The organism is Cutibacterium avidum 44067, from assembly GCF_000367205.1.
GTDB classification, from domain to species: Bacteria; Actinomycetota; Actinomycetes; order Propionibacteriales; family Propionibacteriaceae; genus Cutibacterium; species Cutibacterium avidum.
Window position 1 is genome coordinate 2301426 of record NC_021064.1, and the last position, 115343, is coordinate 2416768.

General features: G+C 62.3%; 85 protein-coding genes and 8 pseudogenes (2 of these 93 cut by a window edge). 48 read left to right on the plus strand and 45 right to left on the minus strand.

From position 1 onward, the window contains the following. From gyrA to dnaA, 8 genes are all read right to left on the minus strand, one after another. Positions 1-1450, minus strand: partial view of a DNA gyrase subunit A gene (gene gyrA / locus PALO_RS10520; RefSeq protein ID WP_015583540.1) — the 5' portion only. Its footprint begins 1226 nt before the window's first position; 1450 of the gene's 2676 nt are visible here — the first part of the coding sequence; the start codon lies at positions 1448-1450; its stop codon lies off the left edge, out of view. 50 nt (positions 1451-1500) lie between these two features. Beyond that, positions 1501-3558, minus strand: coding sequence for a DNA topoisomerase (ATP-hydrolyzing) subunit B (gene gyrB, locus PALO_RS10525; RefSeq protein ID WP_174266661.1), 2058 nt, complete (start codon positions 3556-3558; stop codon positions 1501-1503). A 268-nt stretch (positions 3559-3826) separates the two neighbouring features. Beyond that, positions 3827-5020 carry a mannose-6-phosphate isomerase, class I gene (gene manA, locus PALO_RS10530; RefSeq protein ID WP_015583541.1) on the minus strand — a complete coding sequence of 398 codons (1194 nt, stop codon included), beginning with the start codon at positions 5018-5020 and terminating at the stop codon, positions 3827-3829. A 104-nt stretch (positions 5021-5124) separates the two neighbouring features. After that, the gene (locus tag PALO_RS10535) at positions 5125-5730 is read right to left on the minus strand and encodes a DciA family protein (RefSeq protein WP_015583542.1); all 606 of its coding nucleotides are present in this window, start codon (positions 5728-5730) and stop codon (positions 5125-5127) included. After that, entirely contained in the window at positions 5723-6907 is a 1185-nt protein-coding gene (gene recF / locus PALO_RS10540; protein ID WP_015583543.1) for a DNA replication/repair protein RecF, read from the minus strand. The genes PALO_RS10535 and recF overlap by 8 nt, the downstream gene beginning before the upstream one ends. Before the next feature lie 58 nt (positions 6908-6965). Continuing rightward, complete coding sequence (locus PALO_RS10545) at positions 6966-7619, minus strand: DUF6226 family protein (RefSeq protein WP_015583544.1); 654 nt, start codon at positions 7617-7619, stop codon at positions 6966-6968. Positions 7620-7761: 142 nt separating this feature from the next. Further along, positions 7762-8922 (minus strand): DNA polymerase III subunit beta, encoded by a 1161-nt coding sequence (dnaN, locus tag PALO_RS10550; protein WP_015583545.1) that lies wholly within the window; start codon positions 8920-8922, stop codon positions 7762-7764. 565 nt (positions 8923-9487) lie between these two features. Further along, the gene (gene dnaA, locus PALO_RS10555) at positions 9488-10996 is read right to left on the minus strand and encodes a chromosomal replication initiator protein DnaA (RefSeq protein ID WP_004810063.1); all 1509 of its coding nucleotides are present in this window, start codon (positions 10994-10996) and stop codon (positions 9488-9490) included. A 364-nt stretch (positions 10997-11360) separates the two neighbouring features. Here dnaA and rpmH point away from each other — a divergent pair, with 364 nt between their 5' ends. The 10 genes from rpmH (at position 11361) to PALO_RS10610 (ending at position 22669) form a co-directional block, all read left to right on the plus strand. Further along, a complete protein-coding gene (gene rpmH / locus PALO_RS10560) occupies positions 11361-11495 on the plus strand; it encodes a 50S ribosomal protein L34 (protein WP_004810058.1) in 135 nt (44 codons plus the stop codon). A gap of 6 nt (positions 11496-11501) precedes the next feature. Then, positions 11502-11948, plus strand: a complete 447-nt coding sequence (gene rnpA / locus PALO_RS10565) for a ribonuclease P protein component (RefSeq protein WP_015583546.1) — start codon at positions 11502-11504, stop codon at positions 11946-11948. Continuing rightward, on the plus strand, positions 11945-12418 hold the full coding sequence (yidD, locus tag PALO_RS12155) for a membrane protein insertion efficiency factor YidD (RefSeq protein WP_015583547.1): 474 nt from the start codon (positions 11945-11947) through the stop codon (positions 12416-12418). Before rnpA ends, yidD begins: the two co-directional genes overlap by 4 nt. Continuing rightward, positions 12418-13497 carry a membrane protein insertase YidC gene (yidC, locus tag PALO_RS10580; RefSeq protein WP_015583548.1) on the plus strand — a complete coding sequence of 360 codons (1080 nt, stop codon included), beginning with the start codon at positions 12418-12420 and terminating at the stop codon, positions 13495-13497. Before yidD ends, yidC begins: the two co-directional genes overlap by 1 nt. Before the next feature lie 76 nt (positions 13498-13573). Next, the gene (locus PALO_RS10585; RefSeq protein WP_015583549.1) at positions 13574-14188 is read left to right on the plus strand and encodes a Jag family protein; all 615 of its coding nucleotides are present in this window, start codon (positions 13574-13576) and stop codon (positions 14186-14188) included. Between the two features lie 196 nt (positions 14189-14384). Further along, complete coding sequence (locus tag PALO_RS10590) at positions 14385-15512, plus strand: lipid II:glycine glycyltransferase FemX (protein ID WP_308982374.1); 1128 nt, start codon at positions 14385-14387, stop codon at positions 15510-15512. Between the two features lies 1 nt (position 15513). Further along, positions 15514-16542, plus strand: coding sequence for an alanine racemase (locus tag PALO_RS10595; RefSeq protein ID WP_015583551.1), 1029 nt, complete (start codon positions 15514-15516; stop codon positions 16540-16542). A 1814-nt stretch (positions 16543-18356) separates the two neighbouring features. Beyond that, positions 18357-18995 carry a 16S rRNA (guanine(527)-N(7))-methyltransferase RsmG gene (gene rsmG / locus PALO_RS10600; RefSeq protein WP_036909899.1) on the plus strand — a complete coding sequence of 213 codons (639 nt, stop codon included), beginning with the start codon at positions 18357-18359 and terminating at the stop codon, positions 18993-18995. A gap of 1761 nt (positions 18996-20756) precedes the next feature. After that, positions 20757-21749: a ParA family protein gene (locus PALO_RS10605; RefSeq protein WP_004810039.1), complete on the plus strand. Its 993-nt coding sequence runs from the start codon at positions 20757-20759 to the stop codon at positions 21747-21749. Next, on the plus strand, positions 21746-22669 hold the full coding sequence (locus PALO_RS10610; RefSeq protein WP_015583554.1) for a ParB/RepB/Spo0J family partition protein: 924 nt from the start codon (positions 21746-21748) through the stop codon (positions 22667-22669). The genes PALO_RS10605 and PALO_RS10610 overlap by 4 nt, the downstream gene beginning before the upstream one ends. Positions 22670-22896: 227 nt before the next feature. Here the strand turns inward: PALO_RS10610 and PALO_RS10615 are convergent, their stop codons facing one another. The 4 genes from PALO_RS10615 to PALO_RS10630 all read right to left on the minus strand — a co-directional run bounded on the left by PALO_RS10615 (position 22897) and on the right by PALO_RS10630 (position 26714). Further along, complete coding sequence (locus tag PALO_RS10615; RefSeq protein WP_286328705.1) at positions 22897-23448, minus strand: DUF3817 domain-containing protein; 552 nt, start codon at positions 23446-23448, stop codon at positions 22897-22899. Positions 23449-23470: 22 nt separating this feature from the next. Further along, a complete protein-coding gene (locus PALO_RS10620) occupies positions 23471-24187 on the minus strand; it encodes an SURF1 family protein (protein ID WP_004810033.1) in 717 nt (238 codons plus the stop codon). Further along, complete coding sequence (locus tag PALO_RS10625) at positions 24180-25127, minus strand: D-alanine--D-alanine ligase family protein (protein ID WP_051048763.1); 948 nt, start codon at positions 25125-25127, stop codon at positions 24180-24182. The genes PALO_RS10620 and PALO_RS10625 overlap by 8 nt, the downstream gene beginning before the upstream one ends. Positions 25128-25373: 246 nt before the next feature. Then, on the minus strand, positions 25374-26714 hold the full coding sequence (locus PALO_RS10630; RefSeq protein ID WP_023033248.1) for an aminotransferase-like domain-containing protein: 1341 nt from the start codon (positions 26712-26714) through the stop codon (positions 25374-25376). Positions 26715-26910: 196 nt separating this feature from the next. On the opposite strand from PALO_RS10630, the gene PALO_RS10635 reads away from it, so the two are divergent. Beyond that, positions 26911-27594 carry a hypothetical protein gene (locus PALO_RS10635; RefSeq protein ID WP_023033247.1) on the plus strand — a complete coding sequence of 228 codons (684 nt, stop codon included), beginning with the start codon at positions 26911-26913 and terminating at the stop codon, positions 27592-27594. Here PALO_RS10635 and PALO_RS10640 read toward each other — a convergent pair. From PALO_RS10640 to PALO_RS10655, 4 genes and pseudogenes are all read right to left on the minus strand, one after another. Beyond that, on the minus strand, positions 27543-28244 hold the full coding sequence (locus tag PALO_RS10640) for a (2Fe-2S)-binding protein (RefSeq protein ID WP_015583557.1): 702 nt from the start codon (positions 28242-28244) through the stop codon (positions 27543-27545). The two genes, PALO_RS10635 and PALO_RS10640, sit on opposite strands and share 52 nt — an antisense overlap. 393 nt (positions 28245-28637) lie before the next feature. Next, the gene (locus tag PALO_RS10645; RefSeq protein ID WP_015583558.1) at positions 28638-32018 is read right to left on the minus strand and encodes a PPi-type phosphoenolpyruvate carboxykinase family protein; all 3381 of its coding nucleotides are present in this window, start codon (positions 32016-32018) and stop codon (positions 28638-28640) included. 284 nt (positions 32019-32302) lie between these two features. Beyond that, a pseudogene (locus PALO_RS12950) lies at positions 32303-33527 on the minus strand (glycoside hydrolase family 2 TIM barrel-domain containing protein); the annotation flags it as partial. Between the two features lie 77 nt (positions 33528-33604). Then, positions 33605-35027 (minus strand): annotated as a pseudogene (locus tag PALO_RS10655) (MFS transporter). 176 nt (positions 35028-35203) lie between these two features. Here PALO_RS10655 and PALO_RS10660 point away from each other — a divergent pair. The 16 genes and pseudogenes from PALO_RS10660 to PALO_RS10735 all read left to right on the plus strand — a co-directional run bounded on the left by PALO_RS10660 (position 35204) and on the right by PALO_RS10735 (position 55181). Then, positions 35204-36208: a LacI family DNA-binding transcriptional regulator gene (locus PALO_RS10660; protein ID WP_023033241.1), complete on the plus strand. Its 1005-nt coding sequence runs from the start codon at positions 35204-35206 to the stop codon at positions 36206-36208. A 63-nt stretch (positions 36209-36271) separates the two neighbouring features. After that, complete coding sequence (gene uxaC / locus PALO_RS10665) at positions 36272-37684, plus strand: glucuronate isomerase (protein ID WP_021108122.1); 1413 nt, start codon at positions 36272-36274, stop codon at positions 37682-37684. Positions 37685-37699: 15 nt separating this feature from the next. Continuing rightward, positions 37700-39293: pseudogene (locus tag PALO_RS10670) on the plus strand (mannitol dehydrogenase family protein). Between the two features lie 2 nt (positions 39294-39295). After that, positions 39296-40361 (plus strand): annotated as a pseudogene (locus PALO_RS10675) (mannonate dehydratase). A 708-nt stretch (positions 40362-41069) separates the two neighbouring features. After that, positions 41070-41885 carry a DeoR/GlpR family DNA-binding transcription regulator gene (locus PALO_RS10680; RefSeq protein WP_004810014.1) on the plus strand — a complete coding sequence of 272 codons (816 nt, stop codon included), beginning with the start codon at positions 41070-41072 and terminating at the stop codon, positions 41883-41885. A gap of 335 nt (positions 41886-42220) precedes the next feature. Further along, complete coding sequence (locus PALO_RS10685) at positions 42221-42712, plus strand: RpiB/LacA/LacB family sugar-phosphate isomerase (RefSeq protein ID WP_015583561.1); 492 nt, start codon at positions 42221-42223, stop codon at positions 42710-42712. A gap of 173 nt (positions 42713-42885) precedes the next feature. Further along, positions 42886-43965: a DUF7973 family transport facilitator gene (locus PALO_RS10690; protein ID WP_015583562.1), complete on the plus strand. Its 1080-nt coding sequence runs from the start codon at positions 42886-42888 to the stop codon at positions 43963-43965. A gap of 23 nt (positions 43966-43988) precedes the next feature. Then, entirely contained in the window at positions 43989-44843 is an 855-nt protein-coding gene (locus PALO_RS10695; protein ID WP_015583563.1) for an HAD-IIA family hydrolase, read from the plus strand. A gap of 64 nt (positions 44844-44907) precedes the next feature. After that, complete coding sequence (locus tag PALO_RS10700; RefSeq protein WP_015583564.1) at positions 44908-46470, plus strand: FGGY-family carbohydrate kinase; 1563 nt, start codon at positions 44908-44910, stop codon at positions 46468-46470. 26 nt (positions 46471-46496) lie between these two features. Beyond that, positions 46497-47861 carry a sn-glycerol-1-phosphate dehydrogenase gene (locus PALO_RS10705; RefSeq protein ID WP_004810004.1) on the plus strand — a complete coding sequence of 455 codons (1365 nt, stop codon included), beginning with the start codon at positions 46497-46499 and terminating at the stop codon, positions 47859-47861. A 94-nt stretch (positions 47862-47955) separates the two neighbouring features. Further along, positions 47956-49638, plus strand: a complete 1683-nt coding sequence (locus tag PALO_RS10710) for a ribulokinase (protein ID WP_015583565.1) — start codon at positions 47956-47958, stop codon at positions 49636-49638. Positions 49639-49805: 167 nt separating this feature from the next. Beyond that, positions 49806-51863, plus strand: coding sequence for a transketolase (tkt, locus tag PALO_RS10715; RefSeq protein WP_015583566.1), 2058 nt, complete (start codon positions 49806-49808; stop codon positions 51861-51863). A 19-nt stretch (positions 51864-51882) separates the two neighbouring features. Then, positions 51883-52854, plus strand: coding sequence for a sugar-binding transcriptional regulator (locus tag PALO_RS10720; RefSeq protein ID WP_023033235.1), 972 nt, complete (start codon positions 51883-51885; stop codon positions 52852-52854). A 147-nt stretch (positions 52855-53001) separates the two neighbouring features. Then, on the plus strand, positions 53002-54060 hold the full coding sequence (locus tag PALO_RS10725) for an NAD(P)H-dependent glycerol-3-phosphate dehydrogenase (RefSeq protein ID WP_015583568.1): 1059 nt from the start codon (positions 53002-53004) through the stop codon (positions 54058-54060). A gap of 347 nt (positions 54061-54407) precedes the next feature. Then, positions 54408-54734 (plus strand): thioredoxin, encoded by a 327-nt coding sequence (gene trxA / locus PALO_RS10730; RefSeq protein WP_004809990.1) that lies wholly within the window; start codon positions 54408-54410, stop codon positions 54732-54734. A 9-nt stretch (positions 54735-54743) separates the two neighbouring features. Beyond that, a complete protein-coding gene (locus tag PALO_RS10735) occupies positions 54744-55181 on the plus strand; it encodes an OsmC family protein (protein ID WP_004809989.1) in 438 nt (145 codons plus the stop codon). Positions 55182-55270: 89 nt separating this feature from the next. Here the strand turns inward: PALO_RS10735 and PALO_RS10740 are convergent, their stop codons facing one another. Both PALO_RS10740 and PALO_RS10745 read right to left on the minus strand, forming a co-directional pair. Continuing rightward, positions 55271-56203 carry an alpha/beta hydrolase gene (locus PALO_RS10740; protein ID WP_023033234.1) on the minus strand — a complete coding sequence of 311 codons (933 nt, stop codon included), beginning with the start codon at positions 56201-56203 and terminating at the stop codon, positions 55271-55273. A gap of 1 nt (position 56204) precedes the next feature. Beyond that, complete coding sequence (locus tag PALO_RS10745; RefSeq protein WP_036902134.1) at positions 56205-57377, minus strand: MFS transporter; 1173 nt, start codon at positions 57375-57377, stop codon at positions 56205-56207. Between the two features lie 451 nt (positions 57378-57828). On the opposite strand from PALO_RS10745, the gene PALO_RS10750 reads away from it, so the two are divergent. Further along, positions 57829-58704 (plus strand): pseudouridine synthase, encoded by an 876-nt coding sequence (locus PALO_RS10750; RefSeq protein ID WP_023032129.1) that lies wholly within the window; start codon positions 57829-57831, stop codon positions 58702-58704. A 164-nt stretch (positions 58705-58868) separates the two neighbouring features. Here PALO_RS10750 and trxB read toward each other — a convergent pair whose 3' ends face one another. Both trxB and PALO_RS10760 read right to left on the minus strand, forming a co-directional pair. Beyond that, positions 58869-59921 (minus strand): thioredoxin-disulfide reductase, encoded by a 1053-nt coding sequence (gene trxB, locus PALO_RS10755; protein ID WP_015583570.1) that lies wholly within the window; start codon positions 59919-59921, stop codon positions 58869-58871. A gap of 77 nt (positions 59922-59998) precedes the next feature. Further along, positions 59999-61024, minus strand: coding sequence for a LacI family DNA-binding transcriptional regulator (locus PALO_RS10760; protein WP_036902133.1), 1026 nt, complete (start codon positions 61022-61024; stop codon positions 59999-60001). Between the two features lie 160 nt (positions 61025-61184). On the opposite strand from PALO_RS10760, the gene PALO_RS10765 reads away from it, so the two are divergent. Continuing rightward, a complete protein-coding gene (locus PALO_RS10765) occupies positions 61185-62525 on the plus strand; it encodes an alpha-N-arabinofuranosidase (protein ID WP_015583572.1) in 1341 nt (446 codons plus the stop codon). Here PALO_RS10765 and PALO_RS10770 read toward each other — a convergent pair. Next, positions 62501-63657: pseudogene (locus PALO_RS10770) on the minus strand (IS3 family transposase). The gene PALO_RS10765 and the pseudogene PALO_RS10770 sit on opposite strands and share 25 nt — an antisense overlap. Before the next feature lie 71 nt (positions 63658-63728). Between PALO_RS10770 and PALO_RS10780 the strand changes: the two are divergent. Both PALO_RS10780 and PALO_RS10785 read left to right on the plus strand, forming a co-directional pair. Then, entirely contained in the window at positions 63729-64094 is a 366-nt protein-coding gene (locus PALO_RS10780) for a hypothetical protein (protein WP_015583573.1), read from the plus strand. A 207-nt stretch (positions 64095-64301) separates the two neighbouring features. After that, positions 64302-65708, plus strand: a complete 1407-nt coding sequence (locus tag PALO_RS10785) for a S1C family serine protease (protein WP_015583574.1) — start codon at positions 64302-64304, stop codon at positions 65706-65708. Between the two features lie 78 nt (positions 65709-65786). Here the strand turns inward: PALO_RS10785 and PALO_RS10790 are convergent, their stop codons facing one another. After that, positions 65787-66734, minus strand: a complete 948-nt coding sequence (locus PALO_RS10790) for a sugar-binding transcriptional regulator (protein ID WP_021108110.1) — start codon at positions 66732-66734, stop codon at positions 65787-65789. Between the two features lie 186 nt (positions 66735-66920). On the opposite strand from PALO_RS10790, the gene PALO_RS10795 reads away from it, so the two are divergent. Further along, a complete protein-coding gene (locus PALO_RS10795; protein ID WP_015583576.1) occupies positions 66921-67673 on the plus strand; it encodes an MIP/aquaporin family protein in 753 nt (250 codons plus the stop codon). 87 nt (positions 67674-67760) lie between these two features. Beyond that, positions 67761-69284 carry a glycerol kinase GlpK gene (glpK, locus tag PALO_RS10800; RefSeq protein WP_004809962.1) on the plus strand — a complete coding sequence of 508 codons (1524 nt, stop codon included), beginning with the start codon at positions 67761-67763 and terminating at the stop codon, positions 69282-69284. A 429-nt stretch (positions 69285-69713) separates the two neighbouring features. Here glpK and PALO_RS10805 read toward each other — a convergent pair whose 3' ends face one another. Together PALO_RS10805 and PALO_RS10810 are read right to left on the minus strand one after the other, a co-directional pair. Further along, positions 69714-71522, minus strand: a complete 1809-nt coding sequence (locus PALO_RS10805; RefSeq protein ID WP_187290323.1) for a protein kinase family protein — start codon at positions 71520-71522, stop codon at positions 69714-69716. 67 nt (positions 71523-71589) lie between these two features. Next, on the minus strand, positions 71590-73521 hold the full coding sequence (locus tag PALO_RS10810; protein ID WP_187290355.1) for a DUF6049 family protein: 1932 nt from the start codon (positions 73519-73521) through the stop codon (positions 71590-71592). Between PALO_RS10810 and PALO_RS12540 the strand changes: the two genes are divergently transcribed. Next, the gene (locus PALO_RS12540; protein WP_187290356.1) at positions 73520-73762 is read left to right on the plus strand and encodes a DNA-binding protein; all 243 of its coding nucleotides are present in this window, start codon (positions 73520-73522) and stop codon (positions 73760-73762) included. The two genes, PALO_RS10810 and PALO_RS12540, sit on opposite strands and share 2 nt — an antisense overlap. 19 nt (positions 73763-73781) lie before the next feature. On the opposite strand, the gene PALO_RS10815 is transcribed toward PALO_RS12540, so the two are convergent. Next, positions 73782-75281 (minus strand): CCA tRNA nucleotidyltransferase, encoded by a 1500-nt coding sequence (locus PALO_RS10815; protein ID WP_023033231.1) that lies wholly within the window; start codon positions 75279-75281, stop codon positions 73782-73784. 120 nt (positions 75282-75401) lie between these two features. Further along, positions 75402-75656, minus strand: a complete 255-nt coding sequence (locus PALO_RS10820) for a hypothetical protein (RefSeq protein ID WP_036910088.1) — start codon at positions 75654-75656, stop codon at positions 75402-75404. A gap of 66 nt (positions 75657-75722) precedes the next feature. Here PALO_RS10820 and PALO_RS10825 point away from each other — a divergent pair, with 66 nt between their 5' ends. Next, positions 75723-76916 carry a glycerate kinase gene (locus tag PALO_RS10825; protein ID WP_021108107.1) on the plus strand — a complete coding sequence of 398 codons (1194 nt, stop codon included), beginning with the start codon at positions 75723-75725 and terminating at the stop codon, positions 76914-76916. A gap of 739 nt (positions 76917-77655) precedes the next feature. On the opposite strand, the gene PALO_RS10835 is transcribed toward PALO_RS10825, so the two are convergent. Beyond that, entirely contained in the window at positions 77656-78513 is an 858-nt protein-coding gene (locus PALO_RS10835) for a mechanosensitive ion channel family protein (RefSeq protein WP_015583582.1), read from the minus strand. Positions 78514-78638: 125 nt separating this feature from the next. Between PALO_RS10835 and PALO_RS10840 the strand changes: the two genes are divergently transcribed. Then, positions 78639-79331, plus strand: a complete 693-nt coding sequence (locus PALO_RS10840) for a suppressor of fused domain protein (protein ID WP_002526085.1) — start codon at positions 78639-78641, stop codon at positions 79329-79331. A gap of 4 nt (positions 79332-79335) precedes the next feature. Here PALO_RS10840 and PALO_RS10845 read toward each other — a convergent pair whose 3' ends face one another. Next, a complete protein-coding gene (locus PALO_RS10845; RefSeq protein WP_187290357.1) occupies positions 79336-80316 on the minus strand; it encodes a LacI family DNA-binding transcriptional regulator in 981 nt (326 codons plus the stop codon). A 253-nt stretch (positions 80317-80569) separates the two neighbouring features. Here PALO_RS10845 and PALO_RS10850 point away from each other — a divergent pair, with 253 nt between their 5' ends. The 3 genes from PALO_RS10850 (at position 80570) to PALO_RS10860 (ending at position 83945) form a co-directional block, all read left to right on the plus strand. Continuing rightward, positions 80570-81886, plus strand: coding sequence for an ABC transporter substrate-binding protein (locus PALO_RS10850; protein ID WP_187290358.1), 1317 nt, complete (start codon positions 80570-80572; stop codon positions 81884-81886). A gap of 252 nt (positions 81887-82138) precedes the next feature. Continuing rightward, a complete protein-coding gene (locus PALO_RS10855; RefSeq protein WP_174266656.1) occupies positions 82139-83032 on the plus strand; it encodes a carbohydrate ABC transporter permease in 894 nt (297 codons plus the stop codon). Position 83033: 1 nt separating this feature from the next. Next, positions 83034-83945: a carbohydrate ABC transporter permease gene (locus PALO_RS10860; protein ID WP_004809933.1), complete on the plus strand. Its 912-nt coding sequence runs from the start codon at positions 83034-83036 to the stop codon at positions 83943-83945. A 206-nt stretch (positions 83946-84151) separates the two neighbouring features. Here PALO_RS10860 and fumC read toward each other — a convergent pair whose 3' ends face one another. Next, positions 84152-85558: a class II fumarate hydratase gene (fumC, locus tag PALO_RS10865; RefSeq protein WP_004809931.1), complete on the minus strand. Its 1407-nt coding sequence runs from the start codon at positions 85556-85558 to the stop codon at positions 84152-84154. A gap of 350 nt (positions 85559-85908) precedes the next feature. On the opposite strand from fumC, the gene PALO_RS10870 reads away from it, so the two are divergent. Beyond that, the gene (locus tag PALO_RS10870; protein ID WP_004809929.1) at positions 85909-86790 is read left to right on the plus strand and encodes an endonuclease domain-containing protein; all 882 of its coding nucleotides are present in this window, start codon (positions 85909-85911) and stop codon (positions 86788-86790) included. 171 nt (positions 86791-86961) lie between these two features. On the opposite strand, the gene PALO_RS10875 is transcribed toward PALO_RS10870, so the two are convergent. Next, on the minus strand, positions 86962-87831 hold the full coding sequence (locus PALO_RS10875; RefSeq protein WP_023032117.1) for a hypothetical protein: 870 nt from the start codon (positions 87829-87831) through the stop codon (positions 86962-86964). 124 nt (positions 87832-87955) lie between these two features. Between PALO_RS10875 and PALO_RS10880 the strand changes: the two genes are divergently transcribed. The 3 genes from PALO_RS10880 to PALO_RS10890 all read left to right on the plus strand — a co-directional run bounded on the left by PALO_RS10880 (position 87956) and on the right by PALO_RS10890 (position 91517). Then, positions 87956-88792, plus strand: coding sequence for a nucleotidyltransferase family protein (locus tag PALO_RS10880; protein ID WP_015583587.1), 837 nt, complete (start codon positions 87956-87958; stop codon positions 88790-88792). Beyond that, the gene (locus tag PALO_RS10885) at positions 88789-89979 is read left to right on the plus strand and encodes a galactokinase family protein (RefSeq protein ID WP_004809921.1); all 1191 of its coding nucleotides are present in this window, start codon (positions 88789-88791) and stop codon (positions 89977-89979) included. Before PALO_RS10880 ends, PALO_RS10885 begins: the two co-directional genes overlap by 4 nt. A 113-nt stretch (positions 89980-90092) precedes the next feature. Then, complete coding sequence (locus PALO_RS10890) at positions 90093-91517, plus strand: phosphoglucomutase/phosphomannomutase family protein (protein WP_004809919.1); 1425 nt, start codon at positions 90093-90095, stop codon at positions 91515-91517. A 224-nt stretch (positions 91518-91741) separates the two neighbouring features. Here PALO_RS10890 and alr read toward each other — a convergent pair whose 3' ends face one another. From alr to PALO_RS10925, 7 genes and pseudogenes are all read right to left on the minus strand, one after another. Then, positions 91742-92869, minus strand: a complete 1128-nt coding sequence (gene alr / locus PALO_RS10895; RefSeq protein ID WP_015583588.1) for an alanine racemase — start codon at positions 92867-92869, stop codon at positions 91742-91744. Positions 92870-93129: 260 nt separating this feature from the next. Beyond that, entirely contained in the window at positions 93130-94614 is a 1485-nt protein-coding gene (locus PALO_RS10900; RefSeq protein WP_036909904.1) for an amino acid permease, read from the minus strand. Between the two features lie 361 nt (positions 94615-94975). After that, positions 94976-95812 (minus strand): annotated as a pseudogene (locus PALO_RS10905) (amino acid permease); the annotation flags it as partial. Then, a complete protein-coding gene (gene oraS / locus PALO_RS10910) occupies positions 95758-96234 on the minus strand; it encodes a D-ornithine 4,5-aminomutase subunit OraS (protein WP_231097113.1) in 477 nt (158 codons plus the stop codon). The gene oraS and the pseudogene PALO_RS10905, both read right to left, overlap by 55 nt. After that, a complete protein-coding gene (ortB, locus tag PALO_RS10915) occupies positions 96231-97646 on the minus strand; it encodes a 2-amino-4-oxopentanoate thiolase subunit OrtB (RefSeq protein ID WP_015583592.1) in 1416 nt (471 codons plus the stop codon). Before ortB ends, oraS begins: the two co-directional genes overlap by 4 nt. Beyond that, positions 97643-97989: pseudogene (ortA, locus tag PALO_RS10920) on the minus strand (2-amino-4-oxopentanoate thiolase subunit OrtA). Before ortA ends, ortB begins: the two are co-directional and overlap by 4 nt. A gap of 11 nt (positions 97990-98000) precedes the next feature. Then, positions 98001-98928 (minus strand): annotated as a pseudogene (locus tag PALO_RS10925) (Gfo/Idh/MocA family oxidoreductase). A 211-nt stretch (positions 98929-99139) separates the two neighbouring features. Between PALO_RS10925 and PALO_RS10930 the strand changes: the two are divergent. Next, positions 99140-100150 carry an Lrp/AsnC family transcriptional regulator gene (locus tag PALO_RS10930; RefSeq protein WP_015583594.1) on the plus strand — a complete coding sequence of 337 codons (1011 nt, stop codon included), beginning with the start codon at positions 99140-99142 and terminating at the stop codon, positions 100148-100150. 173 nt (positions 100151-100323) lie between these two features. Continuing rightward, a complete protein-coding gene (ald, locus tag PALO_RS10935; RefSeq protein ID WP_015583595.1) occupies positions 100324-101436 on the plus strand; it encodes an alanine dehydrogenase in 1113 nt (370 codons plus the stop codon). 66 nt (positions 101437-101502) lie between these two features. Here ald and PALO_RS10940 read toward each other — a convergent pair whose 3' ends face one another. The 4 genes from PALO_RS10940 to PALO_RS10955 all read right to left on the minus strand — a co-directional run bounded on the left by PALO_RS10940 (position 101503) and on the right by PALO_RS10955 (position 107315). Continuing rightward, positions 101503-102528: an adenosine deaminase gene (locus PALO_RS10940; protein WP_041710161.1), complete on the minus strand. Its 1026-nt coding sequence runs from the start codon at positions 102526-102528 to the stop codon at positions 101503-101505. A gap of 287 nt (positions 102529-102815) precedes the next feature. Continuing rightward, positions 102816-104102 carry a citrate synthase gene (locus PALO_RS10945; protein ID WP_015583597.1) on the minus strand — a complete coding sequence of 429 codons (1287 nt, stop codon included), beginning with the start codon at positions 104100-104102 and terminating at the stop codon, positions 102816-102818. 304 nt (positions 104103-104406) lie between these two features. Then, entirely contained in the window at positions 104407-105876 is a 1470-nt protein-coding gene (locus tag PALO_RS10950) for a septal ring lytic transglycosylase RlpA family protein (RefSeq protein WP_015583598.1), read from the minus strand. A gap of 269 nt (positions 105877-106145) precedes the next feature. Further along, positions 106146-107315 (minus strand): L,D-transpeptidase, encoded by a 1170-nt coding sequence (locus tag PALO_RS10955; protein WP_015583599.1) that lies wholly within the window; start codon positions 107313-107315, stop codon positions 106146-106148. A 292-nt stretch (positions 107316-107607) separates the two neighbouring features. Here PALO_RS10955 and PALO_RS13060 point away from each other — a divergent pair, with 292 nt between their 5' ends. The 3 genes from PALO_RS13060 (at position 107608) to PALO_RS10965 (ending at position 109470) form a co-directional block, all read left to right on the plus strand. Further along, positions 107608-107733 (plus strand): hypothetical protein, encoded by a 126-nt coding sequence (locus tag PALO_RS13060; RefSeq protein WP_004809892.1) that lies wholly within the window; start codon positions 107608-107610, stop codon positions 107731-107733. A gap of 149 nt (positions 107734-107882) precedes the next feature. Next, positions 107883-108617 carry a hypothetical protein gene (locus PALO_RS12180; protein WP_015583600.1) on the plus strand — a complete coding sequence of 245 codons (735 nt, stop codon included), beginning with the start codon at positions 107883-107885 and terminating at the stop codon, positions 108615-108617. A 136-nt stretch (positions 108618-108753) separates the two neighbouring features. Beyond that, positions 108754-109470 (plus strand): hypothetical protein, encoded by a 717-nt coding sequence (locus PALO_RS10965; protein WP_015583601.1) that lies wholly within the window; start codon positions 108754-108756, stop codon positions 109468-109470. Between the two features lie 31 nt (positions 109471-109501). Here PALO_RS10965 and PALO_RS12630 read toward each other — a convergent pair whose 3' ends face one another. From PALO_RS12630 to PALO_RS10985, 4 genes are all read right to left on the minus strand, one after another. Continuing rightward, positions 109502-110101 (minus strand): SOS response-associated peptidase, encoded by a 600-nt coding sequence (locus PALO_RS12630; RefSeq protein WP_238137869.1) that lies wholly within the window; start codon positions 110099-110101, stop codon positions 109502-109504. 160 nt (positions 110102-110261) lie between these two features. Next, positions 110262-112508, minus strand: a complete 2247-nt coding sequence (locus PALO_RS10975; protein ID WP_187290359.1) for a 6-phosphofructokinase — start codon at positions 112506-112508, stop codon at positions 110262-110264. 177 nt (positions 112509-112685) lie between these two features. Continuing rightward, positions 112686-114755 carry an NAD(+) synthase gene (locus PALO_RS10980; protein ID WP_015583604.1) on the minus strand — a complete coding sequence of 690 codons (2070 nt, stop codon included), beginning with the start codon at positions 114753-114755 and terminating at the stop codon, positions 112686-112688. A 39-nt stretch (positions 114756-114794) separates the two neighbouring features. Then, positions 114795-115343, minus strand: partial view of a carbohydrate kinase family protein gene (locus PALO_RS10985; protein ID WP_015583605.1) — the 3' portion only. 357 nt of this gene lie beyond the right edge of the window; the window shows 549 of its 906 coding nt (coding positions 358-906); the start codon falls outside the window, past its right edge — the gene reads right to left on this strand; it ends in the stop codon at positions 114795-114797.

Here is a 115343-nt window from a genome sequence, read left to right on the forward strand (position 1 = left end):
CCTCGCTGGCCAGGATGGCCTTGTAACCGGCGATGAGACGCTCGAGTTCCTCGAGACGGTCGATGATCTTCTGACGCTCCAAGGCGGCCAGACGACGCAGCTGCATGTCGAGGATGGCGCGAGCCTGGATCTCGTCGATGTCGAGCAGCTCCTGCAGGCCGGTGCTGGCGGCCTCGGTGTTCGGGGAGCGACGGATGAGGGCGATGACCTCGTCGAGCATGTCGAGGGCCTTGACGAGGGCCCGCTGGATGTGGGCGTCCTTCTCGGCCTGGGCCAGACGGTACTCGGTACGCCTGCGGATGACCTCCATCTGATGGTCGATCCAGTAACTGATGAACTGGTCCAGACGCAGGGTGCGCGGCACGTTGTCCACCAGGGCCAGCATGTTGCAGCCGAAGGTGTCCTGCAGAGCGGTGTGCTTGTACAGGTTGTTCATGACGACGCGCGGCTGGGCATCCCTCTTGAGGACGATGACCAGACGCTGACCGGTACGGGCCGAGGAGTCGTCACGAATGTCGGCGATGCCGTTGATACGACCGGAGTTCACCAGGTCGGCAATCTTGGTTGCGAGGTTGTCGGGGTTACACATGTAGGGCAACTCGGTGACGACCAGGCTCTGGCGTCCCTTCTTGTCCTCCTCCATGTCGATGACGGCACGCATCGTCACCGAGCCACGGCCGGTCCGGTAGGCGTCCTCGATTCCCTGACGGCCCACGATGAGCGCGCCACCAGGGAAGTCAGGACCCTTGATCCGCTCCATGCACGCCTCGAGCAGCTCCTCCTGGGAGGCCTCGGGGTGGGTCAGGGACCACTGCACGGCCTCGTTGATCTCACACAGGTTGTGGGTCGGGATGTTGGTTGCCATACCGACCGCGATGCCCGAGGACCCGTTGACGAGCAGGTTGGGGAACCGGGCGGGCAGGACGACCGGCTCGGTCTCCTTGTTGTCGTAATTCGGCTGGAAGTCGACGGTGTCCTGGTCGATGTCGCGGACCATCTCCATGGCCAGCGGAGCCATCTTGCACTCGGTGTATCGCATGGCGGCCGCGCCGTCATTGCCCTGGGAACCGAAGTTGCCCTGGCCCTGGACCAGCTTGTGGCGCATGGCCCACGGCTGGGCCAGACGCACCAAGGTGTCATAGATGGCCGAGTCGCCGTGCGGATGATACTTGCCCATGACGTCGCCGACGACACGGGAACACTTGTTCCAGCCGCGGTCGGGACGGTAGCCGCCGTCATACATCGCGTAGATGACGCGACGGTGCACCGGCTTGAGGCCATCGCGCACGTCGGGCAGTGCTCGCCCGACGATGACGCTCATCGCGTAGTCGAGGTAGGCATTCTGGATCTCGTCGCGAATCTCTACCGGCTGGATCCCGACGTGGCGGCCGGTCACCAGTCCTTGACGGTCGGCCTGGTTCTGCTCGTCGGGCTTCTCATCGTCAGCCATGGAGTGTCCTTTGAATGATCAGTGGATGAGGGGAGGGTTCGAGGGGGTGCTCAGATGTCGAGGAAGCGGACGTCCTTGGCATTGCGCTGGATGAAGGACCGGCGCTGCTCGACGTCCTCACCCATGAGGATGGAGAACATCTGGTCGGCCAGGGCGGCGTCCTCGAGGGTCACCTGGAGCAGCAAACGCTTGTCGGGGTCCATGGTGGTGTCCCACAGGTCCTCGGCATCCATCTCGCCCAGACCCTTGTAGCGCTGGATCGGGTTGACCTGAGGCAGCTTCTTGCCATGGGCCAGACCGTCCTGACGCAGCAGGTCACGCTCCTCGTCAGAGTAGGCCAACTCGTGAGGAGAGTTCGTCCACCGTAGCCGGAACAGCGGCGGCTGGGCCAGGTAGACGTGACCGGCGTCGATGACTGGGCGCATGAACCGGAACAGCAGGGTCAGCAGCAGGGTGCGGATGTGCGCGCCGTCGACGTCAGCGTCAGCCATGAGGATGATCTTGTGGTAGCGCAACTTGTCCAGATCGAAGTCCTCGTGGACGCCGGTTCCCAGCGCGTTGATGATCGACTCGATGGTCTCCGAGCTCAGCGCGCGGTCGAGACGGGCCTTCTCGACGTTGAGGATCTTGCCTCGCATCGGCAGGATCGCCTGGATCCGCGGGTCGCGACCCTGGGAGGCCGAGCCACCGGCGGAGTCACCCTCCACGATGAAGATCTCGCACTCCTCCGGGTTGGTCGAGGAGCAGTCCTTGAGCTTGCCCGGCAGGGAGGTCGAGCCCAGCAGACCCTTGCGGTTACGGGCCAGGTCGCGGGCCTTGCGAGCTGCGACACGCGCCTGGGCGGCCGCCTGGGACTTGCGGACGATGTTCTTGCCCTCGTTGGGGTTCTCCTCGAACCAGTCGGAGAGCTTCTCGTTGAGAGCCTTCTGGACGAAGGACTTGGCCTCGGCGTTACCGAGCTTGGTCTTCGTCTGGCCCTCGAACTGCGGTTCGGTGAGCTTGATGGAGACGACGGCGGTCAGTCCCTCGCGGATGTCGTCACCGGAGACGCGGTCCTCACGCTTCTTGATGAGTCCCCAGGTCTCGCCCCACCGGTTGACGGTGTTGGTGAGAGCGGCACGGAAGCCCTCCTCGTGGGCGCCACCCTCGATGGTGTTGATGGCGTTGGCGAAGGTGTGGACGCTAGTGGTGTACGAGGTGTTCCACTGCATTGCGATCTCCAGACCCATGCCCTCCTCAGGACGATGGGACTCCAGGGAGATGATGGTGGGATTGATGACGTCGCGGGTGCCCGTGAGGAAGCGGACGTAGTCCTTGAGGCCCTCGTTGTAGAGGAAGTCCTCGTGGATGGGATTGCCGTCCTCGTCGACATGACCTTCACGGCGGTCAGTCAGCATGATCCGCAGTCCCTTGTTGAGGAAGGCCATCTCGCGGAAGCGGTTCGACAGGGTCTCGTATTCGAAGACGATGGAGTCGAAGATCTCGTCGGAGGGCTGGAAGCGCACCGTGGTGCCCTCGTGCTCGTCAGGGCCAAGGGCCTCGAGCTGCTCCAACGGGCCGTCCGGCTCGCCCAGGCTGAAGGACTGACGCCAGTGGTAGCCGTCACGCCGCACCTCGACGACGAAATGGGAGGCCAAGGCGTTGACGACCGAGGAACCGACGCCGTGCAGACCGCCGGAGACCTTGTAGCCCCCGTTGCCGAACTTGCCGCCGGCGTGCAGCTTGGTCAGCACCAGGGTGACGGTAGGGATGTGCTCGACGGGGTGCTCCTTGACCGGGATACCACGTCCGTTGTCGGTGACCTGGCACCAGTTGTCGTCGAGCAGCTCGACCTGAATGGTGTCGCAGTAACCGGCCATTGCCTCGTCGACCGAGTTGTCGACGATCTCGTAGACGCAGTGGTGCAGACCGCGCTCACCGGTGGAACCGATGTACATACCGGGACGCTTCCGGACGGCTTCCAGACCTTCCAGGACAGTGATCTGACCGGCGTCATAGGATCCATCGACGGTCGTCGGGGAAAGATCCGAGTCAAGGACGTCAGGATGATCGGTGGCGTCGATGAGAAGGTCCTCGGGGGTGTCCCCGTCGGTCACGGACTCGGGCATCTCGGGCTGGCTCACGGGCAATGCGCTCCTGTGTCTCTGCAGAGGTCACGGTGACCTCCGGGGTTGGCGTCACCGTCGGATGTCATGCGCCGACGGAGAGCCCAACGCCCCGATGTTACCGCAATCCTGAGCGGTACCGGACACCGGAACCCGCGAGACGGACGTTGAGAGGGTCTGTGAGCGATTCGACCCCCATCCCCGACCACGGGGTCCGGGATGGGGGTCACGGCGTCTGCAGCGGTACGCCGCCTCTCACACCTCTATCAGCTCAGGAGTGGTCAGCGTCAACCCCGGCGCCTGCCAGGAATCCACGCCCCTGGCCAGTCACCGTCACCTCCTCGCCTGCCGGCAGCCATGCCGACTGACCACGATTCAGTTCACAGTCCTCATCGTCGCAGTGAGCAACCAGCTGCCCCTCCGTGACGAGGAGAATCCGGCCCAGGTCGGTAGCCGGAAGTAAGAGGGTGTCGTCGTGTCCCTGCAGGGCCCACAACCGGAATTCCGGGAACTCGGTGCGGTAGAGACCCACTCCTGGGGACACCTGAACCGCGTACTCACCGACGCACGGCTCGGGAGTCATGATGGCATGGTCGAGCAGGGCATCGACGTCGACGTACTTGCTCGTCAGGCCACCACGCAGGACGTTGTCGGAGTTGGCCATGATCTCAACACCGGTGCCACCGAGGTAGGCGTGCATGGTGCCGGCTCCCAGGTGAATCTGCTGACCAGGTGCCAGTCGCACCCGGTTCATGAGCAGGGCGACGAGGATGGACGTGTCACCGGGATGGTCCTCGGACAGCTCGACGGCGGTGCGCGCCAAGCCCCGAACAGCCTCGTCAGTGCCCTCCTCAAGATACGTGCGGGAAGCTGCCACGACTCCTTCCACGACGGTCACGACCTTCTCGTCACCCGAGAGCACCGTCGCGACGACCTTGGCCAGTCCGTCGTCCTGGCCCAGCGGCGCGAGCACCTCATCCAGTCCGTCGAGCTTCCCCAGTCCCGACAGCAGAACCAGGGAGGAGGACGGGTCACGGAAACCACACAGAGCGTCGAAATCCGTGAGAGCGACGATCATCTCGGGCTTCGGCCAGTCGTCACGGAAGATGCGATTGGGATCACCCGGGCCCACTCCCGCCTCGTTCTCAGCGGCGAATCCCCTCTCGGCCTGCCCACGCGACGGATGGGCCTGGATACTCAGGGCATGGGAGGCCGACAGGATCTTGAGCAGGAAGGGCAAGCGATCACCAAAGGCGTCGCGGCTGGCCCGCCCGAGTTCCTCGGGGTGGTCAGCCAGCCACTGATCCAAGGTGACGCCGTCGGCCAGAACTGACGGAGCCTTGGGGTGAGCCCCCAGCCAGTACTCAGCCCACGGCTGTCCATTCGGCTGCTCGCCGAGAATCTCGGGGATTGCCTGATCCGATCCCCAGTCGTAGTGCTGAACCTCACCGACCAAACGCTGCATCTGACCTCCTCATGGTCGAGTACAACGTTACGGGTATCACCCTATGTGAGCCATATTCTCGCGGGTTCTTCGCTCAATGCCGACGCCCTCAAAGGTCAATGATCTCAGCCATAGGTGTCGCGCGGCCCACGACCCGGCACGGACCTGGAACCGTGTTTCCAACTGGGAGCAGTGGGGCCCTCGATGATGACCCTGGTGACGGTCCCCTCACCCAGCCGACGATTGAGTTCGGCAACCAGCTGTGGCGCGATGGTGCGCAAGGAGGTCGCCCACACCGTCGCCTCGGTACGGACGGTCAGGACCGTGCCCTGATACTTGACCGGACGGGAGTGCTCAGCATTGGTCGGACCGACGAGTTCTGGCCAGCGTGAGAGGACCAGGTGCAGGTTGACCTGACGTCCCCATCCCTTGGACTTCACAAGGTTGGTGAAGGCATCCCCCAGGGCCATCGGGTCGCGGGCATCCTTTCCCGGGCCAGACCATGTCGGGGTACTGGGAGGACGACGACGTCTCCTCACCATGGAACGTCGAGGTGGTGGCAACAACACCTCACCGTCGTCGTCACGACGCGGGGTTCCCGCCGGTTCACCACGGGAAGCCCGAGCAATGGCCAGGGCGACGTCGACCCCTTCGTCGTCATGGTCGGCTGCCAGGCGACGGTCCTCGTCGGAAGGGACGACCGGGTCGCGCGGATCAACTCCGTCAGTCATCGTCACTCCCCTCATGGGGCAGCACCTGGCCGCCACCGACGTCGAACCTCTCCCCGCGCAGGATCTCGGGAACGTCCGAGGCTACTGCGGCCGTCACCAGGACCTGATCAGCCTCGATGACAGAGGACGCCAGCCGTCCACGTCGAGTGGCGTCAAGTTCGGCGAAGACGTCGTCGAGGACGAGAACAGGCTCGATGCCGTCGTCCCGCAGCAACTGGAAGGACCCCAGCCGCAAGGCCAGCGCCAATGACCACGATTCACCATGGGAGGCATACCCCTTGGCCGGCATTTCTCCGATGTGCAGGACGATGTCGTCGCGTTGTGGACCGACGAGGGTGACGCCACGGATGAGCTCGTCGGCTCGCCGTTTCGCCAGGGCGTCGAGGAATCGGTTCGCCAGCTCCTTGCGGTCGATGGGCTCGGGGATCTGGCCCTCCTGGGGAGGTGACCACAGTCCGTCGAGGTCGATGGTCGACTTGTACGAGGCGGTCACCAGGTCATTGACCGGGGCGATCTCACGGTAGGCGGCCGAGGTCAGTGGCATGACGGCCGACAAGGTGTCAAGCCGAGCTGACAGGAGCTCGGCACCGATGGTGGCCAACTCGTCGTCCCAGATCTCCATGGTCGCGCCGATCTCGGCTCCCGCCGACGGTCCCCTTCCAGCCAGGGACTTGAGCAGGGCATTGCGCTGTTTGAGGACGCGCTCGTAGTCTGACTTCACCCCGGCCATCCGCGGCCATCGTGTCATCACCAGCCCGTCGAGGAAGGTGCGACGATCTGACGGATCACCACGGACGATGACAAGGTCATTGGGCGAGAACACCACGGTTCGCAACACCCCGAGGATCTCGCGAGGTCGGGTCAGTGGAGCGCGATTGATCCGTGCCCGATTGGCACGCCGCGGATTGATCTCGACCTCGAGGAGCAGACTGCGGGAATCCTCGGCCCCGGCACGGACTCGGCCGCGCACCACGGCCTGATGAGCTCCCAGCCTCACCAGCGGGGTGTCATTGTTGACGCGGTGTGACGACAGGGTGGACAGGTATTCCACGGCCTCGACGAGATTGGTCTTTCCCTGACCGTTGAAGCCGATGAAGGTCGTCACCCCCGCTGTCATGGGGACGTCGGCGCGGACGTAGGAGCGGAAATCGACCAGTTCGAGACGCTCGACGAACATCCGGACCTCCCTCCGACCGCTGTCAGGCCGTCCGAGTCAGGTTACCGGAGCGAGTTGTTCACAGCCATGGCCTGCCGTGCAGGACGACGCAGCCCTCGGGGAGGAGTGGATCATCACCGCTGCGAATGGCATCGACGACGGCTTCCGGTTCAGACAACGGCGCAGGACCGTCTCCTCCCCACTCCAACGCACAGCGTCGGCTGGTGGCCACCAGCCGGAAGGCCGATCGATCCGCGTCCGAGGGGGCGACGATGGAGACGAGACTGCCGTCGACGAGGGCCGTCATGTCGTCGTCGAGAACGGCCAACAGGTCTTGCGACCCGGAGTCACAGGCATCACAGGCACAGTCGGGGACGATGTCGAAGGGGTCGGCGTCGGAGGTGACGGACAGCCCGACGAAGGGAACCTGGTCGAAGGTAACGACGGAGACATGCAGCGGCAGGGTGTTTCCGTGCGGGCTCGACCAACGCTGCTGCAACTGGTCCTCCCCCTTGGCCATGGTGTCGACGTCGACGTCGCACAGAGTGGAAAGGGCCTGCTGCCAGGCTTGCAGACGCAGCACGAGAGCTCGATACCGCTGTGGATCGGTAACCCTGCTGTACTCCTCCTCGGCCGCTATCTGGTTGTCAGCGTGGGGATCGGGCCATGAAGGCGCATTGAGGGCATCGAAGACGCGGTCGACCTCGGTCCGGACGTCAGCGATGGTTGTCATGCCAACAGTGTGGCAATCCCACTGACTGGACGATCCAGCACCCCATGCCCCTGGTCCACAAGTCAGAGTGCTATGGAACCTTCACGAGTCGGCCTTGTCGGATCATGCCCGTCGACAAGGCCCATTAGTGTCGTGGGATCGGTCAGGAGGGAAGCCTCATGAGCATGATGACGTGGCGGTAATCCGTCTCCGGCTTGCCGTCGAGATCATTGAGTCCGGTCACCAGGCAGGGCTTGCCGGGAGCGGTGAAGGAGAAGTGGACGTAAGGGGTGTCCAAGGCACCGAGGGCGTCGGACAGGTAGTGCGGGTTGAATCCAGCTGCCGTGATGGTGGGTTCTCCGTCAACATGGTTGGTGACGATGGCCTCGATGGCCTCGGAGGCCTGGGCCTGGTCACCGGTGGCGGCCGACAGGGCGACCGAATCGTCATTAATGACCATGCGTAGCGGGGTGTTGCGCTCGGCCACCAGGGAGACACGACGCACCGAGTTGATGAGCTCGTCGGTACGAGCGCGCACCGATCGGGTGGCCTTGATGTCCATGAGGTGACGAACCTTGGGGAATTCGCCACTCAGCAGACGGGTGGTCATCCGACGCACACCGTTGGCACCATCACCCTCGAAACCAACCAGACCCTCGCCGCTCTCGCCCGAGGAGAGGTTCACGGTGACGTGCTCACCGGAGGTCATGGAGCGGGCGGTCTCGTTCATGACCTTGGCCGGCACCAGGGCGGTGGCCTCGGCGTCGGTGGCGGCCGGGTTCCAGGTGATCTCCTTGAGGGCCATGCGGTAACGGTCGGTGGCCAGCAGGGAGAGGACCTCGCCGTTGATCTCGACGCGCACGCCGGTGAAGACCGGCAACAACTCGTCGCGTCCAGCGGCCACGACGACCTGGGCGACAGCCCGGGAGAAGACATCGGCCTCAACGGTTCCGGTGGCAGCCGGCATCTGCGGCAGATCGGGGTACTCGTCGACCGGCAGGGCCTGCAGGGTGAAGCGGGCAGATCCACAGACCAGATCCATCTTGGCGGGATCCGTGGTGATCTGGACCGGCTTGTTGGGCAAGCTGCGCGCAATGTCGGCCAGCAGCTTGCCGGAAACCAGGGATTCGCCGGGCTCGTCAACCTGGGCGGGAAGGGTGATCTGGGCGCTGGTCTCGTTGTCGGAGGCAGACATCACGACGGAGTCACCCTCGGCGCGTACGAACAGTCCAGCCAGGATCGGCACTGTCGGCCGGTTCGGCAGGCTGCGGGCAGCCCAGGCGACAGCTTCGGCCATGACATCGCGTTCCAGACGGATTTTCACTGCGTCCCCTTGACTTGGCGTCTTGCACCCCATGGTGCTTGCAGGTCGATCATATCCATGCCACAGGACGAATCGCACCCACGTGACGCCAACGTTGAGGGTGTGGTCGGCGATGTCGGGGAAAATTCCGTCAGTAGATCTCGTCGGGTGAGCAACGGCGAAGGAGGCCTTGTCCCCAAATCCACACCCACAGATTTTTAAGAGATGGAGATGTATGTCCTTTCTTCATCGTCATAACCGCTGTGGATCTTGTGGATAATCCCTGAAACCCGTTGTCACAGAGTTTTTGGTGATGTGGATGACGACGTGGACCGGATGTGTGTGCCGAAGGGGTTCCTGTGGACGGCCGACGTTGTCCCATGGTTGTCCCCCGACTATCCACTGGTTTTCCACACCCGAGTGTGGGGATGGGGACGAACGCGTCCGTGCGCGGGTCAAGACGGTGCCTGGGGGGTGGGAATGGGTCCTGCGCTCATGGTTTCAGGCCGGGAGCGGGCAGACAGCAGCATGACCGGAGGGACGGCCGATGGCGGTCCTGGAGGCGCCCAGAATTGTGGAGAGCCGCTCAGTACTGCTTGATGCGGTTGGTGATCTCGGAAACCTGGTTGAAGATCTGACGCTGCTCCCCCATGAGAGCGCGGATCTTGCGGTCGGCGTGCATCACCGTGGTGTGGTCCTTGCCACCGAACTCAGCACCGATCTTGGGCAGCGAGAGATCAGTGAGTTCACGACACAGATACATGGCGATCTGGCGAGCAGTGACGAGAGTCTGGGCGCGCGAGGTGCCCAGCAGGTCGTCAGTGGAAATGTCGAAGTAGCTGGCCGTCTCGGCGATGATTCGCTCGGGAGTCACCGGGGTCTCTCGTCCCTCCGGAATGAGGTCCTTGAGGACGACCTCGGCCAGGGAGGTGTCCACCGGTTGTTGGTTGAGGCTGGCGAAGGCCGTCACCCGGATGAGGGCGCCTTCGAGCTCACGGATGTTGGTCTGGATGCGGCTGGCGATGAACTCCAGCACATCCGGCTCGACCTCGATCTTCTCGGCCGCAACCTTGCGTCGCAGGATGGCGATTCGGGTCTCCAGATCCGGAGGCTGAATGTCGGTCAACAGACCCCACTCGAATCGGCTGCGCAGGCGGGGCTCGAGGGCCTCCAACAGTTTCGGCGGCCGATCGGAGGTCATGACGATCTGCTTCTGGGCGTTGTGGAGCGTGTTGAAGGTGTGGAAGAACTCCTCCTGGGTCTGGATCTTCGACTCCAGGAACTGGATGTCATCGACCAGCAGGACGTCGACGTCGCGGTAGGAGCGACGGAATTCCCTGGTGCGGTTGGTTCCGATGGCGTTGATGAAGTCGTTGGTGAGTTCCTCGGTGGAGACGTACTTCACCTTGACGTTGTCGTAGTACGACATCACGTAGCGACCGATGGCGTGCAGCAGGTGGGTCTTGCCCAGTCCGGAGCCGCCATAGACGAGCAGCGGGTTGTACGACTTGCCGGGAGCCTCGGCGACGGCGACGGCAGCCGCGTGGGCGAATCGGTTGGAAGCGCCGATGACGAAGGAGTCGAAGGTGTACTTGGGATTGAGCCGGGTGCTCTCGTCATCATCGACACTGGGGACTGGCTGGGTGGAGGGTTCAGTCGCTCCGACGGTGACCTTGGGAACGAATTGGGCCGGTGGGACGGGAGCCTCTTCCTCCTCGTCGTCATGTTCGGGGGCACCGAGGGCCAACTCCAGATCGGGGTCGATGGTGATGGCGAGATGGATGCCCTTGTGGAACTGGTCGGAGAGGAGTTCCTCGAGCTCATGTCGCATCTTGGACTCGACGCGTTCACGGGCGAACTCGTTGGGGACGGCGATCATGACGGTCGAGCCGTGCATCGTCACCGGTGTGGTGTTGGACAACCACGCCCGGTTGGGTTTGGAGACCTTCTTGAGGATTTCGTCCCAGGCCGCGTTGAGTGCTTCGGTGGGATCACTGTCAACCGGCTGCGAACTCATCGGTGGGGGCAGCACGGCGTCCGGATGGATCGGCGCGGGACGGGGGTGGTCGGCGTCGCCGAACGGGGTGTCGGACATTCCACCACCTGTTCCCTAGAAGTCGTCGAGAGTTGTCCACACAGTTTTCCACAACCCGTGTGTCAAGGCACCGGAGGGGCACCGCACTGTCGAACGCTAGTGAGTCACGGGTCCATCCGCAACCGGTTTGAGTGGCTTGTCAAGCGGGTCAGAGGACTACATGACTGTGGTTTCATGGGTGTTGTTCGATGACTACTCGTTGCGAGGTTGTCAGTTTGCCGATGACGGGGTCGACAACGTACAGTTATCCGGTCGCTGTCTTCAGCGTCCACTTCCCCTGCGCCCATCCGGGCGCCCCGGACACATGGGACCGGCTCGTGTCGATCCCCCGGGTGATCCCCGAGACACAAGGGAGAACATCCCCGTGAAGCGCACTTTCCAGCCCAGCAATCGTCGTCGTGCCCGCAACCACGGTTTCCGTTCCCGCATGAGCACCCGTGCCGGCCGCGGCATCCTCGCTGCTCGTCGTCGCAAGGGTCGCGCCAAGCTGTCGGCCTGAGTCCCCATGCTGCCCGCCCGGTCGCGGATGCACCGTCCCGGTGACTTCCGCGCCGCGGTCCGCGGGGGCGTCAGATCAGGCCGTCCTACTCTCGTCGTCCACGCTGGACGATGTGCACAGGTTCGGCCCGATCCGACCGACATCACCGAGTTGTCCACAGCCGCTGTGGACAACTGTGGTACCGGTGGGCCATCAGCGTCCGACGGACCGATCACTTCCCGATCCGAGCTCGCGCCCCGGGTCGGTTTTGTCGTCTCCAAGGCCGTGGGTAATGCCGTCACCCGCAATCGTGTGAAGCGGCGCTTGCGGCACCTGTGTCGCCCCCTCGTCGACGAACTCGAGGACGGCACCGTCGTCGTCGTGCGGGCTCTGCCGGCTGCCGCAACCGAACCGGGTCGAGTCGCGAAGGATCTCGACGGCGCATGGCACCAGGCACTGCGGAAACTTCGATGATGGCTGCAGCGGTACCGGCACGGCGACCGGATCACAGCAGTGGCGTGTGGGGCACGCTGCGGCGGTTTCGTCCCCTCACGTGGCTGGCCATTGGCTTCGTCAAGGGCTGGCGTGCCTTCATCTCGCCGTTTTACGGAGACGTCTGCAAGTACGAGCCGAGCTGTTCCGCCTACGGTCTGCGAGCCCTGAAGGTGCACGGAGTGTTCCGGGCGACGCCGATGATCATCTGGCGGATCCTACGATGCAATCCATGGTCCAACGGCGGGTACGACCCAGTGCCGCGCACCCCCGAGGCAAGACAATGGCGTGAACTCCACCCCGAGCTCGCGCGCTCCACAAAGAAACCGACCGATGACCTGACGGGTGATGACCCGAGGGATCGCGGATCGGTCCCACGAACCATCCCCGGACACACCGATCCGGGGAGTACCCACATGGGTACCCCTTCCCACACCCGAGGTGAGAACTGATGCTCAACCCGCTGGTCATACTCGGCCTGGGCGGCGCCCTCCATGCGATGGGTCACGCCATCATGGTGCCGCTGTACTGGGCGGTGTCCGGCCTGCTCGTCCTCTTCCACTACCTGTGGTCGCCGCTGTTCGGTCGCGACTCTGGCGTGTCGTGGACGTTGGCCATCGTCTGTCTGACGATCTTCATCCGCCTGCTGTTGGTGCCGCTGTTCGTCAAGCAGATCAACTCTGCGCGATCGATGCAGCTCATCCAGCCGAAGATGAAGGCCATTCAGGAGAAGTACGGCGACGACCGGGAACGTGCCGGCCAGGAGATGATGAACCTCTACCGCGAGGAAGGGGTCAACCCGGCGGCGTCCTGTCTCCCTGTGTTGCTGCAGATGCCGATCTTCCTGGCTCTGTTCCGCGTGCTCGACGGTGCCTCCCGCGGTATTGCCCGCGGTCACTTCTTCACCGAGAATCCGGGGCTCATGGAATCCCTGCAGCACGCCAAGTTCTTCGGCGCTGAGCTGGCCGGTCGCTTCCTGCCGATGAACGACGGCTTCGGCGGCACCCAGGTCGTCGCCCTGGTTCTCATCATCATCATGGTGGCGACGCTGTTCTACACCCAGCTTCAGCTGATGCGGAAGAACATGCCGCCGGAGTCCCTGACCGGCCCGATGGCACAGCAGCAGAAGATGATGATTTACCTCTTCCCGCTGATGTACCTGTTCTCCGGTGTGAGCTTCCCGATCGGCGTCATGCTCTACTGGTGCACCTCGAACCTGTGGACTCTCGGTCAGCAGGAGATCCTCATTCGTAACAACCCGACGCCGAACACCCCGGCCTACATCGACTGGCGTGAGCGCATGATCGCCAAGGGCAAGGATCCCGACGAGATCGAGCGTGCCCGTCGTGAGAAGCGTCGCCGCAAGGTCGTCGCCCCCACTCCGGTGGCAACTGCTGAGGATGGCGAGAAGCCGATGGTTGCCCGTCAGGGTGTCACCCGTCAGACGGTACGCAAGGACGCCAGTGGTGGTCGTCAGGTCGTCCGTCGCCAGCAGCCTGCCAAGCAGACGCGAGCCCAACGCAAGAAGTGAGGCCGGGCCCCGGACCCGTCATGAACCATTCCACTGACCAGTATGACTGGTTGATTTTGAGAGGTAACGAACAACGATGAGCGAGAGCAGCGAGCGCATCGAGGAGCTCGACGTCGATCAGGTTGAGAACCGCGGCGATATCGATGTCGAGGAGATTGAGGACGACGACGTCGACCTCGAGTCAGGGGATGACGTCGAGGACGAGGACGATGAGGAGAGTGACAACAAGGAGCCTGGTGACCCTCTGGATGAGGAGGGTGACATCGCCGCTGACTACCTCGAGGAGCTGCTCGACATCGCCGACCTGGATGGTGACATCGACACCTATGTGGAGAGCGGGCGGGCCCACGTCTCCATCGTCACGGATTCCCAGACCCTCGTCGGCAAGGACGGCAAGGTCCTGGAGGCCCTGCAGGAGCTGTCCCGCCTGGCCGTCATGACCGAGGTCGGGCATCGCTCCCGCCTCATGCTCGACATCGCCGGGTACCGGGAGTCGCGTCGCAAGGAGCTGGTGGTCCTGGCAACTGAGGCGATTCAGTCGGTCAAGGAGACCGGTGAGCCGGCTCACCTGGCTCCCATGAACCCCTTCGAGCGCAAGATCGTGCATGACGCGGTTGCGGCCGCGGGACTCGTCAGCGAGTCCGAGGGTGTCGAGCCCAAGCGTCACGTGGTCATCACGCAGGAGCAGTGACGCATACGCAGTGAGTCATGGACGTGGAGCCCGGTGGGTGTGATACTCGCCGGGCTCTTCTTTGTAGCGGGCCCGTCTTGACCACGGGGGTCCGTCCTCGCTGACGCGAAAGCGGTGCCGGAGTTGGGTCGATCAAGCCGGCAGACACGGCTGGCGCCTTTGATGAGGGGATTATTTCGACGTTATAGTCGGATGTGTGACGATTTCCGTTCGCCCTATTTCCGTCCCTACGATGCTCGAGTTTATTGCGGCCCGAGGGTCAGCTTCTTTTTTGCAGACCCCGGCTTGGGCGCGGGTGAAGTCGGAGTGGCGAGGTGAACGGATCGGGTTCTACGACGGTGACGAGCTCACCGGTGTCGGATTGATCCTCTACCGCAAGCTCCCCAAGCTGCCTCGTTACCTGGCCTATCTGCCGGAAGGACCGGTCCTCGACTGGTCCCGCGACGACATCGCCGGGCACTTTGACGCCCTGGTTGCCCACGTCAAGAAACGCCAGGCCTTCGCCGTGCGTATCGGGCCGGCCGTCGTGCACCGTATCTGGGGTACCAAGACGATCAAGGACGCCATCGCCGACGACAACGTCACCTCACTGACTGAGGTGGAGCCGGACGTCACCACCCCCGAGGGCGAGCGCGTCTTGTCGGTCCTCAAGCAGGGCGGATGGGTGACTGACCAGAGTGGTGACGGATTCGCCGCCGGACAGCCGCAGTTCAACTTCCAGCTTCCGTTGCGCCACGAGGATGGCACCCAGAAGACTGAGGACGAACTCCTCAAGGGCATGAACCAGCTGTGGCGTCGCAATATCAAGAAGGCCAACAAGCTTGGCGTCGAGGTCAAGCTCGGAACCCGTGAAGACTTGCCGCGATTCCACAAGGTCTACTTGGAGACCGCCGAGCGTGATGGGTTCACGGGACGTCCGCTGGAGTACTTCGAGCACATGTGGGACGTCCTGAATGCTGAGGAGGACGGCCGGATGAAGGTCTTCCTCGCTGAGCACGAAGGCGATCTCGTCGCCTCGACGACCTTCGTCACCGTCGGTGAGCACGCCTGGTACTCCTATGGCGCGTCGACCACGGCCAAGCGTGAAGTGCGTGGATCCAATGCCATTCAGTGGGCCATGATTCGCACCGCCAATGAAGCGGGATGCGCTGTGTACGACATGCGTGGCATCGTCGCCGGTGTTGGTGCTGATGATCCGGAGATCGGACTTATCCAGTTCAAGGTGGGCAGCGGTGGCCAGGCGGTGGCCTTCCCCGGCGAGTGGGACAAGCCGATCAACCCCATCCTTTACAAGGCTTTCGACCTCTACATGAAGAGACGCTGACATGCTCAAACTCACTGTTGATGCGGAACGCTGGCACAGCCACGTGGCGGCATTCGTTGATTCCTGCCCGGGAATCGTGCCTGTGACCAAGGGAAATGGGTACGGATTCGGACACGCATTGACGGTGCAGGAGTCGCAGCGCCTCGGTGTCGACGTCATTGCTGTCGGTGTGGCACAAGAGGTGGCGTCGGTTCGTGAACATGGTTGGGACAAGGACGTCGTCGTCCTCAACCCGTGGCGACCCGGCGACGAGGTGGCCACTCAGCTGTTGAGTGATCCGAAGGTCATCACGACGATCTCGCGGGTTGAAGACGTCGCTGCTGTGCGTGAGCTTGCCCCGGACGCGCCGATCCTCGTCGAGGTGGAGACTTCCATGCACCGCCACGGCGTGCGCGCAGACGAGGTCGCGGCCCTGGACCTTGACGGGTTGAACGTGCGTGGATGGACGATTCACCTTCCGTCAGGCGCGACTCTGGATGAGGGGCGCGAGATGGCCCGGATCGTCAAGCGTCATCCGTTGGCCTCACGCGGTATCTGGTTCTCTCATCTCAGCCTTGACGACTACAAGACGCTGTCGAAGGAACTCGACGTCCCGGTGCGGATGCGTGTCGGGACCCGGCTGTGGCTGGGTGACGCGGACGCCTTCCGGGTGACGGGAACGGTTCTGGACGTCCACTGGCTGCCCAAGGGAACGCCGGTGGGTTATCACCGAATCAAGACCCGTGCTGACGGCTACATCGTCGTGGTATCGGGAGGAACGGCCCATGGCGTTGCCTTGTCCGCACCGATCTCCGCCGGGTCCTTGCGGCAATGGCTCATCCCGGGGGCCGAGGCGCTGCAGCAGATGACGGGACGGGTGACGAGTCCCTTCACCGTCGCGGGACGACGAGCGGTCTTCGCAGAGCCTCCTCACATGCATTCCTCGCTTGTTTTTGTTGGGGGCCCCGGAGAACCTGCCCAGGTAGGTGACGAGGTGTCGGTGAACGTCCGGATGACGACGGCGACCTTCGACGAGATCCGCGTGAAGTGACGTTCGGGGCCATGTGGCCCTGGTCAGCGCCATGTGGCCTTGGTGAGCGCTGGCGCCTGTCGCCTGTGTGGCACCGCCGGGGTGTTAACGCCCGGTGTGTTGGGGTGACGAGCCGTGTGGCACCGCCGTCGGTTGAGTGCTCTGTATGCGCTGTGATGCCGAGCTGTGTGTCAGGTGCGCTGGGCAGCCGCATGGTGACGTGGTGAGGCCGTATGTTTTGTCGCGCTTGCGTGGATTTTTGAGGCGTGACGGTGCTGTGAGATGCATAGGTCTTTGACACGCATGTGGTGCCCGTCCTGGAAGCGTTTCGCCGTGCTTCTGTGACGGCGCGTCTTGCGACGGGGCCACTACCCTGCTGTCGCAGGTGAGTTTGATGAGCTGTGCGTTCGTTGGTGGTGACGAGGCGAGGTCTTGGTTGCCGTTTCGTCGTTGACGCGTTGAGGCATTTGTGTGAGGGGCTGGCGTTTGGTCGACGTGGTGGGTGGTCGCTGCGTGACGGAGACGACAAACGCTATAGGTATTAAGGCATATATCGACAAAAAGATAAATAGGCCCGGGGTGTGTTTCACGTGGAACAGATGACTCCATGGATGGGGGTGTTTCGGGCGGGCGCGATCGGTTGCTGGGATCCGTTTAGGTGCCTGGAGCTTGGGCGTTGCGGCGCGGCGCTTCGGGGACATGCTGAGTGTCCTCAAAAGGACCCATGTGAGCGAGCGACCCCGGCGTCGATGCGGACAAAACAAGATATACGAGCTCGATCCGGTCGATCCTAAGCCTGGCCGCCGTGGGCTGGTGAGCTCGACCGATACGTCAAGGAGTGGGCATCGTGTGAGCAGGCAAATCGATCAGTCACTGGAAATGGCAGCTGGGATTGTCGTTGCGTAGAGGTCGGCGGACCGAGACGAGGGTGGAAGAGATTGTGTGGGATCCGTGCAGCTCATCCACAATCAGAGAATAAGCTGAGTCTAGATGACTCAATGATGTCGTCACCTAAACCTCGTTCTGGACGGCAGCGCCGGAAGTACGCGAGATCGAGAGGTGAACTATATCGCTGGTTTCCACCCTGCACAAGTTGTTGAATACCGGCGGTATCTCTTTCTTTGGGGTGGGGAGGGTTGACGAGAGAACAAAAACGACGGCTTGAGCCTTATGGGCTCCGCATGCTGTGTGACTCACCGAGCGCGCTCACGTCCGGCGAATTAGTGGCTACGCGCCAGGGTTGTGAGGCGACGGATTGAGCACGGTCATCGGAGTCGCCGGGTAATGGCAGCCGTGGGAGGATCTCAGCTCTCCCCCGCCGCGGTCGGTGGGGTTGACGCTTGATCCGCAGAAGCATGTGCCCCCGGAGGATGCCAACTCGCCCCCCTGCGGGTCGGCTCCCCATTGTGGTGTGGTGACGGCATACAGAGTGGCGAAGAAGAGTTACGACGGATCGACGGCTGTACTGCGGAGGTCTCGTGAAATCCATTTCGGGGTATTTGTCATCATGGTGTGGCGTGCCTGTCAGTGCTGTGATCATGGACGTGGCCAGGCCCGATGGCGGTTGACGGCGGTCACTGGTCGACCGGATCGAGGGGGCAAGCGGGGGCTTTTCAGCTGCAGCACGTCGGGAGGTGAACAAGGTCGAGGTGAAGCGATCAAGGATCGTCGCACACGTCCGGGACGATTGAGACAGGGGGTGAAGCAGTCAGCATGCCCCCACCTAAGCTCGGCATGAGTCGACAGGTCGCGACGGCGCGGGAATTGGTGATTCAGGCACCCAAGAGATGGTGGATGGGAGAGCCAGCCGGATTACCGAACGTTGACATGGCAGGATGTCTGACATGACCCAGGTGACTGACGACGCGATAGCCGAGCGACTGTACGGCGGCAGCTATAAGACGATTAAACGCTATGTCGATATATTGGCTAGTCGCGGGGTCGAGTGGGGACTGATTGGTCCTCGCGAGGTCGACAGATTGTGGGAGCGTCACATCCTCAACAGTGCGGCCCTGGAAAGCCTGATTCCCCAAGGATCGCGCGTCGCTGACGTTGGTAGTGGTGCAGGTTTGCCTGGAATCCCGCTCTCGATTTTGCGGCCGGACCTCGAGATCACACTGATCGAGCCGATGTTGAGACGCTCCAACTTCTTGACCGAGGCTGTCGATGAGTTAGACCTAGCAGGCCGCGTGTCGATTGTGCGCGATCGCGCCGAAGACGCCGGAATCTCCGCTGACGTTGTCGTGTCCCGAGCAGTTGCGAAGCTGGGCACGCTTGTTGGATGGACGGCCGGGCTGTTCGGGCAAAATGGGTGTCTCCTCGCCCTGAAGGGGCAGTCAGCCGAAGAGGAGGTCGTGAAAGCGAAGAAGGAGCTTTCTAAGCGTCATCTTTCTGCCGAAGTACTCCTCGTTCGTGCTGACCCATCGTCGGAGGTCACGCGCGCAGTGCGCGTCTGCCGATCTGAGAATGCATGAGGTGCCGTCCGGCCCACCACCGAGACCCTGGATCAGGTCGCTGAGGGGACACCCAGTCGCGACTGACTCGTAGAAGTCACAATTCAGAGGCGGTCGAATGTATCCGCGGCCGCTGTTCCTGGTGGTTTGGCGGCCACCGGCCGATGTGGTGATCATGGGCGGGTATTGCGAGTGTGCTTCTTGTGACGGCTCGAAAGGCGTAGAACTGGCTGCCATCTTCGTATGGAGCGATGGTTTGCCTAGGAGGACGAGGCCGTAACGGGACCTAAGTGCACGGGTCTGCTCTCCTACGGAAAACGATGCCGGAACGACGTAAGAGAGCACGACGAACTCGGCGATGAGAGGTGCTTTGGAGTCGTCCCTGACGGTGACGATGAAGTGCGCCGCCGTGCTCGACGTCACAAGTGGCTGGAAGTTCCGCCTCACGTCGATCGGGCACGGGGGGGGGAGGTGTTTCACGTGAAACATCGGTCTCGGTGTGGATCCTTGGTCCGACCAGGGGGACTCCATCAGTCTGGGTATCGAAGATTTAGACCGGGCGGCTGCGATGGCAGAACAGGGCAGTACCGCTGACTCCATCGGAAGCGTTCATCGGCGCATCTGGTACTGGCCTGAAGACGGCGTCGGTGCCGCTCCGAAGGGAAAACCAGTCGCATCAGAAGGGCGCCTGCACCCTTCCGACCTTTCCGCTGGTCGCATTTCACATTAGCCGCGCTCCACATCTGCGCCGCGCTTCACATCGGCACTGGTTCCGCGGCGTCTGGACTACGTGGGGTCCGCTTCCCGGTGGGTGTGTCTTGCCCTAGCCTCGTTTCATGCCAGGGCTGCCTTCCGCTGATCGGGTTGCGCACTGGCACGTCTCGCGTTTGGGTCCGTTTCACGCTGGCTACGCTTCACGCCGGGGTGGGCTACGCAAGCGCCGCGTCCCCGCTGGCCGCGCTTAACCCCGGCTCCGCTTCCCCGTTGAGTCCCCATTGAGTCTGTGTGGCCCTGGTCCGGTTCGGCACCGCGTCATCTCCCGCCACCTTTCGTGTCCCGGCTTTCACCTCCGGTCTGATTCCGGCCAGACGCGACTTCCGGCCGGACGCGAATTCCTGCCTAGTGTGGGCTTTCGCCGGACGTGTGTCCGCTGGGCTGAGGTCGGAGAAAGGTGCCCATGTCGATCACAGAATGCGATCCCAGCGATTGATCCGGCAGTCGGGTACGCACGCGTCGCGGGCTGTCAAGGCCTAGGTGATGTCCGACTGAACATGGCTATTTGGCACGGCCATGACCACCTCGGATCTATCTGATCATGGTTCGTCGTCATCAAACTGTGGGCTCTCGGGATCCCACATGGTGTTCCTCGGAGGCTATTGAACCCGCACCTAGGGGCTGGCTGTGCGCACAAGTAACAGATACGTGGGGACGCGTGCTTTGATGAGAGCTTCTACGTGAACTGCACCATGATCAGATGGGTAGCCAGGTTCGGCGATCCTTCATGTCGGTGGGCCGTCCTACCAGACAAAAGCTAGCCCGAGACGAGCGCGGATCATGAGGCTATACGGCACGGGGTCCGCGCTCGTGGGTGCCAAAGGCTGAGTTCCTCGTTGTGCTCTCTGTTATCCACCACATGGAGTTGGTTATCCACAGGCGTGCACGTCCCGTCTCCGTAGTTATCCACAGGAAGGAAAATGTCTCTGGATCTGGGAGGCGTGCCCGGTAGAGTGACCAACCGACGGTGTTTCACGTGAAACATCATTCCCGCTCGCAAGTGAAAGGATGCGTATGACCGACGAGGTCCCTATCTATGACGGAGCACCTAAGCGGGCGGCCTTTGATGGTCCCGAGGTGCCTGACGCAGCGGATCCAGCCGCCGACCGCGTTGATGACGCTACGGCCTCTGCCATGCCATTGACTCTCCCCCGTCCCGCTAAACCCACCACGATCGTTGTCGCCAACCAAAAGGGCGGGGTGGGGAAGACTACGACAGCAATCAACTTTGCGGTGGCATTGGCTATGAGCGGGCTCAAGGTGCTTCTCATCGACACCGACCCCCAGGGCAACGCCTCGACGGCCCTTGGGATCGATCACGAGGCAGGGACGCCCGGCACCTACGAAGTCCTCATTGACGAGGAGGATATCGCACTCGTCGCCAAGGAGAGCCCGGAGGCGCCCGGTCTCGAAGTTGTACCGGCGACGATTGATCTGTCCGGAGCAGAACTACAACTAGTTGATGTCAAGGGGCGAGAGCGTCGTCTACGGAAGGCCCTTCGCAAATATCTCAAGACCCACGCCGTTGACTACGTCATTCTCGATTGCCCCCCGTCTCTGGGCCTCTTGACCCTCAATGCACTTGTCGCGGCGGATGAAGTCTTGCTGCCGATCCAATGTGAGTATTACGCCCTGGAGGGCGTGACGCAGCTCATGCGCACCATTGACGCTGTGCGACACGCAATGAACAAGGATTTGAGCCTTGCCTCGATCCTCATGACGATGTTTGACGGCAGGACCAGGTTGTCCACGCAGGTGGATGAGGAGGTTCGCACTCACTTTGCACGGGAAACTATGACGACACGGATCCCAAGGTCCGTTCGTGTGTCCGAAGCACCGAGTTACAGCCGTAGCGTCTTGACGTACGATCCGAAGTCAGCCGGTGCTGTGGCATATCGTGAGGCGGCTGCAGAGTTCGCCAAGCGGCATGCTCCGGCCCCGAACGCGGCTGCCTCCGGAAGAGAAACGCCAGTTGATACCTCCGAGAGCAAGGAGTCATGACGATGGCAGCAAAGCACAGTGGGTTGGGACGCGGATTTGGGGAGTTCTTCCAGAGGACCGATCTCGACGAGGCGGATGACGAGATCCTGGAGGAGGATTCTGCTGGCTCCCTCTCGGACGATGAGGTTGAAGGGTCACGGTTCGCGCTCATCGGTGTCGACAAGGTGCGACCCAATAGCCATCAGCCACGACAGATCTTTGATGACGATGAGCTGACCGAGCTGTCTGACTCCATCAAAGCTGTTGGGGTCCTGCAGCCTGTGGTCGTCACCCCCGTGGACGACGGATATGAGCTCGTCATGGGCGAGCGACGGTGGCGTGCGACCCGGAAAGCTGGGCTGACGACGATTCCCGCCATCGTACGTACCACGGCCAGCGAGGACATGCTGCGAGATGCTCTCCTTGAGAACCTCCACCGCGTCCAGCTCAATCCGCTGGAGGAAGCCGCTGCATACGAGCAGATGCTCAATGACTTCGGCTGCACTCAGGACGAATTGTCGGAGCGGGTTCAGCGGTCTCGATCGCAGATCGCGAATACGATCCGCCTGATGAAGCTGAGTGCTGGTGTTCAGAAGCGACTGCTCGAGGGTGACATTACCGCTGGACACGCTCGTCCTCTTCTCTCGCTCGAAGATGCTGACCTCCAGGGCAACATTGCCGATCGCATCGTGGATGAAGGTCTCTCGGTGCGTGCAACGGAGGAACTCGTCCGGCAGACGCTCGACGACACGACCGAGGTCAAGCCGCATCAGCGCAAGAAGCCTCGACGGGATGCCGAAGCGGCGAAGTGGGGGGATGAGTTGTCCCAGCGGTTCCGTACCGCGGTGAAGGTGAAGCGTCGTAACGGTCGAGGGACGATCACCCTGGAGTTCAGTGACAATGAGGAGTTAGAGCGACTTATCGACATATTGTCAAAGTGATAAGTGATGAAAGAATGCCCCTGGTTGACGCTGTAGCGCCAGCCAGGGGCATTGCCATAGGTCAGCAGCCATCGTGCGACCGACTCTCGCACAGTGGGCGGGACGGCATTCCGTATTAAAGACGTCCGCAGGGACGAGGTCGACGAGAAGTCCGTGGTCTGACGCAAACGGGGAACCAAGTCTGCCGTCGGAGTCGGGCTCACGCGGTCTCGTCCTGAGTTACGGGCTCATTCGGCGGGCGGTTGGTGGCCAGCCCAATAGGCGTTCGCGGAGTCAATACGGCGCTCGACGTCCTTGCGCGCAAAGTATTCGGCAACAAAGGACAGGAACGGCACGGTTCCTGCCAAGGCAATGATCAGCAGCCTCGTGAGCGGCCATCCTGCCTTGCGGCCCAACACGTACGCGGTGATGAGGAGGACGGGATAGAGCCACCCGTGAGAGATGCCGACGACGTTGACCATGGTCGGCTTCCCGGCGGCGTACTTCAGTGGCATTGCTACACACACCAGGACGACCAAGAGGGTGCCCACGACGTACGCCATGACTCGATAGGCAATCAAGGCCTTGCGTACCCCAGGAATCTCGTCGGGTTCAATCCACGGCTCCTGTTCGGCCTCAGCCGCATCCACAGGCGAACTTGGGTTCGACCCATGGTGATGGGCACTGGTATGCGCTCCATCTCCCGCTGTTGGCTCGCTTGCCGAGGGGGCAGCGTAGAACTCATCGCTGGTCACGTCGTCGGTATGTTGCACGTGAAACAGAGTACTGACGCCGGCCAACCGCCGCCGGACCTGATGAGGATCAGTCCTTATGTTTCCCCGCGGCTCTGGCAAAAGCGATGGACATGGCGATGGTGAAGATAGCGAACACCCACCACTGAAGGGCATAGCCGCGATTACGTTCACCGCCGTCTCCCTTGGGAAGGACCGGTTCAGCAGGGGCCAAACCTTGGGCACGTGCACCGTCCTCGTCAAGGGTCAGTGTCGCCGGCACCAACGGCTGCGGCCATGTTTGGGTCAACACCTCAAGACGCAGCGAGGGCAGCACAGCTGCTGGCATCTGGGGGTTGCGGTGCTCATCGTCGGATTCTGAGGCCGCCAGGACACCCGTCAGCGTCACGGTGCCCTTGGGGGCCGGGGGAGTGTTTTGGCCCTCGGAGACCATTCCCCGGACGACAGCGATCGTCTCGCCCGACCTGAGACGTACTCCTTGGACGGCCCTGACTGGCCATGACGTCCCCACCATTGTGGCGGTTGAAGGTTCGAAGGTGCCGGTAATCCTCACCCGGCGCCCGTACTGGGCCATGACGTCAGCTCGCTTGGGAGTTTTGTCCCACGTGATGACAGGCTGATCTATACGGGCTTGGGTGGAATTGTTCTGCTGGGATTCGAAGACATTCATCTGCCACAGGCCGAGGATGACCATCACCCCGGCCAGCACTGTGCCGATCAGCATGATCAGCGCCTGCTTGACGCGAACGGCAGAGCTGGTTCCTGACGTCTTGTCGCCCTCAGTCATGGTTACGGGCGACGTCAGCGACAAGGTGCGAGCACACCTGGCCGAGATCCAGGCCAGCGGCTTCCATCGCGACGGGCACGAGGGACGTGGCCGTCATGCCGGGAGCAGCACCAGCCTCCAAGAACACCGGACGTCCAGACCCGTCGACGATGGCGTCCACACGGGAGATGCCAGAGAAATCCAACTCCCGCTGGACGATCTGGGCCATCTGAGTTGCGGCTTCGGCAGTCTCATCACTGATGTCGGCCGGAGCCGTCAAACGGGTCTCGCCCCCGGTGTACATCGCCGAGTAGTCATAAACCCCACCGACGGGGCGGATCTCAACGGCAGGGAGCACTCGCGTTCCCTCAGAGCTTGTGATCATGCCAATCGCAAGTTCGGTTCCGGTGACGAACTCCTCGACGACCGCCATGTCGTCATAGGCGTAGGCATTGGCAATGGCCTGGGGGAGGTCAGCGGCGTCTTCGACCTTCATCACCCCCAAGCTCGAGCCGCCGCGAGCTGGCTTCACAATGACTGGAAGTCCGAACCGTTCCGTGATGGACCGGATCACGGTTTGAGCTCCGAGTTCTCGGAAGACGTCGTGGGGGAGAGCCGCCTGCTGAGGGATGGCGACACCCGCGGCAGCGACGGTTCGTGACGCAATGGACTTGTCGAAGGAAATGCGGCAGGTCGCCGGCCCCGATCCAACATAGGGGATGTCCATGAGCTGGAGGACTTCAAGAAGAGCCCCGTTTTCTCCTAGACCACCATGCAGCATGGGGAAGACGACGGCTCCGTCGTTGGCGCGCAGGGTCTCGATGAGGGAGGAGTCAATATCGGCCTCCACGACCTCATGTCCGACTCGTCGCAACGCCTGGGCAACGGTGCGACCCGACTTCAAAGAGATGTCGCGCTGATGGCTGAGCCCGCCGGCGAGGACGACGACTGGTTGCAACATGGCCCCATTCAACCAGCGTCGCGACAGTGACGGGGACACCGACTCTCCCAAGACAGCCAGACAGGACCCACAGGCTCGATCAGAAGCAGCCATCTCTCATCGATTCACAGATAAATCGACAAATCGCCGAATTCATACTCAGCGACCAGTTGAATCCCGCAGTCTCACGAATCACGCCCGGCCATCCCGACATGGTGCCGGGCTCGCGTCGCAGGGTCCTCGCAGACCGCGTCGCCGCCGAGGAATTCAGGCGAGATCCGGTCCAGGCCCCAGGTCGCGAACATGGCGTCGCCCGTCGCCCAGCTGGAAGGTCTCTGCGATGTCGAGTTCGTCGCGCATCACTCCGGCCAGCCTCTCGACGCCGACCTTGATCCGCTCAGGCGTCGGATAACAGAACGACAGCCGAATATTGCGCTGTCCTCGTCCGTCACTGTAGAAGGCTGTTCCAGGGGTGTAAGCAACGAGCTTGGTGACCGCCCGAGGAAGCATGGCGGCCGAATCGACCGCTCCCGGCATCGTCAACCAGACGAAGAATCCGCCGGACGGACGGGTCCACGTCGTCCCCTCGGGCATGTGTTCGGCCAACGAGGCCAGCATGGTGTCGCGACGAACGCGGTACATGTCGATGAAGCTGCGGACCTGCCCGCGCCAGTCCCAATGAGTCAGGTAACTGGAGATGGCGAACTGGGAGAAGACCGGCGGGCACAAGGTCGCGGATTCCTGCGCGAGGACCAACTTGCTGCGGACGAAGGACGGGGCGAGCATCCAGCCGACGCGGAATCCCGGCGCGAAAGTCTTGGAAAACGAGCCCAGATATATGACGTTCTCGGGATCCATCGACTTCAAGGTCGGCAAGGGATCCCCGTCGAGATTGAGCAGACCGTACGGGTTGTCCTCGACAACGAGCAGGTCGAGCTCATCCGCCACGGCCAGGATCTCGCGTCGCCTTTGGGTCGACTGGGAGATTCCCGACGGGTTCGAGTGGTTGGGAATGGTGTAGAGGAACTTGACCGACTTGCCGTCGCGACGCGCAGCCGTCACCTTCTCGCGCAGCGACTCCGGCACCAAGCCCTCGTCGTCCATGTCGACGTGGATGACCTCAGCTTGGTACGAGGTGAAGGTGTTGAGAGCCCCGACGTAGGACGGTGACTCCGCCATGATGACGTCGCCTGGGTTGCAGAAGATTCGGGTGACGAGGTCGAGCCCCTGCTGGGAGCCGCAGGTGACCGTGACATTGTCGGGGTCGGCGATGAGACCCTCGGCGGCCATGACCTCGCAGATGTGCTCACGGATCTCCGGCTCGCCCTGGCCGGATCCGTACTGCATGACGACGGCGCCGCGGGTGTCGATGAGTTCCTTCAACGACTCGCCGACGACGTCGAGGGGAAGGTCGGCAATGTTCGGCATGCCACCGGCCAGCGAGACGACCTCGGGACGGTTCGCCACCGAGAAGAGGGCTCGAACCGGGGATGTCTTCAGGCCAAGGGTCCGGACGGAGTAACGATCATGGAACTTGTCGAAGGTGGTGTCGACGCGACGGTTCGTGGTGGCCTCAGCGGCCTTCGGAGCAGCGGCGTCGATGCGCACGTCATCGGTCGAAGGGACAGGCTGCCTGGTGCTGTGGTCTGTGCTGCTCACCCTCCCACTGTGCCCCACCTATGCGTCGGAAACCTAGAATGACACTCATACGAGTGTGGTCTATTTCACGCACAGACCTCGCAGGAAGCCCTGTCAGTAGTGTTCATCGCTGCGGGCCGCACTCGGGCACATCTGAGGAGGCATCATGCGAGTCAGGCACCTGACAACTCTGACGAGGAAAGATGCCGCACCCCTTGGCGTTTCCGGAAAACTCCGATCCTGGGGAATCGACGCCGGTTCACCGCTCCCGGAATGGGCCGACGCTGCATGCCAGGCTTGGGGGTTCTTCGGGGTCGCAAGTCGTCATGGTGACGAGTTCGACGGGATCATCCTGGTTGCGCCCGAGTCCTGCCTTCCTGACGAGCACCCGATGTCGAAAATTCCCCGCACACCCGGGGGCGCAGTCCTGGTGGGCTTCCTGCCCCATCGAAGCGACGTTTCTTGGGGGCGAGTGCGCACTTCGTTCTTGGCTGCACGCCTACACAGTTCGGTTCCGGTGATTGAGGCCGGCGGCGTCGTCGGACCATGCGTTGATCGACGGCTTGCGCCGGTGACCTGGTTGGAGTCGTGGGGATTCCAGGAGGTCGATTCCATGTGCGCGGGTCCCGTGCGACGGATGAGGCTGGATCTTCGCAGATCGATCAAGAGCGACGAGAGCTGGGTGGAACGCTGGTTCGGGTGGTTGCGGGGCGACGGCCTCGCCCCGGCCGACGTTGGACGGTTGCGATGGCCGACGGGCTCAGCGCGCCATGATTACGAATCGACGGCGAGCGCCACTCAGACCAGGACGCAGTCCCCGCAGCAGGCGATCCGCGAACCGCTCACCTGATAGTAGAGACAACAGCTGCGTCGATGGAACCCTGGACCGGCGGTGATCCCAGGGCGAGGGTCAACCATGATCAACATCTCGGTTGCAGCGTCGATGGCGGCCTGGCGTAGATCGGGACGGCAGCGGGAAATCATGATGACCGAGGTGCTCACGGCGGAGGCCACGTTGTCGAGAGCGACGATTTTGCTCAGCCCGGCGGCGATGAAGGCATCGGTGATTCTCTCCACGGCCGAGTCGGTGATTTTCGCTGGTCCAGGTTTCCAGGCCACTGACACTGGAACGGGTGCCTGAAGCACGTCCCGGAACCAGAGATCCTCCAGGCGAGGAAAATCGACATCGTGGCCCAGGGTCCGCGCCGCGACCACAGGTACGACGAGCCTGGCGACAATTCCCAACTGGGTGGCGGACACGGCGACGCGACGGGCAACCGTACCTGGGGCAGCCGCGACATCGTGGCCGTGACCGGCCTTTCCCTCGTGGCGTTGGGCCAAAAGGGCCTCGTGGGTGTGGTTGATGCGACGATCCATGGCCTCTGGAGTCATCAAGTGGGTAGCGGGGAGCCAGGAATTAGCGGGAGTCTCGTTGGGCTGATGGTTTTCGACACTGACCCACTCGTCGAAACCCGCCGCCGTCAGATCGATGAAGTCCACGCCCCCATCGTGCTTCGTAACAGTAGCCAGAGGGGCTGGTTTGGGGTTTTGGGCAGCGGCGCGTCAAGACAGGGCTGGTCCCGAGACATGGCCGGTTCTTGGCGGCAGGCGGGCTCGTTGTGACTTCCTCGAGCCAGGGTTCCGTCAGTCGTGTGCACGTCTCAGGTGCGAAAAACCCCGCCTCGCACCTGGTTGAAGCATTTGGGTGCTCCGACCCTTCGCGAGGCGGGAGTTTTTGTCACAGGGTAGGGGAGCAGCCAACTGGCGTCAGTGACGCAGACCCAGCGAGGAGGCTTCCGCCGACAACCACGGGGGCAAAACAGAGACGTCGCTGCACAAAACCCGCTGCAGGAAAAGATCGGCCCCGGGTGACATCACCCGGGGCCTTCAATCTCAGCGGAAGTTGACCTGTCGGCCGAGGGTTCCCACCAGCTGCTGGCGGTACTCCTCGGTCACGGCCCGATCATGGAACCGGCGGACGTGATCCAGGCGAGCCTGGACGTCAATCTCCTCGCAGGCGGCTGCGTTGCGCGGGTCAGCCATGAACTCCTCGAGTTGCGCAATACCCATCTCGGAGCGTCGCGCATCCTCGGCCTGCTTGGCGTCGAGGCGTTCGGCGTACCAGTCGGAGGCCAGCACGGACTCGCGAGTGAACATCTCACGCAGCTCAGGATCGTCAAGGGTCCAACCCTCTTCGCAGGTGCCGGTCGCCATGATCTCGAGCAGGGCCCGAATCGGCGGCACGGCAAGCGAGATCGTCCCATCAGCGAAGTAAGCCTTCGCCACCCGGGCGTGAGTCATCGAGATCGTCCGCACCGAATCGGCGAAGATCTCGGCGTCCTGTAGCTCCGGACGCAGCATCTCCGGGGTGAAGACCGTGTCGGGATGCAGGAAGATTCGGCCGAAGTAGGCGCGCATGAACTTCTCGGTCATGCGGTAGCCCAGACGGGACGCGAGGATGAGCTCGCCGTCCTTCTCGAAGTCCTCCATCTTTTCCAGGTATCCGCCCTCGATGAGGGTCTTGGCATCCCTCTCCTCCGGCGACATCCGGCAGAAGATCTCCGGTACGAGCAGGGAGATGTCGTGGGCCACCTCGACGTTGGGTCCGATGAACCCAGCCGAGGACAGCCAACCGTCGTAACCGGACAGCACGAAGGACAGGAAGGAGGAGTTGAGGTCGAAGACTGCCGGGAGGGCGTTGAACGGGGCTTTCGTCAGTGCACCCTCCGAACCGGCGCCCGTCGTCGAGGGGCTCTTGCCGGTCATGGAAGAGATGAACTCCATGAACAACTCCGGCAGCTCCATGTAGTGCAGCGGGTTGTAGGCGCACAGGGCAGGGATCTTGTCCTCGGGCGGGTTGTTGCGCCGACCGGCAGCGACGACGTCGACCGGGAGAGGCAGCGGTTCGTTGACCCGCCGGCCGTGGTACAGGTGGCTGGCCAGGTTCGCGATCGCCGTTTCGCGCGGCTTCGCGATGTCGGGGCGAACCTGCAGGTAGCGCGGGTTACGCGAGCGCACCCCGTCAATGAGACGCGGATCGGCACTGGAGGCAACGTACTTCGGTTCCTCGGAAGGATCGGAGTCGGCGAAATTCGACAGGGCCTCGCGCATCGGCTTGGTGAACTTCGAGAAGGCCACCACGTCGTCTCGCATTGCTCTGACGTCATCGCGGGTCAGAGGCTGATAGTTCGAGATGAAGAGGTCGCGCTCGCTCATGTCGCGCTCGGTCTGGGTGTCATAGCCACGGTGAATGGCGTCGTCAGGACGCTGGAAGAGGAGCGCCTCGCAGTTGGCGACGACCTTGCGCGACAGGCCCTCCGGCCCGGTGACCATTCCAGGTGAGGTGATGACGGAGGCCGTCATGTCGTCCTCGGTCTGGACCTTGACGGCTGGCGCGTAGTCGTGGCGCAGGGTGAACAGACGCCACGAGCCATCGGGCTGGAAACCGACGCGAGCCATGCTCACCAGGATCTTCTGACCGTCGAGGCGCACCATGTTGCCGTGGCGGCCGTTCGTCGGCGCAACCGTGAAGTGGGAGCGCCAGTCGTCACCCCATTCGGGCTTGTAATAGCGCTTGATGGTGAAGATGAGTTCCTTGCGGAACGACGGGATGGAGTTGATCCAGTCGTTGTACCAGTCGGTGAAATCTGACGACGGGGTGAGCAGCTTGATGACCGACCCGACGGAACGCTCCGCCGACAGGATCGGACGGTGGTCCTTTCCGTTGAGCTCGGGGTCAGCGAATCGGGACGAGAAATCCCGGTGCAGGATGTCCTCGACGGCGTCCATGTCGGCCTCGAAGTCCGGGGCGTAGGCGTTGCCCTGCAGGAAGGTGTCCGAGATTGCCTTGGAGATCTCCGACTTGCCGCCGCCGGACACTGTGCAGCACTTGTGCAAGGTCGTCGATTCGCCGTACGTACCCTCGAGGTACCACTGGTTGTCGGCCTCGTTGTGGATCATCTTCATGCGGTAGCCGTCGGGCGAGACGTACTCGGTGTCGGCGCGCATCGGGATCGACTGTGCGCCGTCGTCCCAGGTGACGGTGCCGTCGCGCAGGCTGAACTTGGTTCCGCCGGGTACCAGCAGGACGTTGTCGATGCCGAGGACCTTCGCGTGACCCTTGTCGAGCATCTCGAAATCGTCCGGGTCTTCGGCAACGACGTCGGCAACCGTCCGCTCGCAGGTCGGGGTGGCGTACTCCTGGCCCTGGTTGTGGGAACGGTAGGCGCGGGCACCACCGGAGTGCTCCTCCTCGGCCAGTCCGAAGAGGTTCGCGGAGTAGGAGATCTGGGTCTTGACCTCCTTCTTGCAGTAGCCGAAGTAGTTGTCGGCGACGATGGTGAGGATGACCCCGGAATCGTCACGGGCGCACAGCTTGAACGGCTTGCCCTCGTTGTAGAGCTCCGACTCGTCGGACCAGCACATGCCGTCGCGACGCTGGCGGTCGGTGGCCTGGTCGATGTGAGGCAGACCGAGGTCGACCTTGCGGACGAGATTGAGGTGCGGGGCCAGGATGACGCAGCCGCTGTGGCCGGTCCATCCCGAGGGCTCCAGAGCGGAGTCGTTGGCGGGCAGCAGCGGGTCCCCGGCATTGCCGAAAATACCTTCGACGAAGTCGAGGTTGGAGACCAGACCGCCGGGAGCGAAGAAGCGGACCTCCATGCGACGCTCGGAGACGAAGCCCGGGATCCACGGCACCACGAGGGGACGCAGCAGCAGGGACACCCAGGTGTGGGCCTGACGCTCAACCGGCTGGGTGGACGTGTAAGGAAGCAGGGTGTGCTCCGGCGGGGCCTGGAAGGCGAGGTCGAGGAGACGGGCGAAGACGTCGATCGGGACGGCCTTCTTGTCGTCGGGGATAGCCAGACCGCCCTCCGCGACATGGAAGACGCCGGCGGTGGTGCGACGATCGTTGCGCGGGTTGTGGAGCACGCCGTTGGCGACCCGGTAACTCGCGACCAGGTCGGAGGTGAACTCGTCACCGTCGACGGGGAGGGAAAAGGCTCGGGCCAGGCCGGGCTCATCGAGAGTCAGGGTGGTTTCGGGCAGGTGGGGATGGACGGGGGAGTCCTCGCCGAGGTAACGGTCGATGAATGCTTGGATGCGTCGGTCAGCCGGGCAGAGGAGCTCAGGGATCTCCCGTCTGAGTTCCCGTTGACGAGCAAGTACCGGGGCGACGACGTCGATGTCGGAGGCGCGCGCGGCTGTCGGCAGTGGCAGGCCGTTGAGCGCCAATCTGAGGTTCACGGAGTCGGTGTGAGCTTGGGTGGCCATGAATCCATTGTCCCCTGAAATTGTGAAGTTTCCATGAGCGTGGTCAGACGGGCATCCAAGAGGGGTGGAGTTGGGCGTCAGGGCACTCGGCCTGCGTAGGTGTGGATGGTTCTCGACGTTCGGTGGGTCGAGACGTGGGCTCCCTCCACGTCAGTTGCACTTGTGTGGGTGTGGGCGAGATGCTGCCGAAGGCCCACGCAGCGTGGTCCTTGCACCGCAACTTGTCGTCAGGGAGTCCACCATGCGCGTTTAATTCTAGTCCCTCGCCATGGGGAGGCCGCCGATCATTGCTCCGTACCGCGCCATCTCCTGCGAAGGTGGAAGGCGGCCATCTTGGGCTGGCGATCCCGGGTGAAGATGCCCTTCCGGTTGCCACCGACGCGCATGGTGCCGCTGGTGGTCGCGAAGTCCGCGAAGTTCCAGATCTGCTCGCCGATAACGGCGTCGAAGGAGTCGAAGACCCGCTCGTTCATCTCGAGGACCTCGACCTGGTACTCCTCGCTCCACGGTTGGGCGGGGGCCTGTTAACCGACTTCAGCTTAGTATTCTCAGCCGCCCCTCGCTCCACGGTTGGGCGGGGGCCTGGTGCAGGCCAGGTATGGTGTCGGCGCCGTACTCGGTGATGATGATTGGCTTGTTCTCGCTGGCCCAGCCTTCCAGCTCCTCGCGCCAGTGACGCTCGGCCGTGGCGAGGTCACCGGTGTCGACATACCAGCCGTAGTAACGGTTGAGGAGAAGGACGTCGGAGTACTGCGAAACCCGGCACGCCCCGTACGGGGCGAGCATGACGTTGACAAAGCTCACCGGGCGGGTGAGGTCAGCGTCACGGGCGACGTCGAAGAGGGGGCGGAAGTAGTTTTCTGCCGCCTCGGTCTCGGACGTCTCGGACTCGGGCTCGTTGGCGATGGACCAGATGATGACGCTGGGGTGGTTCTTGTCCCGGGCGATGAGGTCGCGGATGACCTGGGTGTGAACCTTCTGGGTCTCGTCGTTGATGGTCTCCTCGGAGAAGGTGGTGTAGCCCTGGGCGCCAAAAATGCCGCCTCCCAAGCCCATGTTCATGCCCACTGCGGGAGTCTCGTCGATGATGAGCAATCCGTGACGATCAGCGTAGTCAAGGACGTGTTCGGAGTAAGGGTAGTGGGAGGTGCGCAGGGAGTTTGCGCCAATCTATTCAAGGTATGCGGCGTCGCGCAGCATGAGGGCGTCGTTGTGGGCTTTTCCGATGGTCTGGTGATCCTCGTGCATGCCGAATCCGGTCAGGTGGACCGGTTCTCCGTTGACGAGGAGGCGATTTCCGTCGACGCGGACCGTGCGCACGCCAATAGCCTGACGGTAGGAATCGACGACACGCTCCCCGTTGAGCAGGGAGATTTCGGCCTCGTAGAGGTAGCCCTGACCCGGCTGCCAGAGGTGGACCGAGGGGATGCTGGTTGTCGCGGAGGCGCCGATCCCATTGGCAACCTCATTGCCCTCGGCGTCGAAAATCGTCACCTGGGTCGTCAGGGAGTCAGAATTCCGCGCGGTTGTCGAGTGATCGGTGATTCTCAGGAGCGTGTCCATGGTGTGTCTCCGTGATGGTGGGATCAGGCGTTGTGCTCAGCTTGGGCCTCGTGGCGGCGGGCCAGCTCGTCGGCATTGGCGATGACCTTGGCGCGGGTGAGCGGGTAGCCCAGCAGGAGGAGGGCAGCGCCGAGGCAGCAGATCGTCGGGATGGCGGTGGCGAGAGTGTACAGGTTATTGACGACCGACTCAGACTGAACCGTGCCGCCCTGCGAGGAGGACTGGTAGCCGACCATCGTCAGCATGACACCACCAATACCACCGGCGATGGCCTGAGCGAGCTTGCGGGCGAAGGAGTTGACGCCATAGATGACGCCGTCCTCGCGCTCCCCCGACATGACCTCCTGAGCGTCGATGACATCGGTGATGAAGGCCCACACCATGAGGTTGAACACACCGGCACCCAGCGACCCGAAGAACAGGCCGACGAGGAAGACCCAGGGGCTGTGGGTGTGGATGATGAGCATGGTGCCGTACACGGCCGCGCCGAAGAACAAGGCCACCGTCGCGGATTCTTTCCGACCGAATTTCCGCACCAGGGCTTGGGCGAAAGGCGCAACGAGGATGACTCGTGAAATTGAAGACCAGAGCGATCGACATTGCTGTCTTGTTCTGGAAGTAATCATTGAACAGGTAGGTCAGGGTGACGCCGGAAAGATTCTGGTTGATGACGACAATAATATCGATGATGACCAGCATGACGCGGGCCTTGTTATGGGCCATCTCGGAGAACATCTTTCCCAGCGGAACACGCTCGGTCTTGTCGATGCGAATGCGCTCCACGGTGAGCATCGTCAGAGCGACGTAGCAGAACAGACCGAGGATGGCGAAGACCGCAGCGCCCATGAAGAATCGGTGCGGATTGATCTGATGGGAGTTGTTGCCGTACATGATGAGCGGCACGACATAGCTGACGATAGCGGTGCCGGAAGCCGATCCGATGCTACGGGCGGTGGACAGCGAGGTCTTGTTGCGCGGCTTGCCCGAGATGGCCGAAGCCATCGATCCATAAGGGATGTTGACGAAGGAGTAGAAGATGCCCCAAGCCAGGTAGGTGACGAAGGCATAGATGACGCGCGTCGTCATGGGGAGGTGTCCGGCAGCTGGGAGAAAGAGCAGAATGGCGGAGGCGGCGAGTGGGAACTTCATCCGCATGACCCACGGGGTGAACCGTCCGCGCTTGGTCATCTTGGCATTGTCAATGAGGCGGCCGACCATGATGTCGACGAAGGCGTCGACCAGTCGGGCGGACATGAACAGCGCGCCCACCAAGGCGGCTTTGAGGCCGAACACATTGGTGTAGAAGATCATGAGGAACGAATTCACCAGGTTGAAGGTGAAATTGTTTCCTACGTCGCCGAGCGCGTAACCGATCATGTCGCGAATATCGAAATCGCGAGCGTTAACCGCCTTAGCCTTCTGGCTCTTCGTCGTAGTGGTCGACATTGACAACCCTCTGTGTTTTCGGGGCTGCGACGATCATCGTCACAGCATTTGTGGACAGGCAACATCGCCTTGTTTAGAGAGTCGCACTGTGGCGCTGAGAACCGCGATCCTTTGCCACGGTTTGCACCCTGTGCATCTCGGGCATGAGACACTCCGGCCAGCGGTAGAGTCAGAGCATGGGGGTAGGCGAGGGGTCCACCACACCGGTTACCATCAGCGACGTCGCACGGGCTGCCGGTGTTGCTCCGTCCACTTCCCGGGCGTTTTCTCGTCCGGGACGGGTGAGCGTCAAGACGTCGGAACGGATCTTTCAGGTCGCCCGGGAGCTCGGTTATCGTCAGGACGAGGTGCCCAGAGTATCGGCGAGTCGAACCCATCATCTCGTGGCTGCGTGCGTTGCTGACGCCATGAACCCGGTGTTCGGTGCCACCGTCAAGGGGATTTTCGCCGGCACCCGTAAGCGGGGCTACATGGTCGTCCTCATCGACTCCAACGAGTCCTCCGAGATCGAGTCCGAGACCACGAAGCGATCCCTGGCCACCGTTGATGGTTTCATTTTTGCCGGCTCACGTATGTCTGACGCCGGTTTACGGCACCTGGCCGGGATGAAACCGGTGATTACCGTCAATCGCAAGGTGCCAGGGGTGTCGTCGGTGACGCCGGCTGCTGACGAAGGACTTGGAGACGCGCTTTCCCATCTCGTGGCCGATGGACGCTTCACGGTGACCTACCTCGCAGGACCCACGGCATCGTGGCAATCCGGAGTGAGATGGCGCAGCTTGCTCGACGGGGCGCGGCGAAACGGACAAGTGACGGTGCATCAACTCGCCTGCCCGACACCCACCATCAGGGGTGGCATCGAGGCCTTCGACATGTGGAAGGACCACCCAACCTCGGCCGTCATCGCCTACAACGACCTCATTGCCATCGGATTCATGAGGCGAGCGATGGCTTGTGGGGTGAAGGTTCCTGAGGACGTGGCCGTCACCGGGTTCGACGACATTCCGTTCTCGGCGTTGGTCTCACCAGCCCTGTCAACGATTCGCGTCAACCAGTTCCAGATGGGCATGGTCGCCGTCAATCGTCTCCTCGACATGGTGGAGAGGCCGAGCCGGCATGAGCGTCAGGCCCCCAGCGAGGACATCGTCCCGGTGTCCTTCATGGCGCGTGAATCTGGCTGACGAAGTGGGGCAAGTGACGGCAACTCGTTCCAGGAAATGTCGTCACGGGGCACAGTGAGTGGCATGTCAACGCCGACTCTTACCCTTTCCGAGGATCGCCTGCTGCCCCGCGAGTCCTCTGCCCTGGCCGCTGCGCGCGAAATCTACCGATCCACGAAGGATCTGCCCATCATTTCTCCCCATGGACACGTTCCGGTGTCATGGATCGCTGATGACCTGGCCTTCTCCGACCCGACGAGCCTGCTCATCACCCCCGACCATTACGTGAATCGCCTGCTGCATGCCAATGGTGTCGATCTCGAGGACCTTGGTGTCGGTCGAGAGTCGATGAGTGAGGAGGACAACCGGAAGGCCTTCCGAATCCTCTGCGAACACTGGCGCGACTTTGCAGGTACTGCAATGCGTTACTGGTTGGTTGACCAGCTCGTCGGCATTTTTGGTGTCACCGAGCGCCCCAGCGTCGAGACCGCTGATCACATCTATGACGCCATCGCTGAGCACATCGCTCAGCCCGACTTCCGCCCCCGAGCCCTGATGGACTCCTTCGACATTGCCTTCATCGCAACCATCGACGACCCATGCGATGACCTTGACGGCCACGCGCGGTTGGCTACGGATGAGACCTTCACCCGTCGTGTTGCTCCCACCTTCCGCCCCGACAAGTACCTGGAACCGGCGGCCGAGGGCTGGACGAACCTCCTCGCGAAGCTGTCCGAGGTGAGCGGCTACGACGCGACCACCCTCGACGGGTTCACCGCCGCCATGGAGACTCGTCGTGCCTACTTCAAGGATCACGGAGCGGTCTCCAGTGACCACAGCCACCGTGATCTCGGCACCGTCATCCTTGGCCACGATCGTGCAGCGGCGATTTTTGCCGACTCGGTTGCGGGGCAGGCCACTGTTGAGGAGATGACCTTGCTGCGTCGGCATCTCTTCACTGATCAGGCAAGGATGGCCAGTGAGGACGGCCTGACGATGACCGTCCATCCGGCGGTGCACCGCAACCATGACACGTCCGCCTTCCGCCGTTTCGGGGCCGACATCGGCTCTGATGTCCCGATTGCTCTGGAAGCCGTCGACTCCCTGCACCCGTTGCTCGACAAATTTGGGAACACTGACCTCAAGCTGGTCATCTTCACGATCGACGAGACCCTTTACTCGCGGGAAATCGCTCCGCTGGCCGGTTGGTACCGCAGCCTCTACATAGGAGTGCCCTGGTGGTTCATCGACGCCCCCGAGTCGGTGATGAGGTTCAAGCACGCCATCACGGAGATGGCTGGGTTCAGCAGGGTGAGCGGCATGATCGACGACACTCGCGCCTTCTGCTCGATTCCTGCACGCTACGACATGAGCCGGCGTCTGGATGCCGCCCATCTCGCCGAACTGGTGGTTTCAGGCAGGCTCGACCTGGACGAGGCGGTTGAGATTGCTCACCGACTCGTCGTGGAGCAGCCCGCCCACGTCTTCGGGCTCTGATCCGGAGGACATGTCATGAAACTCGGTCTCGATTCTCTGCGTGGTTCCGTACTGACGGATGCCGGCATCAGCGTTCCCACCTTCGATGTCGAACGAATGCGTAGTCAGGCCCATGATCATCCGCGCTGGATGCATATTGGTCCCGGAAACCTGTTCCGCGTCCACATCGCTCGACTGGCTCAACACGTCATGAATTCGGGAGCGGAACAGTGCGGCGTCGCTGTCGTTGCGCAGCGGAGTCCGCAGCGCCTCGATCGTGGCCTTGGCGACCATGACCTGCTGACCCTGGGAGTCACTTCCCATGCTGATGGCCACACTGACTTCGGAGCCATCGCCTCCATCAGCGAAGGACTGGCCTACCGACGTACTGACGATTTCCGTCGCATCACCGGGATCGCATGTGCTGACTCCCTGCAGCTGATCACCCTGACGATCACGGAGAAGGGCTACCAGCTCACCGGGTACGACGGTTCCTTCCAGGACGCCGTCGTCGAGGATCTGGGCCGCAACCCCATGACCGATGCGATGTCGACGACGATGGCCCTTGTCGCCGCCCTGCTGGTGCAGCGTTCGCACGCCGGCCACTCCGGTTGCGCTGGTCTCCTGTGACAATTTCTCCCACAACGGAGACAAGCTCCGCACCTCAGTGCTGACGATCGCCGAGGAGTGGGAGAAGAGGGGAACCATCGACCACGAGGTCGTCGAATGGATCGCGGAGAAGGTCGCCTTCCCGATTTCGGTCATCGACAAGATCACTCCTGCCCCCTCGCAGAAGGTTGCCGACCAACTCGCCTCGATGGGGTTCGAGGACATGTCGATTGACCCCGACGCCGGGGTGGCGGGATTCGTCAACACCGAGTCGGCCGAATACCTCGTCATTGAGGATTGTTTCCCGAATGGGCGCCCGGAGCTGGAGAAGGCCGGAGTCCACTTCACCGACCGCGACACGTGCGACCGATTTGAGCGGATGAAGGTGACGACCTGCCTCAACCCGCTGCACACTGCTCTGGCCGTCACCGGCGTGCTGCTGCGCAAGCCCACCATCGATGAGGCCATCAAGGATCCCGGTCTCGCTGGCCTGGTGCACCGTCTGGGATGGCAGGAGGGGCTACCGGTCGTCAGTGACCCCGGAATTGTCGATCCCAAGGAATTCCTCCGGGAGGTTGAGGAGGAACGCTTCCCAAACGCATTCCTGGGCGATACACCAAGTCGAATTGCGACTGATTCCTCACAGAAGATTCCGATCCGTTTCGGCGAGACCATCAAGTCCTATCTCGCCGATGATTCCCTGGACGTCGCGTCGCTACGGGCGATCCCCTTCATCCTTGCCGCTTGGTGCCGATACCTCATGGGCATCGCCGATGACGGCCGGCCGGTCGAGCTTTCCCCCGATCCTCTGCTTGATGATCTGAAACCCGTTGTGGCAGGGGTTCATCTGGGTGACGAGGATCCCAAGGTCATCACCCCCATCCTGCGCCGCGCCGACATCTTCGGTGTGGACCTGACGACGACGCCACTGGCGGAGCTCGTTGAACAATTCTTCATTCGTCTGACGGCTGATCCGGGTGCCGTCAGGGCGGTTCTGGACAAGGAGTTTGCACAATCATGAAGATGACATTTCGGTGGTACGGTCCGGAAACCGATCCCATCACCCTGCAAAATATCCGTCAAATTCCCGGAACCAGCGGAATCATGGGGGCAATGGATTGGATTCCGGTCGGAGAGGTGTGGTCAGAGGAGGAGATTTCCTCCTACGTCCAGAAGGTCAATGAGGCCGGCCTGGAGTGCGAGGTCATCGAGTCGGTGAACGTCCATGAGGACATCAAGCTCGGCAAGTCGTCTCGTGACACCTACATCGCCAATTACTGCAAGACCCTGGAGAATCTCGCAGCTCATGGGATCAAGGTGGTCGTCTACAACTTCATGCCGGTGTTCGACTGGCTGCGCACCGAGCTCTTCCACCGCAACGAGGACGGGTCGACCTGCCTGTACTACGACCACGAGGAGCTCGAGGGTCTGACTTCTCAGGATATCGTCAAGGCCACCCTGGATTCGTCGGCCTTTCCGCTGCCCGGTTGGGAGCCTGAGCGACTGGCCGACCTCGACGAGGTGATGGCCCAGTACGCCGACATGACTCCGGACCAGCTGCGCGACAACTATCGCTACTTCTTGGAGGGAATTGCTCCGACCTGTGAAAAGGTCGGTATCCGGATGGCTATCCACCCCGATGATCCCGCCTGGGACATCTTCGGAATTCCACGCGTCGTTCACAGCGATTCAGATTTACAGAAGGTTGTCGATCTCGTTGATTCCCCGGCGAACTCGCTGTGTGTGTGCAGGGTCACTGGGGTCAAATCAAGACAATGATGTTCCTGCCATTTTCACGAAGTACGGAGACATGGGACGAATTGCTGCGGCTCATGTCCGCAACGTGAAGTTCCTGGGACACAAGAAATTCAAGGAAGCGGCACATCTCTCCAGCGATGGATCCCTGGACATGTACGCCATCATGAAGGCCATTCACGATCACTGCTCGGACGTCTACATTCGTCCGGACCACGGTCGGATGATCTGGGGAGAGATGGGCCGACCGGGATACCCGCTGTACGACCGCGCTCTCGGAATCCCCTATCTCAATGGCTTGTGGGAGGCCATCGAAAAGGCGTCCGCTAGCTGATTCGGCCGATCACTGGAGATGACTGGACCAGTCCTCGGCGGTTGTGTCGCACTCGTGGCATGCAGGCTGTTGATGAAGCCAGGTTTGGTCGTTCTGTGCGGTGGAGTCGTGATCGTTTCGGAATGTCTATTCATTGGGAAGAATATACTTTTTCGGTGCGTGATGAATGGGTGAGGTCGGTCGAGAGGATGATCGCCAGGGATTTATCAATACGCTATTCTCACTGCCACACATCATGATGGATATGCGTTGTTCGAGTCTGTATCTTCGCTACACGACGGCCAAGATATTAGGTTGAGACTTCGTTGCTGAGTTTCTCGTAGCCGTTCGGAACCGTGGGACCTGGGTGGGCTTGTACTTCTCCCTAAGTGACTGGTCACGACCGAACTTCCTGCACCATGACGACCGTCATCACCCGATGCGGGGCGTCGCCCCTGATCATGTGCCAGATCTCGAGTCCTATCGGCAATTTTTGCATGGTCAGGTGAGGGAATTCCGGTTACGGACCGCTCGACGTCCTCTGGTTCGACTTCTCCTCCTCGGGGACGGGTCCGTAGCAGTGGGGTGCTGACGATCCCATTCGGATCGTCCGTGAGTTGCAGCCTGACGCGATCGTGGTCAACTGCCAATTTCTGCGCTTGAGAACAGCATGCGACTATCTCGCAGATAGGATTCTTGCGAGCTGGACATGTTGGGAGGCGATGGGTGATGGCCGGCAGTGGGACCACGACTCTCAAGGGCCAGAACGGGCCGCGGGCACGTCAGCTTGCGATTGCCGAGGCGGTCGTTCGAGCGGGGTCGGTTACCGTCGAGGACCTCGTCGAGGCCACCGGTGTATCTGCCATGACGGTTTATCGCGACCTTGCGACCCTCGAAGCCAGTGGAGTGCTGCAGCGCCACCGCGGCCGGGTGGTTGCGGTTGCCAACGGTTTGCACGAGGCGGACGCCACATTTCGGCTGGAGCAGAGTTCGACGGACAAGCAGGCGGTAGCCGACCTTGCCGGCGATCTCATTGGCCCAGGATGCTCGATCATGCTCGACGACTCGACGTCGGGAGTGTGGCTGCTGCGGTCCCTCGGAGACCACTCACCACTGACGGTTGTTACCAATTCCCTCTTGGTGGCCGACGAGGTCATTGCCAATGGCTCGGACAAGCTCGTCGTCTCAGGTGGCGAGTACCAGTCCTGGGCGAAGTCGTTGATGGGCCCCGCGGCGGTTCGGATGATCCGTTCCATGCACGCGGATCTGTGCTTTCTGTCCGCTTCGGGGATCTTCGAGGCCGGCTGTTATCACCCGTACCAGGAGGTCGTCGAGGTCAAACGGGCCATGCTCGAGTCAGCCGAGAAGCGGGTCCTGCTGCTCGACCACACCAAGTTCGGACGACGCGCGCTGTTCAAATTTGCCGATCTGACGGAATTTGATCACGTCGTCGTCGATGCCCACACCCCACACGGGATTCTTGACCAGCTGCGCGATCTTGGCGTCCACCTCATGGTCGTGGGGGATGATTCGTCAGGGTCCTGACGACGATCGTTTCCGCTTCGCGCCCCCGCGCCGATCACACACCGCACCGTTCACACACCGCACCGCTTCGACGGGGTTTTCACACGCGTGGTGTGAATCTGTCCGTGCCTCTCCGCACCCATTCACCAGAAGTCATGGTGATTCTGTCCGCTACGGACACTTTTGATCGCTGACGTCCCGTTCACACCCGAATGACCGCGCCCGACTGTGGCGAAATCCACACTGAAGGCCCTTACTTTTCACATCAACAGTGTTAATATAAACACTATGAGTCGTTGCTTCTCGCATTCGCGAGTGAGACTCCCCAACGCACGGCAACGAAGCATGGAGGGATCATGGGACTGAGAATTGTCGTCGCCGCAGATCCGGCGGCAGTGCAGTACAAGGACGCCATCAAGGCCGATCTCGAGGCTGATGCGCGAGTCGACGAGGTGATCGACGTCGGCGTCCAGGAGGGTGATGACACCCTGTACCCGCACATCGGCGTCAAGGGAGCCCACGTCATCAAGGATGGCAAGGCCGATCGAGGCATTTTCCTCTGCGGCACCGGAATGGGCATGGCCATCACCGCCAACAAGGTGCCGGGCATCCGAGCCTGCACCGCCCACGACTCCTTCTCCGTGGAGCGCCTCATCATGTCCAACGACGCCCAGGTCCTGTGTCTGGGACAGCGCGTCATCGGGCTCGAGCTCGCCCGTCGTCTGGCCCGCGAGTTCATTGGGTACACCTTCGACCCGAGCTCTCACTCCAAGACCAACGTCGATCTCATCAACGCCTACGAATCAGGCGACATCGCCGGGGAGACTGCCCCGGGCAGCTGCTGCTGACACCGGTGTGGCGCGGGCGCCGATGACCGCGCCACCCACTTCACACCTCACATCTGAGCCACCCTATCCCCTGGGGGACGACCTCCAGGACGCCCAGAAAGACCGTGTGCAGCACCGTCGTTGCCCACGGACATCCGATCGCGGGTAGATCCCGCCCTCATGAAGGAACACCGATGTTCACCACCTCTGTTGGAGTCTTCATCTTCGGGCTCCTCGCCGCCATCGCCGGCGGCGCTGTCGGAGCTGCCATTGGCGGCAACTATGCCTTCGTCCTCACCGGCTTCTGCGTGCTGGCCTCCTGGGGAGTCTTTGCCGCAACCGGAAACACCTTCGGCTTGGACTACCTGGCCTTCGGTCCCTTCATGGGACCGCACATCGCCTTCGCCGGCGGCGTCGCGGGAGCCATTTACGCCCGCTACCGTGGCCGTCTCGATGACGGCAAGGACGTCAACACCCCGCTGGCCGGCATCGGCCGCCCTGACATCCTCCTGATCGGTGCCCTCTTCGGCGTTTTTGGATACCTGTGCCAGATTGGCATCTCCAACATCCCGTGGTTCGGCAAGCACACCGACTCCGTTGCCCTGACGGTGCTGATCTCCGGTCTGCTCGCCCGCCTCGCCTTCGGCGGTCTCCCCGGAAAGGGTCTGTTCCATGGCTCCCTGCACAACCCGGAGCTCTTCCATGAAGACGCCACCACCTTCCCGGCCAAGATCAAGCCGGGTCCCAATGGACGGTGGCTGGAGTGGCAGGAGAAGCCCAGCCAGCTGCTGACGATCGGTTCCCTCTTCGGCATCTTCGCCGGTGGAGCCTCGCTCTTCCTGGCCGCCAACGTCGGCGCCCGCCTCACCGAGATGGGCTTCGACAACAACCTGGCCGCCCTCAACGCCAACAGCTTCTGCTTCGGAATCTCGGCCGTCATCATCCTGTTCCTCATCACCAACCGGAACATGCCGGTCCAGCATCACGTGACAAACATCGCCGGCCTGGCCGCAGTGCAGTTCTTCCCGCTGCTGATGGGCAAGAGCATTGGCACCTATACCTGGACGGCCACTTCGACGTGGGATTCCCACACCTGGGGAATGGCGGCGGTCGCCCTGCTCATCGCCGCGATCTTCGGCATCTTCGCCGCTGGTCTCGGTGAGTTCTGCGCACGGCTTTGGTACGACCGCGGCACCAGCCACATCGACCCGCCTGCTGCTGCCATCTGGCTGAGCAACACCGTGGTCGTCACACTGGTTGCCCTGTTCGCCTGATCTGACCCAAGGAAGTAGCAAGTATGAATGACGTCATCGACGCACCAACCGCATTCGCCAATGCCTATGTCTTCGATATGGACGGCACCATCTACCTCGGCGACCACCTCCTGCCCGGTGCCCGCCGCATGATTGAGGAGCTGCGTCGTCGCGAGATTCCCGTGAGGTTCCTGTCGAACAACCCGACGAAGGATCCGAGTCAGTACGTCGACAAGCTCGAGAAGCTGGGCCTGCCGACCGCTATCGAGGACATCTCCAACACGGTCGTGACGACGACGCGCTGGCTGGTCAACAACCACCCGGACGCCAAGGTCTTCGCCATCGCGGAGGAGCCCCTCAAGCGGAGCTTGCAGGAGGCCGGTGTCGAGCTGTGCGAGGATCCCGAGAAGATCGACATCGTCATCGCCTCGTACGATCGCACCTTCGATTACCGCAAGCTGCAGATAGCCTTCGACGCCATCTGGTTCCACAAGCGCGCCTTCCTAGTCCAGACCAATCCGGACCGGTTCTGCCCCTTCCCGGGCGGCCGCGGCGAGCCCGATTGCGCTGCCATCACAGCAGCCATCGAGGCGTGTACCGGACAGCAGTGCAAGGTCAGCCTGGGGAAACCATCCCCGGTCATGCTCACCGAGGCGCTGTCCGGGCTTGACGTCGATCCGTCGGATTGCGTCATGGTCGGTGACCGACTGCAGACCGACATCCAGATGGCCCTCGACACCGGCATGAAATCAGCCTGCGTGCTGACCGGTGAGGCCACCGCGGATGACGTCGCAGCATTGGATGCCGAGCACCGTCCGACCTGGACCCTGGATCGCATTGACCGGCTGATCCCTGCCTCGGCATGGCAGGAGCTCGGCTGGACCGAAGACAACGACTGACACGACGACGGGGCTGCGAGCATCGCGGCCGCAGCCCCTCAAGACACACTCACAGGAGACAACGATGTTGAACAACGGCCCTTACCTCTTGGGCATTGACTACGGCACCGAGTCGTGCCGAGTGGCAATTTTCGACCTCGAAGGACGTCCGCTGACCTTCGCAGCGACCCCGTACAAGACTACCCACCCCCGTCCGGGCTGGGCCGAGCAGGATCCCGAGGAGTGGTGGAAGGCCCTTCAGGCGTCCTGTCATCGTGCCATCGCGGCTGCCGGGATCTCCCCGGCTGCCATCGCCGGTATCTCCTACGACGCCACGACGCTGACGATGGTTGCCATGGACGAGCGTGGCAACGAACTGCGTCCGGCCATCATGTGGATGGACGTCCGCGCCACGGAGCAGGCCGCTCGCGCGGAGGGATCTGACTCGGTCGCCCGCCTCTACAACGGCGCCGGGACCTCCCCGGCAACCGCCGAGTGGTATCCCTTCAAGGCCGCCTGGCTGCGTGAGCACGAGCCGGAGACCTATCGTAGGACCGCTCACCTCGTCGACGCACCGGACTGGGTGACCTACAAACTCACCGGCGAGTGGACGACCAACATCAACTCCGCCGCCATCCGGATGTACTACAACCGCGACAAGGGCGGCTGGCCGGAGGACTTCTACGAGACCATCGGCTGTGGTGACGTTTTTGACAAGATCCCGGAGCGGGTCCTCGATCTCGGCACCCCGGTCGGCACCCTCGGCACAATTCCTGCTCAGCTGCTCGGTCTGCGTCCGGGAATTCCGGTCGCTCAGGGTCTGGCTGATGCATGGGCCGGCCAGATTGGACTGGGCGTGCTGTCCCCGGGTTCGATGGCTCTCATCACCGGTTCCTCGCACGTGTTGACCGGCCAGTCCGACACCGAGATCCACGGCCAGGGATTCTTCGGCGCGTACACCGACGGCGTCATGCCCGGCCAGTACACCGTCGAGGGCAGCCAGGTCTCGACCGGTTCGGTGCTCAAGTGGTTCAAGGACAACTTCGCCGCCGACTACACCGCTGCCGCAGAGAAGATCGGTCTCAACCCCTACGACGTCCTCAATGAGCAGTCCCGGAACATCCGTCCCGGATCCGACGGCCTCATCATCAACGAGTACTTCCAGGGCAACCGCACCCCGTACACCGATTCGAAGGCTCGCGGTATCATCTGGGGACTTTCCCTCATGCACACCCCGGCGCACTTCTACCACGCCATTCAGGAGTCGGTCTGCTACGGCACGGCCCACAACCTGCGCGCCATGAAGGCTGCCGGTTTCGAGGTCGACCGCATGGTCGCCTGTGGCGGTGCCACCAAGAGTCGCGACTGGATGCAGATGCACGCTGACGTCGCAGGCGTCCCGATCGCACTGACCGAGGTTGGCGACGCCGTCGTGCTCGGTACCTGCATGGTCGCCGCCGTCGGTGCTGGCCTGTTCAAGGACCTGCCCGAGGCTGCCAAGCAGATGGTTCACGAGATTGACGTCATCGAGCCCGACCAGGAGCGTCACGAGGAGTACCAGTACTACGTGGACAAGTACTGCGACACCTACCCGCAACTGCGCCCCATGATTCATGACATGGTCGATCACGAGGCCGACAAGAACTGACGATCACACCGATCAGAGGAGAAGTAATGTCCGAATTGATTGACAAGGCATTGGCCGATTGCGACGACACTGACGTCGTGATCATGGGTCACGACGTGCTTGATGAAACCGGGCGCGTGTTCAAGGAACTGTTCGGTGGCGCGAAGGCGATCATCATTGCCGACGAGAACACCTGGGCCGTTGCCGGTGAGCAGACCAAGGCGTCCTTCGAGACACACGGGGTCGAGACCGTCGAGCCGATGATCTTCCCGGGACGTCCCACCGTCTACGCCTGCTACGAGAACATCGAGAAGATCCGTGACCACATCCGTGACCTCGACGGGGTGATTGCCTGTTCCATCGGTTCGGGCACCCTCAATGACCTCACCAAGCGAGCCAGTGACGAGCTGGGGCGGCGCTACATGAACGTCTGCACGGCCGCATCGATGGATGGATATGCTGCCTTCGGCGCCTCCATCACCGAGAACGGTTTCAAACACACCATGAGTTGTCGCGCCCCCCAGGCCCTCATTGCCGATCTGCCGATGATGGCTGGTGCGCCCCAGCGCTGCACCGCCACCGGACTGGGTGACCTCATCGAGAAGATCCCGGCCGGAGCTGACTGGATCGTCGCTGACGAGCTGGGTGTCGAGCCGATTGACCAAGAGGTGTGGGATCTCGTCCAGGGTCCGCTGGCCAGCGCGATCAGTGACCCGGAGGGCCTTGCGAATGGAAAGCCGGAGGCATTCAACGGTCTCGTCGAGGGTCTTGTGATGTCCGGTTTGGCGATGCAGAAGTACCGCATCTCGTCTCGTCCCGCGTCTGGTGCCGGCCACCAGTTCTCCCATGTGTGGGAGATGGAGCATCTCGGTATGGATCAAGAACCCCCGTTGACTCACGGGTTCAAGGTGGGCCTGGGAACCATCTCGGTGCTGGCCCTGTGGGAGAAGGTGTTGGAGCATGACTTCACGACTCTTGACGTCGACACCGCCGTCGCCAAGTGGCCCACGGCCGAGGAGATGGAGGCCAAGGTTCGCGCCAACTTCACCGGCGACATGCTGGAGCCGGCCGTCAAGCAGACGATGGACAAGTACCTCGACGCGGATGCCCTGCGCGAGCGTCTGGAGGTCGTGAGGTCGAAGTGGCCGACCATCCAGGAGCGCTGCCGCGCTCAGGTGATGCCTGCGGCCCACGTGGAGAAGATCATTCAGGCCGTTGGCGGCATCTACCATCCAGCCCAGATCGGCTTGACCCGGGAGCGCTTCCACGACACCTACTACCGGTGCCAGATGATCAGGTCGCGGTACACCCTGCTCGACCTGCTGGTGGAGACAGGGACCATCAGCGACTTCGTTGAGCCGCTGTTCGAGGCTGACGGATTCTGGGGTCAGCGCCCCTGGCCGCAGGACTGACAAGGTCCGTCAGAACTGACACATAGACCGTCGTGGGGCGCGGGCCGGCTTACTCGCCCCGGCCTCACCCCACGACTGCATCGAGGAGAGGGTCATGGCCGACAAGTTCGTGGTGGGACTGGATTTTGGCACTCTGTCGGGACGTGCTGTCATCGTCAGAGTTGGCGACGGTACCGAAATGGGCACTGCTGTCCACGAATATGCCCATGGAGTCATGGATCGGGTGTTCAGCGCGGCGGACGGTCAAAAGTTGCCGCCAGACTTCGCCCTGCAGGATCCCAGCGACTACATCGAGGCGCTGACGACAATTGTTCCCGGAGCGATCGCCGATGCCGGCGTCGACGCCGACGACATCATTGGCATCGGGGTGGACTTCACGTCTTCGACCGTCATTGCTGCGAAATCTGACGGCACACCGATGTGTCAGCTGCCCGAATTCGCCAACAACCCCCATGCTTGGGTGAAATTGTGGAAGCACCACGGTGCTCAGGACCAGGCGGATCGCATCGTCAAGCTGGCCCAGGTTCGACGCGAGCCGTGGTTGGCGCGCTACGGGGGAATTTTGTCCCCCGAAATGCTGCTGCCGAAGGTGCTCGAGACCCTGGAGCGGGCGCCCGAGGTCTATCAGGCCACCGACGTCTTCTGCGACGCCGTTGACTGGATCACCTGGCAACTCACCGAGGTTCTCACCTTCGCCCAGGGCGACTCCGGGTACAAGCGGACGTACCAAGACGGCAAGTACCCATCGAAAGAGTTCCTGGCGAACCTCAACCCGCACTTCGCTGACGTTTTTGAAACCCGCATGAACGCGCCGGTCGTCCCCCTAGGAGCACGGGTAGGTGGCTTGACGTCGAAATTTGCCGAGCAGCTCGGTCTGCCGGCAGGAATTGCGGTGGCCAGCGGGAACATTGACGCTCATGTCACTGCTGCGGCTGTGCAGGCTGTCGAAAACGGTCAGATGACCGCGATCATGGGAACATCGGCGTGCTACATCGTGTCGGATTCCCAATGCCGAGAGGTGCCGGGAGTTTTCGGCATCGTCGACGGCGGGATCATCGAGGGATCGTGGGCGTACGAGGCCGGTCAAACCGCCTTCGGTGACATTTTCGCCTGGTTCGTCGAGAACTGCGTGCCCGCCTCCTACACCGAGGAGGCACAGCGTCGCGGCATCACCATCCACGACCTGCTGACCGAGAAGTGCGCTGACCAAGAGGTGGGTGAGCACGGTCTCATCGCCCTTGACTGGCACAACGGCAACCGGTCAGTTTTGGCTGACTCCAAGCTGTCCGGCACGATCCTTGGCCAAACCCTCACCACCACCCCGGAAGACCAGTACCGCGCCCTCCTGGAAGCGGCTGTCTTCGGCGCTCGCACGATCATCGAATCGTTCCGCAACGCCGGAATCGAGATCAACGAGATGGTCGTTGCCGGAGGCCTCACCAAGAACCACTTCCTCATGCAGCTGATGAGCGATATTTGTCGGGTGCCGCTGTCCGTGGGCGCTACAGAGCAGCCAGGGTCACGTGGCTCGGCAGTTTTCGGCGCGGTCGCCGCCGGCGCGTACCCCGATGTGCGTGCAGCGTCCCAAGCCATGGGAGGCAAGCTTGAGGGGGTCTACCAGGTAGATGAGGAGCGAGCCGTTCAATATGACGCCTTGTACGCCGAATACGCTCGTCTTCACGACTACTTCGGCCGCGGCGGAAACCAGGTCATGCGCCGGCTCAAGGAGATCCGACGCCAAGCACGTTTGCGGGCCCGGGAGGTCAAGAGAGGGTGACGAAGGAAGGCATCCTTGCACATTTGTGACATCGACACCCCCACAAGTGCATGGCGATGGGGTTGCGAATAGGATTCCCAGTGAGGACCTGAGCCCCCACCCATCGCCATGACGAGCGACAACACATCACACAGATCAGGCCAACAAGCCAATACGAGAGGAACATCGTGGCAACCGAACTGACGTGGACCGACACCGACAGGCTCGCTGTCGACACCGCACGAGTGCTGGCGGCCGACGCCGTCGAGAAGACCGGTAACGGGCACCCCGGCACCGCCATCTCCCTGGCCCCGCTGGGCTACCTGCTCTACCACAAGGTCATGGCCGTCGACCCGGCCGACCCGAACTGGCTCGGCCGTGACCGCTTCATCATGTCCGCAGGACACTCCTCGCTGACCCAGTACACCCAGCTCTACCTGGCCGGTCTGGGCCTCGAGCTGTCCGATCTGGAGTCCCTGCGTACCTGGGGATCCCTGACTCCTGGCCACCCCGAGTACGGCCTCACGAAATTCGTCGAGACCACCACTGGCCCGCTCGGTGCTGGCGTTGCCAACGCCGTCGGCATGGCGATGGCAGCTCGCCGTGAGCGTGGCCTCCTCGACCCGGACGCCGCTCCCGGAACCAGCCCCTTCGACCACTACGTCTACGCCATTGCCGGTGATGGCTGCATGCAGGAGGGCATCGCTTCCGAGGCGTCGTCCCTGGCTGGGACCCAGGAACTGGGCAACCTCATCCTGTTCTACGACGACAACCGGATCACCATCGAGGGCGACACCACCATCGCCTTCTCCGAGGACGTCGAGGCTCGTTACGAGGCTTACGGCTGGCACGTCCAGCACGTCGACTTCACCAACGGGGGCACCACCTACGAGGAGAACGTCGAGGCCCTCATGGAGGCCATCGACAACGCGAAGGCCGTCACCGACAAGCCGTCCTTCATCCGTCTGACCACCGTCATCGGCTGGCCGATCCCGGTGCTCGCCGGCCTGGCCCAGGTGCATGGTGCGAAGATCGGCACCGAGGGCGTCAGCGCCCTCAAGGAGAAGCTCGGTTTCGAGGACACCCCCTTCGCCATTGACGTCGAGATGGTCCAGAAGGTGCGTTCCGCCTTCGCCGAGCGCGGCAAGGGTCTGCGCGAGGCATGGGACAAGAAGTTCGTCGCTTGGCACGACGCCAACCCTGACGGCGCCGACCTCCTTGAGCGGATGCTTGCCCACAAGCTGCCCGACGATCTCGAGATCCCGACCTTCGAGCCCGGCAAGATGAGCACCCGCAAGGCCTCCGGAGCCGTCCTGAGCGCTCTCGGTCCTCAGCTTCCCGAGCTGTGGGGCGGATCGGCAGACCTCGCCGGCTCCAACAACACCACCATGAAGGGGGCCGACTCCTTCCTGCCCGAGGATCGCTGCTCCGAGAAGGATCCAGGTGGCCCCTACGGTCGCACCATCCACTTCGGTGTGCGCGAGCACGCCATGGGTGGCATCCTCAACGGCATCACCCTGTCGGGCCTGACCCGTTGCTACGGCGGAACCTTCTTCGTCTTCTCCGACTACATGCGTCCCTCGGCCCGTCTCGCGGCCCTCATGAAGGTTCCGTCGATCTTCGTGTGGACCCACGACTCCATCGGCGTTGGTGAGGACGGCCCCACCCATCAGCCGATCGAGCACCTGGCTTCCTACCGTGCCATCCCGGGCCTCGACATCGTCCGTCCGGCCGATGCCAACGAGACTGCGGTGGCGTGGCGCACCATCCTGGAGCACATCGACCGTCCCGCCGGACTGGTGCTGTCGCGTCAGGATCTGCCGACGATCGACCGTAACGAGTACGCCTCTGCCGAGGGTGTTGCCAAGGGTGCCTACGTCGTGTCCGAGGCCGGCGCAGAGCCCAAGCTCATCCTCATCGGCACCGGATCCGAGCTGTCGGTGGCCCTCGAAGCGCAGAAGAAGCTGGAGGCTGACGGGGTCCCGACCCGGGTCGTCTCGATGCCGTGTCAGGAGTGGTTCGACGAGCAGGATGAGGAGTACCGCGAGTCGGTTCTGCCCAGCTCGGTGACCGCTCGTGTCAGCGTCGAGGCCGGTATCGCCATGGGATGGTCGAAGTATGTCGGCTGCAAGGGTGCTTCAGTCTCCCTGGAGCACTTCGGTGCCTCTGCTGCCGGAACCCTGCTGTTCGAGAAGTTCGGCTTCACCGCCGACCACGTCGCAGAGGTCGCCAAGTCCGTTCTGTGACGCGGACCGAGGCATGACGATGTCGAACCGACGCCGGGCGAGCCAAGACGAAGAGATGCTCCACGTTGCGGAGATGTACTACTTTGAGCAGATGACCCATGCCGCGATCGCCCAACGACTCTCCATGAGCCGTTGGACGGTTGGCAGGATTCTCGAGGAAGCTCGCCGCACCGGGATAGTCAAGATCACCATTGATCACCCACTCGCCCGGCATCACCGGCTCGAGACCGAGTTGGTGGAAACCTTCGGGTTGCAAACGGCCGTCGTCGTGCCCGTCCAGGCCAGTGACGAACTGACCCTGGACCTTGTCACTCGGATGGCAGCTCAGCGGCTGTCCGAGTGGCGACCCCAGCCGCAGGTGGTCGCGGTGAGTTGGGGACGGACGACGGCTCATCTTGCTCAGCACCTGGGGTCTGGTTGGGATCCCGATGTCGTTGTCGCCCAGACCAACGGCGGTGTTGCCGTCACGAGGAACGACCTGGTGGGACGCTCCGTCGTGCGGATGGCCGAACTCGGCCCGGGCAGATCTCTCACCCTGCAGGCCCCGACGATCGTCGGATCGGCGGATCTGGGGGAGATGCTCCGCAAGGACGCGTCGGTCTCACGCCCGCTGGAGGCTGCCCACAAGGCTGATCTCCTCGTCTACTCGCCCGGAGCTGTCAGTACCGATTCGATCCTGGTGACGGCGGGCCACGTCACGAAGGACGGTATCGAGGAGCTGCGTCGCAAGGGTGCCAGCGCAGACATCATGAGCCACTACGTCGACGTCCACGGCGAGGTCGTCGACGAGGAACTGGATTCGCGCACGATTTCAGTGGATTTGGACTGCGTCAGGGTAGCAGGCGACAACCACAATCCTTCGCGTCCTCGACGAGTCCTGGCCGTTGCATCGGGAGTCGAAAAGGCCGAGGCCGTGGAGACCGTTTTGCAGGGAGGATTGTGCACGGACCTCGTTGTCGATGCCCATGCTGCCGAGCAGGCTCTGCAGTGATCCTTTGTGTGGTCCCAGGGTCCGGACCCTCATTTCTGCACGGAAGTGCAGACTGCTGACGAATGTGGGATTCGCGTGTGACCAGTGGTTAGCGTGAATGGTGTCGGGCCCATTGCCGGGCCACAACCCACCTTCGGAGGTACGAAGATGCTCAAGATTGCAGTGCTCGGTGCGGGCGTCATGGCCACCGCATTGACCTTCCCCGCCGTTGAGAACGGCAATGACGTCCGTCTCATCGGCACCCACCTCGATGACGAGATCATTGATTCCATTCAGGCCACCCGGGAGCATCCTGTTCTCGAGCTCAAGGTCGACGAACGCGTCAAGGCCTATCACTTTGCTGACGCTGCCGAAGCCGTCGAGGGGGCCGACGTCATCATGAGCGGCGTCAACTCGTTCGGTGTGGACTGGGCCGGTGAACAGCTGGCCAAGCTGGCGAAGCCGGGCCAGACCATCCTGTGCGTCACCAAGGGCATGCAGGCTGACGAGGACGGTACCCTTCACATCCTTCCTGATGTGTTGAAGAAGCACATGGGCGACCTTGCCAACGAGGTTCACTGGGCAGCGATCGTCGGACCGTCAATTGCCGGTGAGCTGGCTGTGCACCGCAACACCTGTGTGGTGTTCTGCGGTGAGGAGCAGAAGGTGCTGGACCGGCTAGCTGCGGCGTATCGCAACGACTACTACCACGTCTGGACGTCCACCGACTTCATCGGACACGAGGTCGGTGCCTGCATGAAGAACATTTTCGCCTTTGGAGGCGGATTTGCGGCTGGCATGCTCGAGAAGGCCGGCCAGACTGATGCCAGGTACGTCATGTACGACTACACGGCAGCCTTGTTCGGTGAGGGAGCCCGCGAGCTCAAGCAGATGGTTTCTTTCATGGGCGGCGATGCCGAGGTGGCCACCGGTCTGGGCGGTGTTGGCGACATGTTCGTGACGACGATGGGCGGACGCAATGTACGCGCCGGCACCTATGTCGGAGCCGGAGTGCCATTCTCGGAGATCCGCAACGTCAAGATGAAGGGCATCACCCTCGAGGGGGTTGCCGCCATCGGCGTCGTTGGCGAGGCGATCGGAAAGCTGACCGAGCGCGGGGTCATTGCCGAGACCGACTTCCCGCTGGTGCGGGCACTGTACGAGATCGTCGCCCACAATGCGCCGCTCGACCTGCCTTGGGAGAAGTTCTTCGGTGGGGAGAGGTGATCCCTGGCCCGCCTCGGTAGGGGGTGTGAACCCAGTGCGGGCGTGACGATGCCCGAGAGCCGTGAGGCTCTGCTCACCTTTCCACGGCCACGAGCACCCACCGTCACTGGTATCTGCCGTCGGCACCCACCGCCGCGGGTGCAAAAACTGCCGACTCGAGAGGGTCTTGAGCACTCTGGTGTTTCACGACCCCGCGGGTCGGCGTTTTTGTGCACCGGGACTGGATTGCTGGGTGCTTCCAGTGGTTTTGCCTGGATGGGCCGGGTAACCGCTCGGTGGTTGTGAACCGGAGGTGCCCTTCGAGCCACCACGACCTAGACTCATCTGGTCGAACTAGAAAGGCTGTCATGAACAACGTCATCGAGGTCACCGACGCGACCTTCGCCTCCGAGGTTCTCGGGGCTGCCAAGCCCGTCCTCGTCGACTACTGGGCTGACTGGTGCGCCCCCTGCAAGCAGCTCTCCCCGATCATCGAGGAGCTGGCTGGGGTCTATGGCGACCGGATGGTTTTCGCCAAGGTCGACACCAACGCCAATACCCGGATTGCGGCCGAGCAGGGAATCATGTCCCTGCCCACGATTCAGGTCTGGCAGAGCGGCCAGCTCGTCAAGTCGCTGCAGGGCGGTAAGACGAAGAAGGCGCTCGTCAAGGTCATCGAAGAGTTCGTGCGCTGAGGAGGAATCATGCCGTCCGCCACCAAGAAGGTTTCCCTGGTCCGTCGTAGTGAGGGCCATTACACCGCCACCAACGCGCGTGGCGGTCAGATCCGTTTCGGCTCCGGTCAGGATGCCGAGTTCACCCCCGTCGAGTTGCTGCTGGCAGCCATCGGTGGATGTTCGTCCGTCGATGTCGACACCGTGACGAGCCGTCGCGGCGGGCCGACCCAGTTCACCGTGTCCGTCATGGGCACCAAGGTGAGCGACGAGGAGGGCCGAGCATCCCTGGGGGACGTTTCGGTCGACTTCCAGCTCAGCTTCCCCGACACCGACGAGGGCCATGAGGCGGCGGGACTGGTGAATCGCGTCGTCGCGATGTCGCGAGACAAGAACTGCACCGTTTCTCGCACGGTTGAGGCGCAGACCCCGGTGACCTTCAGCGTCGCTGGTGAGCCCTTGAACTGAGGCACCTCACGCGGAGGTCCTGGGAATCCACACAGACGTGACGACGGCCGGGCCCGGTGACGAAAATCCCCGGGCCCGGCCATCGTATGTCAGCAGGAGATGAGATCGCGCAGCCAGGCGATCATGTTGTCCTCAGCCTCTTTCGCCTGGGGGAAGGCGAGGGTGAAGCTCTGGGTGGCGTGGGCCATCCCCGGGATCGTCGTCAGCTGCACCGGCACCCCGGCTGCTTCCAGCTTGTGTTGCCACGCGAAGGAATCGTCGCGTAGCGGGTCGACCTCACAGTTGAGCAAAAACGTCGGCGGAAGGCCGGTCGCATCCTCCAGACAGATCGGATTGCTGCACGGGTCGTCAAGACTCGCCCCATGAGACAAGTAACGAACATGGCTGTGGTGCAGCACGGCCGCGAGACCGGGGGCGTCACGCTGGGCCTCGGCCATCGCGTCGGAAGTGTCTGAAAGGTCGAGAACCGGCACCTCGAGGACCTGACCGAGGATCTTCGGGCCACCCTCATCGCGGCAGGTGATTCCTGTCGCAGCCGCGAGATTTCCGCCGCCTGAGTCCCCGCTGACGACAACCCTGGATGCGTCGAACCCCTCAGCTTGGGCATTTTCTGCAACCCATCGTACGACATCGACGACGTCATGCAGGTTCTCGGGGTAGTTGTGCTCGGGCAGCAGCCGGTAGTCGACGCTGACGACGCACATGCCGGCACGCCGGGCAATGTTGGCCGTGCGGGAGAGCACGGTGCGCGGAGAGCCGTGAACAAAAGCCCCGCCGTGGGCCCACACCAGTACTGGAGTGGGATCGGGGAGGCCCTCCGGACGCTGGATCAGGACCGGGATGGGGCGATCGCGGCCTGGCACCATGCGATCCTCGAGCTCCAGTGAGTCGGGAATCTCGGGTGTCAATTTTCCCCGTAGGCTTGCTGCGAAGTCATTTTGCTGCGCCCGTTGCTCCGCGAGCGTCTGTTCCTTCTGGGGCTGACGCTCCAGGATTTCGGCTAGTCGTGGATCCAGTTTCATCTCATTTCACCCTTGTCACTCGTGTGATGCACAACGATCCGAGGACGGCCAGGACGATCGTTGCGATGAAGAGTCCGGGATAGCCGGTCGTCTTTACCAGCGTCGCGCCGATACCGGGGGCGAAGACGATCGGCAAGGAGTTGGCGGCGTTGAGGAAGCCCAGGTCACGAGCCGAATCGTCACGGTTGGGCAGAACCTCGACCATGAGCGCGCCATCGACGGCCATGTACGTACCGAAAGCGGCGCCGCCCATGGCTGCGAAGACGGTGAGGGTCCAGGGCTCGTTGACCAGGAAGAGAGGGATGACACCCGCTCCCGCGATGAGCGGGGCGATCATCGTGAAGGGCTTGCGACGCTTGACCTTGTCGGACCATGGCCCGGTGATGACGTCGAGGATGACGGCGGTGACGGCGAGAACCGCTGAGTTCATGGCAATGAGCTTTCCAGCGGCTGCCCGTGTCATTCCCATCTCGTCAGTGGCGATGTAGAGCTGGAACTGCATCACCATGAACAGGGAGATGACGAAAAGGAACCGGCCAACCAGAATCCACCAGAACTGTCCATCCGCGGGCGGCTTCATCTGGGATGCGAACTGACGCCAGGTGACCGGCGGCCGTGGGGAGTGATTGCGCAGCGGGTGAGGTGGCAGGAGGAAGACCACGATGATGCTCGAGATCAGCATCATCCAGGCTGCGACGAGGAATCCTTGGGATGGTCGGGTGACAAGCGCCCCTGCGATAACCGCACCAATGATCTGGGCCAGAAGATAGCCCGCGCCGCCAAAGGCGGACACCTTGCCGAGTACGGAGTCGGGGACGTAGTCCGGGGGAACGGCGTTGAAGGCGCCGAGCATGCAGTTGAGTCCGCCTTGGTAGATCATGTGCGCGATGACGAGGAGGGCGGGGTTTCTGGTCAGGCCGATGGCGGCGAAGGCCAGGGTTCCGATGATTGCGCCGCCGATGATCCAAGGGTTGCGCGGGCCGAACCGTGACCTCGTGCGGTCTGACAGGGTGCCTGCCGTGATCATGCAGATGACAGCTGCGATGGCTCCCGTGGTGGTGAGCAGGGCGAGGAAGTCGACCTTGTCCTCAGGTTTCACTTCAGCAGCCAGTGCCGCGAGCAATGTTCCACAGGCTGCGCCGACGGCGGCCCAGCCCAACTGTCCGATGAACATGACTGCGCCAAGACGGCCGGTACTCGCGTACTGCTTCTGCTGAGGCTGGGCAGCTTCGTTCGGGGTTGTCGTCATGGGCTTGCTCCTTTGCCGGGGAGGTGCAGGTGGGCCGACCTCCACAAAACCCTAGTGGTACTAGGTATTGTAGGACATGGTTCCCGGCGTGGTCGACATCTGGGGTGGCTCGGACACGTCAGAGAACCCAAAATCCCGCCTCGCGGCCGGTGTGAAACACTGCCTTGAGCTGTAAGTCCGCGAGACGGGATTCTTGTGAACCGGAACTGAGGGGAGTGTGGGGTCGGCGTCGGCTTACCCGTAGGCTGACATGGTGCCCCGATCGCCTCTTCCACAACGTCACGGCCTGGAATCGGCATGGGTCCACACTCCCGATCACGGAGAATGTCGCAGGTTGGCGACCGCACGGGGGATTGACGGCTGGCCCTGGCTGACGATGCGTGACTATCTGGTCGAAAAGCTCGTCAGAGTGGGTGGGCAGCGAGTTGACGAGATGCTCGACGAGGGGAGGTTCGTCGACGAAGCCGGATGTGTCTTCACGGGGAGCTCCCCCTTCGCTCCGCAGACATTTGTCTTCTTCCACCGCGATCTTCCTGAGGAGACCTCTGTCCCAGCTGGTATCGGGATCTTGTACGCCGACGATCGGATCCTGGTCGTCGACAAACCGCACTTCCTGTCGTCAATTCCGCGAGGTCGGCACGTTCTCGAGTCGGTCGTTGTCCGGCTGCGGACCCAGCTGGGGTTACCAGAACTGACCGTGGCCCATCGTCTCGACCGGGTCACTGCCGGAGTGCTTCTGCTGACCAGGGAGAGGAGGTGGCGTCGGCCCTACCAGGAGATGTTCGAGCGCCGGAAGGTGTTCAAAAAGTACCGGTTGGTCGCCCCTGTGGTGCAACACCGTGCCGGGGACGGGGTCGTGGTGACGAAAGACGGCTGGCAGGTGAGGTCGAGAATCATCAAGGAACGAGGCATCCTGCAGGCTCGTGAGATTCCGGGCGAGCCGAATGCCGTGACTGGCATCACTTTGCTGGCCGAGCATGATGGGCTGGGCCTCTACGAGGCTAGACCGAGGACTGGTCGCACCCACCAAATTCGTCTCCACATGCAGCGGTTGGGAGCTCCTATAGTCAATGACCCCTTTTACCCGGTACTTCTGGATACCCCGGTGGATGACTTCAGCCACCCGTTGCAGTTGCAGGCCTGGCAGATGGGATTCACCGACCCCGTCTCCGGGGAGCCAAAGGTCTTCACGTCGAGGTTGGGTCTGTCTGCCTGGCAGCAAGTGGCATGGACCCGCCCAAGAATGAGGTGACGAAAAACGGCCGCCTCCCCGGAGCTCGATTCGTAGGAGTGCTTCCCGCTGTGCCAGAGCGGTGTCTCTCGGTGTTGGGGCACCCACTGCTATTCCCTGAAACAGTGGTTCGCCGCATCGCCTCGTACCTTCACGAAGCGACACGGCGAAAACTGACGAGAGACTCAGCGTCCCAGCTCGGCGAGGAACCTCTCCGCGTCGAGGGCTGCACGACATCCGGATCCGGCCGCGGTGATGGCCTGCTGGTAATGGGAGTCAACCAGGTCACCGCAGGCGAAAACTCCCGGCAGGTTGGTGCGGGTGGACGGCTCGGCGCACACGACGTATCCGGCATCGTCCAGGTCGACCTGGCCCCGGAGCAGCTTGGAACGCGGGTCGTGTCCGATGGCCTCGAAGACTCCTGACACCTTGAGTCGACGCTCCTCACCGGTCTTGGTGTCACGCAGGGTCACCGACTCCAGTTTGGACTCGCCCTGCATGGCGACGATCTCGCTGTTCCATGCGAAGGTGATCTTGGGGTCGGCCTCGGCACGGTCGGCCATGATTTGGGAGGCGCGCAGCTTATCACGACGGTGAACGAGGGTCACCGAGTTGGCGAACCGGGTGAGGAAGGTGGCCTCCTCGACCGCGGAGTCACCGCCGCCGACGACAGCGATGTCCTTGCCGGTGAAGAAGAACCCGTCACAGGTGGCGCACCAGGACACGCCACGACCCGACAGACGGACCTCGTCCTCGAGACCGAGCTTGCGGTAGGCCGATCCCGTGGCGAGGATCACCGCGCGGGCGTGGTGAGTGTTTCCATCGGTGTCGATGACCTTCTTGATCTCACCGGTGAGGTCGACCTCGGTGACGTCGTCAGCGACGAGCTCGGCCTCGAATCGCACGGCCTGGGCACGCATCTGAGCCATGAGATCCGGGCCCATGATGCCCTCGGAGAAGCCGGGGTAGTTCTCGACCTCGGTGGTCTGCATGAGGGCACCACCGGCATCCATGGATCCTTCGAAGACGAGCGGCTTCAGCCCTGCGCGGGCGGTGTAAACGGCTGCGGTGTATCCAGCCGGACCGGAACCGACGATGATGACGTCACGGGGCTCGTCGTCGCCTCGGGTGTCGGTGTCGATGGTCTCGGTGGACGGTTGAACGGTGTCGGTCTCCGAGGAATCGGACAGCGAGATGTTGCCGAGGATGGTGTTGGGCACAAGGGGCTGAGTTGTCATGGCGTCTCCTGGTCGGTGACTGGTTCAGGGATCAACCTATCCAGCACACAAAGGGTTCAGGACATTCCCGGTGGGGATTAGGGGCGGACGGCGGGCCCTCCGGTGCTCTCACGAATGACGAGGTGCCAGGGTACGGGGACGTCGGTTCCTGGTTGGTGCGTGTCACTGCTGGATTGGCCGATGCGTTGGGTGAGGATCGTCAGGGTCTTGTCAGCGAGCGCGTTCAGATCAGGAGCGATGGTAGTCAGGGTCGGGGTTGAGTAGACACCCTCTTCAGTGTTGTCGAATCCCGCGATTGCAATGTCTTGCGGGACTCGCACCCCAGCTTCGTGACAGGCGCGAACCGCACCGATAGCCATTGTGTCGTTGAAGCAGAAGACGGCGTCAGGCTTTTCCGTGAGGCCGAGTAGATGGTTCATGGCATCAAACCCAGCTGATCGCGAGTAAGTAGGTACGCCCACCACCAGGTCGTCGTCGAGGGGAATGGCTGCTGTTTCTAGCGCCTGACGATATCCGGTGAGCCGCGTCGATGCAGTGCCCTGATCTGGGACGTGACCTATGGCGGCGATCCGCTGGTGCCCAACTTCGATGAGATGCTCGGTCATCCGGCGTGCTGCGTCGACAGATCTCACTGCGACATGGTCATGATCGGGTGGAGTTGCCCGCTCACCGAGTAACACCATGGGAACATTGGTGGGATGGTCGGAAATCTCCTCCGAGGTCAGAGACAGGGGTGAGAAGACAATCCCATCAACGACGCCCCGGCCGAACCGAGTGAGTACTCGATTTTCCATGACGGGATCCGCGCCAGTCAGCTCCATCAGAGCGATGAGCCCCTCCTTCTTGGCCCGCTCTGAAATACGAGAGGCGAGCTCTGCGAAATAAGGGGTCTCAATTTCCGGGAGAGCCAGAGCGATGAATCCGGTTCGTCCGGCTTTCAACTGGCGCGCTGCGCGATTGGGTTGGTAGCCGAGTTCCTTGATGGCCTGCTCGACCCGAGCTCGGGTGTCAGGGCGGACGTGGGGGCTCTCATGTACAACGTTAGAAACGGTTTTGACGGACACCCCTGCAGCTTCGGCAACATCCACGAGACGCGCTGTCATGGTCATGATTTTAGATCCTCGTGATGGTTCGAGCAATGTCGCAGGGCTGACGTCTCGGCGTGCACCTTGCATGTTCCGTTACATCGTTGTAAAAATGGATTACAACGTTGTCCAGGAGCTACGGAGACGGCACCGACGTCGTCGCATAGAGGAGACATCCATGAGGACAACGACTGTCCACGTCCATCCCGCCTATCAGGTGGGAGAAGTAAACCGGAGGATCTTCGGCAGTTTCGTCGAGCACATGGGTCGCTGTGTCTACACCGGCATCTTTGAGCCGAATCATCCCGATGCTGATTCCCGCGGATTTCGGCGTGACGTGGCAGCGCTCATCAAGGAACTGGGAATTACAGTTCTCCGCTATCCCGGTGGAAATTTCGTCTCGAACCACCGTTGGGAGGATGGCGTCGGACCGCTCGAGGAGCGACCGAGGAACCTTGATTTTGCGTGGCGGTCGGTTGAACCCAACACCGTTGGGGCCAATGAGTTTCTCGCATGGTGTCGACGCATGGGTATTGAGCCGATGCTCGCAGTCAATCTTGGGACACGTGGGCTCAACGAGGCCATGGAATTCCTCCAGTACGTGAACGGAGATACCGACACCCGTCTTCTCCAGTTGCGTAGGAGCCATGGGTGGGAAGATCCGTGGAACGTCGAGACCTGGTGTCTGGGAAATGAGATGGACGGACCTTGGCAGATGGGCCACAAGACGCCCGACGAATATGCCCGGACGGTGACCGAGGTGGCCAATGCCTTCCACCGCTTCGACGACAAGCTGTCCCTCATTGCGTGCGGTTCCTCATCGCGGTCCATGCCGACGTTCGGACGCTGGGAGCGCGTCGTCGTCGATGCAGCGTTCGACAACATCGACATGGTGTCAGCCCACGCCTACTACGAGCCCATAGATGATGATGTCGCCTCCTTCGCCTGTTGCGCAGAGGACATGGAGAGGTACATCCGCGATGTCGTCGCCACCCTCGACCACGTCGCGGCCATGCATCACAGTGACCGTCGACTCAAGATCTCCTTCGACGAATGGAACGTCTGGTATCAGAGCCGGTTTGGTGGGGAGAATGCTATCGGCATGGAGCATGCGCCGCACCTCATCGAGGACACTTACTCGGTCTTGGACGCGATGGTCGTGGGCTCCCTCCTCATCACCCTGCTACGTCATACGGACAGGATTGGTGTCGCATGTCAGGCACAGCTTGTCAATGTCATCGCTCCGATTCGTACTGAAGAGGGTGGTCGCGCCTGGCGGCAGACGATCTTCCACCCATTCGCGTTGATGTCACGACACGCTCGCGGGGTGGTCCTTGATACTCGCTGCGAGGGACCGGCAATCTCCACACAACGGTGGGGAGGAGCCGATCAGGTGTGGACCGTGGCGACGTGGGATGCCGAGAACCATGATCTCGTGGTCTTCCTCGTAAACGGGACTGCCCCCAGTTTGCTTGATAGTTTTGTAGGGGTAGGTCAGGTGACCTTGGTGGTGGTCTGATGGACTGCTTCGGCCTCTACCGGGGTGAGTGTGTCGAGGCGTTGTTGGCGGCGCCGACGGTGGTAGGTCTTCTCGATCCAGGTGATGATGGCTAGCTGTAGCTCAGCGCGGCTAGCCCAGGGATGACGGTTGAGGACGTTCTTGTGCACCAGCGCGAAGAAACTCTCCATGGCGGCATTGTCCGGGCTTGACGCGACTGGACCCATGGACCCCTGCAGGTCATGGGCGGTCAACTCGGCCACACATGCGTGGGCTCGAAATGGGCTGTCCCTGTCTGAGTGGACGATGCACCCAGCCACAGGTCCGCGGCGCTGGAGCGCCATGCGCAGCGCATTGATCGCGATCGGCTTCTTCATGGGGCTGTCGATCGAGTAGCCGACGATGCGGTTGGACCAGACGTCCTTGACCGCACACGAGTACAGCGTGCCCTCGCTGGTGTGATGCTCGGTGATGTCGGTCAACCACACCTGGTTGGGTCCCTCGGCATGGAACTGGCGCTGCACCAGGTCGTCGTGCACCGGCGGTCCAGGTTTCTTCCACGAGCCGTTCTTGACCGAGTGGAACGAGCGGATCCGCTGCAGTCTGCACAGGCGATGGACCCGATTCTCACCAGCGGTGATACCCATCTCGGGCAGCTCATCAGCGATGAGACGGTAGCCCAGGCCGGGGTCTTCGGCATGCACCTCGAGGGCGGCGTTGATCAGGTGGGCATCGTCGCAGTCACGTTGCCAGACCGGGCAGGCGAGCCACTGGTAGTAGGCCTGCCGGGACAAGCCCAGCACACGACACGACACCGCGACCGGCACCCGGATCGACCCCGTGGCCTGGGCCAGGTCGGTGACCAAAGGGAACATCATTGTGGGTTGATGTCGCAGGACAGATAGGCCGCACCTCGACGCAGGACCTCGTTGTCCTGCTCCACCAGCCGAATGCGCTTCGTGGCCTGGCGCAACTGCGCCGCCGACTGGTTGGTCCCGGCCGGGGCATCAGCACGGTCGGCCTTGGCCAGCCAGCCGCGCAGACAAGACTCGCTGATCCCGAAGTCCCTCGCGATCTAGCTGATCGAGGCCTCGCCCTTGCGGGCCACCGCGATCACATCATCGCGGAACCCTTTCGGATGAGGCTTGGGCATGACATGCATCCTCTCACCAGGCCCTCACGGACCCGAGGTGCCAGTATCAACCAAACCCGGAGCAGTCCCTGGTGGTCATCAACGGTGATGACGACTTCATCCGTCTTGGTGCGGTGGCTGTCGAGGGAACGCGCATCGTCGAATACGGACGCGAGATTACCGATGCGGATGGGTTCCGCAGTTACGGTGGGGCAGTGGTCGGTCGACCTGCGGGCGTGACATGGCTACGTGTTGCCCATCACGTCGACCATGGCGGTGAGCACCTCTACCGATCGGCGCTCAGCCATGACGGTCGCCATTGGACGTGGGGCGCCACGTGGACGATGCCTGCGGCCTCTCGCCCACGAATTGGGCTGTACACCGGGGGAGGGGAAAGCCCAGCAGTGGAGGCCCACTTCTCCGATCTCATCTTTGTGAATGCGTCGTGGCCTTCCTGAGCACCTCCTGTGGATATGAGGGGTGGCAAGGCCGATTGGACGGCGGGTTCCCTGACTGGGGGTTGACGCGATCCCCGTGGCGCCTGACCACGGTCGGATCCGACCCCGTTGGAGGGTGGGACTGCAGTCTCAAACCTTCTCCTCTGAGGGGAAAACGTTGCTGGACAGTGCATCGACTACTTGGCGCGGTCGTGGAAACTTGGAGTCATGAGTGAGTCGACGAATGGTCCCCGTGAGCCGCGTGAACCCAATCCCTTCCAGCGTGGTGGTGGGGAGGGAGGCTATCCTTCTCGCCCTGACGACAATCGCCAGAGCTGGGCGCAGGATGCCTACTGGTCGCGCAGTAACGATTCCTGGGCGACCCAGGGAAATCCGTCAACCACCCAGCCTCCTCCGTGGGAGGCTTCTGAGCAGCCGGCCCCGAGTGCGGGTGACAAAAACCCCGACCCGGCGGAGGGCTCGTCGCGATCGGCCCGTAAGGGCTTTCGTGGCGGCACAGTTGTTCTCGTCGCCGTGCTGGCGGCGGCTGTTGGCGGCGTTTCCGGGGGCCTTGTCGATCGCTCCCTGACAAGGAACGACGCCCCGGCTGTGACGTCGAGCCCTGCAACCCCCAACAGCGTCACCAAGGTGGTTCAAGGCTCATCCTCCGCCCCGGACTGGACGGCCACCGCCTCCGCCGTGTCGAACTCGGTAGTCGCCATCACCGTGAGGACGGGCAATGGCGGAGACGAGGGGTCGGGAGTCGTCGTCGACACGAACGGCAACATCGTCACCAACAATCACGTCGTTGCCGACGCGGTTTCGGGCGGCCAGCTGACGGTTTCCATGGGCAACAAGACCTACGAGGCCAAGGTAGTTGGTACGGATCCATCGACGGACCTTGCCGTCATCCGGGTGACGAACCCGCCGAAGTCCATGAAACCGATCGGTGTCGCTGACTCCAGCAAGTTGACCGTCGGGTCTCCTGTGATGGCCGTCGGCAATCCGCTCGGCCTGTCGGGGTCGGTGACGACCGGAATCATCAGTGCCCTCAATCGTCCGGTCACCACCATGAATCGCAGTAACTCACGGGATCTGCTGGGATCTCGAGATTCGTCGTCGGGCGTGGTCGTCACGAATGCCATCCAGACCAGCGCAGCCATCAATCCGGGCAACTCAGGTGGTGCTCTCGTCAATGCCAATGGTGAGCTCATCGGGATCAACTCCTCCATTGCGAGCCTTTCGTCAAGCCACTCCGAGCAATCGGGCAATATCGGAATCGGCTTTGCGATCCCGTCAAATCTCGCCAAATCGATTGCCGATCAGATCATTGACACCGGAAAGGCAACTCACGCCTTCCTGGGCATCTCCGTGCGTGACGTCGCTGGCAGCAAGGATGGTGTCCAAGTCCTCGGGGCCGGGATCGCCACGGTCTCACCCAACTCGGCAGCTGACAAGGGCGGGCTGCAGCGTGGCGACGTCATCACCAAGATCGACGACACCGATATCGTGTCCGGAGAGTCCCTGGTCGGTCTCGTGAGGTCGTTCAAGCCTGGCCAGAAGGTCAAGATCAGCTACATCCGTGGTTCGCAGCAGGCCACCGCCGACGTCACCTTGGGTACGGCGAAGTCCTGATACGGGTTACGCGACGTGGGAAGGGCCCCACAGCTGCTGTGGCTTCGGCGCTCTTCCCACGGGCGCAGGACTGGCGAGTCACATCAGATCGAGGACTGCACGAGCAGTTGCATCGTCGACGACGAGGTCCGTCGCCACCCTGGCGCGCAGTGCGGCCAACAGCCCGACAGCCTTGGCGCGGCCAGCGACGACACAGAGCCGACGCGGTATGCGCTGCAACTGGAATGGGGCCAATCCGGTCGCTCTCTTGTTGAACTCGACGTCATAGGCGCCGTCAGCCTTGAGGAGGACGGTGTTGACGTCACCAACAACTCCGGACCGCATCAAATTCGCCTTTTCCTCATCGGTGATGTAACCGGCGGAATAGACGTGGGAGGGGACTGGGCTGTCGAGGGCTCCCACGCCGAACACGGCGAGGTCGAGCTCGCGGTGTGCCTTGAGTACTGCCTGAACGGAGCGCTCCTGCCACATCGCGGCCTTCGTCGTAGCATTGTCGAAGAATGTCGGGACTGGGAAATGAATGACCTCACCCCCAAACGCGGCAGCCATTCTGGAAAGGATTGATCCAACGTAAGGAATCCCTGAACTGGTGGGGTTGGCCGACCCATTCATCTGTACGACGCGCACTCCCTTGACGTCCTTGGGGACGACATAATGGGTGACGGCATCCAGGGTCGTTCCCCAGGCAACTCCTATCGCGGAATTGTCCTCGACCATGTCCGTAACCATCTGTCCGGCGATCCTGGCCACCTGGTCCAGGCGGTGAATCTCGGTCGTTCCTGATTTCACCGGCACGACAGTGGTGTTGACCCCGAACATCCTCGTCAGGGTGGAATCCAGGCCGTTACGTAACCCAGTCGGCTCTGACAAGGTGATACGCACAACTCCGGACTGACGTGCCTGTTTGAGAAGACGAGACACGGTTGAGCGGGATGTGCCGAGATGGCTGGCGATGGCATCCATTGTCTCGCCCTGCATGTAATACATGGACGCTGCTGTCCATACGTCATTGGACAATTCGTTCATGCCTCTCCCCTTGCCATGCACATAAGTGCAGAATTGCGATTCTCCGGTGCCGTAGATGTTTGACTGAGCCACGTCCAGCCCCCACAGGGTCGGGACGACGGTCCCCGTTTGCTGAATCCTACGGGATCGACCGCCACCGGCGAGTAAATCGGTGTCAATGGATGACGCCACGACGAAGGAGTCCTCATGCTTCTCGAAACCGCGGTGCCCGCCGCGACGATCTTCGGATCTGAGTTCTTGGGCACCATGATCCTCATTCTGCTGGGTTGTGGCGTCGTCGCCAACAACCTCCTTCCCAAGTGTAAGGGCAATCCCGCTCCCGGTTCCCTCCAGATCAACTGGGGATGGGGCTTCGGCGTGATGTTCGGTGTCTACGCAGCCTACAAGACCGGCGGGCACCTGAACCCGGCCGTCACCATCGGCCTCGCACTTGCTGGTAAGGACCTGGCCAAGGGTATCCCCGCCACCGCGAGCAACATCATCATCTACATCCTCGCCCAGTTCGCCGGTGCCTTCGTCGGTGCCGTGCTCTGCTGGCTGGCCTACAAGCAGCACTACGACGAGGACTGCGACCCGGCCCTCAAGCTCGGTACTTTTGCCACCGGCCCTGAGATCCGCAACCCGCTGTGGAACACCATCACTGAGGCCATCGGTACCTGGGTCCTCGTGCTGTGGGTCATCATTTCCGGCTTCACTCAGGGTGTGACCATTGGCCCGCTCGCCGTCGCCCTGCTCATCGTCTCCATCGGTGCCTCTCTCGGCGGCCCCACCGGATACGCCATCAACCCGGCTCGTGACCTTTCTCCTCGTATCGCCCACGCCGTCCTGCCGATCAAGGGCAAGGGTGGCAGTGACTGGGGTTACTCCTGGGTTCCGGTTGTCGGCCCGACCATTGGTGCCGTTCTCGCCGCCCTCACCTACATTATCTTCTGGCACTGAGTAGGTTTCTCACTGTCACACCAGAGCTGATTTCGTATCAGTCGCAACCTCTCAGACAAGTCAACGTAGACAAGAAAGGCAACAATCATGAGCGACGAAAAGTTCGTGCTCGCCATCGACGAGGGCACCACCTCGACCCGGGCCATCGTCTTCAACCACTCGGGCCAGATCGTGGCCGTCGGCCAGCAGGAATTCGAGCAGATCTTCCCGCGTGCCGGATGGGTTGAGCACGACCCGATCGAGATCTGGGAAGCTGTTCGCGATGTCGTCGGACTCGCGCTGACCAAGGCCAACATCAACCGCCACCAGCTGGCTGCCGTTGGAATCACCAACCAGCGCGAGACCGCCGTGGTGTGGGACAAGAACACCGGCGACCCGATCTACAACGCCATTGTGTGGCAGGACACCCGTACCCAGAAGATCTGTGACGAGCTGGCTGGCGACGAGGGTGCTGACCGCTTCAAGCACATCTGTGGCCTGGGTCTCGCCTCGTACTTCTCCGGCCCGAAGGTCAAGTGGATCCTCGACAATGTCGAGGGTGCTCGCGAGAAGGCTGAAGCCGGCGACCTGTACTTCGGCAACATGGACACCTGGGTGCTGTGGAACCTGACCGGAGGCACCGAGGGCGGCGTGCACGTCACCGATCCGACCAACGCTTCCCGCACCATGCTCATGAATGTCAAGACCCTCGAGTGGGACGACTCGATGTGCGAGGTCATGGGCATTCCGAAGTCGATGCTCCCCGAGATCAAGTCCTCCTCCGAGGTCTATGGCTACGGCCGCAAGAACGGCCTGCTGATCGACACCCCGATCTCCGGCATCCTCGGTGACCAGCAGGCCGCCACCTTCGGCCAGGCCTGCTTCGAGAAGGGCATGGCGAAGAACACCTACGGCACCGGCTGCTTCATGCTGATGAACACCGGTGAGGAGGCCATCTTCTCCGAGAATGGTCTGCTGACCACCGTCTGCTACAAGATCGGCGACCAGCCCACCGTTTACGCCCTCGAGGGCTCGATCGCCGTTGCCGGGTCCCTGGTCCAGTGGCTGCGTGACAACCTCAAGATGTTCGAGACCGCCCCGGAGATCGAGGCTCTCGCCAACACCGTCGAGGACAATGGCGGCGCCTACTTCGTGCCAGCCTTCTCCGGCCTGTTCGCACCCTACTGGCGTCCGGACGCCCGTGGCGCCCTCGTCGGCCTGACTCGTTACGTCAACCGCGGCCACATCGCCCGCGCCGTGCTCGAGTCGACCGCCTACCAGACCCGTGAAGTCCTCGAGGCCATGAACGCCGACTCTGGTGTGCCGCTCACCGAGCTGCGCGTCGATGGTGGCATGACCGCCAACGAGGCCCTCATGCAGTTCCAGGCCGACCAGGTCAACGTGCCGGTGGTTCGCCCGGTGGTTGCTGAGACCACTGCTCTGGGCGCCGCCTACGCCGCTGGCATCGCTGTCGGCTTCTGGGAGGGTGAGAAGGACGTCACCGCCAACTGGGCCGAGGACAAGCGCTGGGAGCCCAAGATGGACCAGGATGAGCGCGAGCGTCTGTTCCGCAACTGGAAGAAGGCCGTCACCAAGACCTTCGACTGGATGGACGACGACGTCAAGGAGTGATCCTGAGTTGATCCCGATGGACCGATGACACCTGGTGCCCCGTGCTTTCGAGCACGGGGCACCATTGCGTTTTTTGGGGGCACTCGCTTTCGCGGGTGACTCTGCAGTTGTCCTCTGCGGGGTTCTCGCGACGGGCTCCTGTCACACGGACCCTCCTTCACCGGCCCCTCATGTCAGACTGCACGACGACCAGACTGAACAACGACCAGACCGCACGACGAAAAGTGTCAGCTCGAGCGAAGGCCGTAAAATCCTAGCCTCGGAGGAGGGACGAGTTGGGGGTTTCGTCACTGAGGTGGTGCGGCGGCAGAGAAGGTGCCTCACTTGACGATGATTCCGTCGGAAACTGTCAGTCGGCAGTTGGGTCGCTGCCAGAAAGCACATGTCGGAGAGCAGATGGTCGCCAGCCCCGGGCGTCGAAAAACGTCGTCAGGACCCGGTGACGGTGATATCTGCGATCCCACCCTGGAACCGCGAGGTCGATTTCGGAGGAAGCTCCGTCAGATAGATCAGGAGGTGACGGGCCTTCGTCTTGCCGGATGGTTTCAACGTGACCGTCGACCCGGCCCCCGGCACCGCCGCCACCTGGGTCCACTCCTTGATCGTCGTCATGGGAGCTTCATCGGAGGAGACATCACTGGTCGGCTGCCACAAGGAAATATCCGTGCCGGATCCGACCAGTTGCACCTTCACCGATGTGACCTTGGTGACGCGTCCCAAATCAATGACCAGGCCGACGCCGGGCTTCAGGTTCCCGAGCTTCGCAGAGTTGTGATAGACGACTGTGTGCCAAGCTGTCGACGGGTCGCCGTCGATCGCGTGTCTGACCTCGTCGTGGTTCTCCTTGGCGTCGCCACCGTCCTTTTCGGGATCAAATTCCTGGACGCGCGTCACCTCGACGGTGGTCGGCTCGCTGGATGCCTCCGGGACGTTGCTGCCAGAATGACGCACCCCTGCGATGATGAGACACACGATCATGACCACGCCAACGGCAGCCGTGAGTACCGGTGGCCATCGACGGTTGTGAGGGCGCGGTTTGGCCAATACCAGCTCGGCACTGCCGTTCTCCGAGGACTCCTGCCCAGCGGGGGAGAGCTGTGTGGTGTGGGGGTCGTTGTTGCTCGTCCACGGCACTGGCCCTGCCTGACGCCCCCACTCTCCGGCAGCCGCGTCCGGGGACCAGTACCCCTCATCGTCAGGTCCGTACTCCTCTGCCCGTTCTGGCTCATCCTGGTCCGGCGCAAGAGCGGCGGATTCGTCGGAGCGCCATGGCTCCTCCCCGGCACGGGAAGCCGGTCCTACCGGGAACCGGATGCGACGCTCGAGGTCAGCGGCGGCGTCAGCTGAGCCGAGGGTCCGACGCAGGGAATGCGCAATTTCATTCGCGGTGCGCAATGGCACCTCGTCATAACGGGGAACCTGCGAGAGGATCTGGTCGCAGAGGACATCGAGGGCTGGGGAGACTCCGGCGCGGACCTCACGTGGGGTGAGCCAGCCGTGGGAGTCAGTCGGGGCGGGCGGCAGTCCCCAGGACATTGTCGAGGCTGGCTCGACGGACGGGCGGTGGCCACGTCCGACTGGCCAGCGCGAGACCAGACAGGCATAAAGAACCCGTCCGATGTCTGTCACGTCGGCGACCTCACGGTCCGGCCAGGGACGAGAATTGTCGCCCGGCCGAGGATGCAACGCGGCTTCGACGAGCAAGCCACTGATCTTGAGATTTCCGGTCGAGGTGACGAGCACCGTTCCGGGGTTGATGCGTTCGTGGAAGACCCCTTGGGCATGCAAGGGTGCCATCGCGTCGGCGATTTCATGGGCAATCCATGCCGCCTCCAACGCCGAGAGGGGCCCGGTCTCCAACAGCTCCTCGACTGACTTTCCAGGGGCGTATTCGCTGACAACCCATGATGCTGGTTCGCTTGGTCCGGCGACGATGGCGTCGAGGACTCGCAAGAAGCGCGAATCGGTGGCCACGGCGGCTCGCCGGGCCGCGTCCAGGACAGCGGGTGTGCGACGACCGTGCGGGGCCAGAGCGTGAATCAGGACCGGGCGGTGCAACTTGGTGTCGAAGGCTCGCCAGGTCAGTGAGGACTCGGGATGGGAGAGCTCCTGGTCGAGACGGTAACGCTCGCCCAGAAAGGACCCTGGGAGAAGGTCGGGGAGGTCATCCGCGGCATGGAGACCCGAGTCATACCGACCGCCGTGACGATCGGCGGGGTCTTCGAAAGACACTGCCACCTCCTGCCCGATCGATCCGAATGTGCATCGTCAACGATACCGATCCGTGCCGCAAACCCCGGGATTGTCACTCGGCGAGGTTGCCCTCACCGGTGGGGAGGTGATGCTCAGAATCGTCGTCCGAGGCCGTGTCAGGATCCTCTACTGTCGAAGGGGAAGGTGTGGTGTCAGAAATGTCATCGGAGGTCGAGCCAGCGGTGGGGCCACTGGTCTGGGACTCACCGTTGGATTCGGCCTGACGCCGGGAACTCGCGGTCACCTGACGAATGCGCAGCACCGTGGCGATGATGAGCACCAGCGCCGACACCACAATGATGATCCAGCCGACATCGTCCATCTGAGTCGCCTTGACAACGAAACTGGTCTGGGACCCCAGGATGCGTCCTGACGGAGTCGACAGGTGTGCCTGCATCTCAACGACTCCATTTGAGCTTGCTTTCGGGGCGAACCTGATGGTTTGCGTTTCCCTGGGCTGGATCGTGACGACCTGGGTGTCCGGGATGTCGATGCGCTGCGGGTTTTCTGAGAAGACGACGACCTTGACGTGAACCGTCTGTGCGAGCGAGTTCGTGACCGTCAGGGGAAAGTCATTGGTCGAGGAGGACATCACGAACTGCGGGGCTGAATGCAGGACCAGGCCCTTGCCGGCCATGGCGTCCGCCGCTGGGCGCATGACGTCAGTAGCCCATGCCTCACGATCCTGGAGTGACGACGACAACGACCTGCTGACAAATTTCGCCGAGGTCAAGGAGGTCGCCTCCGTGGGGGCTCCCACGAGGTCGGACCAGTCGTCTGAATCGATCCCGACGTCGTGCTGGACGCGCCACCAAGGGTCCTTCAGGGTGATGTCACCGGCGCGTGTTCCCGGTAGCCGAAGGCCCGGCTTGGCTCCAGTGAGAACTGCCGAGAGATTCTGCAGGTGCAGCCAACCGACCGGCGCAGTGGCTTGAACATCGTTGACGGTGGTGACGAGGGTGACCGCCGGAATCGACTCGTGAGTCATGAGGAGGGCCTGGGACAGCAGCATTCCGCGCCGCTGGGGATCGCTGTTGGACTGTGGATGGCCGTCGGTTCGGGCGGTGTCGGCCAGACCGATCACCTTGACTCCGGACTCCTCCCGGACGCCGTCACGAGCCGATGCTGCACATGTCAGAACCAGTGCGGGGGAGAGTTCTTTGGTGAGGGTCTTGAACGAGGACTTGTCGAGCTCAGCCGCTGGGTCGACGACTGCCAACGGTAACTTCGCGGCTGGATTCGAGGGGTCGAGTGCGTGTTTCACCGTCAAGAGAACGTTGGGGCGGCCCTGCCGAACCGCTCCAATGACATCGGCATTTCCGTACGGTAGGCGATATGCCTGGCCGGTGGTCAGTAATGGTTCGACGAGGTCGAGCCATTCTCTGGCTGTTTGCTGGCCCTTGCCCTCGACGGTGGTTGTGCCCTTGCCAGCCACGCGATATCCCGAGGCCATCGCCCTGGCCTCGTCGATGAGACTTGGATCGACGAGAACTGTTGCGTTACGGGTGTGTGCCGCTTCAGCAAGAGGCTTCAGCCGATGGGTGATGTCATCCGCGAGCGACTCGTCGGTGAAGGTGCCGTCGATCCTGCGGGTGGGCATGGTCGAGAGCACGATGACGGGGGCGAGGTTCGCGCTGGTGTGAGCATCTGAGAGCACCGTGAGTACTCGTGCTCGTCCGACAGTTCTGCGCGACTGGTTCTCGGGGGACGCCTGCACGTGGACGCCGATCGCGTCAACGGCGTTGGGTGAAGTCAACCCCATCTGGGCTGGTGTTCCAGTCACGGTGAAGGACTCGCTGTCGCCTGGTTTGAAGGTCTGGTTGGCCTCTGGGTCAGTGATGTTGAAAATTGACGCCTCGTTGGGCTCCCGATACCACCGCATGCCAACCGGCACGGTGGCGGGGGATGCCAGCAGGTCAGAAAGGTCCCGGGTGTCGTTGATCTGGTCCTGGGAGCGCCAGAACGACGCTTGAACCCATGTCATCGACACCGAAGAGGTATTTGTCACCGTCCCCTTGATGGTGATGGGAGTTTTGGGATCCCCTGTCGGTGGGCTGACAGAAGTAATCGTCACCTTGACCAATTCTGTCGCGGTACGTGCCTGGGCAGGGGAAGATCCCGCGAAGACGGTCGTGAGGACCATCAACAACCCCAGCCAAGCGGCTGGGCGAAGGCGGGAAGCAGGTGACACGTTTGTCATGGTAGTTGGCCGGGGACGGGATTGAACCGTGGTCCGCGTGAGGTTCAGTGCTCTTGCTCGGCCCACCACGCCAGCAGTGCGGCCTTTGCCTCGCCAGGAGTGTGCGGGCCTTCGTCGAGGCGGAGGTTGAGGAGGAACTTGTAGGCCTTGCCGACCGCTGGGCCGGGCTTGATGCCCAGGGTGGCCATGATCTCTTCGCCGTCGAGGTCGGGACGAATCGCAGCCAGCTCTTCCTTGGCGGTGAGGTCGGCGATGCGCCTCTCGAGGTCGTCGTAGGCGAATTCCAGCCGCTCGGCCTTGCGACGATTCCGGGTAGTGCAGTCAGAGCGGGTCAGGATGTGCAAACGCTCCAGTTGGTCGCCAGCATCACGGACGTAACGACGCACCGCCGAGTCCGTCCACCCCTGGTCGCCGTAGCCATGGAAGCGCAGGTGCAGTTCGACGAGTTTTGACACATCCTTGACGACCTGGCTGGGGTAGGTGAGGGCCTTGAGACGTTTGCGGGCCATCTTTGCTCCCACGACGTCGTGGTGGTGAAAGCTCACCTTGCTGCCGGGCTCGAATTTACGTGTCGGCGGTTTGCCGATGTCATGCAGCAGAGCAGCCAGACGACCGGTGAGGTCGGGCTCGTGACCGCGGCGCTTCTCGAGGTCGATGGACTGGTCTAGAACTGTCAGGGAATGCTCGTAGACGTCCTTGTGACGATGGTGCTCGTCGCGTTCTAGACGCAAGGCTGGCAGCTCGGGGAGCACATGGTCAGCGATGCCAGTGGCGACCAGGAGGTCGAGGCCCGCGCGCGGGTGGTCAGTGAGGAGGGTCTTGGAGAGTTCGTCACGGATACGTTCGGCGGAGATGATCTCGATGCGTGGGGCCATGTCAGTCATGGCGGCACGGACCTCGTCGGTGACGGTGAAGCCGAGCTGGGAGGTGAACCGTGCAGCTCGCATCATGCGCAGCGGGTCATCGCTGAACGACCGCTCTGGCGGGAAGGGAGTGCGCAAAACTCCCGCCACGATGTCGGCGAGTCCGGCGTAGGGATCGGAGAATGTTCGAGTCATGGCATGCAATGCCATCGCGTTGACCGTGAAGTCGCGACGGATGAGATCGTCCTCGAGGGTGTCTCCGTAGACGATCTCGGGCTTGCGGGAGTCAGGGTGGTACGCGTCTGCGCGGTAGGTGGTGACCTCCACCACCCAGTCGTCGATCTGGGCGCCGATAGTCCCGAAGGCTCGGCCGATGCCCCATGTCGCATGGGTGCAGCTGCGAAGAATTGCCTCCGTCGTGTCGGGGCGAGCGTCGGTGGTGAAGTCAAGGTCGTGTCCAAGACGGCCCATGAGGGCGTCGCGGACGGACCCCCCGACGAGATAAAGGTCGTGACCCGCCTGCGCAAAGACCTTGCCCAGTTCAGCGACCAGCGGCACCTGCTCAAAAAGCACATCGATGCGGTGTTGGAGCAGCTGCGGCACGGTCATCCCCGACTCATCGGGGGTTGGGTGCAGGGCGGTGGGCAGCGTCGAGGGGCTGTTGACGTTTTTTTCAGGCATGGCGGCAGACAGCCTACGCGACATTGGCTTTTGCGGCGGTCACGAAGCTGGCGAGCTGGAAGGGAAGTGCTGAAGCCAGCGTGATCGGAAACCGTGTCACGGGGATGGTCAACAGCCTTGTCAGGACAACTTGCGATCGCGTGAACTCTGGTGGTTGGTGCCGCGGGACTTGCCAATGCGGGCCAGGGTGCGCACTCGGGACCACTCGCAGAACAGGGAGAACAACACGACGCACGCCAGCGTCACTCCAGCCGCCCAGCCGGGTAGATGACGGTACGCGGCCACCCACAACACGAGGGCAAGAACGCTCAGGGACAGGTAGGCGCGATTCACCATGACACCGAGTTTACGGGGTGTGACGAAAAGTGCCGACATCATGTGTGTCGGGCAGATCTCGTGACGAGGATCGATGCGACGCGGCGAAAATGTTCAGCGAAGGTCATGGGGCCAGTTTCGGGAGCCAACATGTCCGCATGCCATGCTGAGACCATGCGTCCTGATCCGAATGCACCTGTGGTTGTGGCCGTTGACTCGTTCAAGGGCTCTCTGAGCTCCGGCAAGGCGTGCCGGGCGGTACAGCGAGGGTTTTCCGCAGCTGACCCGAGGCGTGAGGTCATGACGATTCCAGTTGCTGACGGCGGTGAGGGAACTGTGGAGGCTGTTCTGGCAGCTGGGTTCCACGCCGTAACCGTCAAGTGCCACGGGGCGACCGGTGACCTTGCCGAAGTCGACTATGCCTTGCGCGACAACCAGGCAGTCATCGAGATGGCCACCTGTTGTGGTCTGGAGAGGGCTGACAGGGTGTCCGGACCACCGACCCCTCGACGCGGGTTGGTGGCATCCAGTCGCGGCCTCGGGGAGGTCATTGCGGCTGCGCTGCGCAGTGGAGCGACTGACATCACCGTCGGGGTCGGCGGCTCGGCCTCCACCGATGGCGGTGCGGGGATGCTGGAAGCCCTCGGGGTGCGCTTGCTCGACAAGAACTTGGCGCCCATTTCTCCCGGCGCAGCGGGGTTGCCGGAACTCTCGCGCCTCGATCTGTCCGGGTTGAACCGAAAGCTGTCGGGAGTGAAACTGACCGTGGCATGTGACGTCACCTCACCGCTGCTGGGGCCGAGCGGTGCAGCAGCAGTTTTCGGTCCGCAAAAGGGACTGGACGAGGAAGGGATCGAGGTTGCTGAAGCTGGTCTGACCAGGCTCGCTGATCTCATGGAGGCGGCCATTGGTAGCGCGTACCGGGACGCCCCTGGCTCTGGTGCCGCTGGTGGAGTTGGCTGGGCGCTCCGTTGTCTGGGCGCGAAGTACCGTCCAGGAGCAGCTGCAGTGCTCGGATGGGCAAAGGCGGTGTCAAAAATTTCCGAGGCAGGGTTGGTCATCACCGGGGAGGGACGGATCGACCGGCAGACTCTCCTGGGGAAGCTCCCCGACACCATCCGCAAGATTGCTCTCGATGCCGGGGTGCCGGTGTGGGCAGTCTGTGGAAAATGCGACCTCCCCGGGGACAAGCGCGGGGCATTCCAACGAATCATCTGTTTGTCGGACATCGAGCCGGATCCGGATGAGTCGATGGCCAAGGCCGGATTGCTGCTCAGCCAGGCTGTGGAGCAGGCGGTGCGGGAGGAACTCGGACGCTGACCCTCTCCCCTGCTGACGACGCACGTTCGGCAGAGCCATCCACGACCATTCCCAGGATTTCGGTCTCACGGTCGGTGATGAGAGAGAGTGACCCCTTCACATCGCGGTGGCGGCGAGGTCCAGATCGATGTCCTCGGCAATGAGAATTCTCATCGTCATGCGCGTTCTTCCGTCACCCCGGTGACGGCGTTGGTGCCTTGAAGGGGAAAATCGCACCGGAGCGGGAAGTTGTTCTGGGATCGTTGGAAGAACCCTCAAGGAGTCGTGGCCACCGCCAATGTCCATGCCGTTGGTCAACGGGCAGCGGGCAAGAGCCGTGATGTCGTAGGCGGGGGCCCCATCGTCCGATGGTGGGCATGGTGTCGCTCAATGGGATGAAGACGTTGTCGAAGAACGCCAGTCCGGTGATGACCAGACCAGGAACGTGCATGGCGACCTCGAGGCGTACGTTGTCCGGGCGGGTCAGGCCCAGGGGCATGTCGATGGTGGTCGACGGTGAAGGAGATGTCGTTCACCGCGTGAACAATTTCCCTGGCTGAGCGACAGAATGATTTCGACACGCCCTTGATGGTCAGCGGGGTGTGATTTTTCGTCATCAGCCGTTCCTGCCCTGTCGTTCCATTGGGAAGGACTCTTGCCGAGGGAGAAGTCCAGGACCGCATTTGAGAGTCGTTTCGGGGCACGGTGTCACACCATGGTGATGGCAGGTGTCATGTCGTGATGAAAACGGGCCGCCGGATCAAAAGGCTCCACGGATTCTCGCGGCGTCGAAAGCGTCCTTGCACTCACGGCGCAGGGCGCGCAGCACGTCATGATGCTGGTTCGCGATGCACTTCGTCATCACCTGGAAGGTCATGGTGTCGCCGGTGATGTCGCCGACTCCCAACACCAGGGGCTTGTCGAGCAGGGTGCCTTCGAATTCGACCGCAATATCGTCGAGGACCTTCCGGATGACCCGGATGACTTGATTCGGGTCCTCCAAGGCGTGCACCTTGATGTCGGTGAACGAGGTCGTCCATCCTTGAGTCACATTGCCGACCTTGGTGATTTCCCCGTTTCGAAGGTACCAGGCGGCACCGTTCCAGTCCCTGATTCGGGTCACGCGCAGGCCGACGTCCTCGACCAGGCCCTCCACCTCGTTGATCTTCACCGCGTCACCGACGCCGTACTGGTCCTCGAAGATGATGAAAAGTCCCGCCAGGACATCCTTGACGAGCGTCTGCGCGCCGAAGGCCAGGGCTACGCCGACGATTCCGGCGGAGGTCAGGATTGGGGTGATCTTGATGCCAATGGTGCTGAATCCCGACAGCAGGGCGACGATGATGATGATGGCAACGCCGACATTCGAGAGCAGTCCGCCGACGGTCGTCGTGCGCTGATTCTGCCTGTCGAGAGTCGCACCTGTCGCTTCGGCGAGGATGCGGCGGGTGCGCCCGGGCATGGTGGCCTCGCGCTTTTCCGAGCGCGACACCATGAGGCGAATCGTCCAGTCGACGCCCTTGCGTAGCAGCCAGCGGGCAACTATCGCAAGGGCGATGATGATGAGGATGTGGATCAGCGTGTCCCAGGTCCACACGTCGGATTTCAGCGGAGGCATGGTCTCCCTTCGCGGTCGGGTTCAGGTGACAGATGTGCTCTTGGTAACACTTCCACCTTCCCACTCCGGGCAAGAAAAAGCCCTCCCTAGACGCGTCCGAGCCATCAACATGACAGGATCAAGGCATGAGTGACGACAACGTCTCCCCTGCAGCACGCCTTCCCGGCGGTGATCAGCCGGCCGCAGAGCGACCGCTGGATCCGCAAGACCTGCCCGAGCATCTGGCCGAGCCGACACAGATGCCTTCGACTGGCCCTCAGGTTGCCCAGGCCGTGGTCGAGGCCGTCGGCGGCACTCCGCGCGCCGACGGCATGGTCGATGCCGCTGAAGAAGTTCGTATCGACGTCCTGTCTTTCGCGGACGCGCCTGCACCGGGATGGTCAACCTGGTCGACGGTGAGCTTGCACGCCGAGCCGAACTCAATAGCCCTTGTCGACGGGACCAGCAGTGACATTCGCGCCGAACTCATGGTCGTGGGCGCTCCCGGCTCCGACGTCATGGGCAAGGTTCTGGGGTCATGCGCCTTTGCGGTGCTGCGTGACCACTGGCCGATGGCCCCGGGAATTGTCTTCGGCGACGTCGTGTCGATGTACGCGCCGAATTCCACCACCCCGCACCTGATGTGGTGTCATCCATTCACCACCCCTCAACTCGACCGGGTGGAAATTGGTGATCTCAAGGTGCACTGGCTCCTGGGCGTCCCGATCACCGAGGCCGAACGTCAGTGGCTGGAGGTCAACGGCTTCGACGATTTTGTCGATCTGCTGGATGCCAAGGCGGTGAATTACACCGACCTGCAGCGTCCGTCGGCGGTGTGACGTCTCAGGCTGACTCCCGCCAGAGCACTTCGTTCGGTATGACGAGGTGGCGTTGGGGGAGTTCCTGACCGCGAATCTGTGCAACCACCATGTCTGCCAGGGCGGCTCCGGTCGCCCTGGCATCACTTCGTACGGTTGACAATGGCGGATCGCTGAGGGTCGCAGCCGGCGCATCGTCGAACCCGACGACGCCAACATCCTGCGGTACTCGCCGCCCAGCTTCGTTGAGGACGCGGATCGCACCGGTGGCGAGTAGATCGGAGGCCGCGACGACTCCGTCGAGATCCGGGTAGCGCTGGAGGAGCTCGGACATTGCCCGTTCGCCTGCGGTGAGGGTCCACCCATCGACCGTGGTGTGCCCGAGCGCGGCATTTCTCGCACCTTGGTGGAACCCGTCGAGACGCAACGGGGTGACTGGTGCCCAGGAAGGCCCACCAATGGCGACCACTTTCGACCGACCAGTGGCCACCAGCCGTTCGGTAATGGCTCGGGCGCCTCCGACGTTGTCCGTGTCAGCGGAGGGGATGTCCGATCCCGGTAATGGCGTCGATGCGGTCACGAGCGGGATATTTGTCGCCATGAGGCGTGCAACGAGCGGATCCTCGTTGGTCATGGCGACCAGAATCGCCGCGTCGAAGGATCCTCCGGCAATCAATGACCCCACACGTTCTGCCGAGCGAGGATCATCGACGAGGGCAAGCAGCATCTGGTAGCCGTGCTCCGACAAACGAAGATTCGCGCCGGATGCCATCGGGGACAGGGTCGGCTCGGTGTAGAAGACATTGACGTTCTCGCGAGCGACGAGGACCACGGTGTCAGTTGACTGAACCCGTAGTGACCTTGCTGCCCGATTGGGTACGTAACCGGTGGTGATGATCGCGTCAGCCACGGCACGAGCAGTTGCGGGGGCCACATTGGTGTGACCGTTGAGAACTCGTGACACCGTCGCATGGGATACGCCGGCCACCCGAGCCACGTCATGCATGGTGGGCCGACCCGTGTCCTCGCTCATCGGCAATCCTCCTTTTGTCCCCGGATCGTCATCGGCGACGCTCCGATTGTGGGCCCCCACTTGTCGGAGTGGGGTGACATGTCGTAGTGTACACGTGTACACGACGTTTGTGGCGGACTCCAAGGCGGTCTCCCCCACACGCCGGTCAACATCCCGAGGATGCGGGCTCTCCGCGTCCTGACGCTCAAGGAAGAGGGTTGACATGATCACACGCCGTACTCGTCGGGTGGCCTCTGTGGCTGCGATGGTCGCCGGAACGCTCGTTCTCGGTGCCTGTGGCAGTTCTTCGGAGGGATCCGGGTCGTCGAGCCAGAGCGCTTCGCAGTCCGCTGCCACATCTGCGTCCGGCCCGGTCACCATTAAGTACCTGCATCGTCTTCCCGACGGCGAGGGCATGACGAAGGTTGCTGACGTCGTCAAGAAGTGGAACTCCGAACACCCCGACATCAAGGTCGAGACGACGAAGTTCCCGGGCAAGGCCAACGAGCTCATGCCGAAGCTCGAGGCCGACGTCAAGGCCGGAACCGCCCCTTGCCTGGTGCAGGCCGGATATGCCGAGGTTCCGGACATGTACGTCAAGGGCCTGGTCCAGGACGTCACCAGCGAGGCTGAGAAGTACAAGGACCACTTTTCCGGCGCCTACGGGCAGATGTCGGTCGGCGACAAGGTCGTCGGTCTCCCCCAGGACACCGGCCCGCTGGTCTACGTCTACAACGAGGCTGAGTTCAAGAAGCTCGGCATCGAGGTTCCGAAGACCTCCGATGAACTGCTCGCCGCTGCCAAGAAAGCCGCTGCCAAGGGCAAGTACATCCTCGGGTTCGAGCCCGATGAGGCCCAGAACTCGCTGTCCGCCCAGGCGGCTGCCGCTGGTGCCGTCTGGTACTCCGCCGAGGGTGACAAGTGGAAGGTTGACACCAACGGCGACAAGACCAAGGTCGTTGCTGACTTCTGGCAGAAGGCCCTCGACGACAAGAGCGCCCTCACCGACGCCCGTTGGAGCGACGCCTACACGAAGGCTCTCGTCAACGGAAGGCTCATCGGCAATATTGCTGCTGCCTGGGAGACCGGCTTCATGCTCGACGCCCTGGACAAGACGCCTTACAACGGCCAGTGGCGTGTGGCTCAGTTGCCGCCCTTCGGTGGCTCTGAGCTGACCGGTCCTGACGGTGGTTCCGGCGTGGCGGTGGTCAAGGGCTGCAAGTACGCCGCCCAGGCGATGCAGTTCAACGACTGGTTCAACACCCAGGTCGATGACCTTGCCACCCAGGGGCTGGTTCCCGCCGCCAAGGGCCAGGTAACCACCCCCGAGAAGATGAAGAAGCAGTTCGGCGGACAGGACGTCATGGCTGAGCTCGCCAAGGCCAACGAGAAGCTCGCTCCTAAGTTCGGCTACATCCCCGGATTCGCCGTTGTGGGCACAAAGATGAATGAGAAGGCTGCCGATGCCGCAGCCGGCAAGGCCAAGGTCTCGGACATCTTCCAGACCGCTCAGGACACTTCGGTCAAGGCGCTCAAGGACGCCGGCCTTCCGGTCAACGAGTGATGTCGACTGGGGTCGGGATCAATTCCCGGCTCCAGATCCCATCTGTCGCATGACGAGCGCGGATCGGGAGGACGATTTTCGTCAGCTCGGGGCCTCTTGAGCTCCAAGAGGCCCCGACCCTCACCCCAGCAGACATTTTTGGTCCGCCACGGACGCGGTTCCCGGTGGTCGGCAATTGGCCACCTCACGAACGGTGCGAGACGATCCACACCGTGACAATTCCTCACAGGAGACGTCATGTCCTCAACCACGATGGCCAGTCGAAAGGCCAGACACGAGGCGCTGACCGGCTGGCTCTTCGCGTTGCCGTTCACCGTCGTCTTCATCATCGTGTTCATTGCCCCCATCATCGAGAGCATCCGGGCAGGCTTCCACAAGCAGGTTGCCGAAGGCGGTGGGCTGTTCGGTGGCGGCCAGACGGTGGAGAAATTCGTCGGTCTGCAGAACTTCCAGGAGGTGTGCACAAATCCGGCCTTCTGGCACGGTATTGGTCGTGTCATGCTCTTCGGAATCTTCCAGATCCCGATCATGATCCTGGCGGCGCTGTTCCTGGCCTTGGTCATCGACTCCCACTTGGTGCGCCATCCCGGATTCTGGCGCCTCTCCTACTTCCTGCCCTACGCGATTCCGGGCCTCGTCGGCGCAATCATGTGGACCTACCTCTACCTGCCCGAAATCTCCCCGTTCGCCGGGCATCTCGGCTTCAGTCTGCTGAGCTCCCACGTCATCCTGGGCTCAATGGCCAACATGACGACGTGGACGTTCACCGGCTACAACATGCTCATCTTCTTGGCCGCCTTGCAGGCCATCCCGTCGGATCTCTACGAGGCAGCTCGCATCGACGGTGCTTCCGGATGGCAGATCATGACGAAGATCAAGATCCCGATGGTTCGCGGTGCTGCGCTGTTGGCCGTCCTGCTGTCGATCATCGGCACCGTCCAGCTCTTCAACGAGCCGACGGTTCTGGCCACCGTGGCAACCTGGATGCCGCGTGACTACACCCCGATGATGATGGCCTACAACACCATGAACGGAAATATCAGCCCGAGTGGTGCCGGACCGGCCTCGGCAGTGTCCATCATGATGGCGTTGGTTGCTGGAGTGCTCGCAATGATCTATGCCCTCGTCCAGAGGAAGGCGGACTGACATGGCACACGACAAGACCGCGGTCACCAAGGACGGCATTCGCTATCGTCCGTCGCTGGCGGGGCTGCCGCCGCGCTCCATTGCTCCCTCCAAGACAGCTAGGACGATCACTTTCGTGATCCTGGCCTTCGTGGCCTGCTACTTCTTGCTTCCCATCATCTGGTTGGTCGTCGCATCAACCAAGAACAACACCGATCTCGTGAGCACCCCCGGATTCGCCTTCGGCGAGTTCAACTGGGCCACCAACTGGCATTCCCTGATGGCCTGGACCAAGGGGATGTTCCCGCGTTGGGTCCTCAACTCGCTGGTCTATTCGACCGTGGCAGGTGCTGTTGGGACGATCATTTCTGTCGCCTGCGGGTATGCGATGGCAAAGTTCCAGTTCCCGGGGCGCCGGGTGCTGCTCGTCGTCATCATGACCGGCTTGCTGATGCCGGTGGCACTGCTCACCGTTCCGCTCTACCTGCTGTTCATCAAGATGCATCTGGTCAATACCGTGTGGGCGATGATCATCCCGTCGATGGTGAGCCCCTTCGGGGTCTTCCTCGGCAACGTTTACGCCGATTCGTCGGTTCCGACTGAGCTTCTAGAGGCTGCTCGCATCGACGGGGCTGGCGAATTCCGAATCTTCTCCACGATGGTATTGCGCCTGCTGGCTCCTGCCATGGTGACGATCTTCCTGTTCATTTTCGTCGCCACGTGGAACAACTTCCTATTGCCGTTGATGATGATCACCAACGAGAGTCTGCAGCCGGTGACCCAGGGCCTCTACGGCATGATGGCCTACTTCGCCCCGGACAAGGGTGCCGTGATGCTGGCCTCTGTCATTGGTGTCATTCCGCTGGTGATTTTGTTCCTGGTGCTCCAGCGTTACTGGCAGTCCGGACTCGCCGCCGGCGCCGTCAAGGGCTGATGCCAGCTGGGGTCCGATAGGACTTCAGCAGCATGGATTCCATCCTCGGTGGGGTTCCCCCTATGGGGACCCTCGGACCGGTCAAGGGCAGCGTCGCGCCCTGAGGACGCTTGCTCCTCCTGTCCCTTTCCTGCCGTGTATAAAAACATCGGGCCGGTCACTGTCAATGCAGTGACCGGCCCGATACGTCGTTGGGGCGGCGAAAATCACTCAGCGGCGCTGGGGTGAGTCATGTCGGCGGGAACGACCCACTTGTCGAAGTCCTCCTCGCTCATGCCACCGATCGTCAGAGCGGACTCACGCAGGCTGATGCCCTTGTGATGCGCGTTCTTGGCGATCTTTGAAGCCAGGTCGTAACCGATGTGACGGTTGAGAGCCGTGACCTGCATGAGGTTCTTGTCGAGATTCTCCTTGATCTTGTCGGGGTTCGGCTCGATGCCGTAGGCGCAATGCTTGTCGAAGCTGATGCACGAATCGGCGATGAGGCGGATCGACTCCAGGCAGGCGTGAGCCATGACGGGCTTGAACACGTTGAGCTGGAAGTTGCCCTGAGAACCGGCGAAACCGACCGTCGCGTCATTGCCGAACACGCGGGTGGCGACCATCGTCATGGCCTCGCACTGGGTCGGGTTGACCTTGCCAGGCATGATCGAGGAGCCGGGCTCGTTCTCGGGGATGAGGAGCTCACCGATGCCGTTGCGGGGGCCGGATGCGTACCAGCGAACGTCGTTGGCGATCTTCATGAGAGCGTCGGCGAGAACTCGTAGGGACCCGGAGACCTGCACCAGAGCGTCGTGGGCGCTCAGTGCGGCGAAGAGGTTGTCGGCCTGCTTGAACTCGATGCCGGTCTCCTCGGTCGCATGCTTGGCGACGGTCGGGCCAAAGTCGGGGTGAGCGTTGAGGCCGGTGCCGACAGCGGTGCCGCCGATGGCCAGCTCGCGAGCGCGGGAGTCGGCGTAACGGATGCCGTCGAGGGCGAAGTCGATCTGGGCGACCCAGCCGCTGATGACCTGGCCGAGCCGGATCGGGGTGGCGTCCTGCAGGTGGGTGCGGCCAACCATCACGACGTCGTCGTATTTCTTGGCCTTCTCGTCGAGGGTGTCGCGAAGCTGCTGGACGGCGGGGTACAGGCGCTCATTGAGAGCGCAGACGACGGCGATGTGCATGGCCGTCGGGAAGGTGTCGTTGGAGGACTGGCCGCGGTTGACGTGGTCGTTCGGGTGGACCGGCTTCTTCGAGCCGCGCTCGCCCCCAGCCAGCTCGATGGCGCGGTTGCTGATGACCTCGTTGGTGTTCATGTTGGACTGGGTGCCCGAACCGGTCTGGAAGACGACCAGTGGGAACTCGTCATCGAGCTTTCCGGCGATGACCTCGTCAGCGGCCTGGACGATGAGGTCGGCGACGTCGCCCGGCAGCTCACCCAGTTCCTTGTTGGCCAGTGCCGCGGACTTCTTGAGGGTTCCGAGAGCACGGATCATGTCTCGGCCCCAGACGAAGGTGTCACGACCGATCTCGAAGTTGTGAAGGGAGCGCTGTGTCTGGGCGCCCCAGTAATGCTCGGCGGGTACTTCGACCTCGCCCATGCTGTCTTTCTCAATGCGCATCTCTGCCATGCCGCAAGCCTACTTTGCAGGTGGGTGACGGGACTGGGTGGGGTGTCGGGATTTTTCGTCAATGAGTACTGGTGGCGGGAATGACGCAGGGTGTCTACTCCTGACAAATGATCTGCCGGAATGTCACGGTTCCGTGGGGGGCACGGACGAAAACTGTCATCTCGCTGGAGCCGTGAGCATTGGGGTGCAGGCATCACGTTCGGATCGACGGTTTTCGGTGGGACGGGACGAGGCCCGGGCCGTCGACTTGGGAAGATGCCTGTGGATAACGCCGAATCCCGATCGCAGGGTTATCCACAAATTTCACATTGGATGACTGAAACGCCCGCCCGGAAACGACAACTGAAGATATGGAACTAGTTGACATCCTTGAGGCCAGCGGTGGCGTGGCGAAAATCAGTTCAGTGGGCCGAGTTGCGCGACAGGCGCGTAAAGCCGCACGAGAAGGTTGGGTCATCAGACCCCTGCCACGCATCGTCATGACAACGGATGCAGTGCGGCGACCTGATGCCTGGATGCGGGCCGTCATGCTGTGGCGACCAAATGCAATCTTCACCGGGCGTGCCGCTCTCTACTTGGCGGGAATGAGAGACGTTGATGTCACGGAGATCGACGTCATAATCCCGCATGCGATGCCCCGGCTGCCAAGGAGGAGTTGGCTACGTTTTCACCGAGCCGGACGCGAGTCGATCATTGACGACCGTAATGGATTCAGGACGACTCATGCCTATACGTGCTTCTGGTTGGCCCTTCGGGGGGACTGGGAAGCGGCCACGGCATCCCTCCGCGCAGGATGGGTGAGTCCTGAGGAGCTCCGAGATGCTCGACGTCGCTTGGCCCGTAAGGTGTCGCCTGGAACCACCAAAGAGGTTTTGAGGCAGCTCCTCGATCGACCCTGGTCGGTAGCTGAACGGGAGCTTCATGCGCTCTTGCACGAGTATCGAGTCAACGGGTGGAGGGCGAATGAGAGGTTGTGGATCAACGGACGCGTGCTCTTCCCCGATCTCTGGTTCAAGCACGAGAAGGTGATCGTCGAGGTTGATGGCTACACCTTTCATGGGAAGCCCCGGGATTACGAGATGACTGCTCGGCGTCATGCGCTCCTGGCGGGGGCTGGGTGGCGTGTCATCCGCGTGACACCGATGATGATCCGCGAAGCTCCGGAGCTGGTTCTTGACACCATCAGGTCAGCATTGTGGCGTCGACATCAGGGGGTACTCGTCCCGGTGTGAGGCGCGGCTGCCGGTGCTTCGGCTGGGAGCATTGCAGCGTGCCCTAGATGGGTTGACGCGGGTGCGAAAACTGTCATCTCAAGAAGGGGCGGAGCAGGTTCGTGTAGATCCCCTGGAGCACTGGAGACTTTTCATGCTGCACAGTGAGAATCGGCCACATGTCGAAGGTTGTCAGTCCTGAGAGAAGAGGGACGAGGCGGACAGACACGAGCCGTGGTCCTCCGAGGCGTCATGAAGGGGCATGGTCGATGATTCGCGGGTCATGGAAATGGCAGCCGAACCGCGATGCATGTCGTCAAAACGACGATCCTTGACGAGTTTTGCTGTGCCAAGGCTGCTGGGGGATTTCGTGCCTGCGGTAGAGGAGGTCTTCCGGGGATTAGAGGAAGTTTTCGGGGATGTCGATGGATGCGCGCCCTGCACAAGGAGAGCGGAGGGTGCGTCGGGAGCTGGAAGACTCGCTGCGTCGAAACGAGGGGCAGCGACCTCGGACGGAAGGGGTTCGTAATTGTCAATCCCCGAGGATTCGGGGACGTCTTCACCTGAATCTGGGGCAGGAGGCGACGAGCACTGCGAATACGACGGTGTCGGAAGGGTCTGATGAGGGTGAGGACGTGCAGGTTCGTCGTGCTTCTCGGAGTCGTCAGAAATACCTGAGAGCGCGTCGGTCAGGGCGGTGAAGGAATCGCTGAGCAACTTGTCAGCTGAGAGGTCCGACAGCGGGTCAGTAACTTTCGCCGATGTGTGAGGCCGCCGCTCGATGACCTTCTTCTGCCCCAAGGAACCAGGACTCAGGATCCGCAGTTCTTGGTCGTCCGAGCCAGATTCGTGTTCGTAATCCCAACCGGTCTTGCGTTTTTTCTTGTCCTTCTGCGCCTGGACGATCCACATGATCACCGTTGCGAACAGCACCAAGCCGATGATCCCATCGAAGGCGCTGTCTTTCATGATGAAAAGGAGAATGGTGAGGAAGACTATCGCCGACGAGTGTCTGCTAGCTGACGAGCCCTTGCCCGAGGTGCCCTTGCTACCGGTGGCCATGTCACGAGGATACGTGATTGGTGTCCCCGACACCCTGCCGGCAGAAATGGAAAAGGATCACCTGAAGTGACCGTGTGCCGTCCTAGCTGCGTGCGAGAACGAGACGATTCCTAGGATTACTCACATGACACACGATCCCGTGACACAACGAGCTCCTCGCAAGGCCGTCATCATGGCTCGAGGCCTGGGAACCCGCATGCGCAAGGCCGCTGTGGGCGTCTCCCTCACTGCAGAACAGGCAAGCGCCGCACAGGCAGGCGTCAAGGCAATGATCAGTCTGGATGGCCGTCCGTTCCTCGATTATGTGATTTCTTCCCTCGCAGATGCCGGGTTTGACCAATTCTGTCTGGTGATCGGTCCGGAGCACGATCTGATTCGCAATTACTACGACTCTTGCGAGAAGTCACGAGTCGAGATCACATATGCGATTCAGGAGCAGCCGCTAGGTACTGCTGATGCGGTTGCAGCCGCCGAGGACTTCGCCGGTGATGACAGAGTCCTTGTTGTGAACTCGGACAATTTCTACCCCGAGGACGCTGTTGCCAGGCTTCGCGAAGTACCCGCATCTGCGACGCTCGGCTTCACGAAGCGTGCCATGATCGATCAGTCCAACATCGACCCGGAGCGTATTCGTGCCTTCGCTCTGCTGGATTCTGACGATTCTGGTCAGCTCGCCGATATCATCGAGAAGCCGGCCCCCGAAGTTGTTGACGCTGCTGGGGAGACCGCGTTGGTCTCGATGAACTGCTTCCTGCTTACCCCGAGAATTTTCGAAGCCTGTCGTTCCATCGAGAAGTCTGCGCGTGGTGAGTACGAGATCGTCGATGCGGTGCGGTGGATGGTCGAGCAAGGCGAGCGGTTTGCCGTTGTTCCCGTCGAAGCGGGCGTTCTTGACATGTCGAACCGTGGAGACATCGCCTCGGTGGTTGACGCGCTCGGTGGTCGCGAGGTGAAACTATGACGCGGTGGTTCGTTCCAGGGCGTATCGAGGTCCTCGGGAAGCACACCGATTACGCCGGTGGGTCGACGTTGGTGGCCGCAGTGGATCGCGGCGTTACAATTTCGGTGGAGCCAGGGGACAGGGGGCTCACGGCATCGACCGACGCAGCTCCCGGTGAGTTGTCGTTGAAAGCTGGCTACGATCCAAAATTGCCGGCAGGGCATTGGGGCAGGTACGCGCAGGCCGTACTCGATCGCCTGACGGCCAATTTTGGAGACCTGGCCCCGGCGAGGATCCGGTTGACCTCCGACCTGCCGCTTGCCAGCGGGATGAGCTCCTCGTCAGCTCTGGTCAGCGCGATTGTGCTTGGTCTGGCCGATTTCAACGGGCTGTCGGATACCACTGCTTGGCAAGACAACATCACCGATGACGTTGACCTGGCAGGATACCTGGCCTGCCACGAGAACGGCATGACCTTCAAGAACCTTGCTGGTGCCGCTGGCGTGGGAACTTTTGGCGGCTCAGAGGACCACACGGCGATGGTGTGCAGCGAGGACGGTCAACTCGGGCAATTCCGCTTCTGCCCGATCCGACTGGAGAGACGAGTCCCGTTCCCCGAGGACATGTCGTTCGTCGTCATTGTTTCTGGGGTGGCGGCTGAGAAGACCGGAGCTGCGCGGGATCTCTACAACGCAGCATCCCTGGCAACTCGGGAGATCGTCAGTCGGTGGAATTCGAACACTGGTCGTCATGACGCGGTCATCGGCGATGTCCTTGCCGTTGATCCTGACGCCGAGAAGCTTTACGAGGTGGTGCGGGATCGAGAGGACCTCACCCGACGCCTGGATCATTTCCTGACCGAGTCCGAAAAGATCATCCCGGAGGCGTCCAAGGCGCTATCGTGTGGCGACCTCGAGGAGTTCGGTCGAATGGCCCAGGAATCTCAGCGAGCGGCCGAGGATCTTCTTGGCAACCAGGTTCCGCAGACCGCCGTCTTGGCGCGCATCGCGCATGATCTCGGAGCGGTTGGTTCAACCTCCTTTGGTGCTGGTTTTGGCGGCTCGGTGTGGGCGTTGGTTCCGTCCGCGGAGGCGAAGGAGTTCGCCGAAAAATGGATCACCTCGTATCGCGACGAGTACCCGGAAGAAGCGTCCCAAGCGACGACTGTCGTCACCCGTCCGGGACCCTCTGCTCGGCGCCTGGACTGAAAAGCCGGGAGTCCGCTCATCGCCATCTCGCCATCGCGCAGGTGTGGTGAGCGGATCTTCGTGACCGCGGTCGTCCTGGAACCTGAAGGCGTTTTCCAGCTTATTCTTGAATCGTGGCGGACGAGATCGAATTTGGCACTGGCGGCTGGCGAGCGATCATCGCGGATACCTTCACTCGTTTCAACGTTGAGCGAGTCGCTCAGGCGCTTTCAGATCGTATACATGACGAGAATCAACAGCAGCGCCCGGTCGTTATTGGGTACGACCAACGCTTCCTCTCCCCAGAATTCGCATGGTGGGCGGCAGAAGTGCTCGCGGCCAATGGGCTCACCGTTCGGATCATTGACCGGCCTGCCCCGACCCCGATGATCATGTGGACTGTCCGCGACCTGGACTGTGCCTATGGCATGGCGGTCACGGCCTCCCACAACCCCGCGACGTACAACGGACTCAAGGTGTTCACGGAGGGCGGTCGTGACGCCAAGGTGGAGATCACTGAACCCATCCAGCGTCGCGCCAATTCCATCGGCCCAGCCGACATCAAGCGCGTACACCGCGCTGACGCCCTTCGTGACGGGTTGGTCGAGGTGCAAACCTCGATGAACTGGTACATCGACGCGATCCTCGACCATGTCGACCTCGAAGCGATTCGACACGCCCACCTCAAGGTTGTCCTCGACCCGATGTTCGGAGTCTCTCGCACCTGCCTCCAGACCATCCTCATGACGGCTCGTTGCGACGTCGACACCATTCACGAGCGCCGCGACACCCTCTTTGGTGGGCGTCTCCCCTCCCCGAACTCCAAGACTCTGCAAGCGTTGACCCAGGAGGTCGTCGAGCGGGGAGCCGACATCGGCATCGCCACCGATGGTGACGCTGACCGACTCGGTATCATCGATGATCAGGGACATTTCCTCCACCCCAACCAGATCTTGGTCCTGCTGTACACGTACCTGTTGGAGGACAAGGGCTGGAAGGGCGGGTGCGTGCGCAACCTCGCGACGACGCACCTGCTCGATCGCGTTGCCGAGGCCCACGGGCAGACGTGCTACGAGGTTCCGGTCGGTTTCAAGTGGGTGTCGTCCAAGATGGCTGAGACCGGCGCTGTGATCGGCGGTGAGTCCTCGGGTGGTTTGACCGTCAAGGGACACATTGCGGGCAAGGACGGCGTCTACGCGGGCACCCTGCTGGTGGAAATGATCGCCAAACGGGGCAAGAAGCTTTCCCAGATCTACGCCGACATCGAGGAGCGTTACGGTCGCCTCGAGATGGTGGAGGATGACTTCTCCTTCGCGTCCGAGGACAAGGAGGCGCTCAAGAAGCGCATCTACGAGGAGAAGGATCTTCCCGACTTTGGCCTCGAGATTGACCACATCAGCGACATGGACGGAGTCAAGGTGTACTTCGCCAACGGTGGGTGGATCATTGTTCGCTTCTCCGGTACCGAGCCCCTGCTACGAGTGTTCTGCGAGATGCCGGACGCTGAGATGGCCCGTGCGTGCATCGACGAGGTCGTTGAACACTATCAATTCGAGTGACGGAGCGGCCCTGCTTACGCCAAGGGGCTGGGCCCGGCGACCCGGGCAGTTGGCCTGGTGCCGGGTTTTCCCGCTTGGTGTGTGGTTGCGACAGAGGTGTGACGTGACCACACACCAAGCGGGGATTTTGCCCGGTATGGGGCTCGGGGGCAGGGGGCACGACGCGCGGATGAGGTGAGGATGTGGCTTGTTGCTATCCACGCAGCCCAGGGACGATCAGCCCATCATTCCCCGGTCCAATAACGATCCACCCGCTTCGAAATGCCACAGGTGATCTCGTAACTGATGGTTCCGAGCTGCTCGGCCATGTCGTCGGCGGTCAGGACCTCGTCTTCCTGGGTTCCGATGAGAACCACCTCATCACCCACGGTGGCAGTCGGATCGGGGCCGAGGTCGACCATGAACTGATCCATGCACACCCGACCGACGATGGGGTGGACAGCGCCTCCGATGAGCACGCGCCCCTTGTTCGACAACGCCCTCGACAGCCCATCGGCGTATCCGACAGGCACGGTGGCGATTTTTGTCGTCTCGCCTGCGGTCCAAGTCCTTCCGTAGCCAATAGTGTCGCCCGGATTGACAGTTTTGACGAAGGTGACGTGACTCACCCAGGACAAAGCAGGGCGCAGTTCGGCGCGATCAGCGTGCGGGTCGGGGTCGTATCCGTAACCGACGATGCCTGCGCGCACCATCGACGTTCGTCCCAGGTCATGCCCAAGGATGGCGCCGGAGTTGGCAAGGTGCACCAGTGGGAAGGGTCCGCGCTCCGCCTCGATCCGGGATACAGCATCCATGAAGGTGCTTATCTCGCGTCGCGTGAAGTCCTCTCCCTCGGGGACGTCACTGATGGGCAGGTGAGTGAATACTCCCTCGACCTCGACGTTCTCGGCACGATCCGCGGCGGCCGTGAGTTCGCCAAGTTGTTCCGGCCGCAACCCAATACGCCCCATACCGCTATCGACGGCAATGTGGATCTTGACGGTAACTCCCCGTTTCCCGGCGGCAAAGTTCACTGCATCCAGGGAGTCGAAATCCACCACCGTGAGACGCATGCCGGATTCGATAGCGGCATCGAGGTCCCAGGGGTCAACGGGGGAGAGCTTGAGGATGGGGAGTGTGATGCTGGCTTCCACCAGCTCTTGGCCTTCCGCGACAGTGGCGACGGCGAGCCAGTCAGCGCAGTGATGTTTTTCGACATAGCGGGAGACTTCGACGGCGCCGTGCCCATAAGCATCGGCCTTGACGGCGAAGAGGACCTTCCGGTCACCAGCCCGTTTCCTGACGACGGCGAGGTTCGCAGCGATGGCAGACAGATCAACAATGGCGTGTGAGGGCGACGGGCATCTTGACATGTGTCATAACTCCTTTGAGCTGTCAGAAATTGCGATGCGGTCAACGGATAGGGGAGGGCGGCGCCGGCAAGCATGACGGAATGATGGAACTGGCCACGTCCGCGTGGCTGGCGGACGGCCCCATTCCGGGCACTCCATTGCGGGACGGTTGCACCAGTGTGTCATCGTGCCTCGCACTCGGGTCCAGTTCCCTACCAGCCAAGATTTGGTGCGATCCCGATAGAACGTGCTGGTCATCATCGTCGCTCAACTGTCCCTCTCTAATCGGTATCGTCGGTCCCCGCGTCGTCGCGGATGGCGTGGTGACGGTCGAAGAACCAACCGATTCCGAGAATGAGGAACCAGAGAGGCGTGAGTGCGAGAGCACGGGCGGTGTCAGGTTCCTGGGCCAGCAACACGAGGGTGAAGACGAAAAACGCCAGGATCGCCCAGCACATGCCGCGCCCACCAGGCATGGGGTACTTCGACGCTGAATGGGCGTCCGGAGCAATCTTTCGGTACTTCATGTAGCTGATGACGATCATGCTCCAGACAAAGATGAACAGCACTGAGGAAATTGTCGTCACAAGAGTGAAAGCCTCGACGAAGGATTCTGACGCCGCCAGGATAAGCGCCGTGCTGAGAACCAGGACGGTGACGACGAGCCCCCATCGCGGGACGCCATTTTTACTGAGGCGCCCAAACTGTCTCGGAGCCATCCTCTTATGCGCGAGGCCAAAGAGCATCCGTGAAATGGAGTAGATCCCGGAGTTCGATGACGATGCGGCGGACGTGAGTACGACGAAATTCATCACGCTGGCGGCCCCAGTGAATCCGACGAGTCCCAAAACCTGTACGAACGGGGATGAATCCGGGCGGACCTCGTTCCACGGCACGGCCGTCATGATCGCGGCCAGAGCGCCGATGTAGAAGATGAGGATTCGTGCCGGAACAGCACTGATGGCTCGGGGAAGCGTCTTTTCAGGGTCTTGGGTCTCGGCTGCGGTTGTGCCGATGAGTTCAATCCCTACGAATGCGAAGGCCGCCATCTGGAATCCAGCGAAGAACCCACTCCATCCATTTGGCATGAATCCACCGTGATCCCACATGTTGGTGAATGATGCGGCGCCCCCAGAGGGGGACTTGAATCCAATGATTGCCAGCACGATGGCAAGAATGATGAGTGAGATAATCGCGATGATCTTAATCAGTGCGAACCAGAACTCCAGTTCACCGAACATTTTAACAGTGAGGAGATTTAAACAGAGAAGCAGGAAGAGCGTCGCAGCTGCTAGTAAGGTAGCGAGGCTATGGTTTTTGATCCAGAAATCCCAGTAAGTGGTGATTCCAATGAGTTCGGCCATTCCAGTGACAATCCAGCAGAGCCAGTAAGTCCATCCCAGGAAGAATCCTGCCCAAGGGCCGATCAGATCGGCTGCGAAATCCTGGAAGCTCTTGTAGTCAAGGTTGTACATGAGCAACTCGCCCATGGCTCGCATGACGAAGTAGAGCATAGTTCCGATGATGAGGTAGGACACGATAATGCTTGGTCCGGCAGCGTGGATGGCTTTGCCGGATCCTAGGAACAGGCCGGTCCCGATGGCGCCACCGATCGCGATGAGCTGGATGTGGCGGTTGCTCAGATTGCGGTGGAGGTGCACTTCGTCGTGCTCCTTGGGATGTGGTGAATCCGCAGTCAGGGAAGCCTCACTCGTCGGCGCTTGAGGGTTCCCTGAAGCGTCTGGATTTTCGCCAAAACCAGTCATGTGTCGCCTCCGTGAAATGGACGTCAGAGTCGCGCGGTGAGGGTGAATCGACAGTGTCTCAGCCTTCCACGATGCAATTTGTTTGCAGCATAGCACCGGCCGGTCGACCCCTGGTGATCGTCATTTAAAGGATGGCCAAATAGTCGTGGTTGGAATGCGGTGCCATGCTCGTCGATTTCTAATCATTATAATGATCCATTCGCCAATGAGATGGCTATCAACCCATATCAACAACCATTGACCCCGTCAGGACAGCTACCGTGTCTGTGTGGTCAGGAACCTCGATCGAGGCTGGCCGCTTCCAGAGAGCATCTCTGGCCCGCGGGGCGTGTCTGCTCTGCGGACCAGAGGTCGATGACGGTCAGCGTGACCCCTCCTTGCGCTGCGTGCGGTGGCGGTAGACGAAGTACATCGAAGCGATGAAGACGAACCAGATCGGCGTGATGAGCACTGCAATTCGCGTCGTCGGATCCAAGGCGAGGATGACGAGGCTGATCGCGAAAAATGTCAGCACGCCCCAGCACATCGGGACGCCACCAGGCATCTTGTACACCGAGTCCTCGTGCAGATCGGGGCGCTTATGGCGGTACACGATGTAACAGACGACGATGAGGGACCAGCTGAACAGGAACAGCAGAGCGGCAACGGTCGTCACGAGGGCGAAAGCCTGCATGATCGAGTCCGAGGTGTACAGGAAGATGATGCCGCAGAGCAGCAGCAGGCAGGATGCGACAAGTGCGTTGCGCGGGACGTTGTTGCCCGACAGTTTTCGGAACTTTGATGGAGCCTGACCATCGAGAGCCAAGCCGTACATCATCCGCGATGTGGAGTACAGCCCCGAATTGTCTGACGATGCCGCGGCGGTGAGCAGGACGAAATTCATCACGCTGGCGGCAGCTCCGAAACCGGCCAGGCCAAACAGCGACACGAACGGGCTGACACCAGGCACCACCTTGCGCCAGGGGATGACAGTGGTGATGGCCAACAGGGCGAGCACGTAGAACAGGGCCAACCGCACAGGAATGGCGTTGATCGCCTTGGGAAGGGTAGTGCAGGGATCCTTCGTCTCGGCGGCGGCGGTGCCCACGAGCTCGATGCCGACAAAGGCGAAGAAGGCAATCTGGAATCCGCCGAGGAATCCCATCACTCCGTTGGGGAAGAAGCCACCGTCGTTCCAGAGGTTCGCAATCTTGGATGGTCATGCCGGGACTCCTTCCTCGGATTCCGTCGGTGCCGTTGCGGGGGCAGTGGGCTGCCGTCGAACAGTCCGTCGAGGGACTTGGGGTCCTCGGCGATGCGGGTGACGGCGTCGCGCAGGTCCATGCCGTCACGACGGGACAACCGCAGTACGGCGTGGCCGGCCCCCTTGCCGCCCAGTCCTGCGGCAAAGACGTTCTCGACGACGGCGTGGGTCGTCACGGAGTCGATCCCCATGCGCAGCAGGACGGACCGTTCGATCGATGGTGTGGTGTGGGTGCGGGCGAGGTCGACGACCGGGGTCATGACCTGCTCGCACAGCTGCCAGAAGCGTTCCTTGAGAGCAGCGTCATCGAGGTCGGCGAGCTCGGCACGCAGGGCCTCGTAGCGTTCGACGCGCTCCTGATCCGGGTCGGACATCATGCTCCTTCCTTGGCCAGATCAGCGCCGATCTGGCGGACGGCATCGGTGGTGGTGTTGGTCTCGTCGGCCAGGAACTCCAGCTCGGCGTCTCCCCACACCTCCGGAGCCATCACCTGGCTGGCGTGGCGCAGGTAGCTGCGACGCAGCTTGTCGAGGTCGAGGGCACGGGTGCCGACCTGGTCGAGACGTTCCGGAATGACGATGGCCTTGCCGGGGATGTTGCCGGCAGGGTCGCCACGACGGACCTCGATACCGCGCGAGCGGGCGAAGGACAGCTGGCTGTTGTGGTGCTTTCCGGCGCCGGTGTACTCGGTCTCCTGGACGACGACGATCTGGTCGCGATCCATCTGACGAGCCATGGCGACCGCGGCCGTCAGGCTGGTGTTTCCGGCCGGGCCCCGCTCCAGACCTTCGATCTTCGTCAGGAGCTCGGTCATGTAGAAGACCTCGCCCTGGGAGACCAGATGGTAGCCATTCATGTACCGCAGTGGACGAGCGGCGTTGCGTGGGACGTCAACACGGTCGGGCCAGGTGGCGAACGGCACGCCGAAACCGGTGTGGCCGGTGGCGAACGACTTGTTGTTGAAGTCGTGGTCGGAGGCCATGTGCAGCCCGGTGAGATCCACCGAGACGGCGACGACCTCGGTCTCGTCACAGCCCACTTTGCGCAGGCCACGGGCAGTTCCGGTGATGTTGCCGCCACCGGCATTGGTGACCACGACGGCGTCGGGCTGGCGTCCGTAGCGCTGCTTCACCTCGTGACCGATCTCGGCGCCGAGGGTCTCGATGCCCGCGATGCCGTACGGCGTGTAGAGGCTGGCGTTGAAATAGCCAGTGTCCTCCAGTGTGCGCAGCAGCACGTAGAAAAGTTCCGGTCCGACCGTCAGTTTGATCACTTCAGCGCCGTAGGCCTCACAAGCCCGGGATTTTTCGACAATCTCGGGTTGGCCGACGTGACGGGAGTCGTAGATCTCCTGGATGACGATGCACGCCAGTCCGCGCTGAGCGGCCTGGGAGGCGACGCCGGCGCCGTAGTTTCCGCTGGTGGCCGTCACCATGCCGGCAAATCCCTTGGCCTCGGCCTCGTGAGCGCTCAAGGAGGCACGACGAGCCTTGAAGCTGCCTGACGCATTGGCGGCCTCATCCTTGAGAAGGATCCGAGCACCCTTGCCGGGTTCGGCGATCTCGCGGACGGCCTCGGTCAGACGATGCAGCTCGTACAGCGGGGTGTGACCCACCTTGGTCTCGGCCTGGATGCGAGCGACGTCGTCGAGGTCATAGCCAGGGGAGGGCATCAGGGCGTCGTAGTCGAAGACCAGGTCACCGCGCTGGAAGCTGTCGTAGTCCAGGGCGAGGGCACGCCGCATGATTTCGCTGCGGCGAGCCATGACGTCGTCATAGGAGTTGCTCATGACCGGTCCTCCTTCCCGTGGGACGTGATGGGTTCGTGCTTGGTGCCGATCGTCAACAGCTCGGGCACGGTGTGGCCGAAACTGTGGCTGTAGCTGGGATTGACGCGGTCGAGGACGCCGGTGTGATGCCGACCGATGATTGAGGTGATGGTGGCCTCGTCGCCGATGTGTGCCTCCTCGTCGAGGAATCCACTGATCCACTGCACGAGGGGGTGGCGGCGGTGTCAGCCGGCACGGCGGCGGCGCGTTCGGAGGGCTGCAGGATGATGGTGCGAACCTCCACCCAGGTGCCTTCGGGGACCGGATCGTCCGCCTGCGGGGTGGTGTTGAGAGTCTCTGTCATGATGACCTCGCTCAGCGACGCTCGTAGGCCGACGGTCCCATGAGGGCACACGGCGAGGGCAGGTCGATGATGCGCTTGAGTCCGGGGGTGGCGGCGACGATGCGTGGGATGGTGTTGACGCAGATACCCGCGGTGGCCTTGCCGCCAGCGATCTCCGGTCCGGTCGACATCGAGATGTCCGGGACGCCGGTGATGGTGATGAAGTCGCCGGTCTCCTGTCCCTCGGCCTCCGGGGCGACCTGCTGCGGATGGATGAGTCGGATGACCTCTTGGTCCCCGCGACGGCCGACTGCCGTGTGGTTGCACCCGGCGACCTGACCCGGCTCGACGGTGCGGTCGCGGGCAGGACGGGCAACCTTGGCGATGATGGGCTCGATGTTCTGCTCGACCGAGTCGACCCCGAGGCCGAGGGCGTCGCTGAGGAGTCGGATGGATTCCGGGAAGCCGACGTGGCCGACGATGGAGCCGTCGGCGACTCCGGCCTTGAACTCCTCGGGGGTGGTCGAGGACGAATCCGGGGTTGACGCCAACACCAACAGCTGAGACGCCGTGCGACTTGGCGAGTTCGTCGAGTTCCTTGGCCATCTCGGGGTTCTGGGCCTCGGGGCAGGACATCTCCTCGGCGATGCTGACGACGTTGATTCCGGCAGTGATGATGGTGCGAAGGTCAGCAATCTGGTCGCGTACCCACGAGGTGGTGGCGATTGTGACGACGTCGACCTTGTCGGAGTCGAGGATGGTGGAGGGATCGGTCGTGACATGGACTCCGAGGGAATCGATGCCGAGCACTTCGCCGACATCCTTACCGTCCAGGGCCGGGTTGACGTCGATGGCCCCGACAAGATCCAGTCCATCCTTGGACGTGATGAGTTTGGCCATTCCCTGGCCCATGGCTCCCAGACCCCACTGGACGACTCGGATGGGATTGGTGGCGGTCATTGTGGTTCCTCCTGACGACGATGTCTGGTGCTGAAGCGAGCCGGCTTCTTTACTGGTCACTGTCTGGCACCGTGCATGCACTGTGCTGGCGGCATTTCCGCAGTCAAAGGGGCCTGCCCTGACCTGTGTTCTGTGCAGGTCGACGGCTCTTCGTTGATCCGTCAGGGCTCTACTTTGTCACTGGATGTTTGTGCAATGTCTCCTGCTACAGATGTACGAAGAGCTGGACCGACGGCTTGTCAATGTCCTGCAGATCGACCCGCGTGCCACCTGGGCCAAGGTGGGCAAGGTCCTGGGCATGTCACCAACCACCGTTGCCCATCGCTGGCAGCGTCTCGTCGATGACGGAATCGCCTGGATAACCGCTTGTCCGAACCTCGATCAGCAGATGACGGCCATCGTCGAGGTTGACTGTCACACCGAGAGCCTGCCCCAGGTCATCAAGACCTTGTGCGCGAATCCGATGATCGTCAGTGTCGACGAGACGACGGGGGATCGTGACCTGTTGCTCACCGTCGTGGCGCCCGATCTTCCCACTCTCTCCGACATGGTCATCGACTGGATCTGCGGGCTGCGCGGCGTCCATGGGTCACGTAGCGCGCTGGTGACCTCAGTGGTCATCGGCTCGGACTCTTGGCGCATCAATGCTCTCACCAAGTCGGAGAAAACCCTTGCCAGGGGCCCGCAGCCGGGGGAGCTGTGGATGCTGCCGCCAGACGATTTGGATCGTGAGCTGGCCCAGTTGCTTGCGGCTGATGGACGTGCCAGTGCGACCTCCCTGGCCAGGACCTTGGACATTCCGGCCAGCACCCTGCATCGCCGGTTGCAAAAACTGCTCACCAACCGGAAGATCCAGCTCAGATGTGATGTCTCCCCGGAGCTGGGCGGGTGGAATTTGGAGTGCACCTGGACGGCCACCATCCCCCTCAATCACAAGACGAGAGTGCTGGAGTTGCTGCGTCAGCAACCGGCGCTGCGGTCGTGCATGTGGATCACTGGCAACAACAATTTGCGAGTGAACTTCCGGGTGGAGCGCCAGAACGGGATCGGCATGATCGAGTCGGCGATCGCGGAGGCGATACCAGGTCTCGCTCCGGCTGAAACCATCGTCTACATGCGTAGTCACAAGTCGATGGGATGGATTCTGGGCCGTACCGGCCGTGCCACCGGGGAGTTCATCTGCCCTCCGCTGATCGGGGATCACGAGAGAGGCGATCACTAACAGTGCCAGCTCCGGATGAACGGATCTCGAGGTTTGCAGGACGATTTTTGAAAGAGTCAAGAGCTCGCCTTGCTGACTGCTGGGTTGAGCCGTGCAAGTGCTTATTCTCTAAGTGTTACCCGCAGCTGGTTGGCGATGACGTCGACGAGCACACTGTCAAAGGAGAAAGTGCAATGCGTGTTGGTATTCCCACGGAGATCAAGAACAACGAGTTTCGTGTGGCTGTTACCCCTGATGGGGTTCATTCGTTGGTGAGTCATGGTCATGAGGTGTTGGTGCAGGCTGGGGCTGGTTCGGGTTCGGGGATTTCGGATGTCGAGTTCAAGAGTGCTGGGGCGAGGATTGTTGATGATGTTGACAAGGTGTGGGATGACGCTGATCTTGTGTTGAAGGTGAAGGAGCCCATCGAGGACGAATATCATCGCATGCATGAGGGGCTGACCCTCTTCACCTACCTGCATCTGGCCGCGGATCGTCCGCTCACCGAGGAGCTTTTGAAGCGCAAGGTCACCTCGATCGCCTACGAGACCGTCGAGATGGATGACCACTCCCTGCCGTTGCTGTCCCCGATGTCGGAAATTGCCGGCCGACTCGCAGCCCAGGTCGGCGCGAACTGTCTCATGCAGCCTGCCGGCGGAAATGGCGTGCTCATCGGCGGTGGCTCCGGTGTCCGCAACGGTCGAGTGACGGTGCTCGGCGGTGGCGTCGCCGGATTCTGCGCTGCTCGCGTTGCTGACGGCATGGGCGCCGACGTCACCATTTATGACGTCAACGTCGCCCGAATGCGCTACATCGATGAAGTGACCGGCGGACGTATCCGCACTCAGTTCTCCAGCCCGCTGGCCGTCAAGGAAGCCTGCAAGGAGTCGGATCTGGTCATCGGATCCGTGCTGGTTCCTGGCGCTCGTACCCCGCACCTGGTCGACAACGAGACCGTCTCGCAGATGATGCCGGGCTCGGTGCTCGTCGACATCGCCATCGACCAGGGCGGCTGCTTCGAGGATTCCCACCCGACGACCCATGCCGAGCCGACCTTCAAGGTCCACGACTCGGTGTTCTACTGCGTCGCCAACATGCCGGGCGCTGTCCCGCACACCTCGACCTACGCACTGACCAACGCCACCATGCGTTACGCGGTCCTCATCGCCGAGGAAGGTTGGAAGGATGCCTGCAAGAAGCGCAAGGAGCTGGCTCGTGGCCTGACGACCCACGACGGCAAGCTCTATACCGCTGGTGTAGGAGAGGCTTTGGGTATGGACGTTTCGTGTGTCTCTGAGCTTCTGTGAGGTGGTGAATGATCGTGGGGCGGTATCGGTGAGGTACCGTCCCATGATCGTGTTCGCAGGTATGGGTCACCTCAGCAGCGGTGCGAGGGATTCTTGTTCGGCCGATGTGCAAAACGCTGCTTGGAGAGTGTTGCGCTGTACCTGCAGGGCGTCGTCACGATTCCAGGTGAGGACCTGGCCGGCCAACGCCACTTCCCGTGACGTCGTGGTACGACTCATCAGACGATTATCGCAACTGACGGCCACATTGAACCCAGCCCGCCACAACACACACAACGGATGATCAGCGATGCTGCGGCAGATGCCGGTCTGGGTGTTTGAGGATGGGCAGACTTCCAACGGCACCCGGCGGGACAACACCCGCTGGGCCGTCGGACCCCAACCAGATGTATCGCGGTCCTCGATGATGCGCACCCCGTGCCCGAGACGCTCTGCCCCATGATCGAGGGCGTCGAGAACTGACTCCGGGCCGGCTGCCTCGCCCGCATGGACGGTGAGGTGGATTCCGGCCGCTCGGACGCGCTCCAAAGCATCGGCGAACGGAGCAAGTGGGAAGCCGTCCTCGGGTCCGGCGATGTCGACGCCGACAACCCCGGGAGCATGGTTGATGGCGAGGTCGACGACATCGTCCGGGACGTCGAGATGTCTCATCAGGCACAGGATCTGTCGTGCGATGATGGTTTTGCCCGATTCGGAGGCGGACGTCATTCCCTCCAGGAGGCCGGCTTGGACTGCCTCGGTGGCCTCCGCGGCGGTCAGACCACCTTCGAGATGCTGCTGGGGAGCCCATCGAGTCTCGGCGTACACGACTCCGTCGGCAGCCATGTCCTCGACGAATTCTCGCGCTATGCGGCGCAAGGAGTCAGCGTCCTGCATGAGGGCGACCGTCTCGGTGAAAGTGTCGAGGTACCGCGCCAGGGAACCCGAGTCGGCGGCCTCGAGGAACCAGTCGGCAAGCCCCTCAGGCGTGTTGGCAGGGACGGGTCGGCCGCGCTCGGCAGCGAGGTCCAGAACCGTCGCCGGGCGTAACCCGCCGTCGAGATGATCGTGCAGCACGACCTTGGGGAGACTCATCGCTTCAGCCGAATCCATGCGCCGGAGTCTATCGACGGTGCTTCCGTTCCGAAGTCGCCTTCGGCAATCCCAGAGCTGATGCGCGAAATTCCCCGCCACAGGGGTAGTCCTGGATCTGGACTGACGTGCGGCTCGGGGAACTGACGAAAATCGTCATGGGGGGCGGGGAGTGGCGTCAGCCTGGCGGAGGAAACTGGTGGTCCGGGTGGGCGCCGGTGCCGGGTAACGCTCCAAGGGTTGCCGCTTGTCGGAGTATCAGGCATGAAATGGCCCCGGGAGCCGAAGCCCCGGGGCCTTTTGCACAGTCAGGCGCGCTGATCCAGCGGTACGTAGTCGCGCAGGTCAGCTCCGGTGAAGATCTGACGCGGACGCCAGATCTTGTTTCCGCCGGTGGCCACCTGCTCGCGGTACTGGGCGATCCAGCCGGGCAGACGACCCAAGGCGAACAGTACGGTGAACATGTTCATCGGGAAGCCCATGGCCTCGTAGATGAGACCGGTGTAGAAGTCGACATTCGGGTAGAGCTTGCGTTCCTTGAAGTAGTCGTCGCTCAGTGCGGTCTCCTCAAGCTCCTTGGCGATTTCGAGAAGATCCTCGCGACCGGTGTGGAGCTCCATGATGCGATCAGCGTGCTTCTTGATGATGGCGGCACGCGGATCGTAGTTCTTGTAAATGCGGTGGCCGAAGCCCATCAGTTTGATGTCGGATTGCTTGTCCTTGACCCTGCGGACGAACTCCTTGGTCGTCATGTCGGAGTCGCGGATGTACTGCAGCATCTCGAGGACGGCCTGGTTCGCGCCACCATGCTTCGGCCCGGATAGCGCATTGACGCCGGCGGCAACTGCGGCGTACATGTTCGCACCCGACGACGCAACCATGCGGACTGTCGAGGTCGAACAGTTCTGCTCGTGATCAACGTGCAGGATGAGGAGAGTCTCCAGGGCCTTGGTGATCTGGTCGTTGAACTCGTAAGGCTCGGTCGGGAAGCCGAAGCTCATCCGGATGAAGTTCTGAACGTAGCTCAGCGAGTTGTCAGGGTACAGGGTCGGCTGGCCCATCGAGTTTTTGTAACCGAAGGCAGCCAGGGTCGGGGCCTTGGCGATCAGACGGGTGGTGGCAGCCTCGATCTGCTCCGGATCAGTTCCCGACGACTTCTGGGAGAAGGTCGACAGAGCCATGATGCCGGAGGCGAGCACGGGCATTGGGTGGGAGCGACGAGGGAAGCAACGGAACAGGTCTCGCATTCGCTCATCGATGAGGGTGGTGCGGCGAATTCGTTCCTCGAATCCCTCCAGCTGGGCCTTGCTCGGCAGTTCGCCGTAGAGAACGAGGTAAGCGGTCTCGAGGAAGGTGGACTGCTCGGCGAGTTGCTCAATGGGGTAGCCGCGATAGCGCAGAATGCCCTTCTCACCGTCGATGTAGGTGATCTGAGACTCGCAGGACGCCGTGTTGACGAATCCGGGGTCGATCATGACGTTGCCGGTCTTGTTGAGCAGACCCCCGATGTCGTAACCCACCTGGCCGTCAGTGGCGACGACCTTGCCGAAATCGAGTTGGGTGTCTTCGTCGACAAACCTTGCACTCGAACCCATCGTGCGATCCTTCCTGGCGGCCTCGTCCGGACATCACCGGTGGCCGGACATACGTGGACGGGTGGCACTACGGGTTCGTTCCCGAGCGTCACCACGGTGTGAACTATGGCACAGCCAAGGCTACGGCTCGCCGGTACAAATCACCAAGAAACCGGCATATTGGTCGGCATGGTTGAGGGTTCCCCGGGTCGGGTGACAGTTTTCGACACCGGCCCGACGGACCCCCGGCTGACGAGACGCGCGTGGGGGTGGCCCGCCCATCGGCGAGCCACCCCCACACGGAGTTGGACTCAGTCCCTCGTCATCAGTCGAGGACGGTGTAGGTGATCGGGGTCGTTCCCTGTCCGAGATCGGCGATCTCGGCGAAGGAGGCACGAGAAAGGTCGACGCAGCGACCGGCGACGTACGGGCCGCGGTCGTTGATCCGGACGACCACCGAGCGACCATTGCGGACGTTGGTGACACGGATGTGAGTACCCAGACGCAGGGACTTGTGGGCAGCGGTCATGGCGTTCGGGTTGAACTGTTCACCTGAGGCGGTCGACTGCGGCTCGTCGTAGAAGGAGGCGACGCAGCGTGCATCGGCGCGACCCGAACCCTTGTTCGAGGCGCCGTCCTTGGCGTGGTGACGCGACGGACGGGTCGTGTCGCGGCTGGTGTCTCCACCCTTGTGCTTGACGGGCTCGGCGTGCTTGATGGGCTGGGCGGCGGGCACCTTGCCGCTCAGGTGGGTGCGGTAGACCCAGCCGGTGTGGCCGTTGGCGCGGACCTCGACCCAGTTGCCGCGGGCGTTGCCGGTGACTTTGATGCCGGTTCCTTCGGCCAGGGAGGTGACGATGCTGGCCTTGGGGGTCGGGGCGGTGCGCACGTTGACGCCGCTGGTGGTGTGGGTGGAGGCGCCGTCCTTGGCATGCTTGGTGGACTTGGCGGGCTCGGAGTGCTTGGCGGGCTCGGCGTGCTTGATGGGCTGGGCGGCGGGCACCTTGCCGCTCAGGTGGGTGCGGTAGACCCAACCAGTGCGGTGGCCGGCGCGAACCTGCACCCAGTTCCCGTGAGCCTCGCCGGTGACCTCGACGCCGGCGCCGTCAGCCAGCTGGTCAATGACCTGCCCGGACGGAGACGGAGCCGTGCGCACGTTAACGCCGCTGGTGGTGCGGGTGGCAGCGTTGTCGAGGGCCGGACGGCTCTTGTCACGGCTGGTCGAGGAGCCGCTCGTGGCGTCAACCGTCGGCTTGGAGGGGGCCGGAGCCACCTTGCCGGTGGCGAGGTAGCGACCGTAGATCCAACCCGACTTGCCATTGACGGAGACAGGGAGCCAGCCGCCGTCAGGACGACCGGTGACCTGAACCTCCTGACCACGCTCGGCAACGGTGAGGACCTTGCCGGCATTGGCGGAATTGTCACGAACGTTGACCGGGACGGTCGCGATCATGGTGTCGGGGAGCGGGTCGGACCCAAAATGTACCGGGCGGATGCTCTCCTCAGTGAGGAAGCGCTGGTAAATCCAGCCGGTGGTTCCGTTCACGGCGACGGGGATCCACCCGCGCACCTTCTCGCCGGTAACCTGCACCGACTGGCCACGGGCCACGACGGTGAGGACCTTGCCGGAGTTGGAGGATGCAGAGCGCACGTTGACGTCCGTTGTCGCGTACATCGTCTGCGTGTTAGCTGCGTGTGCGACCGCACCGATGACGGCGGGTGCAACAACGCTGATACCGGAGGTGAGGGCGATGGTGGCGGCAGCACCTCGGACTGAGCGCTTGGGGCGGATCACGGTGTGACTTCCTCTCGCCAATGAAGGCATCGGGGCTTTCGATCCCGGCGTTTCCGGGATGGGTGGGACATTAGGAATTGCCAACCGGTCGACTCAAAGACATCGAGGGTTTGAGCGTGTCGCGTCAACCGCTGTCAAGGAGCTCTGATTGCCGGAGAAAACCGCCCTGTGGAGCCAAAAACGGCGTCAAGGAGTGAGGGCGCCCTGACATGGCAAAACCCTCTACCTCGAATCGAGGTAGAGGGTTTTGCCATGTCAGGAGGACTGACTCAGAGCGCGCTGAGCTTCTGCCAGCCCTTCCAGTCGTAGCACCAGCAGCCGATGCCTTCGGGGGGCTTGAGCTGGCGGTTGGATCCGGTGCAGATGACGGGATCCCCGGCCGCGCAGAGATTGAACAGCCACTTGGCGCTCTCGGTGGACATTCCGACGCAGCCATGCGAGACATTGGCACTACCCAGAGAACCTGCGGACCATGGGGCGGCGTGAATGAACTCACCGGTGTAGGTGAGACGCATGGCGTACTTCACCTTGAGGTGGTAATAATCAGAACTCCCTTTGGGGAAGCCGACCGTCGAGGAGTCCATGACCCTGGTGCGATCACGCTCGATGATGACCTTGGTGCCAGATCGGGTGGTCGTGTTCCCGCCGGGCCTGCCCGTCGTCACCGGGATGGAACGTGCCACCTTGCCGTTGACGACGACATCCATCTTGTGTTTGTTGATGTAGATCTTCAGGATGTGGGAATCGCCGACGCGGAAGGAATCGTCGATGTCGCGGGTGATCCAGCGATGGCTTGATGTGGGTAGCCCCTTGAGCTTGCCGCGCACGCTGACCTTCGTGCCAGCCTTCCAGAAGTCCTTCGGGCGCCACATGAGCTGGGACTGGTCAAGCCATCCCCATGACCCCTCCTGTTTAGGGGAGACGTCGATCTCCATCGCCTTCTGGATCTTGGCGCGCATGCCGGCGTCAATGACGTCCTTGCGGAACTTGATGATGACGGGCATACCGACGCCGACGGTGGCGTCGCTGTAGAGCATCTCGACGACGTTGACATCCCCGTCGAGGCTCTTGATCTTCTTGGTGACGGTGGTCGTCGGTCCGGCATGGGAATCCGTGTTCGTCAGGGTCGCCGTCACGGTGTAGTGGGTGTTGAGGCTCCAGGGTTCCTCTGGGGTCCACATTCCGTCCTTGAGGGTTCCCTTAACCTCGTCGTCATCCTTGTCTGTGACCTTGACGTCCTTGAGAGCACCGTTGACGACGGCGAGCTTCAGGGTGTCACCAGGTTGCAGCTCGGTGATCGGGTGGTCCGAGGTGAGCGTCAGAGCTGCTGGGGTCGGGGTCGGAGTGGGCGTCGGGGTCGCGGACGACCCACCGGCGGTGCCGCCGGAACCAGAACCGTCCTCGTCCAGGGGCGTCTTGGCGCAAGCTGCAACGGTCATTGGCAGAGTCACGGCACCTGTGGCCAGAACCGAACGCCGGGTCAGTCTCGACGGCACAGTACCTCCATGTTTTGTGTGTGCGAAATGAGAGCCATGGTCCATTTCGATGGGAAGACGAACGGGTTATATCGTACAGCGCCGGACCGGCGACTTCCCAAACGTCAACTGGGCCGAAACGGGAACGTTCACTGCCCGCTGATCAGCCTCGGACGGTCCTTTCACGAGGGGCAGTCATGGCCTCCAGATACCCTTGCATGGACATCACCGTGTGAAACTGACCTGGAGGCATCTCATGTCTGACGGCGACCCGACCCCGCCCCGCCAGCACCCCGACTGGCTGACCTGGCTGATCGTCGTCATCGTGACGATCATTGGTATGACGATCCTCGGGCTGTGGGCGTGGGCCATGGCTCGGTGATCTGTGGTGGCAGTTGGAGCTTGTCTGTGCGGTTGTAATGAAGTGAGAACGGATCCCGCCACGACGCATTCCCGTAGTTAGTATGCCGACAGGAAGGCCGGCACCCTCCCAGCCGGAATGTGAAGATGCGATTTCTTTCAGGTAATCCCGTGAAGACCGCTGTTGTCATTACGATTGCTGCGGCCAGTCTGTCCTTGACCGCCTGTGGTGGGAATTCCGACACCTTCAAGGCTGCCGACAAGGCAACAAGCGTCGCCACCAGTGCAACCCCTACTCCTGCACCGGATCCGATCTTCACGAAGGGAAAAGTCAACAGGGATGATTTTTCTCAGGACCTCACCGAAGGTGTGAAGAAGATGAGGACGTATCACATGGAAGGCTTCATGGGTGTCGCAATGTCTGGTGAGAAGCACACCATGAAGCTGTCCTCCGACTACGACGGCCATGATCAGTCGGCTCCGAAGGCGCATGTCCTCGTGTCTGCTCCCGATGAGGGGAAGGATGCAGACGTTGTCATCCTGGGCAAGGACGTCTACCAGAAGAGCGGATCGAAGTGGGTCAGGAGCTCCAAGACTGGTGTCAGTATGGGCCAGGCCGATGTCGCGAAGACCGTCCGCGAGTCCACCAATGCGATGGAGTCCGTGACCTATGTGGGTGAAGACTCCCGCGGGCATCGGTTCGACGTCGTGCTCGATCCGGCCAAGATGAGCGGGGGAGAGGCGGCCGCCGCCATGAATCAGAAGGTGAAAATGACGTACTGGCTCGACGATGCCAAGCGGGTCGTCGGGATGAAGATGTCGACGGGTGCCGAGGGGGCTGGCGTCACGATGGACATGACTCTGTCGAAGTTCGCGGAGCCCGTCAGGATTCCCAAGGTGTCATGAAGAATCAGTGATTCTGGGTCGTCCTGCCGTCAGGGTGGGACCATCCAGTTGTGCCTGGGAACGCCTAACATCGAGGGTGGAAAGGTCGGCACACCCCCAGCCGGACAAATGCATGCGAGTGTTTTCAGGTACCCCGTTGAAAGTTGCTGCCCTGGCCCTGGTCACAACGATGAGCTTGTCTCTAGCTGCGTGTGATGGCGGATCAAAGGCGGATGACAGTCACGCCAGCTCCGCAGCAGCTGATCCGCTGTTCAAGAAGGGGAAGGTCGACAAGGCGAGGTTCATCAAGGAGGTCAAGACCTCCATGGCGACGGTGAAGACCTACCGCATGGAGACCTCTCTGGACGGCTCGATGAATGGCCAGAAGATGAATATGAAGGCCACCACGGACTACGACGGCACGGATTCTTCCAAGCCCAAGGCTCACATGGTCACGACCAACCCTGAGTCGAGCGGGACCCTCGAGCAGGTGATCATTGACGATCAGACGTACACCAAGCAGGGGTCGAAGTGGCAGAAGACTCCCTCTCAGACCAAGAGCAAGAAGAACGATCCCGGCGACATGACGGTTGGATTCACCCAGGGGATCGACAACCTGACTTACGTCGGCAAGGAATCCCGAGGTCATCGTTACGACGCCACCGTTCCGGCGGCCTCCGGTAGTGCCACCCCGAGCGCGTCGTCGAGTACTGACCAGAAGAAGACCACTGGCAAGGTCACCTATTGGCTTGACGATGCCAAGCGGTTCAAGGGCATCAAGATGTCGATGCCGTCAGGGCAGGGCGGGGACATGGCTGTTGATGCCACCTTCTCCAAGTACAACGAGAAGGTGGAGATCCCGAAGGTCGCCTAAGTGCTGCCTCCCGACCCCCTGACGATAATCGTCAGGGGGCCGGTTCGATCAGACAAGGGTCGGCCGGGTCGATCCTGCTCACCGAGTTGACGCGACGATCGACCTGGTCGACCTTCAGTTCGTTCGCGATCAAGTCACGTGCCTTGCTGATGTGGGCGGCCAGTCCCCGCGCCTGGGTCGCGTCGAGGCGGGCAGGATCGAGCCACTCGTCGAGGTCGTCGGTGAGGAAGACCGGCATCCGATTGTGGACCTGGCCAGCGGCGTCACGGGAGGGAGCGGTGATGATCGCTACCGTCGTCTCGAAGCCGGCGTCGATTTTTCGCGTCGCGGCGATGGCTGCTGCACTCAGGAGTCCGGACCCATGTATGTAGTGGGGAATTTTGTCACCGCGCTCCCCGGTCCACTCGAAATACCCCGTCATGGGAACGACGCAGCGCTGGGAGGCCATCGCGGTACGAAACATCCCATTGGTGGCGATGGTCTCGAGGCGTGCGTTGATGGGGCTGGGCCCTGGATTCTTCGCCCAGCCGGGCCGGAACCCCCACCTCGCGGGGCGAGGACCCGGGTGACGTCCTTCTGGTGGAGGGTAAGAACGATCGTCGACGGGGCGATGGAGTACCGCGGCTGCCAAGGGATGGCGAGGTCACCGCCATAGAGGCGCGCGACCTTGTCGCCGTCCATTCCGAGACTGAAACGTCCGCACATGTGAACCAGATTGCCACGGGCTCGGCTGGTCGGACCTGCGCGTCACGAGGAAGCGTCGCGTAATGAACCTGGCTAGGTGTCCGGGATCAGCGCACCTCGTCGGACACCGTTCGTCCCACCGGCGACATCGTCAGCCACCACTGCTCGCGGGGACGACGGTGAGCGGAGTCGACGAGGGAAGGCATCGTCTCCATCTTGCTGGGGCGCATGTCCGATTCGTTGACACCGATGAACCACGGCCCGTCCTGGTGGGCGGCCAACTCGTCGTCAATGAGGTTGAGAGCGCGATACGCGAGACGATTGGCCAGCAACCGGTCGAAGGGAGAGGGCGACCCACCTTGCTGCATGTGCCCCAGCACCACCTGGCGCACGTCGTACATGCCGTGGGATTCCTCCTCCAGCAGTCGAGCGATGAAGTCGGTGGTGTAGTTGCGAGAGGCGTTCTCGTTGCGAACGGCCAGGAAGAGACGTCGTCCGTGGGCGAAGGACTCCCGCAACCAGTGGACGTCATTGGCCAGATCGTCCAGGGAGATGCCGTCCTCATTGGTGTAGATCCGCTCGGCACCGGCGGCGATCCCGGACATCAGGGCGAGGTATCCGCAGTCGCGCCCCATCGTCTCGACGACGAAGCACCGACGCGAGGCGATGCCGGACTCCTTGATCTTGTCCATCGCCTCGACGATGACGTTGAGGGCGGTGTCGGCACCGATGGACAGCTCGGAACCGGGGAGGTTGTTGTCGATCGAGGCCGGGATGCACACCGTTGGGATGCGGAAGGCGGGGTAGCGGTCCCGTTCCGTCGTCATGGTGTGGATGCCTTCGTAGGCCGAGTATCCGCCGATGACGAGCAGGGCGTCGATGTGGTTGTCCTCCAGTGCGCGGCTGACGGCGTAGAGGTCACGGGTGCTCGGGGTTTCGCGGCGGGTGCCCAGCTCAGCGCCGCCTTCCCCGGCCCAGCCCTCGACGTCGCCCCAGGCCAGTTCCGACATGTCCCCGGCAGCCAGGCCGACGAATCCGTTGTGGATTCCGATGACGGTGTGGCCGCGAGAAATGCCCAACCGGACGGCCGCGCGGGCAGCAGTGTTCATGCCCGGGGCAGGGCCGCCGGCATGCATGATCGCAATCCGCTTGCGGTCGGCGTCCTCGACTCCCTCGGTCTCGGTGCGAGCCGGCTCGCTGAGCTCGGTGAAGATGGCGTCCATCTCGACGAAGGAGCGTCCCCTCATCCTCATGGCCTCGTTGTAACGCCCCTGCTCGATGAGACCGGGCACCGACTTGGTGTCGGCGACGGCCTTGACCAAGGGTAGACGGTGGATACGGTTCGCGCCGGTTCCGATGACGCGTCCCTCGGCCTCCGGGGTCGTCGAAAGGACCTCGTGAACGGCGTGGTAGCCGAGCCAGGTGGAAGCCCAACGGTCGTAGGCAGAGGGGCGTCCGCCGCGCTGGACGTGGCCCAGGATGGTGACGCGGGCGTCCTCCCCGAGCTTGTTCTCGAGGACCTGACGGACGTACTCGGAGGTGATGCGGTTACCGGCGCGATCGGTGGCTCCTTCGGCGACGATGACGATCGAGTCCCGGCGCCCCGACTGTCGGCCGCGCTTGAGCTCGGCACACATCCGATCCTCCCAGCCGTCCTCCGGTGGGCGCTCCGGGATGAGCACATAGTCGGCTCCACCGGCGACTGCCGCCATGAGGGCGAGATAGCCGCAGTGACGACCCATTACCTCGACGACGAAGGATCGCTGGTGGCTGGCGGCGGTGGAGGTGAGGTCGTCAATGGCATCGACGATGCGGTGCAGAGCCGTGTCCGCGCCGATGGTCATGTCGGATCCAACGAGATCGTTGTCGATGGAACCGACGAGTCCCGCGATCATGAGGGAGGGGTGCTCGCGGGCCACCTCGGGGCTCACCCGACCCGTGTCGACAAGTTCGGCGACGAGATCGGTCCACTCGGTGCGCAACACGTCCAAACCAGTGAGCGAACCATCGCCACCAATGACGACGAGACGATCGATTCCGTGCTCCAAGAGGTTCTGAACGGCCTTCAGCCGACCTGAGCGTTCACGCATCGCCTTGCAGCGGAAGGTGCCGATCACGGTGCCGCCACGGTTGAGGATCGAACCGACGTCATCCCATCCGAACTTCCGGATGCCGTCGCCTCCGTCGATCATGCCTTGGTAGCCCTCGTAGATCGCATAGACCTCGGCTCCCACGCTCAATGCAGAGCGCACCACGGCGCGGACAGCGGCATTCATGCCCTGGGCGTCGCCACCGCTGGTCAGGATGCCGATGCGCAACCCACGACCGTCGGGGAGGGTGGGGGTAAGCCTCAATTCGTCATCAACACGCACAGTTCAATATTGCCGCGTCAGAGTGGCCGGAGGGTGAACTGTGACGGTGGGGACGGTGAGTCGGGGATTTTCGTCATCGGTGCGGTGAGCGTTCGGTGTTGCGGCGGGGAGGGGGACCCTCGGGCTGGCCATTTTCCCCAGGGCACAGGTCGTCAGGGCTCAGGAGTGCTCGTCGGGAACCGTCTCGAGGTCGTCCATCCAGGCCCGGGCCACGGCGTCGGACGGCATTCGCCAGTCACCGCGCGGGCTCAGGGACCCACCGGCGACGACCTTGGGTCCGTTGGGCAGGGTGGAGCGCTTGAACTGGTTTCCGACGAATCGACGCAGGAACAGCCGTGTCCAGTCCTTGATGGCTGACAGGTCATAGGAATGGCGGTCCTCGTCATGGAACCCGGGTGGCCAGGACCCCACCGAGGCGTCACGCCAGGCGTGGTGGGACAGAAAGACGATCCGGCTGGGACGCATCCCGTGGCGCAACAGGTGGTAGAGGGTGAAGTCCTGCAACTCGTAGGGGCCGATCTTCGCCTGGGTGGACTGGATCTTCTCTCCGGGGCGAGCCGGGACGAGCTCGGGGGAGATTTCCGTCCCCAGCACGGACTCCAGGACGACATTGGTGGCTTCGTTAAACTGGCCCGACGAAATGCACCACCGGATGAGATGCTGGATGAGGGTCTTCGGCACGCCGGTGTTGACCCCGTAGTGGCTCATCTGGTCGCCGACGCCGAAGGTGCACCACCCCAGGGCCAGCTCGGACAGGTCTCCGGTCCCCAGCACGATGCCGCCTCGCTGATTGGCGATGCGGAAGAGGTAGTCGTAACGCAGACCAGCTTGGACGTTCTCGAAGGTGACGTCATAGACGTCAGCCCCGTCACCGGCCGGGTGCCCCATCCCCCTGAGCATCTGGGTGGCTGCCGGGCGGATGTCCAACACCTCGCAGGGAATGCCGAGTGCCTGGCACAGGTCCAGGGCGTTGTTCTTGGTGTGGTCGGTGGTGGCGAACCCTGGCATCGTGAAGGCGAGGATGTCGGTGCGGGGACGGCCCATCTGGTCCATCGCCTTGGCTGCGACGAGCAGGGCATGGGTGGAGTCCAGGCCACCGGAAACACCGATGACGACTTTGGGTGACCCGATTGACTCGAGGCGACGACGCAGCCCGTAGACCTGGATGTTGTAAGCCTCGTAGCAGTCCTGGGCGAGCTGGTCTGGCTCGTTGGGGACGAAGGGGAACCGGTCGACGGGTCGCTCGAGACCGATGTCCTCATGAGGCGGGGCGAGAATGAAGGTACTGGTCCGCCAGCCCTTGTCACGAGAATGGGAGAGGGCATTGTCGTCGAAGGAACCCTGACGCATCCTCTCCTGACGCAACAGATCGAGGTCGATGTCAGCGAGGCAGTACCCCGGCTCGGGGGAGAACCGGTCGGTGGCCGCCAGTAAGGAGCCGTTCTCGTAGATCATCGTCTGGCCGTCCCAGGACAGGTCGGTGCTCGACTCCCCAGGGCCAGCGGCCGCATAGACGTAGGCCTGTAGATTGCGCGAGGACGTCATCTTGCACAATTCGTGACGCTGGCGCGATTTTCCGACAGTGATGGGAGACCCCGAGAGGTTGACCTCGAGGACGGCCCCCGCGAGCGCGGCCTGGGACGACGGGGTGACCGGAACCCACAGGTCCTCGCAGACTTCCACGTGGAAGGTGAGATCGGGCAGGTCGGAGGCCTGGAAGAGCTGGTCCGTGCCGAAGGGGACATCGATCGATGCCACGTGAGATTTCTGTCGCCCCGACAGGTCGATGATCCCGCTGGTGCCGGCGCCGGCGGCGAAATGACGCTTCTCGTAGAACTCCCGGTAGTTGGGGAGATAACTCTTGGGCACCACGCCGAGCACCTGGCCGCGGTGGACGACGACCGCACAGTTGTACAGCCGGTTTCCTCGCTGCAGGGGGGCCCCGACGACTACCACCGGGAAGAGGTCGCGGGATGCCTGACGCAGGGTCTCGATGGCGTCGAGAACGGCGTCCAGGAGGACGTCCTGGAGCAGCAGGTCGTCGATGGCGTAGCCGGTCAGGCAGAGTTCGGGGAAGACGGCGACGGCCACGTCGCGGGAGTCGAGCTCCCGGCAGGTGTCGAGAATACCCGCCATGTTCGATGCCGGGTCACCGATGTGCACCGTCGTGGTGCATGCTGCGACTCGTGCGAAACCTTGGTCATATGCCGAGTGGAAGTTCCCCTTCATGGGGCCAGTCTCGCAGAATCCGGGGTAGGGAAGCCCGGTTCACACCAGTTCGCTGCTACGCGGGGGATTTGCGCCGGCTCGGGAGACCGTGATGGCAGCGATATGGGCCGCCCTCTGCATCACCTGGCGAAGGATGCGAGCTTCGATGCGCCCCAGGTCGACGCGGTGCTCGGCCCCTAACAGCCCGGCAGTCCACAAGCCGTCAATGGTCGCTGACATGAAGGAATCCCCGGCGCCGACGGTGTCGACCACGTCAGCTCGCTCCCCGGGGATGCGAATTTCGACACCAGAGGCCGTCATGGCCACCACGCCGTGTTCTCCCATCGTCAGGATGCCAATTTTCGGCCCCAGTCCCATCCACTCCGTCAACATTTCGACGGGGTCGGAGCCTTCCCCCAGCCATGCCAGGTCCTCATCGGAGGCTTTGACGACGTCGGCCAGCCGGACGAACTGTTCGACATCGTGGCGGGCGGTACTCGGGTCGCCGAGGAGGCTGGGTCGGCAATTCGGATCGAAGGTGATCGTCGCTGAGCCCCGGGCGGTGGCCACCGTCTCGGCCACCACCTGGCGTCCCGGAGCGATTCCGCA

What these genes read in the sequence shown, in the direction of transcription:
- gyrB (WP_174266661.1), bottom strand. Translation starts at nt 3,558, where the DNA reads ATGCCCGAGTCCGTGACCGACGGGGACACCCCCGAGGACCTTCTCATC.
- manA (WP_015583541.1), bottom strand. Translation starts at nt 5,020, where the DNA reads ATGCAGCGTTTGGTCGGTGAGGTTCAGCACTACGACTGGGGATCGGAT.
- PALO_RS10535 (WP_015583542.1), bottom strand. Translation starts at nt 5,730, where the DNA reads ATGACTGACGGAGTTGATCCGCGCGACCCGGTCGTCCCTTCCGACGAG.
- recF (WP_015583543.1), bottom strand. Translation starts at nt 6,907, where the DNA reads ATGTTCGTCGAGCGTCTCGAACTGGTCGATTTCCGCTCCTACGTCCGC.
- PALO_RS10545 (WP_015583544.1), bottom strand. Translation starts at nt 7,619, where the DNA reads ATGACAACCATCGCTGACGTCCGGACCGAGGTCGACCGCGTCTTCGAT.
- dnaA (WP_004810063.1), bottom strand. Translation starts at nt 10,996, where the DNA reads ATGTCCGACACCCCGTTCGGCGACGCCGACCACCCCCGTCCCGCGCCG.
- rnpA (WP_015583546.1), top strand. Translation starts at nt 11,502, where the DNA reads ATGCTGCCCGCCCGGTCGCGGATGCACCGTCCCGGTGACTTCCGCGCC.
- yidD (WP_015583547.1), top strand. Translation starts at nt 11,945, where the DNA reads ATGATGGCTGCAGCGGTACCGGCACGGCGACCGGATCACAGCAGTGGC.
- yidC (WP_015583548.1), top strand. Translation starts at nt 12,418, where the DNA reads ATGCTCAACCCGCTGGTCATACTCGGCCTGGGCGGCGCCCTCCATGCG.
- PALO_RS10585 (WP_015583549.1), top strand. Translation starts at nt 13,574, where the DNA reads ATGAGCGAGAGCAGCGAGCGCATCGAGGAGCTCGACGTCGATCAGGTT.
- PALO_RS10595 (WP_015583551.1), top strand. Translation starts at nt 15,514, where the DNA reads ATGCTCAAACTCACTGTTGATGCGGAACGCTGGCACAGCCACGTGGCG.
- rsmG (WP_036909899.1), top strand. Translation starts at nt 18,357, where the DNA reads ATGTCTGACATGACCCAGGTGACTGACGACGCGATAGCCGAGCGACTG.
- PALO_RS10605 (WP_004810039.1), top strand. Translation starts at nt 20,757, where the DNA reads ATGCGTATGACCGACGAGGTCCCTATCTATGACGGAGCACCTAAGCGG.
- PALO_RS10610 (WP_015583554.1), top strand. Translation starts at nt 21,746, where the DNA reads ATGACGATGGCAGCAAAGCACAGTGGGTTGGGACGCGGATTTGGGGAG.
- PALO_RS10620 (WP_004810033.1), bottom strand. Translation starts at nt 24,187, where the DNA reads ATGACTGAGGGCGACAAGACGTCAGGAACCAGCTCTGCCGTTCGCGTC.
- PALO_RS10625 (WP_051048763.1), bottom strand. Translation starts at nt 25,127, where the DNA reads ATGTTGCAACCAGTCGTCGTCCTCGCCGGCGGGCTCAGCCATCAGCGC.
- PALO_RS10635 (WP_023033247.1), top strand. Translation starts at nt 26,911, where the DNA reads ATGCGAGTCAGGCACCTGACAACTCTGACGAGGAAAGATGCCGCACCC.
- PALO_RS10645 (WP_015583558.1), bottom strand. Translation starts at nt 32,018, where the DNA reads ATGGCCACCCAAGCTCACACCGACTCCGTGAACCTCAGATTGGCGCTC.
- PALO_RS10660 (WP_023033241.1), top strand. Translation starts at nt 35,204, where the DNA reads ATGGGGGTAGGCGAGGGGTCCACCACACCGGTTACCATCAGCGACGTC.
- uxaC (WP_021108122.1), top strand. Translation starts at nt 36,272, where the DNA reads ATGTCAACGCCGACTCTTACCCTTTCCGAGGATCGCCTGCTGCCCCGC.
- PALO_RS10680 (WP_004810014.1), top strand. Translation starts at nt 41,070, where the DNA reads ATGGCCGGCAGTGGGACCACGACTCTCAAGGGCCAGAACGGGCCGCGG.
- PALO_RS10685 (WP_015583561.1), top strand. Translation starts at nt 42,221, where the DNA reads ATGGGACTGAGAATTGTCGTCGCCGCAGATCCGGCGGCAGTGCAGTAC.
- PALO_RS10690 (WP_015583562.1), top strand. Translation starts at nt 42,886, where the DNA reads ATGTTCACCACCTCTGTTGGAGTCTTCATCTTCGGGCTCCTCGCCGCC.
- PALO_RS10695 (WP_015583563.1), top strand. Translation starts at nt 43,989, where the DNA reads ATGAATGACGTCATCGACGCACCAACCGCATTCGCCAATGCCTATGTC.
- PALO_RS10700 (WP_015583564.1), top strand. Translation starts at nt 44,908, where the DNA reads ATGTTGAACAACGGCCCTTACCTCTTGGGCATTGACTACGGCACCGAG.
- PALO_RS10705 (WP_004810004.1), top strand. Translation starts at nt 46,497, where the DNA reads ATGTCCGAATTGATTGACAAGGCATTGGCCGATTGCGACGACACTGAC.
- PALO_RS10710 (WP_015583565.1), top strand. Translation starts at nt 47,956, where the DNA reads ATGGCCGACAAGTTCGTGGTGGGACTGGATTTTGGCACTCTGTCGGGA.
- PALO_RS10720 (WP_023033235.1), top strand. Translation starts at nt 51,883, where the DNA reads ATGTCGAACCGACGCCGGGCGAGCCAAGACGAAGAGATGCTCCACGTT.
- PALO_RS10725 (WP_015583568.1), top strand. Translation starts at nt 53,002, where the DNA reads ATGCTCAAGATTGCAGTGCTCGGTGCGGGCGTCATGGCCACCGCATTG.
- trxA (WP_004809990.1), top strand. Translation starts at nt 54,408, where the DNA reads ATGAACAACGTCATCGAGGTCACCGACGCGACCTTCGCCTCCGAGGTT.
- PALO_RS10735 (WP_004809989.1), top strand. Translation starts at nt 54,744, where the DNA reads ATGCCGTCCGCCACCAAGAAGGTTTCCCTGGTCCGTCGTAGTGAGGGC.
- PALO_RS10740 (WP_023033234.1), bottom strand. Translation starts at nt 56,203, where the DNA reads ATGAAACTGGATCCACGACTAGCCGAAATCCTGGAGCGTCAGCCCCAG.
- PALO_RS10745 (WP_036902134.1), bottom strand. Translation starts at nt 57,377, where the DNA reads ATGTTCATCGGACAGTTGGGCTGGGCCGCCGTCGGCGCAGCCTGTGGA.
- PALO_RS10750 (WP_023032129.1), top strand. Translation starts at nt 57,829, where the DNA reads ATGCGTGACTATCTGGTCGAAAAGCTCGTCAGAGTGGGTGGGCAGCGA.
- trxB (WP_015583570.1), bottom strand. Translation starts at nt 59,921, where the DNA reads ATGACAACTCAGCCCCTTGTGCCCAACACCATCCTCGGCAACATCTCG.
- PALO_RS10760 (WP_036902133.1), bottom strand. Translation starts at nt 61,024, where the DNA reads ATGACAGCGCGTCTCGTGGATGTTGCCGAAGCTGCAGGGGTGTCCGTC.
- PALO_RS10765 (WP_015583572.1), top strand. Translation starts at nt 61,185, where the DNA reads ATGAGGACAACGACTGTCCACGTCCATCCCGCCTATCAGGTGGGAGAA.
- PALO_RS10785 (WP_015583574.1), top strand. Translation starts at nt 64,302, where the DNA reads ATGAGTGAGTCGACGAATGGTCCCCGTGAGCCGCGTGAACCCAATCCC.
- PALO_RS10790 (WP_021108110.1), bottom strand. Translation starts at nt 66,734, where the DNA reads ATGAACGAATTGTCCAATGACGTATGGACAGCAGCGTCCATGTATTAC.
- PALO_RS10795 (WP_015583576.1), top strand. Translation starts at nt 66,921, where the DNA reads ATGCTTCTCGAAACCGCGGTGCCCGCCGCGACGATCTTCGGATCTGAG.
- glpK (WP_004809962.1), top strand. Translation starts at nt 67,761, where the DNA reads ATGAGCGACGAAAAGTTCGTGCTCGCCATCGACGAGGGCACCACCTCG.
- PALO_RS10810 (WP_187290355.1), bottom strand. Translation starts at nt 73,521, where the DNA reads ATGACATGGGTTCAAGCGTCGTTCTGGCGCTCCCAGGACCAGATCAAC.
- PALO_RS10815 (WP_023033231.1), bottom strand. Translation starts at nt 75,281, where the DNA reads ATGCCTGAAAAAAACGTCAACAGCCCCTCGACGCTGCCCACCGCCCTG.
- PALO_RS10820 (WP_036910088.1), bottom strand. Translation starts at nt 75,656, where the DNA reads ATGTCGGCACTTTTCGTCACACCCCGTAAACTCGGTGTCATGGTGAAT.
- PALO_RS10825 (WP_021108107.1), top strand. Translation starts at nt 75,723, where the DNA reads ATGGGGCCAGTTTCGGGAGCCAACATGTCCGCATGCCATGCTGAGACC.
- PALO_RS10835 (WP_015583582.1), bottom strand. Translation starts at nt 78,513, where the DNA reads ATGCCTCCGCTGAAATCCGACGTGTGGACCTGGGACACGCTGATCCAC.
- PALO_RS10840 (WP_002526085.1), top strand. Translation starts at nt 78,639, where the DNA reads ATGAGTGACGACAACGTCTCCCCTGCAGCACGCCTTCCCGGCGGTGAT.
- PALO_RS10845 (WP_187290357.1), bottom strand. Translation starts at nt 80,316, where the DNA reads ATGCATGACGTGGCTCGGGTGGCCGGCGTATCCCATGCGACGGTGTCA.
- PALO_RS10855 (WP_174266656.1), top strand. Translation starts at nt 82,139, where the DNA reads ATGGCCAGTCGAAAGGCCAGACACGAGGCGCTGACCGGCTGGCTCTTC.
- PALO_RS10860 (WP_004809933.1), top strand. Translation starts at nt 83,034, where the DNA reads ATGGCACACGACAAGACCGCGGTCACCAAGGACGGCATTCGCTATCGT.
- fumC (WP_004809931.1), bottom strand. Translation starts at nt 85,558, where the DNA reads ATGGCAGAGATGCGCATTGAGAAAGACAGCATGGGCGAGGTCGAAGTA.
- PALO_RS10870 (WP_004809929.1), top strand. Translation starts at nt 85,909, where the DNA reads ATGGAACTAGTTGACATCCTTGAGGCCAGCGGTGGCGTGGCGAAAATC.
- PALO_RS10875 (WP_023032117.1), bottom strand. Translation starts at nt 87,831, where the DNA reads ATGGCCACCGGTAGCAAGGGCACCTCGGGCAAGGGCTCGTCAGCTAGC.
- PALO_RS10880 (WP_015583587.1), top strand. Translation starts at nt 87,956, where the DNA reads ATGACACACGATCCCGTGACACAACGAGCTCCTCGCAAGGCCGTCATC.
- PALO_RS10885 (WP_004809921.1), top strand. Translation starts at nt 88,789, where the DNA reads ATGACGCGGTGGTTCGTTCCAGGGCGTATCGAGGTCCTCGGGAAGCAC.
- alr (WP_015583588.1), bottom strand. Translation starts at nt 92,869, where the DNA reads ATGTCAAGATGCCCGTCGCCCTCACACGCCATTGTTGATCTGTCTGCC.
- PALO_RS10900 (WP_036909904.1), bottom strand. Translation starts at nt 94,614, where the DNA reads ATGACTGGTTTTGGCGAAAATCCAGACGCTTCAGGGAACCCTCAAGCG.
- oraS (WP_231097113.1), bottom strand. Translation starts at nt 96,234, where the DNA reads ATGATGTCCGACCCGGATCAGGAGCGCGTCGAACGCTACGAGGCCCTG.
- ortB (WP_015583592.1), bottom strand. Translation starts at nt 97,646, where the DNA reads ATGAGCAACTCCTATGACGACGTCATGGCTCGCCGCAGCGAAATCATG.
- PALO_RS10930 (WP_015583594.1), top strand. Translation starts at nt 99,140, where the DNA reads ATGTACGAAGAGCTGGACCGACGGCTTGTCAATGTCCTGCAGATCGAC.
- ald (WP_015583595.1), top strand. Translation starts at nt 100,324, where the DNA reads ATGCGTGTTGGTATTCCCACGGAGATCAAGAACAACGAGTTTCGTGTG.
- PALO_RS10940 (WP_041710161.1), bottom strand. Translation starts at nt 102,528, where the DNA reads ATGGATTCGGCTGAAGCGATGAGTCTCCCCAAGGTCGTGCTGCACGAT.
- PALO_RS10945 (WP_015583597.1), bottom strand. Translation starts at nt 104,102, where the DNA reads ATGGGTTCGAGTGCAAGGTTTGTCGACGAAGACACCCAACTCGATTTC.
- PALO_RS10955 (WP_015583599.1), bottom strand. Translation starts at nt 107,315, where the DNA reads ATGACCGTTGCAGCTTGCGCCAAGACGCCCCTGGACGAGGACGGTTCT.
- PALO_RS13060 (WP_004809892.1), top strand. Translation starts at nt 107,608, where the DNA reads ATGTCTGACGGCGACCCGACCCCGCCCCGCCAGCACCCCGACTGGCTG.
- PALO_RS10980 (WP_015583604.1), bottom strand. Translation starts at nt 114,755, where the DNA reads ATGAAGGGGAACTTCCACTCGGCATATGACCAAGGTTTCGCACGAGTC.